The following is a 115343-nucleotide window of genomic DNA, read 5'->3' on the forward strand; positions in this document are numbered from 1 at the left end:
CCGCCTTGCGCATGGTTTCGGCGCCCCGGTTCATGCCGTTGATGGCTTCCATGGAGGTCTGGTTCAGCCGGCCGATATTCTCGCGCAGGCTGTCGGCGGCCCCCTTGCTGCTGTCGATCAGAACCGTCAGCCGTGCGTCTAATGTCTCCAGAAGCTGTTGGCTGCGTTCATCATTGGCACGCTGGCTGTCGGTCAGGCTGCCCAGCGTCGTATCCAAGGCACTCTGGACCTTGGCCAGGGTCGCGGACAGCTCATCGCCATAGCGGTTGGCGGTCTGCTGGCTGGCGCTTCGCACTTCGTCCAGAAGGGACGTCATCGCTTCGCGTAGGCGCTGGGCCTCTTCGTCGCCGCTGGCGGCAAGATGGCGGCGCTGTTCGGCCATATCGGCCATCATCTGGCCTACGGTATCTTTGATCCCGGCGATGGCGTCGCCCAGGCGCTGCTGCATTTCCTCCTGGCCGCCGCTGATCTGGCCCTGCATAGAGGCGACGGCGCGGTCAAGGGCTTCGGCCATGCGGGCTTGTCGGGCCTCTGCCTCGGCCATCATGTTGGCTAACTGGTCGGACATGCTGCGGCTGGCATTGTCTCCGGCCTGCGACAACTCGCTGACCAGGCGGCCAAAGCCGGCCTGCATCTCCCGCATCGACCCGGCGCTTTCCGTCAGCATCGCGGCCAGCCCCTTCATCTGGTCGCCCATCGTGTCTTCCAGCTTTGCCATGAAAGCTGTCATCAGGTTCTCAAGCATGCCATGGACGGCGTCGCCCTGCTTGCCGCTGGCTACCTCTACGACATTGGCGATCTTGTCCAGCGGGGCCTGAAGGCTGCCGGCGATACTGTCGCCAATCTGGTTGGCCATGGCCGCGCTGGCCTGATGCGTGGCCTGTACTTGCCGTTCGGTCAACTCGGTTAGCAGATGCTTCAGGTCTTCGACAAGGCTGTCTTTCAACTGCCGTGAATGGGTGGCCCCTTCCTCCGACGACCGCACCAGTTGCGCCAGATACTCCTCACCGGCACCCGCTTCATGCAGCCCGTCAATGGTCTGGACCAGCTTGTCCAGACGGTTATGGTTCCAGTTGACGAGGGCCTTTTCGATGAAGGTCACCAGCATCGCCGCGATGATGGCAACCGCCGACGCGATGAAGGCTTCCTTGACGCTGTAGATCAGCTTGTCCAGCGCCGCCGTTAGCATCGCCGGGTCGTCCAGCTTCAGGTTGAACTCTTGCAAGCCGGAGATCAGTCCGATGAACGTGCCAATGATCCCGATGCCTGTGAGGATGCCGGGTAGATGGCGGAAGAATTCCGCATGGGTACGCCCGTCAATAACCGCAACGGCGTTGAAATAGACCTCTGCAGGGACCGTCGCCCGGATACGGAGCAGCCGCTTTTCACCATCGACATTGGTGAATTGTTCATGCAGCGTTTCGGCATATTCATTCCAGCGATGGTTGAAATGGCCGAATGGCTGGAAGATATCGGACATCGCGCCCTTAGTCAGCGGGGTCGACGTCGCCTTGGCGGCATTGATTCGCGAAGACAATCTATACAGGTCAACTAGCGACCAAACTGCTGGGATTGCATAGAAGAGAAAGAAAATGAACAACAAAAGCAGAACGGCGATCCATACAAAGCCGAATTGATGGCCTCCAACCGTCACATGGAATGACGCTAACCACGAAAACACGCCGGCCTCCGATCCGATTCTAACCAGATAAAGCTAATCGTGGCATCTTACCCGTTGGTGGTTGAAGTTGGGCAGGGGAAACGTGCAGCATCTGCAATTTTTCAGTGCTGGCTTTGCCTCCTTGCACGTCTGCTGGCAATTGCTGCATCATCCTTATCCAACCAACAGCGTTCGGTTCCTGCTGCCTTGACTGATCCCAGGTCCCCCAATTTCGCCTTTCTAGCTGCGCATTCCGCGCAGCTGGTGCGGTTGGGTGCAGTGGCGGAGCGGAATTTCGTGGAGGATCCTTCCACCACGCTGGTCAAGTTACGACAGTTCGGGGAATTGCTGGCCCAGATACTGGCGGCTCGCGCCCGTATCCTGGGCGCACCCGAAGAACCCCAGGTGGAGCGGCTGCGGCGCTTGGCTGACCGGGGCGTGCTGCCGCGGCAGGTTGCAGACCTGTTTCATCAGTTGCGTCGGGCCGGCAATGCCGCCGTTCACGCCCTGGATGGCGACCATCAGCAGGCGCTGGCCCACCTGAAGATCGCGCATCAACTAGCGGTTTGGTTTCATCGCTCTATCGGCGACCGCGCGTTCCAGCCCGGTCCCTTTGTCCCACCACCCGACCCGCGCGCCGAAACCGCCGCCTTGCAACGGGAACTGGAGCGGCTGCGGGCGGAAGTGGCTGCCAGCCGTAGTACTGCTGAGAAGGCGCAGGCCGAAGCAGACGCCGCCGCACAAGCCCGCTTGAGTGCCGAAGAACGCGCCCAGGCGGCAGAGACTGCGCGTGCGCAACTGGCCGCCCTGGCCGCAGAGGCGGAGGCTGGGCGGCAGGCAGCGTTGGAACAGGCGCAGGCCCTGCAGGCAGCAAGCCCCATCGCCGACACCCCGGCCCTGGCCGAGGCAGCAGAGGCGGCGGCCCGCGAACTGTCCCTGGATGAGTTTGAAACCCGCAAACTGATCGACGCGCAACTGGCCGAGGCGGGGTGGGAGGTGGATACAGCCAGCCTGACCCATGCCGCCGGTGCCCGGCCTGTACGTGGGGCCAACCGCGCCATTGCCGAATGGCCCACGGCGGACGGCCCCGCCGACTATGTGCTGTTCGCGGGCCTGACACCGCTGGCCGTGGTGGAGGCCAAGCGCCGGGCGTCCGATGTGCCCGGTGCCATGTTTCAGGCCGCGCGCTACAGCCTCCATTATCGGGTGCAGGCAGACGAGGTGCCGGTCCCCGGCTGCCCTTGGGACGGGCATCAGATCCCATTCCTGTTCGCCACCAATGGCCGGGCCTTTCTGCCGCAACTGCGCACGGCCAGCGGCATCTGGTTCCGTGACGCACGACGGGCGGACAATGCGGCCCGCCCGTTGGAAGGCTGGTACAGCCCGCAGGGCCTGCTGGACCTGGCGTCCATGGACGTGGCGGCGGCACAGGCGGATCTGGCGCGCCAGAGTTTCACCTATAATTTCGGCCTGCGGGATTATCAGGTGCGGGCCATTCAGGCGGTGGAACGTAACCTAGCGGCGGGGCGGCGCAGCCTGCTGGTCGCCATGGCCACCGGCACGGGCAAGACCAAGACCTGTATTGCCATGCTTTACCGGCTGTTGGCGGCGAACCGCTTCCGCCGCATCCTGTTCCTGGTGGACCGCACGGCCCTGGGCGAACAGGCCGAAGGTGCCTTCCGCGACACCCGCATCGTGCAGATGCAGCCCTTCGCCGATATTTTTGAGGTGAAGGCCATCGGCGACACCGTCCCCGACGCCAGCACCAAGGTGCATATCGCCACAGTGCAGGCCATGGTGAAGCGGATCATGTTCACCCCCGAGGGCAGCAGCCCGCCGCCCGTGGACCAATATGACTGCATCATCGTGGATGAATGCCATCGCGGCTACCTGCTGGACCGGGAGGCGACGGATGAGGAACTTTCGTTCCGTAACGAGAATGATTACCGGTCCAAATACAAGGCGGTGCTGGATCGTTTCGATGCCGTTCGCATCGGCCTGACCGCCACGCCCGCCCTGCACACCACAGAAATCTTTGGTCCCCCTGTCTTCCGCTATGGCCTGCAGGAGGCGGTGATCGACGGTTGGCTGGTGGACCATGCGCCGCCGCAGCAGGTGCTGACCGAGCTGCGCCACAGCGGCATTCAGTGGCAGGCGGGCGAAACGGTCCCGATGTTCGACCGGGTGGCGGGAACCCTGACCGACCATGAACTGCCCGACGATCTGGGTTTTGAGGTGGAGCAGTTCAACCGTCAGGTCATCACCCGCGCCTATAACGCCGCCGTCGCGGAAGGCTTGGCCGAACAGATTGACCCGGCCCTGCCCGGCAAGACCCTGGTCTTTGCCGCCACCGACCAACATGCCGACATCCTGGTCGATGAAATCCGCACTGCCATGCGCGCCCGCTATGGCGTGTTGGAAGAAGCGGCGGTGGAGAAGATCACAGGGTCGGTGGATCGGCCCAGCCAGCGCATCCGGGCCTTCAAGAATGAACGGATGCCCAGCATCGTGGTGACGGTGGACCTGCTGACCACGGGCATCGACGTGCCGGAGATTGTGAACCTTGTCTTCGTGCGCAAGGTATCCAGCCGAATCCTCTATGAACAGATGGTGGGTCGCGCCACGCGCCTGTGTCCGGAGATTGGCAAGACCGCGTTCCGCATCTTTGATGCCGTCGGCATCTATGCCCAGATGCAGGCGGTCAGCGCGGTCAAGCCCGTGGTGGCCAACCCGACCATCCGGTTTGGACAATTGCTGGAGGAATTGACCGAAGCCGTGGGTCTGCCCCCGCCCGCACCGCATGAGACCGGCGGCATGGCGGAAGAGGGGGATGGCTATGATAGCGGCCCCGCCCCCGGTAGCAGTGACGACCCCGACGCCACCCACCGCGCCGAAAAGGCCCGCTATCTGCTGGATCAGATCGTCGCCAAGATGCAGCGCCACCGCCACCGTTATCAGCGCGAGGATGCGCGCGCCGAACGGTTCAGCCATCTGGCCGGCGGCCTGTCGCCCACTGACCTGCTGGACCGTCTGCGCCACGCCACCCCGGTGGAGGCGGCGGGGATGCTGACCAACCTGACCCCGCTGATCGACTGGCTGGACCGGGCGGGGGAGATGGGGCCGGTACGCCTGCCCGTGTCGGACCACGCCGACACCTATCTGGGTATGGCCCAGGGCTATGGCCCCGGCTTCACAAGGCCGGAGGATTACCTGTCGGCGTTTGAGAATTTCCTGAAAACCCAGATCAACGCCATCCCGGCCCTGACCATCATTGCCCAACGCCCGCGCGACCTGACCCGCGCGCAGTTGCGAGAGATACGCTTGCTGCTGGAGGAAAAGGGCTTCAAGGAAGCCGACCTGCGCGCCGCCTTCCGCGACGCCCGCCATGTCGATGTCGCCGCCGGCATCATCGGCTATATCCGTCAGGCCGCCTTGGGCGACCCGCTGATCCCCTATGACACGCGGGTGGACCGGGCGCTGGCGGCGATCCTGGCGGAACGGGCGTGGACACCCGTGCAGCGGCAATGGCTGGAGCGGATTGGCCTTCAAATGAAGCGGGAGATAGTGGTAGATCGGGAGAGCCTGGACACCGGGCAGTTCAGGGCCGCAGGCGGTGGCTTTGAGCGGCTGGATCGGGTGTTTGAGGGGGAGTTGGAGCGCACGATGCAATCAATCACGGACCGTATCTGGACGCAGGCTTCATGACGGTCTTGTCGAACGGCTCTTATCGCACCCTTTTCCTCGTTAAAGGCCTATGGGCCTGGATTACCAAATGAACACGAACGACATCGTCTCCAAACTCTGGAACCTCTGTAATGTCCTGCGCGACGACGGCATCACGTACCACCAGTATGTGACGGAGCTGACCTACCTGCTGTTCCTGAAAATGGCGGAGGAGACGGGGGCGGAGGAAGGCAAACATGCGCCCAACATTCCGCCCGGCCTGCGCTGGGCGGACCTGAAGCGGCAGACGGGGACGGAGCAGCTTAATTTCTACCGGCAGATGCTGATCCGGCTGGGGTCGGAGGGCAGTGAGCGGGTGCAGGAGATTTATGCCAATGCGCAGACCTTCCTGAAACGCCCGACCAACCTGAAAACCCTGGTCGACAGTCTGGATGGACTGGACTGGTATTCCGCCCGCACAGAGGGGCTGGGCGATCTGTACGAAGGGTTGTTGCAGAAGAACGCGGAGGAGAAGAAGTCCGGGGCCGGGCAATATTTCACCCCGCGTTGCCTGATTGACAGCATGGTGGCCCTGATGCGCCCCCAGGCGGGGGAGGTGGTGCAGGACCCCGCCGCCGGCACCGGCGGCTTCCTGATTGCCGCCGACCGGTACATCAAGGGCCAGACGGATGATCTGTTCACCCTGCCCGAATCCATGCAGTATTTTCAGCGGGTGCGCGCCTTTCAGGGGCTGGAACTGGTGCAGGATGCCCAGCGTCTGGGCCTGATGAACCTGATCCTGCATGGGATTGAGGGACCGGTGCATGTGGGCGATGCCCTGTCGCCCGATGGATCGGCGCTGGAACGGGCCGACCTGATCCTGACCAACCCGCCCTTTGGCACCAAGAAGGGCGGGGGCCTGCCCACACGCGACGACCTGACCTTTCCCACCAGCAATAAACAGCTTTGTTTCGTGCAGCATATCTATCGCGGGCTGAAACCCGGCGGGCGCGCCGCCGTGGTGCTGCCCGATAATGTGTTGTTTGAGGATGGGGTGGGCCGCGATGTGCGCCGCGACCTGATGGAAAAATGCGACCTGCATACGATCCTGCGCCTGCCCACCGGCATTTTCTATGCCCAGGGGGTGAAGACCAACGTGCTGTTCTTCACCCGTGGCCGCAGCGACCGGGGCAATACAAAGACCACCTGGATTTATGATATGCGCACGGGTCAGCCGCCCTTTGGCAAGACCCGCCCCCTGACGCGGGAGCATTTCGCCGCATTCGAGGCCGCCTATGGCCCAGATCCGCAGGGCCAGTCGCCGCGCGTGGACCAAGGGGAGGGCGGTCGCTTCCGCCCCTTCACCCGCGACCAGATCGCGGCGCGCGGCGACAATCTGGACATCACCTGGCTGCGCGAGGAAGGCAGCGGCAGCGAAGACCTGCCCCCACCCGAAACCCTGGCCGCCGAGATCATCGACCAGTTGCGCACCGCGCTGGAGGAAATGGAAGAACTGGCCGCCCTGCTGGAACCGGAGAGCGCGGGGGCGGGGGTATGACATCACCAATTCATTGGGCGGTTCAACGCTTAGAAGCGGTCTGTGAATTAATTACTGATGGCACACATCACTCACCACCCAACGGCCCAGATGGTCACTTTAAGTACGTTACTGCCAAAAATATTCGACCATGGGGATTGGATTTAGAAAATATCACATATGTCGATTCGGATATACATGCCGAAATTTATGCACGTTGTCCGGTGAAAATCAATGATGTGCTATATATTAAAGACGGAGTGACCACTGGCCTTGCGGTGATCAATACGGAGGCAGAGCCATTTTCCATGCTTTCTAGTGTGGCGTGTATTCGCCCATCTGTTGGATTGTTAGATTCAAAATTCTTGGTGCATTGGTTGAATAGTCCTTCGACCAAGCAGGCGATGACCGGCAGGATGTCTGGTTCGGCCATTCGGCGTCTTGTGCTGCGTCAGATCAGAGATTCGGAAGTCCCCCTCCCACCGCTGCCCGAACAACATCGGATCGTGGAGCGGATAGAGGCGTTGTTGGCCAAGGGGGCGCGGGCCAAGGCGGCGTTGGACGCCCTGCCCCCCCTGCTCGACCGCTACCGCCAATCCCTCCTCGCCGCCGCCTTCCAGCAGGCGCACGAGGATTGGCCGGAAGTTGTTGTGGCCGATGTCGCGGAGGCCGTTTTTGATGGGCCGTTTGGTTCGAACCTGAAGTCTGCGGATTATTCTGAATCTGGGGTCCGGGTTGTTCGCCTTGAAAATATCGGCCACCTGGAATTCTTTTCAGATAAACGAACCTATATCCCAGAGGAAAAGTACCAAACGCTTGTCCGGCATACGTTGAAACCCCGAGATGTGTTGTTCTCATCCTTTGTTGATGAACAGGTCCGGGTCTGTCTTTTCCCTGACGATGCCTCACCCGCGATCAACAAAGCTGACTGCTTTGTTGTCAGGTGCAATACAGCGAAGTGCCTGCCTGAGTTTTTGGCATACCGTCTTGCGTGTCGGTCCGTGTTTAAGCGTCTGGAAGAAGGCATTCACGGTGCTACGCGCCCCAGAATCAATCTGGGACAATTGAAAGCCATTTCTTTCCAACTGCCCTCGATTTCGCAGCAAGTGAAAATCGTCAGGCAGTTAGATGTCGCCCTGAGCAAAGTTAAATCCCTCAATGAACAAATTGAGGCATTCAAGGTACAACTCGGAACGTTGAATGCCTCCATCCTCGCCAAAGCCTTCCGGGGCGAACTGGTCCCCCAGGACCCTGCGGATGAACCGGCCTCCGTGTTGCTGGACCGTATTCGGGCGGAGCGGGTGCAGAAGCCGAAGCAGGGGCGTATCCGAAGAGGAGGGGTATTATGACAATGTGCCCAGCTTGCGGCTTGGGCTGCGGTAGAATTGAGCGGTCACCGGGCGTTGGGGTCGTTTATCACTGCCAACGCTGCGGCCCATATCGAATGACGGAGATGGCGATAGCTTTTGCGTCCGAAGGTACCACATTCGGGGAATTCGCTTCCGCTGCCAGGGCCTTTGCAATCCGCCAGATGCGGCGACACAACAAACTGCCGACGATCGACGAAGAGATATGGCGCTACACTATACTGCCAGCAACGGTTCCGACGCCATTGGAGCAGATCGATATGCTTGTCGAAATGCTGGGGCATGCAAGGGTCGTGGGGCGATTTGTCGAGCTGAGTTCCAGTGAAACAGCCTTTGAAATTGGTGTAATAGATGCACGGCGGGGGGTCGCATATTTACTTCTGGAAATGGAGAATTCAGGCTTAATTAAAACCAAACACGACAGCAATACGCTACGCGCACAGCTGACCTTGGCTGGCTGGCAGCGTTACGAAGAACTGAAACGTTCTCGCCCAGACAGCCGGACGGCCTTCATGGCGATGCAGTTTGGCGCCCCCAAACTGGATGAACTGGTCAATGGTCACTTCCGCCCTGCGGTTGCCGAAACCGGTTTCACTTTGCGCCGCGTCGATGATGTGCCGCGCGCGGGCCTGATTGACGATCAGTTGCGCGTTGATATCCGCAATGCCCGCTTCCTGATCTGCGACCTCAGCCATGGCAATCGCGGGGCCTATTGGGAGGCTGGCTATGCCGAGGGGTTGGGCAAGCCTGTCATCTATACCTGTGAGAAACAGGCTTTCGGCGCCAAAGACACGTACCCTCATTTCGATACCAACCATCATCTGACAGTGATTTGGTCCGCCGATGATCCGGCGGATGCTGTTCGGCGGTTGAAGGCAACGATCCGCGCCACCATCCTGGACGCCATTCAGGAAGACCCCCATGCCTGACCTGAAACTCTTCCGCCTCTCCCCCACCGGCCCCACGGAACTGACCGCCAGGGCGGCGCAGGTGGAGAAGTCGCTGCAGGTGCTGTTCGAGGCGAACCTGGAAGGCTTGCTGGGCGTGCGGTTCCTGGCGTCGGAATACAGCACGGGCAAGGTGCATGGTGGGCGGATTGATACGCTGGGCCTGGATGAGAATGGCTGCCCGGTCATCATCGAGTATAAGCGGGCGCTGAACGAGAATGTCATCAACCAGGGCCTGTTCTATCTCGACTGGCTGTTGAACCATCGGGGGGATTTTCAGTGGCTGGTGAAGGAGAAACTGGGCGATGATGCGGCCAAGGCAGTGGACTGGTCGGCCCCGCGCCTGCTGTGCATCGCCGGCGACTTCACCCGCTATGACGAACATGCGGTGAAGCAGATCAACCGCAGCATCGAACTGATCCGCTATCGCCATTATGGCGATGATCTGTTGCTGCTGGAACTGGTCAACGCCACCCAGGCCGCGTTACCGCCCCCCGCCACCGCCGCTGGTACCGTCGCCCCCACGCCGACGGAAACGGCACCGGGGGCGGGTGGGGCAGGGGCGGGGGCGGTGAAGGGCATCGCCTATCGCATCGCCAAACTGTCTCCGCCTGCGGCGGATCTGTATGAGGCGGTGCGGACCCATCTGCTGGCCCTGGGTGATGATGTGCAGGTGAAGGAGCTGATGCATTACATCGCCTTCAAACGCCTGCGCAATTTCTGCTGTCTGGAGGCATTCCCCAGCCATGGCAGCATTGTTCTGTACCTGAAACTGAACCCCGACAGTGTGGCGCTGGAACCCGGCTTCACCCGCGATGTGCGCGCCGTCGGCCATTATGGCACCGGCGATGTGGAGGTGATTTTGTCCAGCCTGGATGACCTTCGCAAAGCCGAACCCCTGATTCAGCGCGCCTATGAGGGCGGGTGAGGTCACGTCCCGAACAGGTGATCGGCCAGCAGGCGGTGGATGCTGTCGGCCATGGTCGCGTCCTCCCCCGGCAGGGCCGCGATGGCCGACAGGCCGGGGCCAAAGAAACGGGTGGGACCGGGATAGAGGATGGCGGCATGGCGCACGATGCGGCCGCCATCGGCATGGATGATGGCGTCACGATAGGCGTGCATCTTGTCGATATCGGCCTTCTGCGGCCCGTTGCCATCATCCCGCTTGTATTTCGGATCAAAGATCATCAGGCGGGGCAGGGTCCCGGGGGCGGACAATTCCAGCACCAGATCGGGCCTTTGCGTGAAACTGACGCTCTGCCATAGGCCCCGGTCGGTGAAGGGGCGTTGTTGGGCCAGGTCGATGCGCCGCCCGTCGGCATGGGCCAGGGCCACGGCACTGCCCCCGCCGGGCGACAGCGCCACCAGCAGGCACCCCGGCACAAGGCGGACAATATCCTGTGCCACCACCTGGAACCCCTGTTCCAATGCCGCATCAACCACGGTCTGGACAACGGACAGGCACCCCCACAGCTCGTACAGGGCCGGCACATCCTTCAGCCCCGTATCCAGGACGCTGTCGGCCAGTTGCACCGTCAACCCGTCGGTCAGTTGCCGCCACAGCGACAGGACCTGCGCATAATCGGGGCGGTGGATCATCACGTGGCTGATCTGCGTTGGCGGATGCGCCAACGGCCCCACCCAATCCAGGAACCGGGCCCGACGGCGAGCATCCGCCAGGGTCTGGATCAGGGCCTTACAACGCTCTTCCTCTGGGGGAAGACGTGGCGACAGGCGGACCAGCCGCCGGGCCACCATGTCATGCAGATGGCGAAGCAGCCGGTTCTCCGGCACGTCGCAGGTCGTCTCCACCCGTCGGTCCTGGATGCGCAGGGGAACACCGTCATCGTCAGGCTTGTGGTCGCGATAAAGGGCCTCGCGCAATTGCCGGGGGCCGATGCGCCGCGCCCGTGCCGTGGGCATGTCCCACAGCACTTCTTTCAATTGTTGATGCGGGTTCTGCGCGATCCGGCACAGCAGGCGAGCCAGCCCGCGCTCGCCCTCCACGATGGCGCGAAGCCGCTCCAGCTCCGCCGCCGCGCCCGTCGGGTTTGGCGGCTGGTTGCCGACCAGACCGGCAAGCGCGCCGCCCTGACGCAGGCTGGCCACCAACGCATGGGGCAGCCGCTCATCCAGATCGGTCAGCAGGGTGGAAAGCTGCGCTGTCGACAGTTTGGCGGGCGGAATGAACAGCCGATGCTTCGCCGTGCCCGCGGCCTGACCGGTGATGGTGATCTCATAGGTTCCGGCAGCGCTGGGCGGCCAGTCGCAGACGACACGGGTCAGGCTGCCGAACCGGCGCAGTTGCACGGGCCACGACACCCCGTTCACGGCGACGCCCAGCCCCTCCCATTCCGCCGCACGGCAGGGCAGGTGCAGCAGCAATGCCGTCCATTCCCGCCCGGCGCGTGCCACGCCATCCGGCCCCAGGAATGTCAGCTCAGAAGAAGGAGACGACACCATCGCGCAAACCCTTCCGCATCTGCTCGATCTTCGCGTGGCTCAGGGGGAAGTCGTGCTGGGTCAGGGTTGCCAGCTTCTGCAACAGCTCCGCTAAGGTGGGATCAAAGCCCCGGATGCGGGGCAGCAGCTTTTGCAGCACCGCCTCATCAAACGCCTCCTGCCACGTGGCACCCAGGGCCGTGGCGCGGCGTACATAGGCGGCGATATCATCGGCGGTGCGCAGCGCGAAGGGGGCAACCGGGCCCAGTGCGTCCCACAGGGACAGCAGGATATCGGCATATTCCTGTCCGGCCACATGGGCGGCTAGCATGCCGCGATCCAGCGTCACCTCAATGACCTGGGCACGGTCATAGACCTTGTGGGCGAAGCCGTGGGTCGTCTCGTCCATGTTGACGGTGCCGATGAAGACCAGATTGCCGAACAGGCTCACCTGGGCGTCGCCCAGGCTAAGGGTGGCCTTTCCGTCCCGATTGCGCTGTTCCAGGACCGAGAGGAAATCGGCGAAGTAATGTTCGGCACGGGCTAGGTTCATCTCATCCAGGATCACATGGAAAGGGCGGACAGAATTGTTGTCCGCCGCCTGTTCATGGGCCTTGGCCGCGCGGATTAGGAAACGGCTGAACGCCGTATGCTGATACTCACCACTGGTCGGGCTGACATAACCCAGCAGGTCTTCCCGGCTGGTCCAGTTCGGTGCGACCGGCACCACTAGATACTCCGCTGATACCGCTTGGGCGTAGGCTTCCGCCAGCCAGGTCTTGCCGGTGCCCGACACGCCGGCCAGGATGACAAAGCCTCGCGTCTTCAGCGCCACATGATAGCGGCGCAGCAACCGTTCAGGCAGCTTCAGCTTCTTCGCCGCGACAGCGGCCACCGTGTCGGCGAACGGCGGCTCGATGTAGAAATTGTCAGGAATTTGCGCGTCCTCGACATCAATGTCACTTGGCAGGACAAAGCTGTCAGGTATCGGTCTTTCACCCAAAATGGCGGCATAGAGGGCGCGGTCAACGGGGGATAGCGTACAGTTCATCCAAGTGGCGCGCACGCCGGGTGGCAGCCTGTCCCTCAGATCCCGTCGATACTTATCGTTCCAGCGTACGGCGACCGTGTGCTGATACTCGGTGCGGCCGGGCTCGAAGCTGTATCCCGGCTCCACTACTTCGCCCATGGCCAGGATCTCGCTGGCGCCGCGGGTAGCCAGGACAATGTCGCCCGGTTGCAGGTTGCGGAATTGCCAGATCTCCTTGGCCTTTCGCGTCCCCGTGGCACGCCTGGCCCCGGAACCGGTGTAATCTTCAGGATAGGCCGCCCGCAGGGCCTGTTTCAGTTCCTCCAGGCCATCGGCGGGATATTCGCGCAGGTCACTGACCTTGTCCCAGCCAATACAGATCATCCCCTCCTTCCGGCATTCCGGCCACAACCGAGCTTGCTCACCGGGAGCGATCTTGAAGATGCGCCGTTCGGATTGTGGATCGGTGGCGTCATCAAAGGCATCCAGCGGCGCCTCCGTATAGGCACTGGATGCCGCCACCCAGAGAAAACTCTGAACGTCGATCATGTCCTGCGGTTGCCAACCCCAGTCTTGAAGGCACGTCCGGATACCGGACGCCAAACGCAAGCAAGCTTGATAATCGCCTGCATTCAGATGCTCGTCGCTCAATGGGCGCGGGCATCCCAATTGCCGCGCTACATCGTTGAACAAGGTGGTGCGCACGAAAATCTCATGCGCAGGATCGGCCAGCATCAGCAGCAGGGTCGGCAGGCTGCGGCTGACACCTTGCGTACCGGATGGCATATGGCGGGCCAGGATGGCGACATAGCCGGCGTTGAAACGCTCCACCCGCGTGGGTGTATCACCGGTGCCAGTGAGAAGGTCGCGGAACAGGCATGCGGCCTCCAGAGCCTCGGCCCCACGCAGCCGACCCAAATGCTCCGTTGCGCGCCAGGATAGCAGGTTCTGGACAGCGGGCGGTTCCCCCACCTTGCGCCTGGTCAGCAATTGGTGCAGGGCCTGTATGGTCATCTCTGCCTGGGCGGCCTCTTCCGGCGGAGCCGTCAGCAGCGGCAGCAGGTCGGTCTGGAAGATCGCCGCCAATTGCGTCTTGTAATCTCGTTCCTGCCGCCGATAGGTCCCGCTGCTACCGGTGAAGGTCAGAAAGCCGGTCATGTGCGACAGAAACCGCTGTCGCATCTCCTGCAATGCGCCGGTTTCGAAGCCCAGCACAGGATGCCCCCTGTTCTGATCCGCGACCCATCGTTCGTATCCGACCAGCAATGCGTCCAGCAACCGGTTCAGGGTTGTGTCGTCGGGAAGTGCATCGACGGGAAAGGCGGCCCAAGCAATGGTCCTGGCCACCAGATCGCTGGCGTCATGGCCGTCATCCTGGCCCAAGCTGATGTCCCCATCCAGCTGGAAGCCGACAGATGCCAAGTCACCGATCAGTCTCCGCGCCTGGTTGGCCCGCGACCGCCATGCCGCCCTTGCTTCCTTGCGCCCTCTTTCCGCCAAGTCCCGCGAAGCACCCTGGTTCAAGCTTAGCGTTATGCCCGCCATGTCCTGCCGGAAATGGAGCGCAACCGCCACACCCTGCTGCGGTGTGGTCGTTTCTCTGGGGTCCAGGATGACCAACCAGGGAACCTTTGCCCATCGCCCCACGCCGAAGCCGCCACGGACCAACAAGGCGGGCCTGGACTGCAGGGCCGGCAGTTGTGCGAAGGCCCCTTCCAGCTTGTCGAACCGTTGCCGGAAATCGCCGGGGAAGGGGGTGCTTTGTCGGGCGACGATGTAATCGGCGAGCAGCGCTGCAAGCTGACCTTGGATTTCGAATGACATGCTTGACCCTTGCTCCACTTTGAATGGACAAAGCTACGCGGGATTGCGCCATCGATACAAGATGAGGTGAGGCTGGGACCAAGGTCTGGACGGCGCAGGAATACCGTGGCTTTCCATATCGATACTGGGTGATCGCGAATTCATTGAATCATTGCAGAGATTTCCTGTGCTGGTGGCGAAGTCGATCCGTTTTCAGAAAGGTGATCGGTACGTCTGGTTTGCGCTCCATTGACGTCGTTCACAGGGGTGAAGATGGCGTCCGGAAGCAGACAAAGCAAGACATTGGCTGGTGCGGGTTCCGCGATGGTACTGTAGCTGGGATCAGGTGGTGATTGTCTTCTGCAATTCCTCGTAAGCATTCTATTTTCGGTAGAGCAATTCGTTCTGCTGCAAACAGCAGGTCAACAGTTTGCGATACTCTGATCGACCAGCCCTGCCTTCACTGATCGGGTGGGACCTACCGAAGCGCCCCCCATCACCCCAGCAACCGCCCTTGGCGTAGCAGCAGTTCCATCGCCGTCGCCGGCACTGGCTTGCTGAACAGATAGCCCTGCAGGGCGTCGCATTGATAGGCGCGTAGGTAGATCAGTTCCTCCTGCGTTTCCACCCCTTCTGCCACCACCTGCTTGTGCATCGCATGCGACATGGCGACGATGGCCTGGACAAGGGCCGCATGCTCGGCGGCCTTCGTCATCTGGCTGATGAAGAACCTGTCGACCTTCACCGTGTCGATAGGCAGTTCCGACAGACGGCTGAACACCGAATGTTCCATGCCGAAATCGTCCAGGGCGAAGCTGACACCCAGGCTGGCCAGCTCCGTGATGTTGCGGTGGACCAGGTCATCGTCGCGGATGATGGTGCTTTCCGTCAGCTCCAGTTTCAGCGCCGAAGGCGGCAGGCCTGTCCGTTCCAGCAGGGACCGCACCCGGGCGCTGAAATCGGGACGCATGAGCTGGATGCCCGACACATTGACCGACATCGGGAACTCACACAGGCCAGCGGCCCGCCACAGCGCCGTCTGCTCCAGCGCCTTGCGCAGCACCTCATACCCCAGTTCCACGATCTGGCCGCCCTGTTCGGCTGCGGGGATAAAATCCGCCGGCGGGATCAGACCGCGCCCCTCATGCGGCCAGCGCACCAGCGCCTCGGCCCCGATGATGTGGTGGCGCACGGGATGGACCAGCGGCTGATAGAACAGCGTGATCCCGCCCTTGGTCAGGGCGGCGGCCAGTTCGGTCTGTATCCATTGGCGCTTCACTGCCCGTTCCGTCATCTCCGCAGCGTAATAGCGGAAGGGTGCACGCGATGGCTTCACCTCATGCAGGGCGGTGCTGGCATGTTGCAGCATCTCCGTCGCGTCGCTGGCATCGGCCGGATACAGGCTGATGCCGACATGGGCACGACGGGACATCTGGACGCCATCCACGGTGAAGGGCAGGCCGAAAGCCGTCTGCAACTGCCATAGCCGCTGGTCCAGATCGGCCGGCGCATCAGGTAACAGCAGGCAGAAATAGGCACCCTCGAACCTTGCGAGCACCTCGCCGGGCTCCAGAAGCTGGCGCAGACGGTCCGCCACAGCACGGATGAGCGCATCGGTGGCCGCCAGTCCCCACCCATCCTGGAAATCGGTAAAGGCCTCCAGGCCCAGGCAGAACAAGGCCACACGCTGATCTTTCAGCGGTTTGGCCAGCGTTTCGGTCAGCAGGCTGGTGAAATGCGCGCGGTTGGGTAAATCGGTCACCGGATCAAAATAGGCGAGACGATCGCGCACGGCCTCCGCCGCCTTCAGTTCTGTCACGTCCAGCGCGATGCCATCCCATTGCACCGATCCATCGGACAGCTTTTCCGGCTGCGATTGTGACCGCAGCCAGCGGGTGCCGCCGGAGGCGGTCGAAAGCCGGAATTCGACGATCATAGGTTCCAGCGTTGCCGCCGACTGCGCCATGGCGTCCCGATAGGTCTTGCGATCATCGGGATGAATGGCGCGCAGCAGCGTGGCCCCGGGCGCCGTCACCAGCGGACTGGTGGCCGGATCGCCCAGATCGCCGGTATCGATGAAATCAGCCAGCAGCTCCTTCTGCATGTAGGTATAGGTGATGCTGCCGTCAGCCTGCAGATAACGACGGAAGATGATGCCGGGGATGTTCTTGGCGATGCCACGCAGCACCAGGTCGCTTTGCAGGCGGGCCTGCTCGATCAAACGGCTCTGGCGGCGGGTAGCAGCAGCGGCCAATTCGCGCTCGATGGCGGGGCGAAGGCGGGCGATACGGTCCTTCAGCACAAGATCGGCGGCGCCGGCATGCATCACCGCCACCGCTGATTCCTCTCCAATGGTCCCTGTCACCACGATCAGGGGCAGGTCCGGGTCATGGGCATGGACAAGGAGAGTCACCTCCAGCGGAGACAACGACGGCATGGAATAATCACACAGCACGATGTCAAAGGTCCGCTCGGCCAATGCCGCGACGACGGCGGCGCGATTATCGACATGGTGTGCGTCTATCCGCATGCCCCCCCGTCTAAGGGTTTCCATCAACCATGTGGCATCAAGCTCGCTGTCCTCCACCAACAGGATGCGAACGGGATCAACCCCTCTCATGACCGGTCCTCCGGGAAGGGCTGATTGATCAGCGTCCAATAAAGACCAAGCTGTGCCACCTTGGTGGAGAAGCGGCCGAAATCCACCGGCTTGCGAACATAGGAGTTCACGCCCAGACGGTAGGAGCGGACGATATCCTCCTGCTCATCTGATGATGTGAGGATGACCACGGGAATGTGTCGGCTGCGCGGGTCGCCCTTCAAACGACGCAGCACCTCCAGCCCGTCGATCTTCGGCAGCTTCAAATCCAGCATGATCACCACGGGCGGCGGTGGGATCGGGGCGTCGGGGGCGGCATCGCCGAAGATATAGGCCAGCGCCTCCACCCCGTCATGGGCGATATCGATGGGGTTGGTTACATGTGCCGACTTCAGGGCCCGCAGGATCAGGGCCTCGTCATCCGGATCGTCTTCAACGATCAGCAGCCGTCCGTCAGTCATGCGACCCGTCCCCTCTATTGAGCGTGAAGGACACCACCGTGCCCTTGCCCGGCTCGGACTGGATTTCGATAGTGCCGCCATGCCGGCGGATGATCCGGGCTACCGTTGCCAGACCAATGCCCGTCCCCTCGAACTCATGCGCGGCATGCAGCCGCTGGAACGGAGAGAACAGCTTGTCGGCATAGGCCATATCGAACCCGACGCCATTGTCCGACACTTGGTAAGTCACCTGTCCCCCTTGCCGCGAGCTGCTGAAGCGAATGAGGGGGGCGGCTGTGCGGTTCGTGAATTTCCAGGCATTGCCCAGCAGATTGTCCAGCACCACCCGCATCAGCCGCAGATCGGCCACATCCAGAAGACCGGGTGCGATCACCACTTGGACCTGGCGATGCGGATCATGTTGGCGTAGTTCCTCCACCGCGGCGGCGGCGATGGCGGACAGATCCACGGCGACAGGGGTAATGCCGCTGCGGGTGACGCGCGACAGCTTCAGCAGGTCGTCGATCAATTGCCCCATGCGCACGGCACCCCGACGGACGCGGGCCAGGTAATCCTTTCCCCGGTCATCCAGGATATCGTCGTAATCCTCCAGCAGCGCCTGGCTGAACCCGTCCATGCTGCGCAAAGGCGCCCGCAGATCATGTGAAACAGAATAGGCAAAGGCTTCCAGCTCCTGATTGACCACCTCAAGGTCGTGGGTTCGTGCTTCCAACCGGTCATTCATGCGCTGCAACTGCTGCACCCGATCGGAAATATCGACGATGGCCGACAGGACCATCGGCCCCTCGTCCATGGTGATGGGGTTCAAACCGATTTCGACGGGAAATTCACTGCCATCCTTGCGGCGCGCAAACAGGTCGCGGCCAGCCCCCATGGGGCGCGAGCCATGGACATGACGGAAGAAGCCGCCGCGCAGGACCGGATGGGCAGCGCGATGCCGGTCAGGCACCAGTATCTCCACCGGGCTGCCCAGCAGTTCGGACCGGTCATAGCCGAACAGCCGCTCCACCTGGGCATTGACCATGACAATCCGGCCGTCGCCATTGATCATCACCATGGCGTTGGGTGCGGCTTCCACCACTTGGCGGAACCGCTCCGCCGATTGCCGGCGCAGGGACAGATCAACGATGGCTGACAGGACCATCGGCCCGTCGGGCGTCTGGATGGGGTTCAGGCCGATCTCCACGGGAAACTCCGTCCCGTCGCGGCGCAGGGCATGCAGGTCGCGGCCAACCCCCATGGGGCGGGGGCTCGGATCCCCGGTGAAGGCCGTGCGCAAGGCCGGGTGATGCCCCCGGAACCGCGCCGGTACCAGCATCTCGACGGGTTGGCCCAGCATATCCGCCCGGTCATAGCCGAAAACCCGCTCGGCCTGGCCATTGACCATGACGATGCACCCCTGGCCATTGATCATCACCATGGCGTTGGGCGCAGCCTCCACCACCAAACGGAACGGCTCGTCCGATGGGTTGTCAGTAACGCCAATCTCCGGGTTATCCTGCACCAGCCGGCCTCCACCATCCTGATGGCAACGAACCAACGCTGTCCCTGCTATATTAGCGGATGATCATTTTAGTCGATAAATCGTTCGGATGCCGACATTCCATTGGGTGATATGACGTTCGTAAGAGATTGTGCTTCCTGTGCCACATACGCCTGATGATTGCCTTCGCAAATCCTCGGGGGGAGCACTTCGGCTCTGCGCTACCTAAGGCGAACAGCAGCCATCAATACTGATGCGAAATACCCTTCTGGTGAGGCCCGCTGGTGTGCTTGCGCTCAAGGGGGGCGCGCGCCAGTTGTCGGTTCGGCGCCGGCAGCGCCTGATGCTGCGTAGGGACAATGCATGACCAGTCATCCGCTAAGCCACGTAACGACCAAAAGTTGTGCAATTGTGCCCGACGGGAGCCGTCGGGCGGGAGGCAAATGTCCGAAATCCCAAAGTGAGCGCGAAATCCGGCCCGTCCGCTTCCGGCCTCCTTTGCGCCAACCATAATGGCCGCATAGCGCGCCATTCCGGACGTTCAGGCAAACATATTCTACGACTGAAACCGGACATTTAAGCCACCGCGAAAGAACGATTGCCATGCGGCCCCATCTCGCCCTCGATTCATTCTTTCCTTCGAGCGCGGCGGGTCCAAAGGTGTGGCTGCCCCGCCGATCCGCTGTTCGGCGCGCCCTTGAGATGGCGTATGGAAACAAAGCCACGGGTTGGACTGTTCCCGTAGGGGCTGGGAGATCGTTTCAGCGCCGCATTCCGGTGTACCCGCCGAGCCGATCGACCGGCTGTCGATCACCTGCAAGCGCCGCCTAATGGACCAGAAGAGGAACATCCTTTTGTCGCTTCACCCCGGCCTCTCCTCTCAGACAAGGCAAGCTCTGCGCGATTTCGGTCGCGCGGCGGGTGGGGCGCTGATCTTCGCCCTGCCCATGCTGATGACCATGGAGATGTGGTGGCTTGGCCTTTACATGGACCGGCCACGCCTGCTGCTTCTGTTCGTCACGGCCCTACCGCTGCTGGTTCTGCTGTCGCACCATATCGGCTTCGAGCGGACAACCTGCTGGCGCGACGATATTGTGGACGCGCTGATCGCGCTCGGCGTCGCAGCCATCATCTGCACGGGCCTGCTTGTGCTTTTCGGCACCATCACGCTCGTGACGCCGCCGCACGAGATGGTAGGCAAGGTCACGGTGCAGATGGTCCCTGCTGCAATTGGCGCATTGCTGGCGAAAAGCGAGTTTGGCACGGGCCCCAGGTCGGACGAAGATGACAATCCGGTGGAGAGGAGGAAAGAGACATATGGCGGCGAACTGTTCCTCATGGCGGTCGGTGCCCTGTTTCTGGGCTTTAATCTGGCGCCAACCGACGAAATGCTGCTGATCTCCTACCAGATGTCGGCGGCGCACGCGCTGGCACTGGTCGCCTGTTCACTGGCTCTCATGCATGGCTTCGTGTTTGCGGTGGGGTTCGCCGGCGGTTCGGAAATTGCGGCGGGCGAGCCCTGGTGGAGCAGCTTCGCTCGCTTCACCCTCCCAGGTTATGCCATTGCTCTCGCAATCAGCCTTTACATCCTGTGGGTTTTCGGACGCACCGATGGAATGCACCTGAACAGCATGCTGATGGCCACGGTCGTCCTGGGCTTACCGTCCGCCGTAGGAGCAGCGGCTGCGCGGCTTATCCTTTGAGGTTGGAAATGAAAGAGAAAAACCAAGACAATAGCAGGCCTGCCGTGGAGTGGGGCGTTGCGGCGTTGTCGGGCGCGCTGGTTTTCTTCCTCATCGCATTTCTGGGCCATCAAGCCCTGTTCAACGCCACCCGCGACGCCGACCTGGTCGTATCCATTGACAGGATTGAGCAGTCGGACAGCGGCACCATGGTGATGGTCTTCGTCGCGAACAGGGGTGACAAGGCCGCAGGGGCAGTTACCGTCAACGCATCGCTGGTAGAAGCGACTGCCCCCGACAAGCAGATCCAGCTCGACTATATCGCGGCTCATGCTATCCGACGCGGCGTCTTCCAGTTCTCCCGTCCGGTAGAACCCTCAATGCTCGACATCCAGATCGGCGGCTATACTGAGTTGTAGAAAAATCTTTGCAGAGATGCTCGTTGGATGATGCCCGCGAAGCATTGCTGTAGCTCTTCTCTGTGCAGATAGAAGAGCAGTGCTGCAAGGCACCATAACCGCGCTCCTTTAAACAGCGTGTTGTAGTTCAGGAGTCTCACTCCCAGGTCAAGACAAGGCGGCCATTTGCGGGCACGCGATAGTCGGTGCGGTTACCCTGGACCTGATACGGTGTCAGGAACTTGCCCTCCGCAGTGGCCACCCTCACGTCGGCGGGTTTATTGCCGCCTATGCAGACCACACTCAATCCAGCGATGGACGTCTCGCCGCCATCCAAGGTGATGGTCAGCGCGTGATCCCCCGTTCGCTCCATCGCCCGCAGGAAATGGTCGCAGTAAAGGCGGAAGGGTGCACCTTCGACATTATGGAAGGCGCGGCTGGCGAAGATGAAGGCGGCGCCTGCCCCGTAAATTTCCTGGCCGACTTGGCCGGCCGGCTGTCCGTCCGGATACAGGTCCTCCAACGGGAAGGAGAGCTTCGGATCGATATGACCGTTGGCTTCGCGCTGTTTGGGTGACAGCACCTCCGGCGGCAGCGCGTCGGGATAGTAGTACCAAGCACGATAGAGAGTGTATTTGCAGTATTCCGCGATCAGCAGGCGGGCGGCAGGTTCAAGGTCCGGACCGCTGTCATCCAGATAGCGCTCGAAAGCGGCGAAGCTGTCGAAGCATTCGTAGATCGCCATGTAGGGTGCGTCCTGCAGGCAGGTGACGCCCATGAAGTTCTGATAATGCTCGGCCAGCTCAATGTGGCTTTCCCATATCTCGCAGTTATGGAAGAAGCTGCCGAGGTAGACATAGCTTTGTTCCAGGTAGACCGGCTGGTTGGTGATGCGCCACAGCCGCATGCAGGCCGCCGCCCCCCAGGCTGTCAGGTTCGCCTGATAGTTGATATTAAACCGCAGGCCCATGGCGGCGTCGACGGCGGCACGCGCCTCGTCCAGAAAGCGTTTATCATCGGTCAGCTCGAACGCCTGCAGCATGACCCATGCGTAGATGCCGCCGACATCCGTCTGGCCCCTTCCATCGGCCTCTGCGGTTTCGGTGATGACAGAAAAGTCCCTGACGTCGTACTGGATCGGCCATTTATACTCGAAATGGTGGGCGGCCTTGATCCCGAAATCAATCGACCGCATCAACAGGTCCCGCGCATATCCATCGCCGTCCAGGGCCAGGATCCCGAGATTGAGCATCGGGTGGTAGAGATACCAGCTGTCGACAGCGTCGGCGTTCTTGTCGTCGCCAACGTTGGGGAGGTAGCGGCGCAGAGTCTTCAGCTCGGGATCGTAGAACTTCTCCAGACCGGCTTTGAACTCCTCCTCAAGCGGATGCGGCTCCCCCCGCCACTTCCCCCAGTCGTGAAGTGCCGCGATGATCGACATCTGCACCATGATATCGGGGTATTCCGCAGCGGTGTAGGGATGGATGTAGCGGTGGCCGTAGTGCTCAATCGTCGCCTCCGGCGCCGTGTCCAGGTCACGCGCGGTCCGCTCGGCCCGGTCGACCCAGTCCCGGTAACCGGCGGGCGGAAGGTCCAGCATCTTGTACGCGACGCCCAGCATCTGAAGGAACTGCCGCGCGGACTCACGTTCACCGGCGGGAACGTCGCGGCGGAAAACCAGGATGGCGTCCGATAACGTCACCTCCTGCCCAGCCGGCAGCGGGTTCGGCGAGGGTATGCCATTCTGCGGTTGCGTAGGAAGCAGATGGCCCAGCTCCGGCCATAAGCCGCCGACGGCCTTGTCCGGCGTGGTCTTCGTAGCGCGATAATATTCGCTGAGTGCTGTCAGGTTCTGAAAGTAAAGAACATTGCCGAAATCCGGTTCGTCGATGTGGAAATAGAGAAGGCCGGCATTCAACCCCCTCTGGCTTGCTTCCACACGTCCCGTGGCTGCCAGCGGATCGTCGTCCGCACCCAGTGGATAGAGATCACGCGGCATGAAGGGTATCAGCAGCGGCACAGTTGGTTTGAACCGAACCGTCACACGCAAGTGGTCAAGGGCGAGCCCGCCCGCGCGGAAGATGATCAGATGTTGGCCGATCGCGCTGGCCACGGTCAGCCGGGCAGTCTCACCGGGCGCCGCCTCCGCCATGTCACATGCAAATGTTAACGCCGGGATATAGGCCACACGCAGGGCCAGGCCTCCTTTACCCCGGCGCCGAATGAGCGCCCAAAGGGAGTGCGCCGTGGAGCAGAACTCGACATCCAATTCGCCCAGGGCGATACGGGTGATGGTTTGGCGCTGGCCGCCCCTCCCGGCTTGGCGCAAGGCAAGTAAGTAGGGGCTTGCATTGTGAGATGAGGTTTCCGCAAGGAAATGCGACATGATCGACCTCGGTACATCCCAGGAAGGGTCTTCGTGGAACAGCGGAACCTTGTCGATGTTCCTCCTTTGATTTCTTTCAGCTCCTTATCCAAAGCCGTCCCATCAGGGGGGAAACTGGCCCTGTGGTTGACACTGTCGCGCGCGTCATGCTTCTAATGCGGTACAGGGGCCTTCCGGTAGCCCCGTGAGGCGGCATGCCCAATACCGTTACACCCCGAACCAGGGATGGCTTGGCATGCCCGCGTATACAGAAATCTCCACGTCGCAATTATTACGTCTGATCGGTTTACCAGACTGCCCGGTCCTGATTGATGTCCGCACCGATGCGGATGTCGCGGCGGACCCGCGTATCCTGCCCGCGTCGCGGCACCGACCCCATGATCAAGTGGCCATCTGGGGAAAGAGCCTGGCCGGTCGCAGCGTCATTGTCACCTGCCAGGCGGGCGGCAAGCTCGCCCAGGGTACCGCCGCCTATCTACGCCATCTCGGTGTTCAGGCGGAAAGCCTGGAAGGTGGGTTCGAGGCCTGGCGCGATTCCGGAGGACCATTGGTGCCCTTGGGTTTCATTCCGGGAACGCATTGCCATGAAGGCACCCGCTGGGTGACGCGATCCCGGCCGAAGGTTGACCGTACTGCATGCCCCTGGCTGATTCGGCGTTTCGTCGATCCGGACGCCGTCTTCCTGTTTGTATCCGCTCAGGAAGTCGTCGGCGTCGCCGAGCGGTTCGCCGCCACTCCCTTCGATGTGGAGGGGGTGGAATGGAGCCACCGGGGCGAGCTTTGTACGTTCGATGTGATGGTCGAGCGGTTCGGACTGACCTCACCTGCATTGTCGCGGCTGGCCACCATCATCCGCGGCGCCGATACGGCGCGACTGGACATCGCCCCCCAGGCCGCCGGATTTCTGGCCGTGGCCCTGGGCCTGTCCCGCATATACCGGGACGACATTGCGCAGGTTGAGGCCGCGATGCTGGTCTATGACGCCTTGTACCGCTGGTGCCGCGACGCCGGTGACGAAACCCATTATTGGCCGGGGCCGGGGCCGGGACAGCGGGGGGCGTGATGAGCATGGAAAGTACAATCCGGGCAGGCGACACGTCGGTCCGCGAGCGGCCTGCCTATCCGACATTCGCTGAAGCGACGTGGGCCTGGGTCCGTGTCGCGGCGTTGAGTTTCGGCGGCCCCGCGGGACAGATCGCCGTGATGCATCGCATCCTGGTGGAAGAGAAACGCTGGATCGGCGAGAAGCGGTTCCTGCATGCCCTGAACTACTGCATGCTGCTCCCGGGACCGGAGGCACAGCAACTGGCCGTCTATATCGGCTGGCTTCTGCATCGCACGGCCGGCGGACTGGTGGCCGGCAGCTTGTTCGTGCTGCCCGGTTTCCTCTCCATCCTGGCCTTGAGCCTGTTCTATGCTGCCTACGGCCAGGTCGGTTGGGTCTCCGCCCTGTTCTTCGGATTGAAGGCCGCCGTGCTCGCCATCGTCCTGCAGGCGGTCGTGCGCGTCGGCCGCCGGGCGCTGCGCGGGAATGCTATGGTTGCCATTGCGGCCGCAGCTTTTGTCGCCATCTTCGCGCTCGGTGTCCCTTTTCCGCTGATCATTCTGTCAGCCGCAATCATCGGCTGGGTGGCCGGCCAGTATGGGTTTGCGGGTTTCCAGGGCGGCGGCCACGGCGGCGGCCATGGTCTCGCCGTCGCTGACAAGGACACGGTCCTGGGCGAGGATGTCCCCGACCATGCACGCCCGTCGGCAGCCTGGTCGCTGCGGATGGCCGGCATCTTCCTGGCCCTCTGGCTGATCCCGGTTGCCGCCCTGCTGCTGATCCTTGGTCCTGATCATACATTCAGCCGGATCGCCACCTTCTTCAGCCAGATGGCGGTAGTGACTTTCGGCGGCGCCTATGCCGTTCTCGCGTATGTCGCGCAGCAGGCGGTCGAGACGTTCGGCTGGCTGCGGCCTGGGGAGATGCTGGATGGTCTGGGAATGGCGGAGACGACGCCAGGACCGCTGATCATAGTGGTGGAGTTCGTAGGCTTCATGGGCGCCTTCCGCAACCCCGGCTCCCTCAATCCCTTTGTTGCAGGCACCCTGGCAGCCATCCTCACCACCTGGGTGACCTTCATGCCCTGCTTCCTCTGGATATTCCTGGGGGCGCCTTGGATCGAAGCGCTGCGTGGCAATCGCGCGGTAACCAGCGCCCTGGCAGCCGTGACAGCAGCCGTCGTGGGCGTGATCCTCAACCTAGCGATCTGGTTCGCGCTGCACACCATGTTCCAGGACCTGCGTTCCTTGTCCTTTGGGCCAATTCAACTCGACTGGCCCCAGTGGGAGAGCTTGAATTCAGCGGCATTAGTCCTCTCAGCCGGCGCCATCGTCGCGGTCTTCCGGTTCAAAGTGGGCATGGCCAAGCTTCTCGGGGCTTGTGCCTTGATCGGCATCGCCCTTCACTTTGTCAGCGTCGTCGGATGAAGGGTTTGAAATGCATCAATGTGGGTCACTTGTCGGCCAACTGTCGACCCCGTCTGGGACGTAACTTTTCTCCGGCCCCATCCGACCGGGCCGCGGGGCTAGGCAGCGACACGGCTACCGGGCCCGACGACACGGTTGCGACCATCGGCCTTGGCCTCATACAGCGCCGCGTCCGCACTGCCGAGCAGCGCCAGCACCTGCGTCTCGGTCCCCTCCAGCGGCGTGGGATCAAGCGTGGCGATGCCGAAGCTTGCGGTGACGAAGCCGCTGCCCTCGGGGTTGCCGTCGTGAAAAAGCCCGAGTGCCTCGATGGCTTGGCGGGCGGTCTCGGCGATCCTTGCCGCTCCGGCACCGTCGGTGTCCGGCAGCAGCAATGCCATCTCCTCGCCACCGTAGCGGGCTGCCATATCGCCGGCCCGCCGCGCGGCGTCGCGGACCACCTGACCAATTCGCGAAAGGCACCGGTCGCCCGCGAGGTGCCCATAGCGGTCGTTATAGGCCTTGAAGTTGTCGATATCGATGAGGACCAGTGACACGCACTTTCCAAGCCTTGCAGCGCGCGACACCTCTTGGGAAAGCGAATGGTCCAGGTGGCGACGGTTGGCGAGGCCGGTCAGGGCATCGGTGCTCGCGAGGACCGTCAGCTCACGGTTGGCCGCCTCCAGCCTCTCCTCCAACTGTTTGCGCTCGTCGATGTCGCGGATGTTCACGACGAATTGCGGGACGCCATCCATAGCGTCTGCAAGTGTGAAGCGAGCTTCAACCCAGAAGTAGCGACCGTCCTTGCAGCGGTACCTGTATGTGCAGGACATGCTGCGGTGCCCGGCGGCGAGCTTGCGCTTGATCTCCGATGCAACGTCCAGGTCGTCGGGGTGGATGAGGTCCACGACCGGTTGACCCACGGACTCCTCGGCGCTCCACCCCGTCATGTCGGTGAAGGCCGGGGAGGAGTACCGACGGATACCCTCCAGATCCACGCAGGTGATGGCGTCTCCGGAGTTCTCCGCAAGCAGGCGGTAACGCGTCTCGACCAGGTGCAGCCGCCGCGCCTGACGGAGCAGGCGCCATGCCAATCCCCCGACTAGAAGGGCCATGACCACACTGCCAAAAAGGTGGACTGTCGCGCTTTCGTACCATTCCGCCATCAGTTCAGCCCAAGAGCGGGATACGAGGATGACCAATGGATAGTCTGCCACCCGACGATAGCTGCCTAGCCTGCGGATACCATCCACGGGCGATACGTCGTCGTAGGTACCGGCAGGAGCCTTGGGGAGAAACCGCTTGAACAGCGGCCCTCCCGAAACGTCAAGCCCGATGTTGGCTTCGGAGAAGGGCGACCGGGCCAGCACGAGGCCGTCCATATGGTTCAAGGTGACAACACCCTCGGCACCGACATCGAAGCTGTCGAAGAACTGCTGGAAGAACTCCACGGAGATGGTGGCCAGGACAACACCGGCAAATCGGCCATCGGCATCGTCGATGCGGTAGCTCACGGTGATTATCCAGGTCCCGTCGGAACGGCTGCGTACCGGCGGCCCGACATGCGAGCCGCGATCAGCATGGTCGCGATGGTATCGGAAGTACGAGCGGTCCGCATTGTTCAAGCCGATCGGCGAGCTCGGAAGGGAGTTCGCCAACCAGCCGCCCCCGGCGTCGTAGAGGAACAGGCCGTGGATGGCCGGCACTGTTGCTACGCGCTGCATCATCCAACGATGGAGGTGCTCCAACCGGTCGGACGTGCTGCCACCGGTCTCGATCCGCTCCCGCAGCTCAAGCAGCACGATGTCGGCCTCTTGCAGCACCTCATGGCTATGCTGCGCCAACGAGCGGGCCAAGTTGGCGGTCTCGACCCGGGTGTGCTCAAGCTGCACCCGTCGGGCGCTCCAGATGCGGGATAAGTCAACGCCAACCAGGAGTATGCAGGCGAGGAGGATGAGAGCCGTGGCCTGCGCAAACAATGAAGGGCGAACGAAAAGCCAGGGCAAGTAGGAACGCATCTCCATCCTCCGGCCGATTCCGGGACCCCGCGCGACAGCGCAGCGGTGCCTTGAAGAAATACGCCGTTCAGATGCTATCGACCCGCGTCCATAGGGTTAGGTTGCGTTTGGTTAGGTCGAACTGGCCACGGAACATGCTTGTCGCGGACCAATGGAGACTGACTCCCGCAGTTCGCTGCTTGTCTGGGGCTATTTGCCTGAGATATCGGACGGCGGCACTACGGGCCACGGCGCGCACGCATAGGGCATCGGTCAATTAACAACAGTGAGGTGGCTAGGGTCCAGACTCAATCAGGTCCAGTAGGCCACGATGGTTGCAATTGCGAGGGTGGATAAGAAGTTTCTGGCGAGCTTGTCGTATCGGGTGGCGACGCGTCGGAAGTCCTTGAGGCGGCAGAAGACCGCCTCCACCATCCAGCGGAACTTGTACCGGAGCTTGTCGAAGCGAATGGGCTTCTTGCGTGACTTTCTGCCAGGAATGACCGGCTTTGCGCCCTTCTCCTTGATTTTGGCCCGCAATTTATCACTGTCATATCCCTTGTCGGCCAGGACATAGCGGCAATCATCAACCTCAGCCAGCAGGGTCTCGGCCATGGTGATGTCGGAAACGTTGCCCGCCGTTACATGCAAAGCCACCGGGCGGCCGAGCGTATCCGTCAGGGCGTGGACTTTTGTGGTCTGACCGCCTCTGGAAATGCCAATGGCTTGCGCCTTGGCCCCCCTTTTCCGCCGTGGGCACAGCGATGTGCCTTCACGTAGCTGCCATCCATGGCCACGCTGGTCGTGATCCATTGCCCGGCGGCCAGCGCCTGCAATATCCGGTGCCAGTGTTTGCGCCCAGACCAGCGGTTGAACCGATTGTACACCGTGGTCGGTGGGCCATACTCCGGCGGACAGTCCTTCCAGCGGCAGCCGCTCTTGAGTACATGAATAATCCCGCTGATGACCCGGCGGTCATCAACACGCGGCGCACCAACGGTATGGCGGGGGAGGTGTGGCTCAATCGCTGCCCACGCTTCATCCGAAAGCCAGAAAATCTCCCGCATTCAATCCTCCAACGCGTTAATCACGCCTTGGAATCACATTCAAACAGCAATTTCAATACACTGTTGCGGTTCTGACCTTAGGTTTGAAGTTCAATCCCGATATAGAAATAGTGTCAGTCAATGATGAAATGCCCGGAAGACAAAAATCGCACTTTTTGTCCGCATAAGCTCGCCCCTCAGGCCAAATAGTAGGGTGTTGTGCCACAGGATACATGCTATACCACCGCTATTATGTTGTTAATTTAGAAGATATTTTCCTGTTTTTATTATGTGCAGGCCCATGCACTTAATCGCTCTCTTCAGAAATTCAAATAATCCAAAAAATACACATTAATAATATTAATTTGCGAGCCATCTCTCGTAGCCACAATGTCTTTCACGATGCGTTTCATACCTGTTGTGCTCGCATATTTAGACGCTCCATTTGTGGGATTACCCCATTGGCGTATTCAAGTATTACCTAATTTTCACTGCGCGAAAGAGGGGTCGAAAATAGAGATGCACCAAATATATGTAACCTGTTGATCAAAAACCAAAAATTTGGATAGTCATAAAAATCTCACGAGGAGCAAAAATGGTATGCAACACGCAGAATTGCCTCAATGGTGTTTAATGATAGTGTCAGCGCTCTGCTAAGGGGGACGTGGAGGCGGCGATGTCACGCGATGCCGGGATCGCAAGCTGCTCGAAATTATATGATACGTTCTATGTTGGGAACACTACAGTCTTCTACTGTATGGAAGTATCGGCGTGCATCACTGTTGTTTGGATCGAGATTGGCAATCAGCATCTGGCCCAGCCTTCTATACAGCCACAGGCAACTCTCGAAGAGGTCCGTATTGCCGTCGAGGCGTTTGTGTCGCATCAGTTGGAGCAGTAGCGGCATCGCATCGAGAGATCATCTATAATATTTCTGGGGCGGACAGTTAATCGCTAAGGTACATTTGGAAGATGTTTGAGCGGCTTGAAACGTGGGCGAAATCGATAAGACGGGACATTTATGCCCTGTATTTGGCAGGGCGCGACCAGCGGGTCCCATGGTATGCCAAGGTCCTCGCGCTGATAACGGTGTCTTATGCCCTTAGCCCTATCGACCTCATTCCCGACTTTATCCCGGTCATCGGCTATCTGGATGACCTTGTTATCATACCGGCCGCCATTCTCCTGACAGTACGACTGGTTCCTCCGGCTGTCATGAAGGAGGTTCGCGACGAAGCATCCCAGCGGTTATCTCGAAGGCTCCCGAAAAGCTTGGTTGGTGCCCTAGCCATAGTTGCCATATGGGTGGTGCTGGGCATCGCTCTGGGCAAAACTCTCATGAAACCCCTCTTTCCGGCGTAATCCCCCGGTGTGACCCGCGATTCAGGCGGGTGGTGCGGAAGTCAGCCGTTCCCCTGGGGCCGGATAAGGAGGTGTAGACTGCCTCTTAGTCCCAGCGCCTATGGCGCTGTTTGGAAGCGTTCCAGGCCCAGAGCCTGCATGTAAGAGGTAAACACAGTATCTGTATCATCCCAAACCGGGCGGCCCCTCCACCCTATAAAGCAGACCAAGATACGTCGGTCTCTACCCCAGATACGAGCGCGCTTCGCTATCGTCACAGTCATAGGTGGTGTTGTATTGTTTGGAAACTATAGGAGGTCGATCCATGCTATGTCGAGATTGGTGGCATGCACAACTATTGACGCTTTTTGTCCTTTATGTCCTGATCAACCCCCTCCGCCAGTCGCAGGTGCTCTTGCAGTTTCGGTAGGGTATTGTGGGCATACTGGGCCAGTGCTGGAGTTTGACTATCCTGCAATTGCCGGTGCAACTCGATCATGGAGCGGTGATCCTTGATCTGCTGCTGTATATAGGCTTGGTCGAACTCAGCATCAGCCAAGTTGCCCATCGCGGTGATCTTGGACTGATGCTCCGTACCGATATCGGACGGAACCGCGATATTGGCCTGCGAGGCTGCGGCTGCCAGTTCGGCGTTGCCCTTGGTGTGCTCGGCCACCAAATGGTCAGCGAAACGACGCACGGACGGGAGCCTGGCGCGGCGCTGTGCCAGTTCGCCGGCGGTCACTTCAGCCATCCCGCCTTGCGCGATCAGCGTCACCAGTTTTTTCTGGTCAGCCCGTGCAGGTGCATCTTTCGGGATGGGCTTATCGGAGCCGGGCGGCACCACCTGTGGGGTTGCGTTTGGCATGTTACCAGGGGAGGTCTGTGGGGTCGGTGGTACCTGGGCCATGGCGGACCCAACGCAAAAAAATGCACCGATTACCAGCGCTTGCACCAATTTGCGCATCATATCCTCCATAGGGCTGGTGATCCCGCCACGCTGTAGGACCGGCGGCCCGATACGGGGCCGGGATCATGACCATTCAACGCCGTTGATCCCTTGACGTTCCAAGAGAATAGTGTTTCTCAAAAAGAAACATCCAATAACCCTTATGCCTGAAACCGGAACCATCGCGCGATTACGCCGTTGTTCCCATGGCAATCCGGGAAAATCGATGGCACGGCTTGAACCACAGGCGCAGGTTGGCGAAGAGGAATGTGCTCGGGGCTTGCGGCTTCTCGTCCTGGAGGCTGCCTTTTCCAGCGCTGGTGGCGCCCTGACGACAGGCGTGATCCTAACGGCCTTCGCGCTGCATCTGGGTGCCTCCAACCTGATGATCGGCATCCTGGCCAGCGCTCCCTTCCTGGCGCAACTTCTTCAACTGCCATCGATCCTGCTTGTCGAACGGCTTCGACAGCGCAAGCGTATCGCCGTTCTGTCCAGCATTATCGGTCGCCTGATGCTCGGCGTGATGGCCGCCACCGCCTTTTTCACGGGCACGGTCCCACTGCTGGTCTTCCTGGGCGCCCAGTTCATCCTTTGCGGCCTGGGCGCGGTTGGTTCCTGCGCATGGAATGCCTGGCTGCGTGACTTGGCACCGGAAAAGCGGCTTGGCCAGGTTTTCGCGCGCCGCACGCTGTGGGTCACGGCAATCAACCTTCTGCTGGGGCTGGCCGCTGCCATGGCCTTGGATCTAACTGGCGAAGGATCACTGGCCCGGGACCTGCTGTTCGCCGGCATGTTCGTGGTGGGTTGCGTAACGGGTCTGATCAGTGCCCGTATCGTGGCCGCCATGCCGGAGCCGGCCATGCCGCCGCCTAAGGCAGCGGTGGGCCTCATCACCCTGGTGGCTGAGCCCTTCTGTGACGGCAACTTCCGCCAATTGCTGGTCTTCATCGCCAGTTGGCAGTTCGCGGTAAACCTCGCGACGCCGTTCTTCACTGTTTTCATTGTGAGACAACTCGAGTTCGACATCAGTTTTGTGATGGTGCTGAACGTGTTGAGCCAGCTATCCAACATCCTGGCCCTGCGTTACTGGGGACGGCTGAGCGACCGCTTCTCCAACAAATCTGTTCTGGCGGTCTGTGCGCCCACTTACATCCTGTCGATCGTGGCGATGATCGGTGCATCCCAGATGACCGATTCCGATACTGTTAAAATATGGCTGGTGGTGCTGCACTTGCTCATGGGGGCGGCGGTGGCGGGCGTCACCCTTCCTGCCACCAACATCGCCCTGAAGCTGTCACCACGCGGCAGCGCCACCGCCTATATCGCGGCCAGTGCCATCGTCACGGCGCTTGCGGCTGGCCTAGCCCCCATCCTCGGTGGTCTGCTGGCCGACTATTTTACCGAACGCCGACTGGGCCTACTGCTGAGCTGGACCAACCCGCGTGGCGTGCACGAACTGCCGCTGGTGATGACAAGTTGGGATTTCTATTTCCTGATCGCCGGTATCATCGGCTTCTACGCCATCCATCGTCTGACTCTGGTGACCGAGCAGGGCTCCGTGGACCCGAGGGAATTGATGACGGAGATGTTCAATGAAACCATGCGCAGTATCCGCAACATTTCCAGCGTCGCAGGTCTTCGCGGAGCCGTGACCGTTCCGCCCTCCATCACGCGCGACGCCCAAGTGCGCCAACGCCTGCACCGGGCCCAGGCACACCGGGATGGGGCCTCCGCCTGAGAGGTTGACACCATGCCCAAAGCCAGAACCAGACAATGCGCCGCCCTGCCGGTCAGCTTCGTGGGGTCCGTACCGCGTGTGCTGCTGGTCACCTCACGGCAGACGCGGCGCTGGATCATTCCGAAGGGCTGGCTGAAGAAGAAGCACTCTTCCAGCGCCATGGCTGCACAAGAGGCGTTTGAGGAAGCTGGCGTAATGGGCGTCGTGACCCAGCCTCCTATCGGCACCTACCACTATCTGAAGCTGCTTGACGACGGCAGCGCTGTCCGGTGTCGCGTCGCCGTTTTCCTGCTACGAGTGACAGAGGTCCTGTCGCATTGGCCGGAGATGGATCAACGGACCCGGTGCTGGCTGACACCCGAGGCGGCAGCGGAGCTAATCAGCGATGTCGAGTTGGCCCCAATGATTCTCGGCTTGAAGAATCGGACATTCATTTAGTCTGAAAAACCCAGCAGTACCTGCCAACTGTTTCCAGCAAGCTGGTCACGGTCTGGTTTGATGGCGGCATCCTGTCCTTTGACCTGGGGGCCTAGGCGCTGCGCCAGGTGGAGGGTCGAACGCCGATCAATCGCCTGGTCCTGACGCCTGACGATATTGACCTTATGCTTTCCATATCCTTGAGATGATCACCAGAAGCCGGATCGCCGGAACAAAGGCGCGTTGGACCGCGTTGAAGAGTGCGAGCCCTGCTCTCCCGCCTAAGATTCTTTTGCGGGACTGTGCCGGGTGAACCCAGCGTAACGGCAGAAGGGGTGCGTCCCATGTCTAATCAGCCAAAAGATCTGGTTCAACTGTTCCATGAGACGTTGAAAGATATCTATTTCGCCGAGAAGCAGATACTCCGAGCGTTGCCGAGGCTGGCCCGCAAAGCCAGTTCCCCACAACTCTCCGAAGCCTTCGAGCAGCACCGCCTTGAAACCGAGGGGCAGATCGAACGGCTGGAGAAGGTGTTCGAGATCATGGGGAAGGCACCACGCGGCAAGACATGTGACGCCATTATCGGCATCATCGACGAAGGCAAGCAAATCATGGAGGATTTCGCCGACAGCAACGCGCTGGATGCTGGCCTCCTGGCGTCAGCCCAAGCCGTTGAACACTACGAGATCAGCCGCTACGGCACGCTGATCGCGTGGGCCGAGCAGTTGGGCATGGCAGAGGCCGTGCCACTGCTGGAGGAGACGTTGGCCGAGGAGAAGCGTACCGACCTGCTGCTGTCCAAACTGGCAGGTGTCGCCGTCAACGCCAAGGCTGCCTGAGGCTGTGCACATTGCCCGACCGTGCCGACGATGGATCGGCACGGCCCGCGCAATATTGAAGCGGACGGGGCCTTCAGCGCTGCGGACCTCCTGTCGTTCGGCCCACTGCCCCACCGCAGGGTGCTGCTATACATAGACGTGCAGCGCCTCCTCGCTGACGAGACGCAATAGCGCAACCTGGGGGTCGGCAGAGTCCCTTCGTAACTCGAGGAACTGGCCTCGGGCCGCGCACGGCAGACCGCACTCCCTCATTTCGCTTGGGCCCTTAGTCGAACGGACGCTCATGGGGCGTAGCGGCGCGACGAAGAATACAGGGACGATATCACGACACCGCGGCTTGACACGGATCTTCGGGAGCTGCTGCTCCTTGCGGCTTTGGTGCCCCCGGCACGTGTGTTGGACAAGTGTACATACGCCCCGTTGGCCTGCGGCGTGCTGGCAGCCAAGTTCAACGGTGAGGGGATGGGGGCGCTCGTGATCTCCGGCACGCATACAGATATGCCTGCTCACCAATAGCGGACTCAGTTTTTTCACCCCTAACCAACTGGAGGCCCCGATGCCAACGGACAAGGACCGGCCGAACGCCGCGCGAAGTGCCGATGCCGCTCGTGGAGCAGGCCCTCTCGACAAGGACTCCCGCTACGGTTTTGACCATGCTCCTTCGGACCCCACGGGAACCTCGGCTTCCCACCCGGGCAAGCCGGACCCTATCTCCGCCCCGGACATGGGCAGGTTTGAGAATCCCTCGGATGAGACGGTCAAGGAAGCGGTACAACATTCTGCGGCCGGTGACACAGGTTCCCTTTCACCTGTCCCGGCCACCTTCGCGCATCTCTCTGAAGAGACCATTCAGAATTCCGCCGTGGCGGAGGACCCGCAGCAGGGAGGCGGCCAGCGGGAGCCAGCGCACGGCATTGGGCCACAAGGTGATCGGCGCCAGTCGGATCAAGGCGCGAACACAATTTACGACCGAAGCCAAAGGCCTGCGGCGGCAGGCGATGAGCCAGCGTCCGGCCATGCGACCGATCACACTCCTGTGCAACGAACCAAAGGCCATCCGCGCGTCTGGCTTGCCGCTGCGGCCCTTTTCATTGGATGGGGAGTGCTACTCGCAACCCGTCGGCGGTGACCTGCAACATGAGGGTAACGCGGACCGGCTGTGCTAAGCGGCCTCCATCCCTACCACCGTACCAACGGTCCAGGGCCAAACTCGAACGCGTAACTGCCATCCAAAGCCCGTGTATCAATCGGCGTGGCAATGGTCGACGGCAACGGGTTGCGACCGAAAAGCAAGCAACCAGCAGGCCGCCTGACGCTTGCAAACCCAGGTGGCGGTGGTTCAGCCTGCCTCGCCGCGATTGGCTCCCTCCCAATCGCAAGCAGCATCCAGGGCGGCCAGACCGATCTGGCTAATCCGCATAACCGGGTAAGCGACGATGCTGGCAAGCGGCACAAAAGCAGCTGCGCGGTTGTTATCCCTGCGTCCACCCACATGTCCATGCATGCAGGAGCTTCCCATGACGACACCACGCGAGCACTTGATCGACTGGCTTCGCGACGCCTACGCCATGGAGGTGCAGGCGGAAAAGATGCTGTCCAACACCGCCGACCGGTTGGAGGACTATCCCGTACTGAAGGCGCGCCTGCAGCAGCACGTGGTCGAAACCAGGAACCAGGCCGAGCAGGTTGAACAGTGCCTGCACCAACTGGGTGCCGACACCTCCATGCTGAAGACCGGGGTGGGCGCCATCACCGGCATCGCGCAGGCCATATCGGGTATCTTCGCTTCCGACGAGGTCGTGAAGGGGGCCGTATTCGGGGCTGCCTTCGAGTATTTTGAGATCATCAACTACAAAGCCCTTATCACCACAGCCGAGGCGGCGGGTGAGACAGGCATTGCCGCCGTCCTTGAACGGATATTGGAAGAGGAACTGGCCATGGCGGAATGGATGGAGGACAAGCTTCCCACGGTGCTGCGCCAGTATCTGGCAACCGGTGAGAAGCGCTGATCAGCGCCGGGTATCATCCCGGCGCGCCCGCATTCCCCGCCGCAGTTCCTCAAGGTAGGGAAGGAGTTCGACCAGGAAAGCCGCCGCCAGGACCGTGACGAGGTAGGCGGTGGGAAGCGGGCGGTCCTTCCAGGACAGGGTGAAATCCGGTTGGGCCGCTCCGAACCCGAACAGGGCGAGGAACTGATCCCAGTGGCTGGCCAGGATCAGCAGAATGGCCATCAGCGGCACCATCTCCAGGAAGCTGTGGACATGCTGCTCCAGCGGCGTGACGATGCGGCGGCGGACGGCGTAGCTGACATCCCACAGCGCCGTCGCCTCATGCAGCAGGAACGCCGCCATCATCGTGAGTATCACCAGCGCGTTGATGTCCAAGAACAGGCAGGCCAGCAGCGGCACCGCCACCTCAGCGTACATCAGCAGGTGAAGCAGGCTCTCCTTGGGCCCAGCCGTATGCTCGATGTCGCTGGCGCGATGGCAGAGCCAGTCGGCGAAACCGGCGAGGAACCAGATCGGCACGACGAAATAGAGCAGCAGCAAGGTTGTGGGTTCCATGGACGGTCTCCGTCATCAGCCACGGGCCAAGACCCCCATGGCAAGCAACTTACAATCCGACAACGTAGCGGGCTCGTGCATGTTTCCAGGCCCTTTTGCGCGCCGCGGCCCGACCAATCCCATCCGGAGGCGAAATCCATGAAGGCTCTGTGCTGGCACGGCAAAGGTGACGTGCGTTACGACACCGTCCCCGAGCCCTGCATCGAATTTCCCACCGATGTCATCTTGAGGGTGACGAACTGCGCCGTCTGCGGCTCCGATCTGCATCTGTCGGGTACATGCCAGAGATGGAGAGCGGTGACATCCTGGGCCATGAGACGATGGGTGAGGTGGTGGATGTCGGCTCATCCGTCACCAGCCTCAAGGTCGGTGACCGCGTGGTTATCCCCTTCAACATCTCCTGCGGCGATTGCTTCTTCTTCCGCAAGGCGAGTTTCTCGCTTTGCGACCGTTCCAATCCGGATGCGGAGAAGGCGGCCAAGGCCATGGGTCACGCACCTGCCGGCCTGTTCGGCTATTCCCACCTGACGGGCGGCGATGCCGGCGGGCAGGCTGAATACATCCGCGTGCCTTTTGCCGCGGTCGGGGCCCTGAAGATCCCCAACGGGCTGACGGACGAACAGGTGCTGATCCTGTCCGACATCTTCCCCACCGGCTATATGGCGGCGGAGAATGCAGAGATCGAGCCGGGCGATACGGTGGCCGTCTGGGGCTGCGGCCCCGTCGGGCAGTTCGCCAGCCAATGCGCCTTGATGCTGGGTGCCGACCGCGTGTTCACCATCGCCCCCGCCTTTGTCATCACCCACCGTGTGCCGCTGGAACAGGGGTCGGAGATGTACTGCACATTTCGGGACAAGGAGGATGGCTGCATCAAGGTAGTAATGAGGCCTTGACGGCCTTTTCAGTTATCGAATTGTATGTTTGAACTTAGAATTTCCAAATTTCAATGCATGATATTGTGAAAATAAAGATAATATAAAAACACTCTTCGTTTAAAATATAACTTCGTTTAAAATATAACTTATCGTATCTGGCTGACATTTAGGCCGATGATGGCATTCTTCCGGGAACATTGTTGGCTATTTTGCGTTCATTCCATGTGGCTGTCAGACAGGAGATGTCGCGTCATGGACTCAAAGAAACCCGCCAAAGGCGCCGCCGCCGCGCCGTCCGACAATGCCGGTCCCAAGGATGTGGGTGTATCCAAGGAGGAAACGCCGCCTGCCGATCCCCTTGAGCAACTGCGCAACGACCAGCAGGTATTGATTGTCGCGCTTGAGGATGAAGCCGGCGCGTCGAAGGCCTTCGACAAATGCCTGCACCTTCTCGACACGATTGATCGCCATGTCGTCCCCGCCTTGGAGAAGGCTGGTGTGGCGGAAGCGGAGATGCGGCGAACGCTCGTCTGGCACGATCTGGCCAGGCTTCTGCTGGCGGATTTGCGCGCCGGCTATCAGGACGCAGGCGAACGCCAAGCCATACTGGGGGTCCTGAGCCAGTTGATAACATCGCTCGACAGACCGGAGGCGGCTGTCGGCAGCGGAATCTTCGCCCTGGCCGCCACCGCGAAGGTGGATATCGCCAAGGTCGCATCGGAAATGGAGACGCGCCTGGCCGCGTCCCAGGAAAAGGCGGAGACGCAGCAACCCCTAACGCCGGAACTGAACATTCTCCGCCTCGATATGTTCGGCCGGCACCACGAAATCCCTACGGAGGATTTTCCCATGGCACGAAACCAGAATGACCGCCCCCGCGACGATGATGGCCGTTTCAGCAGCAGCTCGTCCGGCGGTCGACGCGACCGCGATGATGATCGCAGCTCCGGCAGTGGCTGGCACGGTGATCCCCGTGGCCATGCCGAGGCAGCCCGCCTGGGTTGGGAACACCGGGATGACCGGTCGCGTGGCGGTAGCCGAGACGATGATGACGACCGCCGCTATGGTCGCGGCAACGGTGGTAGCAACCGGTCCCGTGACGACCAGGGCCGCTTCGCATCTGACGATGACAGCGGCCGCGGCTCCCGCAGCAGCCGTTACGAGGACGATGACGACCGCCGTTACGGCGGTCACGGTCGGGATGACGACGACCGTGGGCGTGGCTGGTACGGCGACCCGCGCGGTCATGCCGAAGCGTCCCGCCTCGGCTGGGAGCATCGCCGCGACAGTGACGATGATGATCGCGGTTACAGCAGCCGTGGCCGGTCATCGGGCAGCAACCGCTCCCGCGACGACCATGGGCGCTTCAGGTCCGACGATGATGACCGGGGCTACAGCAGCCGTGGCCGGTCGTCGGGTAGCGACCGCTCCCGCGACGACCAGGGGCGCTTCATGTCCGACGATGACGACCGCGGCTACGGCAGCCGTGGCCGGTCATCGGGCAACGACCGCCCTCGTGATGACCAGGGGCGCTTCATGTCTGACGATGATGACCGGGGTGGTTCTCGTGGCGGCCGGGGGCACGACGATGGTGATCGCGGCCATGGCGGCTGGTTTGGAGACTCGCGCGGCCACTCTGAGGCGTCCCGCCGCGGGTGGGAGAACCGCCGCTGAGTGAGCGGATCGGTTCGAGTGAGAGGAGAGCCGCCATTACCATTGGCGGCTCTCCTCCCTTTCGACGCCCCCAGTCCTTCATTCCCGCCAGGGAGCGCGTAATGACAAACTTGGACGATGCCCACACCGACCAGCCCGACCTCACCGGCCGACGTGCCGTTGTCACAGGCGGCACCACAGGCATCGGACGCGCCGTTGCCGTGCTGCTGGCCAGCTATGGCGTAAAGGTCTTCATCTGCGGCCGGACACCGGAACATCTGGATGACGCGCTGGCACGCATTAGCGACGTCGGCCAAGGCGACGGCATTGCGCTGGACTTGGCTGAGAAGGGCAAGGTTGATGAATTCTTCGCGGCGGCCGACAGTTACCTGGGCGGCCTCGACATCGCCATCGTGAATGCCGCCGTTGCCGCGTCCGGCTTGGCCGAAATGTCGAAAGGCGAGCTCGACTATGCCATCGCTACCGACTTCACGGCATACCTGACCAGTTGCCGTGCCGCCCTCAATGCCATGGGGGAAAAGGGGCACCTCGTGCTGATCGGATCCACCAGCGCCCATTCACTCTCCCCCGGGTCCACGGTCTATGCTGGTATCAAGGCTGACATCGCTGGCTTCGCGGAAGCGCTGAAGAAGGAACTGGGTGGCAAGGGCATCAAGGTCTCGCTCGTGGAGCCGGGCTTTACCGGCGCTGACCTCCATTATCCCGACCTGCCGGCGGAAAAGCAGCGGGACCTGATCGTCGAGGAGAAGATGCTGCGGGCGGAGGATGTCGCCGTCGGCGTGCATTACCTGCTCACCCAGCCCGACCGGGTCGTCGTCCAGCAACTGACCATCGTTCCACGGAAGGAGCAGTGAAGACCTGTTCGACGTACGCGACGTCCGCTTCATCTTCACGAGGGATTTTGGCCCCGCCGCCATGCCAGCAATTTCTCTACGTCGCAGACACGTCCGAACCACCCGATGCCTAGGACGCCGAGGAGGCTGCAATGACCGCTCGTGACCAGACCGGAGCGAGGATGTCCCGCCCGCCGAACGACAGCCTTGACCCTAGGGACAGCTCCACAGCCACCCCGTATGAACCGACCGTCACCATCGACAGGCACCGTATCGACATCGACCGCGGCCTCGCGAGCGACAAGGTTTCTTCCCCGACCCCGCTGCCGCTCCGTTGGGCACAGATGAGGAGGCGGGAGGCAATTCCGCCTCTGTCGCCCCGTCCGTCCTGACATTGTCCGATCCGGTACCGGGTGATGCGGACGCCAAAACCATATCGGGCGAACCTCGCGATCGTTCCTATCTGGGTTGGATGCCCTTCGGGCTGCTGCTGCTAGGCCTTGGGGCCTTGGCGATTGCAGTCATCGACTGACAGCCGAGTTGAACCGTGCGCTGGAGCCAGCTTGAGAACAGTTGCGACTGCCTTTGTCGACGGGTCGGTACTGGCCAGGCCAGCGACCGTCCCTCTGAAGCCAAGCGGCCGAAGTAGCTTAGGCCTACGTTATCACCCTGAAAGAGTTCCAAGTCCTTTCCGCTGCCGTCTTGGCCTATGTTTTTGCATCCATGCCCACCGAGTTCGAGCCCTCCGGATTGAGGCCTAGTCGGAAGGCGAAAGCCCCGTCGCGCAGAACACGCGGCGGGGCTTTTGGCCATTTGCCATCAGGACAAAGGTGCTTTCCCCACGTCCCCCTCGGTGCCGCTGCCCAATTCCGCACCGGTCAACGGATCGGTTTCGGGCCGGGAAGCGGTGCGACGGATCATCTTGTTGAGTACGCGGCTATCCGCTGCGGCCAGCCTCACCGTCGCGCTTCCATCGCCGCCATCGACAGCGGCCATCTCTCCAGGTTCATATACGAACTCCCACTGCTCCCCCTGGTTCCAGGGCCCGCGAGTGTCGTTTTCCCCCTGGCTGGAATTGAAGTACTTATCAGTGAACATCGGGTTTCCGGGCAATTTGCCTGGCGGGAAGTGGCCCTCAATGGCATAGAGCGCCTTCTCGAAGGACTTCTGGTGCGCGATTTCTCGCGTCATCAGGAAGGTCAGCGCATCCTTCACGCCGGTATCGTCGGTCACGTTGATCAGGCGTTCATAGATGATCTTGGCCCGGCTTTCGGCGGCGATGTTAGAGCGCAGATCGCACGTAGGTTCACCGCGACTGTCGACATAGGCAGCGGTCCACGGTACCCCTGCGGAATTCACCAGCGCTGGACCGGCTCCGTAGAGGAGCGAGAGCGTGTGGCTCTCGCCGCCTGTGGTCAGGCTGGTCAACAAACCGGAACCAGCATCCACACCTTCGGCGAGCCGGCCGCGCGCACCCTTGCCCAGCATGGCGATAACCGACCCTATTACCTCCAGATGGCTCAGTTCCTCCGTGGCGATGTCGATCAGCATATCCTTGCGTCCGGGATCCTCGTCCGCCAACCCCTGCGTGAAGTAGCGCATGGCCGCCGCCAGTTCACCGTCCGGTCCGCCGAACTGTTCCAGCATTAGACTGGCCAGCACGGGGTCCGGGGCATCGACGCGCACCGTGTACATCAGCCGTTTGTTGTGCATGAACATGGGCCTGTCCTTCATGGAGGAGACGCCGACCAGGAAATGCCGGCATATCACCCCAACAGCAGCCAGGGCAGATCGTTCCAGTGAAATGGGCACCTCAACTGGGACAATCTCGCCATGGCACGCCATAGGTCGGCGTAAATCTCTGTCAGGCCAAATTCGGCCATGATGGAGGATGTCATGGGACGTTCAGCGTTTGATCCTGGCGCGAAAGGAAACAAGCCTTGGAATGCTGGTCGGCGGATCGGTGCCAAGCGCGCCCTGAAACCACAGCAGGTCTGGGCCATCCGTTTCTGGTTGGACCACCAGCCGCGGGTGCGTGATCGCGCCCTGTTTGATCTGGCCATAGACAGCAAGCTACGCGGCTGTGACCTTGTCCGGATGAAGATCGGCGACATCGTCCGTGGTGGAGAAATCCGGTCACGTGCCCTGGTTGTTCAGAAGAAGACAGGCCGGCCGGTTCAGTTCGAATTGATGGAGACGGCGCGCAAGAGCCTCCAGGCTTGGCTGGAACGGCGTGGCGGGTCGCTGACTGACTATATCTTTCCCAGTCGGGTCGATCATGCAAAACCCATCAGCACCCGCCAGTATGCGCGCCTCGTCGAGGAATGGGTGATCGGGGTCGGCCTGCGCCGGGAGGATTATGGAACCCACTCCCTTCGGCGAACCAAGGCCGCACTCATCTACAAACAGACCGGCAACCTGCGGGCTGTGCAGATCCTGCTGGGCCACACCAAGATCGAGACGACAGTGCGCTATCTGGGCGTCGATGTCGAAGACGCGCTGCATCTGGCGGAAACGACGGAGATATAGAAAGTGATGGCGGCGGAGCGGATGGGAATGTCCGGAATCCAAATTCGAACGCGAAAATCGGCCTTTCCCCTTCCGGCCCCACCTCGGCCGTAGGGTGGGCAGAGGGGTCCGTTGCGACGGTGAGTTACGATGCTAGATATTCACGGATAAATTGTCATACCATCGGTTGAGGCGAGCCCCCGCATCCAATTAAGCCCAGCAATCCGAAAGGGTTGCTGGGCTTTGTGCTTTAGGTCGCTACGCTACTTTTGGGGAACCATAACAAAATCAAAAGCTTAATTTTGCAGGTTTAAATCGGGGATTCTGGAACCCGCATCCAGCATGCCCAGATCATAGCGGGAGTGAGCGCCCTCATGGCCCTGTTAGGGGAGAGGATGCTGGCGTGGAAATAGAAGATCAGTTGGCTTGGCAGGTAGCGGCTACCCGACGAAACTTGGCGCCATGGGCGGCCAGGAAGGCCATGGCATCGTCGGCGGACTGAGCAAAGCCAGCATTGGTTCCCTGGCTGACGGCCACATTGATGAAGCTGTTGACTCCCACGACATTCCCGCAGCTGTCGACCAGCGGGCCGCCGCTGTTCCCGCCGGATATCGCAGCGCTGTGTGCCAAGGTAACGACGCCTTGTCCTGCGTTCTGGCGGGCCATGATCTGTCCCTTGGTGAAGGCGAGCTCCGGCATGGCGGTCAAATCGCCTGCAGCCAGCGCCTTGAACGCGCCGTCATTGGCCAACAGAAGACCGGGGAATCCTGCCGCAACGACATTGTCCAGTGCTGTGGCGTTGCTGGCGAAGGCCAGCGTGGCAGCGCCGGTACCGCCCTGGACTTCCAGCAGGGCGAAGTCGCGCTGATTGGCACGGCCACTCCGGGTCATTGCGGTGATGCGTGCCATGCGCGGCCGGTCCAGACCACGCCCGACGACAACGACTTCCCCCTTGGTAGCCTTGGCCACGACATGCTGGTTGGTCAGGATGAGGTTCGGGGTAATGAAGAAGCCGGAACCGCTGTCATTTCCGGCAATGATCAGCACCACGGCTTGCCGTAATTTATCTACAAGGGCGGCATTCTGCATGGGCTTGGTGGAGGGTTCGGAGGAAGCAGGTGAGCCGGCGGGCGGTGGAGGCGGAGGGGTAGCAGCGGCCATGTCGAGGCCGCTGCTACCGCTGGCCCCGGCGCCGCCGACACCTGCCGCCATTGCCGTCCCTCCCGCTGCCAGCAGCGCTTCCGCCCCTTCCCGCCGGGCACAGGGATTGCCGTTCAGCATTTCGCGCAGGGCGTTGATCCTGGCCCGTTTGGCAGCGTCATCCATTACCGGGGAGGACTGCGCCCAGGCTGTGGTAACCGGACCGGAAACCAGGATCAGCAGCAGCGACAGGGTGCCGCCGACAAGCCGCAGCAGCCTGGAAGGACAACCATCCGTACGGCGAAACGGTTCCATTCTACCTGCCCGCACCTTTCTTCCCGCACCAATCAACGCGTGACGGCCTGTTCGACTTCGATCTCCAGCTTTTCCTTTTCCTGGCGCAGAGCTTCCAACTGGCGGGCCTTTTCCACGTCGGGGATATAGGGGTTCTGCTGGGCGAGCGTTATCCGCTTCTGGAGGGAGGCGATCTGACCCTTCAGCTTGCTGTTATCCTTGCGTGCCGTGGCAAGCTTGGCTTGCAATCCATCCAACTGGGCACCGAGGGCGACAAGCTTCTTTTCCGCCTCCGTGCGCTGATGTGCGACGGCGGCCTGCTGGCTGGCCAGCCGCTCCGCTTCCCGTTGGCGCTGGACATTCTGGTCTTGTGCGTTTTCGAACTGCGTCTGCTTCTGTTCAAGCCGCTGATCATAGGTGCCCGAAGCCACCCCCTGCAGGCCGGAAAGGAAGCCACCTTTGGACGGGTCTGACGTGGTCTGGCAGGCGGTCAGCACAAGGCTGACCGCAAGCCATACGCCGTGGCGTATCGGTGATCGCATTCTGTTCACCCCCTTAGCCGACACGGGAAACCTTGCGGCGTTCGACCAGGGTATCGACCTCCGTCTGCAGTGACGCGATCTGGCCGCGCAGCTTGGTGATCTCTCCATCCATCTTCTTCTGCTGGTCGTCGTTACCGCCCAGATTGGCCGCTTCCTTCTGGATGTCTTCCAGTTCCTTCTGCTTCTTGCGCAGACCGTCCAGGGTTCCGGCCAGGACCTGACGGTTGGAATCGACGGCGGCGATGTCCTTCTTGGCCTGGTCCATGGTCAGGCTGCCATCGGCGATCTGCTTGTCGATACGGTCGATTTCCTGTTTGTCGTTGGCGATGACCTGGCGGGCATTGTCCGACAGGGAGGCCAGCTTCATATTCTCGTTCTCGACATCGGTGATGATCGCGTTGTACTGCGCCTCCGCGGTCGCGTACTGCTTCTTCTTTTCGGCGATATAGCTACCGGCCAGACCACCGGCGGCAGCGCCCAGTGCGGCCCCGGCCGCGATATCCTTGCTCTTGCCGCCCGCAGCAGCCATCAGCACCGCGCCCAGAATGGCACCCATCGCGGCCCCTTCCACGACGGTCTGGGTGTAGTTCTTCGACTGTTCGCGCAGCGCGATTTCCTGCGGCGTCAGCGGCCGATTGGGCTTGGTTGTCGCGCAGGCGGACAGAAGGAACCCGGCCGTGACGCAAGTAGCGATTGTACGGAAACCGAAAGATCTAGTCATCCAAACTGCTCCCCCTTGATTGACGTCAATTCCCCATCTTCGACCAATCATCCAGCCATTGAGTCCGGGTGATCTTCCCGTCCTTTTGAAAGCGGGTGATATGATCTACATGTTTTTGAAGGTACGGCACAAGCATGGACACACCCAAAGAGCTTAACTCCACGGACAATATGTCCCTCTGATGGGTAATGGTACCGATGCTGTAATTTCCAGAAGTGCCCAGGATCGTGTCGGCATAATATTTCAGGTTGTCTGACAGCGCAGCTTCATCCGCCTGGAGCTGCTGGCGCAGCTTTTTCGTGCGTTCCTCGTCAGGGGCGGAGGCTTCCCGGCCTTTGACGATACCCCGCAGGGCTTCGACGGCCCGGGCATCATCGCGCAGCTTCTGTCCCAGGAAGGCCCCCAGGCGCAGGGTGGACCTGGCGGTGCGGTCGCGCTGCTCGTCGCGCTCGGCAATGTTCTGGCGCAATGCCAGCCTCAGTTTCTCCAGCCGCTGGCGCATCGCGGGGCTTTCAGCCGCCTGGCCGATGATGGCCAGTTCTTCGATCGGATCGTCGGATGCCTTGCCACCGGCCAGGGCGTCGGGTTTGGCTGCTGCCGGCTTCTCTGCCTGGGACTGGCTGCCTAAGGCCGACCAGGCTGTTTTGATCTCCTGCAAGCGCGCGTTGGAAGTGATGACGGGGCCGGTGATGACAGGCCGGAATCCAGTGGTCTTGGCCCGTCGCGTCGCGTCGCCCTGGTAGAGGGGCACTTCCTGCCGATAGGCGGACCGGATGTCGGCCTCGGCCGTCAGGAAATTGCCTCCCCGCACGACATAGCCGCCGGCTTGACCATGCAGCCGTCCCAGCTTGGCGGCCCGGAACGGTTCCAGCACGAGCTCATCCATATTGCCCAGCATGTCGTGCAGGCCCAGGGGATTGGGCTTCAGCAGGCCGGTCAATTGCGGCTTGCCGGCCGCCGACTGGCTGCTGGCGAACCAGACATGGGCGGCCAGTCCTTGGGGCATGGGATAGGTGCGCTCCTGGAAATCCGACGGTGATACCGCACCACCGCCGCGGGCCGCAAATTCCCATTCGGCTTCCGTGGGCAGGCGGGCATAGCCCATTTCATCCCCGTCGCGCGGCAGCTTATCCTTGGCGTTGAGGCGCAGCCACAGGCTGTACCTGTCGGCGAAGTTCGTCGCGTCCAGCCAGGTCACCGATCCCTGAGCCATGCGTCCGGGCAGCTTGGGCGATGGGCATTTGTCTGGCCCCGCGGCATTGACTGCCTCATATTGCAGCTGGCTGACCTCGTATTTCGCGATCAGGAAATAGCGCTTGGCCTTGCCGTCGGGGAAGCTGCCGGCGATCTGCGTGATGCGGGAGGCTTCGGCGAAGCCCTGGGCGGCGTCGCTGGAGCCCAGGGTGATCTGGTAATCCTCCAATGGCCCGCCGGCCGGCACCGTGACCTTGCGGAACACCATGGCACCGTCGCAGGGCAGGGGTAGGACGACATCGTCGGTCGCCGGCGCGGGGTTGAAGAATTTCTCCTCCCACCGGGCCGCAGATGCCGATTGTGCGTCCCCCAGCAGGGCTAGGCCCAGCAGCGCCAGCGGCAGGGACCGTACCCGGTCAAAGGTCGCGCAGGCTGTCCGCGGGATCGATCTGGATCGCACGGTATCCTCCAATGATTGAGGCGGAAAGGGCCAGACACAGCGTGCCTGCATAGGCGAGGGCGGCGTGAGCGGGCATGAGGCGGCAGACCAGCATGTCCGCAGGCAAGCCGTCGGCGAAGACGCGGTTCAGCAGTGCCGCGACGGCCAGGAAGAACAGCAGCGCGATGCTGGTGCCCAGCGTGGCAACCAGTGCGGCCTGCGTGGCGGGGAACAGGAATATGGCGCCGCGCGGGAAGCCGATCAGCCGCATCAGGGCGAGGTCGCGGCGCTTGCGTTCCACATTGGCCCAGAGACTGGCGGCGAGGGAAACAAGGAATCCGGCCACGGCGATGGCGGCCAGAACCCCGAACAGCACGGTCAGCGACCGGTCTATGGCCCGTACCAGTTCGATCTGGGCCATTTCCGTTTGCACCTCCAGCCCTTGCGCGCGCAGCCAGACGGCCAGCGGAGCGACGCCATCCAGATCACGGGCGAAAATCCGGGCGCTGGCGAAGGGCGGCAATTCCCCGTCCGGCGTGCCATCCTCCACCCCGAGCATGGGAACGCGGAACCCGCTGCGATAGCGCTCTGCTGCGATCAGCAGGTCCATGCCGACGAAGACGGCATTCTGTCCGGCCAGCGCCTCCGGCACCACGCCGACGACGCGCAGGGTCAGCCATTTGGCTTCCTGGCGTCCATCCAACCGGCGGGAAAGCAGGGCACGAAACTCTCCACCCGCCGACAGCCGCAATTGTTCAGCGACAGGTTGCCCGATTAGCACTTCCATCGCGTCCGAAGGCTGCGCCAGACCTTTCAGCAGGGGATCGCCCGCCTGGGTCGGGTGCATGGCCAATGGTGTGGGCAAGGCCCGTCCACTGCCATCCATCGCATCCAGCGTGGCCGCCAGCGACCGGGTGCGGGGCAGGACGAAAGCCACTTCCGGCCGCTGGCGCATCTGATCGAACCATTCCGGTTTCAAGGCATAGCTACCGACCAGCCGCACTTCCAGCGTCAGTGGGTTGGCCAGCAGCCTCTCCGTCATTGCGCTGACGATGCCGAATTTCAGCCCGAACAGGACCAGCAGCGGTGACAGCACGGCCATCAGCCCGGCGACCAGACAGAGCGACAGCCGCCATTCATGGCTGGCATCTGCCAATGCCAGCCGCATGGATTGCCGCAGGGCGGTACCCATTCTCATGCAGCCTCCCGCATGAAACGGGTGGTGGGCACGGGCGCGCCCGGTACCGTTTGGGCCCGTATCCGGCCGATGGGCAAGCGATCCAGCATGTCCCAGTCGTGCGATACGAGCAGTAGCGTGGCGCCCATGGTCTGCACCATCTCCAGCAGCAGGGCGATGATGCGCCCGGCATTGTCGGGATCGACGGACGCCGTAGGCTCGTCCGCCAGTACCAGCGCCGGTCGATGGGCCAGGGCGCGGGCGATCGCCACCCGCTGGCGCTCACCCATTGACAGGGCGGCGGGGCGCTTGTCCAACAGCCCGGTCAGGCCCAGCCGGTCCACCAGCCGGGGCAGGTGCGGTGCCTCCATGTCGAGCAGGTGCAGCGAGAGGGCGATATTGTCCCGCACCGACAGGAAGGGCAGCAGGCCGCCAGTCTGCAGGATGTAGCCGATATTCCGGCCGCGCAGCGTGGCCAGCGGTTCGCTGCCCGCCTTCCAAAATGCGCCGATATCCACAGCCCCTTCTCTCCCTCCCATGTGGAACCTGTCCGCATAGTCGGGGCGCAGCACCAGCCCCAGCATGTCGAGAAGGGTGCTTTTCCCGCAGCCGCTGGGTCCGGTGATGGCCAGGGCCTCACCGGCCGCAACCTGCAGCCTCGGCACCTCCAGCCGAAAGCCGGAGGCACCTTTGCCCCTTTGACAATACAGGCCTTCGATCTCAAGCATGTCGGCGTCCGTTCAGGGCATCATGTCCAGCGGGACGGGATAGACGCCCTCACCCGGATCAGCGCCCGTATCCAGGGCCACCCAGCGGTCGACATCGTCATGCATGACCTGATAGAGCCGCAGCTTGCGGTTCAGATCGTCGATGAAAGCCTGCTGCTGCCCGATGCTCCAGGCGGTCCAGGTATCCTGGTCCAGTTGCAGTGCCTTGCTCTGGTAAGGCAGATCCTCCAGATACTCTCCCATCAGTCCCAGATCGGCCAGACGCGTGGCTTTCGGATTGTTGATCAGGTTGGGGTCGCGGCCCAGTGCGGCGGCAGCGGAGCGCATCTTGTTGAAGAAGTCAGCCGGTTCGAACCGGGCAGCCTCCGCTGTGCGTGCGATGCTTTGCAGGACGGTGCGCATGTCGCTCAACTGATTGCGGGTCAGCAGCACACGCACTTCTGTCGTCGCGATCTCCGGGCGGGTCAGATCGCGGTCGGTGATCCAGGCGTTGAATAGGGGCGGGGCCGTGCTGCCCGTCGCCCGACCCAGATAGGCCAGTTGCATGGCATGGCCCAGCAAGGCCGCCTCGCGTCGCATACGCTGGGCGGGGTCTTCCTTGTCCTTCTTCTCGCTGGTATAGGCGGCAACGGCTGTCTGGGCGCTGCCGGCTACCTTCTGGCCGCTGGCCGCAGCCTTCACATTCTGCACCAGGGCATCGGCAAGCGTGTCGACCAGTCGGCCGAACTGCCCGACATCCCCGGCATCGACGGGGTAGTAGAGCGGCTTTTCGACAAGTTCATGTTTGGAAAGCGTGCTGTACTGCCGCTCGGCATCGGCATGGTTGTCCTTGCCCTTGGGCGTCTTCAGGTGCAGCGAATAGACCGCGACGCCGCGATAGGCGGCCTCTGCACGTATATGGTCTGCGTCCAGGCCCGTGCTGGACAGTTCGTCCTTGCCCTGCAAGGCGCCCGCATCGGTGATAAGGACGATGTAGCGGCCTCCGAACTCGACCCAGGGGACGTCACGCAGGGCCGTCATCACCCCACCATAGGCATCTTCGCTGAAGCGGGCGGAGGACACGCCCGCTTCCTTGACCGCGGCGGCGGCGGCCATGAACTGGGCCCCGTTCTTGATCTCGGCCGGGTTCGCGAACATCTTGGTGGTATATTCCAGTTCCGGCGTGCCCTTCAGGCTGGACCGGAACCCCACCAATCCGAAACGGACCTGATCGCCAAGGCCGGCCTTGCCGATCTTGTCGTAAATCGCATTCACCGCCTGGCGCGTGCGGTCGATATAGGGACCCATCGAAATGGTCGTATCGATGACGAACACCACCGAGGCGGTGAAGTTGCGCATGATGCTGGCTTGCGGTTGCGCCGCGACGGCTGCCGGGACACCTTTGCCGTCATCCTTCGATACTGAGGCGATTTCCAGCATGCGGACCCGGTGACCGGCGCCGGAGAAGGTTTCCTCCACATTCAGGATGGGCAGGAGATAGAACTTGTCCTTCAGGTCGACATAGTTCTCCGGCTCGATGGAAACGACACGCGGATCGCTGCCGCCGGACAGTACCTTTGCCCGCAGCGGTCCCACTTCCTTGCCGGGATTGTCCTTCTCCAGCAAGGCCGACAGGTCGTCGCGCTTGGCGAACAGCAGTGACCGGTCGCGGTTGGCGGAATTGGTGAAGGCCAGGGCCAATTGCTGTTTCCAGGGCAGCGTCATATCGGCGCGCACCCAGCCGTCGGTACGGCCCTTTGCCGTCAATCCCACTTCCAGCCATTCATGCCCGGCGAATGTCCGCCGCTCATAGACGTAGAAGCGCGTCAGTGCCGGCTGGATGGCACCGGGACCTTCCCCCGGTTCCCGCTTCAGCATCAGTCCGGGCCGGGCCAGGACGCGCTGGAACAACGTCTGCTTGCCCGGCATCAGCAGCGGTTCGCGGGCCAGCACCGGTGCCGGCGTCATTGCCAGGAAGGACAGGGTCGCCAGGGCGGCAATGGTCAGGTTACGCCAGCCACGCCCGCTCATTTCACGGTCTCCAGGATGCTGCCGGCCTCGGTGTCGCCGGCCTCCTTCGCTTTTTTCAGCCACTCGATGCCGTGTTCGCGCTGCGTCGGGCTGAGATTGAGTTCCACCAGCAGCTTGCCCAGCCGGCGCTGGGCGAAGGCATCGCCAGCCTTGGCCGCGGGCTCGTACCAGTAGGCCGCCGTTTCCGCGTCGGCGGCGGGCAGGGGACTGGTCTGGGACGACCAGCTTTCCGGGTCGTACATGCGGGCCAGCGACAGCAGCGCATCCTTCTGCCCGCCCCGTGCCGCGCTCTGGAACAAAAGCATGGCCAGGTCCGGCTTGCCCTTTTCCAGCAGGCCCTTGCCCATCCGGTAGGTATCGTCCGGTGGTGGATTCTCCGACAGGAACTTGTTGATATCGGCAAGGCTTTCCAGCGCTCCGGCCGCCGGAGGGGTGGCGGCAGCCGGCGGCGGTGCCACTGGCGCTGCCGTCACGGGCTCGGGGGCTGGCGCTTCGGGCGTGCGGGTGAAGTACCAGACCGCGGCCGCGATCATCGCCAACACCGCTACAGCGCCCCCGATCAGCAACGGCAGACGGATGCCACCCGGTGCGGGTGGCATCGGCGTCGGCGGGGGGACGGTGCGATCGGCTCCGGTTCCAGCGCAGGCATGGGCTGAGGAGGCGGTTCCACTACCGGTGCGGTGGCCGGTGGCGGCGGGGTGACAGGCAGTGGATCGGGCCGGCGACCAGAGCCCGCGGCACCGCTGGTCCGCACATCGGCGGCGCGTTTCACATGTGCCGGCTCGGCGATACCATCCAGCCGCAGCATGTGCTGGAAGCGGATATGGGGTGGGGCGCCGACAATGCTGTCAACGATATGGGGGCCGAAGCGCATGGACAGGGTCGTCCCCTCCATCGCCGCCTCCGGCAGGGGCAGCCAGCTTTCGCTGGATGACCAGCTTCCGTCGCTGCGCAGATAGAACTGGTCGGAATTCCGAAGGACGCTCATTTCGATCCGTCCAGGCAGGGCCTGTCGGTCGGCAATACGGGCAATAGCGTGGCCGGGACCGCGTTCAGCGTCATACACAAGATCGATGCGCAACGGCATGGCTCAGTCTCCCGCTTGGGTCGTGTCCGTCCCGGCGATACGGCGCAGGATAGCGCCGATCCGTTCATTCTGTTCGGGCGTGAATTCGCTGCCGACCAGATGGCCGGCATTGTTGATGGCGGTTTCCGTGAAGGCTTCCAGCCAGGACCGGATATAGCGCTCGCTGAAAACGGCGGTCTCCTGATTCAGGACCGGCAGTCCCGTAACGGGAGGCGGGGGGGCAAAATGATCCCTGGCACCAGCCTTGCGTTCCAACCAGTCGACATATTCGTTGATCACCGCACAGGCCGTGCGCACCTGCCGGTCGGCAAGCCGGTTGCGGGTACCGCCCGCCTGCCGTTCCGCCTCGTCCAGGACACGGGTCAAGGTTTCCTCCAGCCGGATGCGCACGGCGCTGGTCACCAGTTCCTCGGTCAGCTTGTGCATGATGTCCGCCGACAGGCCGGCATAGGTCAGAACCCCTTCACTGTCGGGCAGGCCGCGCAGTTGCTTGATCCAGGCGGTCATGGCGGCCTTGGCGAAGCGCGAGGCGCGGTTGGCCACCGGGGCCGCACCGGTCCGGGGGGCCATGCTGATCAGGCCGCGGCGGGGGGTGGTGGGGTCGACGTCGTCCTCCGCCCGGATATAGATGGTCCGCAGATGGTCGGGATTGGGCTGCAGGTAATGCAGCAGCTCTCCGAAATAGGATGCCTGGTCGGCCAGTGAACCGGTGATCTGTTCGGCGATCAGGCGCTTGGCGACCACGGCGTCGGCACCATCGGCGCGGTAGTAGCGGCCCAGCCTGGTTTCCACCAGATCGTGACGAATCTGCTCCACCTGTTCGGCGATGCGATCAAGCTTGATCTCCAGCCGCGCCACCTGACGCAGATAGTCGGCCAGCCAGGTCATGCCGCCATCATTGTCGCGCAGCATGGCATCCCAGATGGTGCCGGCATCCCGGACATGGCGGATTGTGCGATCACTGGCCAGCAAGGTCTGCCGCAGATTGGCCAATGCCTGCTGACGGGCCGGCAGGATGCCCGTCTCCCGCCGTCTGGCATCGGTATTGATGAAGGCACCGGCCATACCGGGACGGCGAACCATAAACAGGTTGTCGAAGGGCCGGTCGGCGGCCCAGTCATTCACCCATCCCTCGCCTTCGAACCGTTCCAGCAGGACCTGGACGATCAGGTTGTCCCAACCGATGCGCAGCATGTCGATGGGCTTGTCCAACTCGCCGGCGATGCGCTTGTCGAACTTGGTGACGGCCCAGATCAGACCCGGCTGGCGGTGGCTGCGCAGCTCCGGTGTCTCGCCCTGGGTCAGCCGGATCCAGCTGGACAGGGCATCCGCCACCTCCGTGACGTTGATCTGCTCGTCGCTGGGGGTGCAGAAGATCAGGACGTTCATCTCCTGATCGCTGGTGTAGCGCTCGAACAGGTAGGCAACCTTGCCGCGCAGCAGCAATTCACCCAACGGATCGCGGCTTTGCAGCTTGTTGCGCGCGTCCTCCAGGCTTTCCACCTTCAACCGCGCGCGATAGCCGGGGAAGTCCAGCAGGTCGACGCTTTCCAGCTCCTGCTGCCGGGGCGGATCGGCCAGTTCGAAATACATTTCCGCCGACAGGGCCGCCAACATCGAACGCGGCAGGTCGGACGGTGCGCCATAGGTGCCGTCGGTGCCGCCGGGCAGGACCGTCAGCCGGTCATGATCGTCCTGGCCGATGCGGAACATGATGTCGACATTAACGATATTGTTGGCCTGCGTCAGCGTACCGTCCTTTTCCTGGACGATGGCCGACAGTGGCGCGAACACGCGTTCGGTATGGCCGACCCGTTCCAGCCCGGCCCGCAGCTTCACATAGATATCGACCAGATCGGGGATGCGCCCGAACAGGGGCGCGAACAGCTGACCCCGGTCCCGGGCCGACAGATAGGGGGCGAGCGTGATGGCCGTGGGCCAGAAATCACCTTGCAAAGGCTCCATCCGCACCGGGAAGCGCTTCACGAAATAATCCATGACGTCCAGGATGTCGTCTTCCGTCAGGCCCGGCACGGGCGTCGGCTGGCGGCGGGCCTGCAGGGTCTTCAATTCGGCATGGATAGTGGTCGGATCGGTATCCAGTTTCACCTTCTTCTCGTCGAAATCGCAGAAGAAGCTGTTGCCCAGGATCTTGATCAGGTCGGCTTCGGACAGCAGCTTCAGTTCGACCGGGTATCCGGTGGGTACGGTACGCGCGCGGCGGGAGAAGCGGGTGACTAGGCCCGTCGCTTCCTTGCCGCCGCCCGGCGGATTGACATGGTCGATGAAGTTCAGCCGGCGGCCTTCCATGCGGGTCTCAAGCTCGCCATTGTCGCCGCTGGCCAGCGCGGAGATCAGATAGGATTTGCCGGCCTGGGACAGGCCGAAGAAGCCTACCGACATGGGCCGCCGGGCAGCGGCACCCAGGCGACGCAACAGGTTGCGGTGGCGGCGCAATTGCTCCACCAGCCCGTCGGCGTCACGGTCCAGCCGCTCGACCCCGGGGCGGACATCGGTGATCCAGCCGATGGCGTGGCCAATGCCATCGCTGATCGCATCGGCGCGCTGGGCCAGGTATTCAGATGAAACGGTCACGGTTTCGCTTCCTTTCTCAGCGCACGATGCTGCCGGTGTCCAGCCAGTAGCTGTTCTCTTCCAGGCCGACGGCGTTCAGTGTCATCAACCGCACGCGCAGTGCGCCGATCGACAAAGCGCCGCCGTTGGAATTCTCGACCTGGGCCACCTGCAGGCTCTCGATGGGTTTGGTCACGCGCTTCAGCCGCACGCGCAGGACGGTACCGGTCAGGGAACCGCGGTCCAGCTCCTGTCGGGCCCGGTTGCGCCCCTCGCTGTCATCGGGGCTGAACTCCACGCGGTAAAGCGGGCTGGCACCCCAGCGCGGACTGCCCAGCTGGCGGAAGCCCAGCGTGATGGGGCCGCGCATCTCGAACCAGGCGTCCTCGTCCAGCGTGTAGGTTTCGTCGTCCAGATCGACGTCGCGGTAATAGACGTCCTCGTCCTTGATCGTCATGTTGCGATCCACCATGCCGATATGGCGGACCGTTGAGGTAATCTTCAGGTTCTGGGCCTGGAAATAGAAGTTCGGCAGACGCCGCTCCCGGCACAGCAGGCACAAGGTGGCCCCCACCACGGCGGTGGTCTTGGGGTCGGTGATGCGATGCTGGCTGCTGAACGGATACCAGTCGCCCGTGCGATAATCGTGCAGCGGCAGGATGCGGTCCGGTGGCAGGGGCAGCAGGGTCCGGAACACGGACTTGATCCCGGGCAGGCGGCTGGGCCGTCCGCTCAACAGCAGCCAGTCGCAATCATACAGGCTCGCGACCTCGCACAGGGCCCGGATGGTCTTGCAGATCTCCATGTCGTCCTGCATGAACAATTCATGCAGCTGGCGCAGCTTGAAAGGGATGCGCACGGACAGCAGGTCGAAATCGGCCACCCGCGACACCAGCCGCACGCCGCGCCGCACGTGGTCGCGCACCGCCTTGAACGGTTCCTCGTCCGTGATCAGCAGCAAGTCGCGGATGCTGTGGGTCTCGTCCCTCGCCGGTTCGCGCGTATTGAAGTTCTCATAGGCCTTCAGCATCAGCAGGGCCAAAGGATAGAGGATCTGCAAGGTCAGCTGCTGGCGCAGCACCTTCTCCTGCACATCCGCCGCCTCCGCGCCCATCAGGCGCGAGATCACGGGGCCGGGATCGGCCACCGATGCCTCCGACAGGGCGGTCTCGAAGGCGGGGATGATGAAGCGGTTGATCACCTCCAGGACGATGTCGTCGCCTGCCACCTTGAACCCGTCGCGGAATACCTGACGCGGCTCGATGAAGACATTGGCGCCGCGCCCCTGGTCCAGCGCAAAGTCCGTGATGACCAGATCGGTGGTGCCGCCGCCGATATCGATGGAGGCGACACGCAGGCTGCGGGCGGGACCGCTGTCGCCGGGCCGCGTCTTGCGGGCCACCTGGAAGAAATCCTCCGGCCGACCGCCGAAATGGTTGATGATCTCGCTATAGAGCCAGACCACCTGGGCACAGGTAGCCTCGTCCCACTGAATGAGGATCTTCGGCAGGGCCGGATAGGCTTCGGGATCGGGTTCGCCGAAGCGCGGTTCGGCATCCAGGGGATGCCAGCCCATGGACTTCCAGACCAGGGCGATGGCCTGACGTACGCATTCCTCGAAAATCTGCCGTTCCGGCTTGGGCATGGACGGCGGGACCGACAGGATGACCGAGTTCAGGTGGCGCGGCGAATGCGACTGGCGCTGCTTCATGCGCTGGCCGGGGCTGTTCATCTGGATCAGCGCCTGGGTCAGCACCTCGGCCAGCATGAAGGTCATCAGCGACGATCTGGTGTAGCTGGGCTGGAAGACGGGCAGGTCGTCCGGGTTCTGGTAAAGGGCGGCACCCAGGTCGTTGATCAGGTCGGAAAACGGGGCGGCGGTCGCCAGCGGCTCGGCTTCCGATTTGTTGAAGGCCTCGTTGAAGCGCCAGCCCTGGCCATAGCGCTCCTTGTCCCACAGATAGCGCTTGGGGCTGGACAGGCCGGTCGACCCTTCCGTGCCCCGGCGCCGTGCGGCCAGTCGTGCGGCTTCCGGCCCAACGCGGGCGATGGTCGGCCACAGGAAGCTGTTGCGCCCGCTCTGGCAGGAATAATCCACCTTGCCGAAGACGGCCTGTGCGAATTCCAGCCGGCTCTCGAACGGTTCGTCATAGGTCAGGTGGGGCTGGGACAGGTCGCGCAATTGTAGGACATAGCGGTCGCGTAGGCCGTCCTGCTCCATCGGGTGGTTTTCCACCATGATGCCGACGGTGCGGCTGTTGCCGATATCCAGCGCCAGATCGACCAGTATCGGCTTGCCCAACTGGTCCAGCCCGTTGGACAGCAGGTCGAAGACCGGGACCTGACGGTCATGCGCGCGGTCGGCTCCACGCAGGCTGTTGCCAAGCACCCACAGCCAGTTCAGGTAATGCTGCTGATGCTTGCGTTCCTTGTCGCGTTCATCGGTGATGGATTCCATATCCAGGCGCAGGCGGGCCTGGGCCAGTTCGGTGAAGATGTCGGCCAGCCAACCTTCGACCCAGGGCAGCTCGATGAAGGGAACGGGATCATATCCACGCCAAGCCAGCGCGTACTTGGCCCCGCCCTGGCGGACCTCGTCCATGGTGGGGGTGAGATAGGCGGCGCCGGGCTGGAGATATTCATCGGCGCTGGTATCGAAGGCGATGACCAGACGGTGCGTATGGTTCTCCTCGTCCTCGCCTGGCTTCAGGGGGACCAGACGGCCGCGCGCCCAGTTTGTGGGGCCGGCATCGAAACGCCGGCTGCCATGCAGCCGCAGGATCGGTAGCGGCAGCCAGATATCGGCCAGCAGGTCCAGCGAGGTTCGCACGTCCTGCTCATATTCGGCACGGGTCTTGCGCTTGGTCTCCGGGTCCAGATAGTCCCCCTCCCGCTCGTCCAGCCGGACGAGGGAAGCCTGGCTCAGCGTTCGGGCGAAGCCGCCGGGCGTCATGGCCTTGACGTTCAGCGTCAGCCCAAAATCCACGAACTGGATGCCGCTGCGCGCGATCAGGGAAATTTCTTCGTCAAATCCGATCAGGCGGGGAAGGGTCATGTCGCTGCCTCGAACAATATGTTTGGTCCGTTCATTTCACTACGTCGACCTGGAAGCGGGCGCCGGAACCGTGCAGGCCCTGGCACTCGGCCTTGCCGCCCGCACCCGGCACGCATTCGACGGTGGAAGGGTCGAAGCTTTGCCCGTCGGGGCAGGTGGCGGGGCTCGTCTGGTCCAGGATCAGCTTGCCCCCCGCCATGCGGGCCGCCATGGGGCCGGTGCAGGTGCTGCCGTCGCTGCGTTTGACGGTGACGGTGCCCTTGCCGTTCTGGAAATCGTAGGTCACGTCCAGGGGGCGCCCGGTGCGGCTGTCCATCAGGCTGGTCCGCGACTGCCACCGGCCGTTCAGGAAGTCCACCGACCCTTCCTCCTTGGCCGCCTCCGGTATCAGCAGCGGCTGCTCCCGGGCATCGACAGTGGGCGGAATCGTCGGGGGTGCGGTCTCCTGCGGTGGCTCAACCACGGCCACGTCCGGCGGGGGTGTCAGCAACGCTTCCGTTGGCGGCGTTACCGGAACCGCTTCCACGACCGCGGGACCACCGTCCGCGACCCGGGCGGGAAGAGCCATCCCGGTTTCGGGAACCATATGCCTGTCCGCCGGGATGCTGGTGTCGGTGATACCGCCACCAGCATTTCCCCCTCCGATAGGCAGAGTGGGCAGGGAACAGCCACGCAGCAGAGCGGCCAGCAGCAGAAGGGCCAGCAGGAACGCCAGGAACCACAACACCCAGTACCACCAGGGCCGGGTTGATCCCGCGACAATCACCGGTGCAACCGATATCGTGGTGACGGCCGGGCCGGCCGTTACCCCCGGGCCTGTCATGGTTGCGGGTGGAAAGCCTGCCGTCTGGGGCACCGCACCCTGCGGTGGCGATGTGCTGGCGAATGCGGGAGGCACATTGCCGGCGGCCGACGGTGCCTGTTGCATGCCGTCCGCCGGCAAGTCCACCGTTACGTCCAGGTTCACGCTGCTTGTCGCCGAACCGTCGGCCGATTGGAAACCCCAGAAGGTCAGGACGGGCTGGCCATCGACGAGAAACAGGCAGTCGGGGTTCGGCACCTGCGGGATCAGCGGCAGCATGTCCGCGAAAACCTTGGCGTCGCCCTGCACATTCTGTGTGCGCAGGCTGTCGGCATGGGTGGCGATGCGCTGTTCGGCTTCCACCAGTGCCTCGCGTACCCGGGTGCGCTCCTGCTCCAGCATGGCGCTCCAGGGAACAACCGTGCCCTGGACCGGGGAGTACCACCCGACCTGCGTTCCCGTCTCATTCACCTGCGGGACGGCCAGCATGTTGGCGATATCGGGTAGCTGCCTTTTCATGGTGCCACGAATCTGCCCGGCCACCGACATGACCGTACGACCATGGGTACCCAATGGCCGGTAGCGGGTCAGGTCGTCCCGGGTAAGCAGCGGCCCATTTGCCGAACCGGAGGTGGGCGTCATCATTTCGGTACCTGTTCCTCGTTGGCGCAGATGGCTGCCTTGTTCACCGAAACCTGCAAGTCATTGAGCGTGGCTGGCGTGAAGACCTTGCCGCCGGTTGCCTCTGCAATGCAGTTGCCCGTCACGGGCAGACCGGAAACATCGATCACATTGATGACAAGGTCGGGGTTCTCCGCCTTGATCCGTTGGGCTTCCCTGCAGGGATCGCCCCCGCAGCTCTCCCCACCGTCGGAAATCAAGGCGATTACGGCGGGGCCAGATCCCGCCAGTCTGGCGGCCGCGGTCAGGGCGGTCGCAAGGGGGGTGCCCTGCTGATGATTGATTTCCCGGACGTACCGGAGCAGGCGGCGGCGATTTTCCCCCGGTGCGATTTCCTGTGTCTGTGGGCTGGGGCATTGGCCGAATGTGACCAGGCCGACGGGCGCACTCTCAGGCAATTGTTCCACAAGTGCCGTGACCGCCTGTTTGGCTGCGGTCATCCGCGCATTCTCCGGTCGGGTCGCGTTGGCCATCGCTTCCAGTCGTTCCATGGCGCCTGGCTGATTCTGTTGCACCGCCATCAGCAGGTCGCCGGCCTCTGGCCCCATGGGCAGCGCCATGCTGCCCGAGCTGTCCAGTGCGATCACCACCTTGGGAGGAGCCGGGGTATCGGGGGCGCACGCGACCGTGGAGGCAGGCCGCTGCTGGCACCATCCCAGCAACGCGATCAGCGCCAGCAAGGCCAGAAGAGCCAGCCACCACCAGGAAGGCAGACGCGACACCAGCCCGTCACCGGCTGGGAACGGTGTCGTCTGCACCGCGACGGGGGCAGTAGCGGGGGGCGCCAGACCCTGGGCTGCTTTCGCAGGCAGCGCCGTGAAACCCCAGAAGCTGATGACGGGCCGTCCATCGACGAGGAAGACATGCTCATCGCTGGGGAAGGTGAGCGCCAATGGCAGCAGCTTTGCAAACCCGCCACCATTGCCTTCGTGGGCCAGATCGGCGGCCAGAGCGGCAAACCGGTTACGGGCTTCCTCCACGGTTGTCCGGGCGGCGGCGGCCTGCTCGGGCGGCGCATCGATCAGGCGCAGGATGCCGCCCGGCAGTGGCGTGTGCCAGTCGATACGGTCGCCATTCTCTGAGATCTGCGGCGTGGCGAGAATGCGCGTCGCATCGGCACCCAGCCGACGGTCCAGGATGCCGAGCAGCCGGTCGGCCACGGCATGTATCTGCACGCCCCCGGCACCAAGGGGGGTGAAATCGGTCCGCTGTCCGGAAGCTAGGAGGCGCAGGCGCATGGGCACCTCATGGCTTCACGCACTGGGGCGGTGGATCGGGTTGCTCATAGGCCGTCCTCAGCAGGTCCTCCAGGCCCATGCCATCCTTGAGCGTCAGGACGCGGCCACCGGTTTCCCTGGCGGTGCAACGGGCGATGGTTTCGCCGCCGACATCGATGTAGTTGATCTTCAATTGCGGCTTCTGCGCTTTCAATTCCCTTGCGACCGCGCAAGGATCGCCGCCGCAACTGTCCATGCCGTCGGAAATCAGGACGATGATGCCGGGCACGTCGCGGCCGTTGATCATGGTGCCGGCACGTTCCAGCGCACGGGTCAGTGGGGTGCCTGCCTTAGGGCGTGCGGCACGGAGTGCCTGGATCAGCTGCGGGCGCTCACTGCCTGAATAGAAACGCAGATTCTGAACGGCACCACAGTCGCCAAACATGACCAGTCCCGTCGATATGTCCTTGGGCAGCTGCGGAATAGTGCCGGCGATGGCCGTCTGTGCCTGCGCCAGACGGCTGTTTGCGTGCGGGGCCAGCAGCCATTTCTCCAGCTGCATCAGGGCCTGGACATCCCCCTGTTCGGCAGCCCGGAGAAGCCGAACCGTTTCGGTCGGAGAAACATCGGTCGGAAGAGCCATGCTGTTGGATGTATCCATCACAATGACCAGTTCCGGTGCTTCCCATGATTGCCGTTCCGGTGGGCAGGCCGGTGGCGGGTCAGCCTTGGCAGTTTCTGCCCTCGGCATGGGGGCCGGAGGTTTCTCGACCGGCCGTTTCACTTCCGGCGGCGGTTCTGCGGCGGGCGGGGCCTCAATCTCCAGTGCGGTGGTCTTAGGAGCCGGCGGCAGGCTTTGCACCGGCGGTGGAGCCGGCAAAAGGCTGGGAACCGGGGCCTTGCAGGCGTGCAGACGCTCCCGGAGCTGTGTTTCCAGGCGTTGGATTTCCGCGTCCAGATTCTCCGGAGGGGCCGGTGCCGGTTGTGGCGCGATGGGATCGGCACCCGGCGTCGGGGACGGTGCGTGCGGGGTGTTTTGCTTGTACCCCGAAAAGCTGCATTGTTGCATCAGCAGGGCGATCAACAACAGCAGCAGTAAAAGGGTGGCACCGACGGCAACCGGCTTCCACCAAGGGCGGGCTGACATCGATGGTTGGATCGTTGCGGCGGGTTGTGCCGGTGCCACCCCGATGTTGCCGATGGTGGCCAGCGGTGGCAGGGCGGGGGTGGCCTTGAGCATCCGGGGACGCTGCGCCGTCAGGGATATCAGCTGCCGATGCCAGTTGACCCGGACAGGCAACCCGCCGACGGCATAGAGATCTGTCAGGTCGGGCGCGGTGGCGATCTGCCTCAGCTGCGCGGCGATCTGCGTCTTTCCCTGTTCCTCCAGTCTGGCTGCAAGATCGTTGAATGCATGCATCCGCTCATTGAGCAGGCTGGTGAAACGTCCGCGTTCCCTTTCCGGCAGCTGGTCGGCGGCCGTCGCAAGCGTCGCCAGTTCGGAATGCCATTGCAGGTAGCCGGCATCGATGACGGGAATTGCAAGATAACCTGCGACCAAGGGGGGGAGATGGGCTGTCAAGCTGGCCGACAGGGCGTCGTACACCGCCATCAGTGACTGACCGGTCGCCGTGGCCGCTTCATCTGCGCTGAGCGGTTGTGCGCAAAGCCGCACCCTAAATCGCATCGTCTCAGCCCATGGAGTTACCGCTTTTGTCCCTTCGCCACTGATATATTGTTGTCATGCGTGATGTCCATTGATTAATACGTGAAAGGTATGGCTTTTGAATTCTTTTGTATGTTTTCTGTTGTGTAATTTATTTATTGATCAATATTCTTGTCATGCTCAGTATTTTCTGAAATTATATCAAATAATACTTATAACAGAAAATAATATAGATTCATTTTCGGCATATGCCTTTGGGGTAAAAATTATATTATAATATATTCTCAGATGAGCATGGAAAGGTTGTCATACCATCGGCCAAGCCGAGCCCCCGCATCCAATTAAGCCGCTGATTCTAAACAAGAATCAGCGGCTTTTGTCGTTTCTGGGCCAACCTACCACAGACCCCGCAGGTAACATATAGGTAACGGAAGAAAGCGAATTTGGGCGTAGGTGCTCCGGCTGCGCCCTATGGGGACCTCTAGGCCCTGTTGACAAAGCCCTTTCCAAACGTTCTGTGACGTGATTCAACGCTGACCTTTACGGAGGTCGGTTAATGCGTGGTGAAGTAACGGACGCGGAGTGGAAGGTCATCGGTGGGTTGTTGCCGTCGGAGCGCGGTCGGGGCTGCCGTCCCGCCCATGACAATCGTCGTTTCCTGAACGGGATGCTTTACGTTTTACGGGTTGGTTGCCCGTGGCGCGACATGCACGAGCGATACGGCAAATGGAACTCGGTCTATGTGCGGTTGACGCTGGTTGATCTGGGTCTGACCGATGACTGGCAGCATATGATCGACAGCACCGCCATCCGGGGCCACAGTCAGGCCGCCGGCGCAAAAGGGGGACTCATAATGAAGGCTTTGGTCGAAGCCGCGGCGGCTTTACGAGCAAAATCCACGCCCGTGCAGACGGTCAGGGACGCCCTCTCGGCTTTGTCCTGACCGGGGGTCAGGTGTCTGACTATGAGGCTGTCCCGGACCTGTTCGACCTGGATGTTCCCAGGCCCAGACTGATGCTGGCGGACAAAGGATATGACGGTGACGAGGTCAGGCAGAACCTATTGATCCACGGCATCCTGCCCGTCATCCCATCCAGGGCAAACCGGCGCGAGCCGATCCCCCATGACGCAGAAAGCTACAAAGACCGAAATCTTGTCGAGCGCATGTTTAATCGCCTGAAGCAGTTCCGACGCATCGCCACAAGGTACGACAAGACCGCGATGTCCTTTATCGCTTTCCTCAACATTGCCGCCGCTAAACTTTGGTTACCAACCTTTGTCAACAGGACCTAATGATGGCCGCCTCATTTTGGAAAGATGCCGACGACTTCGGTGCGACGTTTGATCTCGCCGTTGAGTCGTTTGAACCGCTCCGAGTTTGCCGGAGGCTTGAATTTAATAGTTATGCGGCCATGGCTTTAGTTTCCAGCGCTGCGTAGAAGTTGGCTTCGGCTTCCGCAGGCGGGATGTTTCCGATTGGCTCGAGCAGGCGTCGGTTGTTGAACCAGTCGACCCATTCCAGGGTGGCATATTCCACGGCCTCGACGCCACGCCAGGGACCGCGACGGTGGATGACCTCTGCCTTGAACAGCCCGTTGATCGTCTCCGCCAGTGCATTGTCGTAACTGTCTCCGACGCTGCCGACCGAAGGCTCGATACCGGCTTCCGCCAGCCGCTCGGTGTAGCGGATGGACAGATATTGAGACCCGCGGTCGCTATGGTGAACCAGGCCCATGGCCTTGGCGGGGCGGCGGTCATGGACGGCCTGTTCCAAAGCGTCGAGCACGAACCCTGCCTGCGCAGAGGTGCTGACGCGCCAGCCCACGATCTTGCGGGCATAGGCGTCGATGACGAAAGCCACATAGACGAACCCTTTCCAAGTGGCGACATAAGTGAAATCCGACACCCACAGCCTGTTCGGCGCAGGTGCCCGGAACTGCCGGTTCACCTTGTCCAGCGGGCACGGTGCTTTCTTGTCGGGTATCGTCGTCCTGTGCGGCTTGCCACGGATGATGCCCTGGATACCCATGCCCTTCATCAGCCGGGCGACCGTGCAGCGGGCCACATCGAACCCCTCGCGCCCCAGTTGCCGCCAGATCTTCCGCACGCCATAGACCCGCCAGTTCTCCTCGAACACGCGGCGGATCTCCGGTCGCAACGCCGCATCCCGGCGCGCCCGGTCCGACAGCCGTTCCGGATCGGACCGCCCGGCCAGATGATTGTAGTATGTAGATGGGGCGATCGGCAGAACCCTGCAGATCGGCTCGACCCCGTGCGCATCGCGATGCGCATCGATGAACGACACCATCATTTCGACCGGCGGTCGAGCTCCGCCATCGCAAAATACGCCGACGCCTTGCGCAGGATTTCGTTCGCCTGGCGCAACTCACGGTTCTCCCGCTCAAGCGCCTTCATCCGCTCGGCCATCTCCGTCGGGATGCCGGCACGCCGGCCGCTGTCCACCTCGGCCTTCTTGACCCAATCGTTCAGGGTGGGGGCTGAACAGCCGATCTTGGCCGCAATCGACAGGATGGCCTGCCAACGTGAGCCATGCTGGCCCTCATTGTCCAGAACCAGCCGCACCGCGCGTTCGCGCACCTCAGGGGAAAACTTGTTCGTCGTCTTGCTCATGATGGCTCCATCCTACTCAAGAGTTGGAGCCTCCGGCAAACCCGGAGCGGTTCAGGGGTTTGTGCTGTGGATATTGGCCCTGTGTTCGCGGGGAAAGGTCATGTAGGCCAGCACGTCATCAGAGCTGGTAACAGTTTTGACCTTAAAATCTTCTCGCAGGCAGCGAGGTCGTCGTTTGTATCGACCTCACCCCATATCCCAGAGTATTTAAGAGCGGTAATGGGAATTCGGCCTCTGGTGATCATCGCCTGCAAGGTGCCTGTGCAGTGCATACGATCACGTTGTACTGGGGTTAAGGTTTCCCGAAGGTCGTATATCTCCTGCCAAGCCTTAGGCGTGAATTTCAGCAGTCCCATATATTGGCCCTCGATTTCCTTAACCGATTGCGGTTTGCCGCCGATTTCCAATAGAGTTCCGCCCGTATTCATCCGGAATGTTTCGGCGTCCAACAGAGGGTCGCCAAAGCGGCTTTGCCACAATGTCAGCCAGTTGGGGTCGTAGGTGATCGCCATCCCGGCTTGGCTCTCCATCAGCAATCTCACTGCGGATGGATCATAGAAAATGTCGGAATAGCTGACGATACAGTCGGCTGCCTTGAGCCATTCGTCCGCATACTCAAGAGAGGAGACCATGTTCGTCTCCGCCCAGCGGGGATTATGGAACTCTTGCAAGCCATATCCGGCGAGAAGTTCGCGGCGGTATCCCGTGACGATCCCGATCTCTTCCACGCCGGCGGCACGCAGGGCTGAGAGCTGCCATTCCAGCAGCGGACGGCCCTGAAGAGGCACCAGACATTTGGGTTTTTCGTCCGTCATGCCTCGCATGCGGCTGCCGCGACCGGCTGCCAGAATAAGCGCTTTCACCAAGTCCTCCGTCCAATCCCCAAAAATGAATCCCCGGTACAGGGCTCAGGCGCTGAACAACTTTCTCGCCCGCTCCAAATCCGTGTCGGCGAACGGGGTCTCGCGCTCCGGATGCCACATCCATCCTTCGAACGGCAGGTCTTCATGGCGTATCGCCTCAATCGACCCATCCTCGCTGACGGCCAATACCCTATATGATGCGGGGCAACCATCCAGTGCATGATCATGAAAGCTGTTTACCGTCCCGACTAGTCTGCCATCGAGGACATGCCGGGTCCGCACGTGGCCGGTGACACGCTTCAGCCGCCCGCCAGCCACGGTGGCCATCATCTGCATCCCACGACAGATACCCAGCACCGGCAGCCGCCGTTCCGCAGACCAGTTCAGTAACATGCGCTCGACGCTGTCCCGGTCCGGTTGAGCACCGACATCATTACCGCCGGAGAGAAGAATGCCATCGGGGGAGAGAACGTCCAGCCATTCCCGAAGCCACCCCTGTTCATGCAAACCGTTGGGTACGGGAAAGGCTAATGCGCCAATCGCGGTTACAAAGGCGGACAGACGTTGGTCCAGGGCGTCGCGCCGCTCATCGCGGTCGGCATGAATATCCACCCGCTGACTGATGGCGATGCGCTTCATCCCACAATTTCCACGCGGCGGCCCGAGCAATCAAGATGCAGGCGCTGTGCCCCCGACCACCGTCGAAAGAGTATCTCGCCCGCGCCAATGACGGCGGGCAGCCCCAGTTCCCCGGCGCGGATCGCCATGTGGGAGTTGGCACCACCCCAGGCCGTGACAAGCCCGGCGATCGAGTGAGAGAACAGCCAATCAAACCCGGGGTCGGCGTTCGGAATACAGACGATGGCACCCGCCAGCGCGTCTTTATCTTCGCACATGACGACTCGTGCCGTCACCTGCTTCTGCGTGATATAGTTGGGGATCGTTGCCGGCCACTCAAATCCCCAAACATTGTCAGCTGTCGCAATCAAGGGCGGCATCGAAAGAAGTTCGGTGTCCCGATGGCGTTTCTTGCCCTGCTCAATGCTGGCCGCCAGTATCTCGCCGGCATCGACCGCTGCGACATGCATCTCCCGGAAGACTGAGACATCACTGTAGGCAAGGTCATCCGGCGTGAAACCGTAGCGTCCCCCGACCTCCGTCATCAGGGCCAGCGCGTCCGACAGGTTGCGGGTGAAGTGGAACTTGGCCAGTTCGCGCAGTTCAATGCCGGCCTGCATGAAATCCATCAGCCCCACGGCATCGGGCTCCAGCCCATGCGAGGCCAGCAAACTTGCCATCTCGCGCATCTGCGGCAATGTCAGTGAGAAGGGCTTCGTGGCGTGGGAAGCCGACGGCCTTTGCTGCCAGTCGAAATAGAGGTCGGGTGTCTCATCATACCGGGGGGACAAGAGATCATAGGTACCAGGCCGGAGATGACCGTACCGGGAAAGAAAAGTCGTCTTGTCCAATAGTGCCCTGTCGCGGGCCAATTGGCCGCTGACCGTGGAAACCGATGCGATAAAGGCGTCATAGTCAGCTTCGCTGAAGACCCCTACGGCCACCAGCGACCTCAACATCTGCACGGCGATGAAGCCCGCGCGGGCCAGTCCCGCAAAGGGCAGGGTGCCATACCGTTTTCCATCCTCCAGCAGCCAGTAAATCCGCTCCAGTGGATCTCCGGCAGCGGCCAGTAGAGATTCGCGGCGTTCCAGAAGGGTGTCCAGCTTGGCGGCGTCTGTGCGCCACAAGCCGTTCCGGTTGTTGATGATGCGATTGGTCAGGGTGCGCAGGCTGTTCGCGATCTGCTGCTGTTCGGCTCTGCTGAACCCGACCTCTGTCAGCTTGTTAAGACGCTTGGGCAGGTCGAGCGTGTAGCAGGAAAACACGATCTCAAACTCCACCTTGTCGTGGAGTGTCGGTTCCGCCAGCAGCCGATCAATATAATGATCCACCAGACGACCCGCAATTCCCTCGTCCAGGTCGGCCGGAATAAAGGAATTGAAGGACAGCCTGACATCAATATAGGGCAACCCGAAGAAATGAGGCATCAGCGGGAAGCTGCGCAGATTTCGGTACCCGTAATTATGCCGCTGATATGCCCAGATCGAATCCGTTACCAGTTCACGGTAAAGAGACAATGCCAGCGGCTTTGGCCTTACGCCGATGATCTCCGCCGGATTCCAATCCGGCATGACGCCATAGACCGTGCGGCGTCCCATCAAAAATGGGTGTGGTTGTGTACCGCGCTCAATCTTCGCTTCGATCTGCTGTAACCGTAACGCCTGCGCTTGGGCGGATTGCGGTGCCTGATGGAGAATCAGTGGCCGGGCCTGGAGAAGCCAGAGTGTTTCATCATCCGGCCCGGTACCCGTCACGGCGAATTCGCAATCAATGGGCTGTCCGCCAAACTGGTGTAGAAGCTCCTCAAGCAAGGACAGGATCGGTGCCATAGAGTATGGCGGTGCCGTTGGTGCCAGGGCTGCCCGCTGATAAACACGCCCACCGGTCCCGCCTGTAACGGCCGCCGTATCGCCGCCCTCGGTCCAGTTGATGACGCGGTAGGGGGCGGCGGTATTCGGATCATGCGTGAATGCCACACCGGAGCGCAGCACGGAATCCAGCATGGGTTGGATCAGGACCTCATCATCGTCCTGTGCTACGCCATAGGAGGCGATGACCCTCTCGATCGCATCGCCGAGCCCGGGGGATGTAACATCCAGCAAGGTCAGGAAGGCACCGGCGTTAGACGCCTTCTTCCCATCCTCCCTGCCGCAGCTGGATCGGACAATGCCAGACCGTGACGCCAGAATATCGTCTGCGCCACGCAGACAGGCATCCCGGTCCTCCCGCCATTCACGGACCGTGAAGTGAAACAGCGGTAATACCTGCGCGCTTTCCAGGGCTCCGCGCAGGGTGGCCAATGTACGGGCCTTGGTTGAGAACTCGATGGGCATGGTGGTTTTGGCTATTCTAGAGAAGCTGGGCCATCCAGATATTCGTGGTGTAGGGAATCCGGATCGTCGCTGTGTTCAGCCCTCCCAGATAGCTTTCAATAGCATCGATCACCGCCCCGAAGGCGCTGCCAGCCTGTCGTTGCAGCGTCGCGTGTGAGCGCCAAGCCTCCGCGCAATCAGCGACCGACTGCATATGGATGACTCGGGAGCTCAATTGCGTGACGGGGCCGAACAGACCGCTGGCATCAATGACGGACGTCTGATCCTCGCGGCGGGTGCCGTAATTGTAGCCGTCAACGTGGGTCTTGATGATGCCCTCAATGCGTGATTGAACCGGATCGTTCAGGTATCGATGGTTCCACATACAGGCGAACCATCCCCCGGGCTTCAGGATCCTGGCCGTTTCCTTCAGAGCGGCGGGGCGATCACAAACATTGAAGGAACTGCCGAACGTGACCATCGCGAAGGCCTGATTGGCCTGACCGGTGGCTTCGCCGGTTCCTTCATGCCAGCGCACATTCCCAAACGAGGCCGTGCGCTTGATACCATTTGCACGCATCGCATCGTTGGGCTCAACGGCGGTGACGCTAAAGTTGCGGGCAGCCAGCATCAAGGTCAGATGTGCAACACCTGCGCCGACGTCGCACACCGCTTCGTCCCCTCGCATGCCGGCGATCTTCAGCATCGAATCAATCGCGGCGTCCGCGTAGTCGGGGCGCTGCAGATAAGCGTCGGCAAGCGTGGTGTAATCCCATTCCGTCTTCATTCAGATCTCTTGCATCAAGTGCTTGAAAACATGCTCAGCCACGTCCTCAGGGGCACGGCCTTGAACGAACTCAATGAGGATGTCGGGCTTTTGCGGTTCGTCAATGGCAAAATCCAGCCCTGCCACGTTATGGACCTCGCCAGCAGCATGGCGTCGATAGATGCCCTTCGGGTCCCGCCGGCGTAGCTCCTCCATTGGAACTTTCAAATATATCTCGACGTAACCCGGCAGATTCTCTCTGTTCCATCCCTGTACTTCCTGGAACAGTGATATCGTGGCGATTACCACGGTGAATTGTTGTGAGGTCAATAATCGGCACAGGCGCGAATATCGCATAGCGAGTTCGACCCGCTGGCTTCTGCTGTGGTCACTGCCATTATGCGATGATGCCGCCAAAACCTCACGGAGTTCGTCGCCATCCAGAAGAATCGTGCGCGGCTCAACCTTCCGCAGCTGCTGTACCAGCGTATGGGCAAGAGTCGATTTGCCGGCACCTGAAAGGCCGGTGATCCAGATGGTCCGACCAAAGCTCACGTCATGGCCTCCATTAGCGTGCTGTCCATGGCACCAAACGGGTCGACGTGAACAGCATTCTTTACATTCGTGTCGCCATTTACAATATCAGTGAAATATCTGCTTTGATCCTTCTCAAGAAACAACTCAAAGTCACAATAATTTGAATAATAACTAAAAAGATCATCCGGAGAGGAGTTCGTGATGCGACGAATGGCTTCCTCAAGGCTAGCCAAGTCATGTGTGACGGGGGCCCGCTCGCACATGTTCTGCACAAACCAACGGGTGACGTCATTCTCCAATGCGGCATTCGGGACAAAATAAATCGGCGGTACAGTCTTGCGTAGCATGAACGATATACCGCCTGTAGAACCGTCGGTAATAATCAGATCGCATTTTCGGTAAAAGTCGGCAGAAGATCCGTTTGACATGTCAACTTGAATTCGACCGGTATTGAGCAATGATTCACAATATTGGCGGATAGGAAGTGAGAGGAGATCTAAAGGGTAAGGCCTAAATACAATTTGGCTTTGTGTGAATTTTTGCGCCAACATTACAATAATATCTGATATATTATTGTACATTGAAACTCCGCTTTGAATTGCTGCGGCTTGGGTGGGCAGTAGGCCGATTGTGAAATTGGTCGACGGTACGGCAGATTGCGGCGTCTTATGCCGGTTTTCTTGTTTGATAGGTCGTATAGGCATGAAACTGGTGCGCCGAAGGTCGGAGCGGATGGCCGGGCCATTTACTGCGATTTCGCCCCGACGACGGCATGCGCGGTAAGACGATGTGCCGCTGGCTAACATCTGCATTGTGGCGCGAGAGGCAGCGGTGACTATATCGAAATAGGACAAGATATCCCCATACATGAATCTGCCCGCGGCAGGCATAGCGGCAGATCCATGGCTTATGAAAGTGGAGATGATAGAAGAATCGATATATTGTCCGACTGAAGATTCGTTTGATATTATAATATCGAAGTCATTTTTTTTAAGATGCGGGATATCACCTATATTTATGTTGGTCACATTGATATTTAATAATTTGGCAACCGCTTCTGCCTCCATCATAGTTCGTTCGCGGATATTGTAGACAGTTATATGAGCCGTAGGTGGCAAGGAAATTAAAGCCTGCTTCAAATATTCTGCATAAGTATCTCCGCCATTAAAAACTCCATTCAGGAGTAAAATCTTCTGACTGATCATAGTTCACCAATATTGTTAGAGAAAGTGAACAGATTTTGTATGCAAAACTTAATTGATAGCAAATGGGAAATTGCGTCAATCATATATCAATGTGCTGATGTAGGCGGGTGTCATCCATCGAATGGAGATTCGAGTGGCCCTGCGCCTATGAGGGCTACGATACGGAACCATCAAGGCTTTTATTCCTTTGGATGACTGCACGACAGCGGAAGCCCCCTCTCCGATATCCACGCGCTGCGGACACTTTCTTCCTCACAAGTTTAACGATGCCGTATCGGAAGCGCGAGCAAAAACGGCGACATCCCATACTCCGTTATCATCGGTGATTTGTATCAGTGTTGGCGCTCAGGTGGGAATCAGTTTTGCGTGGTGTCTCTAGTCGAAGAAGATTCGGGAAATAGTTGCGAATAAAATAATATGCATCAATTTATATACACCTAATAATAAATGTAATGTATATGTGTTCTGACTTTTGCTCTATCTGGGAGAAGTATGTTGAGCCTGCTTGTGACGCCCGAGGTTCGGGTCAACAGCTTTACGACGGGCAATCAAGCCAAGCCGTCGATCGCGGTTCTGGCCGATGGCGGGCATGTGGTTGTTTGGCAATCCGACGGACAGGACGGGTCTGCCCTTGGTGTTTACGGGCAACGTTATGATGCAGCGGGCGTCAAGGTCGGGGGAGAGTTCCTGATCAACACCCTGACCAGTGGTTATCAGTATGAGCCGTCGATCACGGCGATGGTTGATGGCGGTTTCGTTGTTGCCTGGCAGGACAATGTCAAGGACGGGTCACCAGGACATGGTATCGTCTTGCAGCGTTATGATGCGGCCGGCGTCAAGGTTGGGGCGGAGACGCTGGTTAATCAGGTGGCCAGTGGTGAACAGTGGAACGCGGCGGTCACGGGCCTGAGCAATGGCGGCTATGTCGTTGTGTTCGAGAATTATACGGCTGGCGAAATCTCCCTGCGCCTGTTTGGGGCGGATGGTGTGCCGCGCGGTGGTGATTACAATTGGGTGAATGTCGATACGGCGGGTGCGCAATCGATACCGCAGGTATCTGCGCTGCCGGGCGGCGGCTATGTCGTGGTCTGGTTCAGCCCTGCGAATATTGTCGCGCGCATATTTGATGCCAATGGCGCGGCGGTGACCGGGGATATTGGGGTCGCTGTTTCTACGCCCCACCGATATGTGCCGTCGGTGACGACCCTGGCGGATGGCAGCTTTGTGGTTGCCTAGTATGGGACTGACATTTATCAGAGCCAGGGCGTGATTGTCCGCCATTTCAGTGCGACCGGCACGGCGCTGACGGCTGAGATTGCTGTCAACACCTATACGGCGGGCAACCAGTTTGACCCCGCCATCAGCGCCCTTGCCGACGGCGGCTACATTGTGACCTGGACCTCCAATGGTCAGGATGGCAATGGCGATGGTGTGTATGGTCAGCGGTTCACGGCGGCTGGCGTCAAGGTCGGGACCGAGTTCCGGGTTGCGGAAACGGCGGCCCTTAACCAGGGCCGTTCAGTGGTCGCCGACCGCACTGATGGCGGCTTTGTGGTGGCCTGGGACAGCGACGGCCAGGATGGCAGCGGCACGGGTGTTTACAGCCGGGTCTACACACCCAACATGCTGCCGGGTGCCGTCAACGACATTCTGGGGACGGAGGGTTCGGATACGATCAATGCGGGGATTGGTCCGGCCAAAGTCCAGGGCCTTGGAGGGAATGACAGCATTGTCGGGACGGCGTACAGCGATACGCTGATCGGGGGGTCTGGCAATGACACGCTGGACGGGCTGGGTGCGATCGATAGTCTGGTCGGCGGTACGGGGAACGATGTCTTCCGGGTCGATGATGTCGGCGATGTGGTGGCTGAGGCGGCCGGCGAGGGCACGGACCGGATCGAGACCAGCCTCAACAGCTACACACTGACCGCTGCCAATGTGGAGGAACTGAGCTTCACCGGCACCGGAGCCTTCACGGGTACGGGCAATGCGCTGGCCAATTCCATCACGGGTGGTTCTGGCAATGACACGCTGACGGGCGGGGCTGGCAGCGATACGCTGGTGGGTCTGGCCGGCGACGACACCTACATCGTCGACGATGCGGGCGATGTGGTGACGGAGGCGGCGGGCGGCGGCACCGACACGGTGCGAACGGCGCTGGCCAGCCTGACCCTGGTGGCCAATGTCGAGAACCTGACCTATACGGGCACCGGTGCTTTCGCGGGTACGGGCAATAGCGGCGATAATCTGCTGACGGGCGGGATCGGCAATGACACGCTGTCCGGCGGCGCCGGCAATGACACGCTGACGGGTGGGGCCGGCAATGACAGCCTGTCGGGCGGCCTTGGCGACGATCTCTACCTTGTCACCGATGCCGGTGATGTGGTGGTGGAGGCGGCAGGCGAGGGCACTGACCGGGTGGAGGCGGCACTGTCAGCCTATACGCTGACCGCCAATGTCGAGAACTTGACCTATACCGGCACCGGTGACTTTACGGGTACGGGCAGCAGCAGCGACAATTCCATCACGGGCGGTGCCGGCAACGATACGCTGTCCGGTGCCGCCGGCAACGACACGCTGGAGGGCGGGGCGGGTGCCGACAGCCTTTCCGGCGGTGGCGGCAACGACCTTTACCGTATTGATGACGCGGGCGATATCACCATCGAGGTGGCGGGCGAGGGGACCGACCGGGTGGAGACCACCCTGGCCGCCTATACCCTGTCGGCGGAGGTGGAGCACCTGACCTATACCGGAACCGGTGACTTCGCGGGTACGGGCAGCAACGTGGCCAATTCCATCACGGGCGGGGCCGGCAATGACACCTTGTCGGGCGGCAGTGCCGGGGCCGATACGCTGGTCGGTGGCCTGGGCGATGATCTGTATCTGATAGATCATGCCGGCATGACCATCACCGAGGCGGCGGATGGCGGGCTCGACGCCGTCCGCACCAACCTGTCCAGCTTGGTGCTGGCGGCCGAGGTCGAGATCCTGGAATATACCGGCACCGGCAATTTCGCGGGTACCGGTAATGCCTTGGCAAACAGTCTGACTGGCGGAGCCGGCAACGACACGCTGTCCGGTGGCGATGGCACCGATTATCTGACGGGTGGAGCCGGGGCCGACAGTCTGATCGGCGGTGCCGGCAGCGATACTGCGGATTATTCGGGATCCACCGCCGGCGTGACGATTGATTTGGCGATCGGTGCGGCCAGCGGCGGCGACGCCCAGGGTGATGCACTGAGCGGCGTGGAGAATATCGACGGGTCGGATGAGGCCGACACGCTATATGGCGACGCCAACAATAACCAGCTGTCTGGCGGCGATGGCGATGACAGCCTGCGCGGCGGCGACGGGGCCGATACGCTGGAGGGTGGCAGTGGCGATGATTTGGTCATCTTCCGTGGCAACTTCTCCGAATATATGATCGAGCGTATCGGTACAGGCAGTTACCGCGTCAGCCACAGCAATCCGGTCGGCGTCATCAATGACGGCATTGATCTGCTGGCAGATGTTGAGGTCCTGCGCTTCGCGGATCAGGACATCATTTTGGGGGCTACCAATGTCGCCCCTGTTGCCCGCGCTGACACAGCCCTCAGCATCGCGGGCACGCCCACCCTCATCGAGATCGCCAGTCTGCTGGCCAATGACTTCGATCTGGACGGCGACGAGGTCACCATCACCACCGTCCAGAACGCCGTCAATGGCACGGTCAGCCTTTCTGGCGGGTTTGTAACCTTCACTCCCGACGATGGCTTCACAGGCACCGGCGCGTTCGACTATGTCATCGATGATGGTCGCGGCGGCACGGCAACGGCTACCGTTACCGTCACGACGGCCCCGATTGATCCCAACCTCTTGCCAATCGACAGCAATAGTGCCGCAGACAGTGTGACAGAGGGGGCCGCAAGCGGCAGCCCGGTCGGCATCACCGCAACGGCGACGCCGGGCAACGGACTGCCCGTCACCTATCTGTTGCTGTCCAATGCCGGTGGACGTTTCACCATAGATCCGGTCACAGGCGTTGTCAGTGTGGCGGATGGCGCGCGCTTCAACCCGATCATTAGTCCGACCCACCAGATTACAGTGGCGGCCAAAGACAATACCGGGCATGTGGCCTATCAGGACTTTGAGATCGCTGTCGCCAACAGCCCGCCCACCGCGCCCTTCGATGCCAGCATTGCTCCCAACATCGTGGCCGACTATTGGCCGGAGGGCACGCGGACAGGTGTGATCGCAGCCAGCAGTGATACCAGTGGCAACCCTGTTACCTATCTGTTGACCGATGATGCCGGGGGCCGGTTCGAGATCGACCCGGTGACCGGCGAGGTGATGATCGGTAACGCCACCATCCTTGAGGCCGGTGGAACCGGCGTCTTTACCATCAAGGTTGTGGCCAACGATGGGCTGGATAACAGTCCCGAGCAGAACTTCTCCATCACGGTGGCCCATGATGGTCTGCCGCCATTGCCGGGGCAGAGCGCCAATCTGGCCGCTGGCGACGTGGCCGTGGTCAATACCTACACGAAAGGTAATCAGACGGCACCCTCCGTCGCGGTCCTGAATGACAGCTCGCACGTGGTTGCCTGGACCTCGGCCGGTCAGGATGGCAGCGATACCGGCGTCTATGCCCAGCGCTTTTTTATGAACGGCGTCCACTATGGATCAGAGTTCCTGGTTCCGACCACGACAAAGGGAAGCCAGACCGGTGCTTCGGTCGTGGCTCTGCCGGATGGCGGATATGTCATTTACTGGGCCGACAAGGGCATCAAGGGCCAGCGCTATAACGGACTTGACGAGAAGGTCGGCGGTCAGTTTGCGGTCAGCGCCACGGGCGGACGCGATCCGGTGGCGACCCTGCTGGACAATGGCCAGATCGCCGTCGCGTGGAGGGGACCGCACGCCTATAATGGCGACACCGATGTTTATGTGCAGCGCCTGAATGTCAATGGCGGGCGCGTCGGCGGTACGGTCTCGGTCGGGTATCCTGTGCTTGGCAACGGGGGCGAGCATACGCAGGTTGCAATCACTGAACTGGTGGGAGGTGGTTTCGTTGTCACTTGGCGGGAATTGATGGAGGGCTTCCAGATGGCCTGGGAGGTCCGCGGCCAGGTGTTCACTGCCAGCGGGGCAAAATCCGGCGGTATCTTCCTTGCGAACACGACTCGCTATGGCGATCAGGGGCAACCTTCCGTCATGGCCATGGATGACGGAGGCTTCCTGTTGGCTTGGGATGCCCAGCAAAGCGGCAGCGACAGTACCGACATTTATTTCCAGCGCTATGCGCACAATGGCGCACGCATTGGCGGTGAGACAAAGGCCAACAGCCTGACAACCGGTTACCAAGGACAGCCCAAGGCGGTTCTGCTTGCTGATGGCGGCTTCTTGATTGCTTGGGAATCAACGTACAAGGAGAACACAGCCAACGGTATCGTTGCACAGCGCTTCACGGCCAGCGGTGCCAGGGTGGGCACAGAATTCCACCTGGATACCGGGGGTGCCAGTATTCTGTCGAATGTCGATCTGGCCGCCCGGCCTGACGGCGGTTTCGTCGCCACCTGGGTGTCCAATAACGCTGATGGAAGCGGCTCCGGCATCGTCACCCGCACCTTTTACGCCACCAATAACGGACCGGTTATCGAGGGGGTGGATGAAGTGGCGGGGGCTGACCGGTTCATACCCGCCTCCTCCCTGGTTCGTGCTGTCCATGTGCAGGGTGACGCCTATATCGGCGGTAATCTGCAGGTCATCAAACAGTATCAGTTCATCGACACCAGCGCCGATCCCTCCAGCGGCCATTTCGAACTGAACGGCGTCGCGCTACCCGCTGGCGAAGTGGTCACAGTTACGGCCGCCCATTTGAATAAGCTGCGCTTCATCGGCGGCGGACAGGCAGGCGTGGATACTGTTCAGGTACGTGCGTCCGATGGGGTGGTTTGGGGCGACTGGGTGACATCTAACGTGACGACGTTGGAACGATCAGCCCTGCTGGTTGCGGGAGGGCTTGATACTGTCCTGAACACGACGACGGGAGGTGACCAGCGTTACCAGTCTGTTGCGACACTGAAAGATGGTGGTCATGTTGTCACCTGGATATCCGGCAATGTGGATGGCAGCGGCACAGGCGTCGTGGCACAACGCTTTGATATGCTCGGCAACAAGGTGGGTAGTGAATTCCTGGTGCCGACGTTGGTCAATGACGATCAGGTTTATACCGACACGGTGGCATTGAACGATGGTGGGTATGCCATCTTCTGGTCAGCGGGCCCGGGCCTCCAGGGTCAGCGTTTTGATGCCAGCGGTGTGCAGATTGGTCAGCAGTTCATGGTCAACCGCGCTGGAGGCCAGCAACCCCAGGCAACGGTGCTGACGGATGGCACCATGGCGGTGGCCTGGGTTCAATCTGCTGGTAACTACTACGGATTCGACATTACCTCGGTCTTTGTACAGCGTGTGGCCGTCGATGGGACTTTCTTCGGGGGCCCCGTCAATGTCGGCCAGCCCCTATTGAAGCCGCGCGACCGAGTGGTGGAACCAGCGATTGCCAGTCTCAGCAACGGTGGCTTTGTCGTCAGTTGGACCAACCAGGAGATCCAGGCCGGGGCGGTGGGACCGGACGTCCGGGCGCAGGTGTTAAATGCGTCTGGTCAGAAGGTCGGTGGGATCATTGAAGTACAAACCAACCGTTTTAGCACTCAATCGGAAAGTTCCGTCGCCGGTCTTTCGAACGGCGACTTTGTCATCGCTTGGAGTAGCGCGCATACGGCAGGCTACAATATTTACATGCAGCGCTTCAATGCCTCCGGCGGCAAGATCGGAGGGGAAACGCGGGTCAACAGCACCCTGACCAACACTCAATCCAAGCCGGAGGTCGTTGCCCTTTCCGATGGTGGCTATCTGGTGGCCTGGACGTCACAGAGTCAGGATGGCGACGGCGATGGGATTTATGCGCAGCGCTATACCGCCACCGGGACCAAGGTGGGCACGGAATTCCGCCTGAACACCCACACGACAGGTCACCAGAACAATATCCATCTGGCCGAGCGGCCAGATTGAGGTTTCGTGGCAGTATGGATCTCCACCAATATGGATGGCAGTGGCACGGCCATTGTCGGGAATGTGTTCGGGACGCCCAATACTCTGCCCGATGGCTATGTGCTGAAGCTCGGCACAGACGGCAATGACACGCTGGTCGGCACGGACTTCCGTGACCGTATGTCGGGTGAGGCAGGCAATGACAGCCTGTCGGGCGGATTGGGCAACGACCTTCTAGAAGGCGGTGACGGCAATGACACGCTGGATGGCGGCGACGGGGCCGATCTCCTGAATGGCGGTGCCGGCAACGATACTTATGTGGTCGACGATGCCGGCGATACCATTCAGGACAGCAGCGGCACCGACACGATCCGCACCACGCTGAACAGCTTCAATCTCTATGGCACGGGGGCCGAGAATCTGGTCTTCATCGGCACCGGTGATTTCACCGGTATCGGCGACGGGGCCAATAACGCCATTACGGGCGGCACCGGGTCCGACACACTGATCGGTAATGACGGTTCCGACACGCTGGATGGCGGTGCCGGGGCCGACAGCATGGCCGGTGGTGCCGGTGACGACACCTATATCGTCGACGATGCCGGCGATATCGTGTTCGAGGCTGCCAGCAATGAAGGCATCGACACGGTTCGGACAAGCCTCGACGCCTACACACTGACCGCCGGGGTGGATAATCTCGTCTATACGAGCACGGGCTGGATAACGGCCACGGGCAACGCGCTGGACAATTCCATCACGGGCGGTGCCGGCAGCGATACGCTGGATGGCGGTGCCGGGCGGGATACGCTGACCGGTGGTGCCGGCGACGACACCTATTTCACCGACCGCAGCGATGATGTGGTGGTGGAGGCGGCCAATGCTGGCAATGACCGGGTCCGCACGACGGCGGCCAGCTACACCCTGTCCGCCAATATCGAGGATATGGTTTTCATCGGCACCGGCGGCTTTGTCGGCACCGGCAACGGCCTGGCAAACGTCATCACCGGCGGCGACGGCGATGACAGCCTGTCGGGTGCCGGCGGGGCCGACACGCTGATCGGCGGCATCGGCAACGATACGCTGGATGGCGGGACGGGCAATGATGTGCTGTATGGCGGTCTGGGCGATGACACCTATGTCATCGACAATGCCGCCGACACCATCGGGGAGGCGGATGGCCAGGGCACGGATACGGTCCGCACCACCCTGTCCACCTACAGCCTCGCGGGTTCCCTGGAGAACCTGACCTATGCCGGCACCGGCAATTTCAAGGGCACGGGCCACGCCGGCGACAACATCATCACCGGCGGCATCGGCAATGACACGCTTGACGGCAATATGGGTGCCGACACGCTGATCGGCGGCGGCGGCAACGACATCTATGTGGTCGACAATACCGGTGATGTCGTGATCGAACAGGCCGGCGGCGGCAATGACATGGTCCAGTCCTATGCCGACATCTACACGATCACGGGCGAGATCGAGAATGTCGTCTATCTCGGCAATGGAAACTTTGCCGGCACCGGCAACGCCCTTGCCAATTACATCAAGGGTCGCGACGGTTATGACACGCTGGATGGCGGGGCCGGCGTCGATACGCTGGAGGGCGGCTGGAGCGACGATACCTATATCGTCGATAACAGCAATGACGTGGTTATCGAGGCTGCGGGCAGCGGTACCGACACCGTAAGGTCCAGTGCCGATGCCTATACGCTGTCGGCCCATGTCGAACGGCTGGTCTATATCGGTACCGGCGGCTTCGCGGGCACTGGCAACGCGCTGGACAACACCATCACGGGCGGCGACGGTGCCGATACGCTGGATGGCGGTACCGGCAATGACACGCTGGAGGGGGGGCTGGGCGATGACACCTATGTCATCGACAGCCTGTCTGATGTGATGGTCGATACGGGCGGCACCGACACGGTCCGCACCGGTCTCGCTGCCTATACGCTGACGTCCGATCTTGAAAACCTGACCTTTATCGGTGGTGGCAGCTTTGTCGGTACCGGCAATGCCGTGGCCAACGTCATCACCGGCGGTAACTGGGGCGATACGCTGACGGGCCTGGGTGGCGTCGATACGCTGGTGGGTGCCGGCGGCGATGATCTCTATGACGTGGAGGAGACGGGCGATCAGGTGGTGGAACTGGCGGGTGGCGGCAATGACCATGTCCGCTCCACCGCCAATGTCTACACGCTGTCGGCGGAGATCGAGACCCTGACCTTCACCGGCAGCGGCACCTTCACCGGCACCGGTAATGCGTCGGCGAACTCCATCAAGGGTGGAGCGGGTGACGATACGCTGGACGGTGCCGCAGGGGCCGACACGCTGGATGGCGGTGATGGCAATGACACCTACGCCATTGACGATGCGGGCGATACCATCATCGACAGCGCCGGCACCGATACGGTCCGCAGCAGCCTTGCCGCCTACACATTGGCAGCGGGACTGGAGCATCTGGTCTTTATCGGCACCGGCGCCTTCGCGGGCACGGGCAATGCCGCCGGCAATTCCATCACGGGCGGGGCGGGTAATGACACGCTGGATGGCGGTGCCGGGGCCGACACGCTGATGGGCGGTGCCGGTAACGACACCTACATCATCGACGATGCCGGGGATGTGGTGACGGATACGGGCGGCACCGATACGGTCCGCACGGCGCTGGCCAGCCATGCCCTGGCCGCCAATATCGAGAACCTTGTCTATACGGGCGCGGGTGATTTCGCGGGCACCGGCAATGGTGTTGCCAACAGCATCGCCGGTGGCACCGGCAATGATACGCTGGACGGTCAGGGTGGCAACGATACGCTGGATGGCGGCATCGGGGCTGACAGCATGCTGGGCGGCCTGGGCAATGATACCTTCATCGTCGATGATGCCGGCGACGTGGTGGTGGAGGCGGCGGGCGGCGGCACCGATACGGTCCGCACTAGCCTTGCCGCCTATACGCTGGGTGCTGATGTCGAACATCTGGTCTTTACCGGCACCGGCGATTTCAGCGGTACCGGCAACGGGGCCAACAACTCCATCACGGGTGGCAGTGGCAATGACACGCTGGACGGTCTGGACGGCGACGACACGCTGTCGGGCGGCACCGGCAATGACAGCCTGACCGGCGGCACCGGCAATGACAGCCTGAACGGCAGCGCGGGTGCCGACACGATGGTGGGCGGGGCCGGCAACGACACCTACATTGTCGATAATATCGGCGATGTCGTGGTCGAGCAGGCGGGCGAAGGCACCGACAGCGTGCAATCCTCCATCAGCTTCACCCTGGCCAGCGTGCTAGAGAACCTCACCCTGACGGGCGGTGCCGCCATCAACGGCGTGGGCAATGATGGCGATAATCTGCTGACCGGCAATGGTGCCGCCAACAGTCTGGAGGGTGGCCTTGGCAATGACAGCCTGAATGGCGGCGGCGGTGCCGATACGCTGGTGGGTGGGGCCGGTGACGATCTCTACATGATCGACAATGCCGGCGACATCATCACCGAACTGGCGGGCGAAGGCACCGACAGCGTCCAATCCTCCGTCACTTACACCCTGTCGGCCCATGTGGAGAACCTGACCCTGACGGGTGGTGGGGCCATCAACGCCACTGGCAATGACCTTGCCAACAGCCTGACCGGCAACAGCGGTGCCAACCGCCTGGATGGCGGGACAGGGGCCGACACCATGGCCGGCGGGGCTGGCGACGACATCTATGTCGTGGACGATGCCGGCGACATTGTCACCGAGGCGGCGGGCCAGGGTACCGACCGGGTAGAGACGGCCCTGGCCGCCTATGCCCTCGGGGCCAACCTGGAAAACCTGACCTACACCGGAAGCGGTGATTTCACCGGCAACGCCGACGCCAACGCCATCACCGGCGGTTCTGGCAATGACACGCTGGATGGCGGCACGGGAGCCGACACTCTGACCGGTGGGGCTGGTGATGACACCTACATCATCGACAATAGCGGCGATGTCATCACCGAAGGGTCCGGCAACGGCACCGAAATCGCCCAGGTCTCCGCCGCCAGCTACACCCTGTCCGCCAATATCGAGAACTTGACCTACACGGGCGGCGGTGACTTTACCGGCACCGGCAATGCCGACGCCAACTCCATCACCGGCGGCGCCGGCAATGACACGCTGAACGGTGGGGCCGGGGCCGACACCCTGGTCGGCGGGGCTGGCAATGACACCTACATCATCGACAATGCCGGTGACGTGATCAGCGACAGCAGCGGCACCGACAATGTCCAGACGAGCCTGTCCAGCTACACGCTGGCCAGCGGCCTGGAGAACCTGACCTACACGGGCAGCGGTGATTTCACCGGTACCGGCAACACCGACGCCAACAGCATCACTGGCGGTGCCGGCAATGACACGCTGGACGGCGGCACGGGGGCCGATACCCTGACCGGTGGGGCGGGAGTTGACCGCTTCGTTGTCGATGATGGTGACACCATCACCGACTTCCTGGCCGGTGATGGCGACAAGCTTGATCTCTCGGGTCTGGATGCAGACAGCGGCACTGCCGGCAGCCAGGCCTTCACCTGGATCGACAATGGTGCCTTCACCAACCTGGCCGGCGAACTGCGGTGGGAAGTGACGGGGTCAACCGTGAAGTTGCTGGCGGATCGCGATGGTGACGGTAATGCCGATCTGGAAATCACCCTGGCCGGCATCACCAGCATCTCAAACGCCGAACTGGTGCTCTGACCGCCAACCGCGAGGGTGGGACACCATGCCCACCCTCACAAATCCACATATCGCGTCCACTACACCAGAACCGCACAGCAGCACAAAGAACACGTCGGAACGTGAAGTTTTGTACAGTTTTCACGAACATTGACATCAAATTAACACGGATAAATTGTCATGCCATCGGTTGAGGCGCGCCCCCGCATCCAACATGACAAAGCAAAAGCCCCGTAACCTCAATAGGTTATGGGGCTTTTGTTTTTGGACCCGGCTCCTGGCTATCGCCAGATATTTATCAAAATCAACAACTTAGCTACGCAGGGTCAAATCGAGGGTGCATAAACCCGCATCCAACCTACTGAAGCACTGTCGTCACGGCCTTGAGCCATCGCTAAACCTCGATCGATTCACGATGCTGCCCAACGGGCGATGCAAGGGCGAACTTGCCTTGCCGATTGTCCGGCCATGCGCCATTGATCACAGAAACAGGAAGTCGTCGGTCCCCCAGTTTGCCATTGCGGTCAACCCCGCATCGCCGGACAGACTGGTGAAGTTGGCCAGGATTGTGATCTCGCCGCCATTTGCCAGATCGGCGGAATGCACCAGGCGATTGAACCCCAGGGTGCTGTTGAAATAGATAAAGAAGCCGGCACCGCTGGTGATATTGGCATTCGCCGCGATCGCCGCCGCCGCCGCGCCAGCATTGGCGAAGGGCGAGGTCGCAACGATGAAGTTGCCGTTGGTGGTGAGATCCGCGGCGGACCCGGACACCATGGTGATGGGCGCATTAACGCCAAATCCTGACAGATGCAGCATCACCTTGTCGTCCCCGAAAGTGAAATCGGTGACGGCGTCAGCCAGATTGCGTCCGCGGATGCCGGAAGTACCAATGGCGCCAACAGTCACGGACGTGTCGGTAAGACTGTCGCCGAAGAAGGCGAAAACATCCTTGCCGGCCCCGCCGGTCATGCTGTCACCCAGGCTTGGGCCCGCATTGGCACCACCTTGAAGGAAATCGTCACCCGCCCCCCCGGACATCGTGTCGGCACCGGGGGCGCCCACTAGGTAATCCACTCCATTACCACCGACAAGAACGTCATTTCCAAGATCGGCCAGCATGATGTCGATGCCATCGCCACCAAACAGCACGTCGTCGCCGGCTCCGCTGGAGATAAAGTCGTCCCCGGTATCGCCCATGATCTGATCTGCCGTCGTGCCGCCGCTGATGGTATCGCTGGCGGTGGTGCCTTCAAAAATTGCCACGTTTCTCTCCTTGTATTATGGCCTGCATCTCTGCCGATTGGCGGAGCGGCTCGTCATGGAGACGAAGACGTTGGGAGGATTATTCCGTCACCACGGTGATTTCAGGGGGCGACCGTTACTTTGGCCCGCATTTTCGGATGAATGCGGCACTGCACGATGAATTCGCCCGGTGTCGAAAAGGCAACGGGCGTCTCGGTTCCCGGCTCCTGCAGGCCAATGTCAAAAACACCGCCCATGCTGGGCGAAAAGACATTGTGTCCGAACGGATCCTCGTTACGGAACAGGATCTGTTGCCCGACCTTGATGGTGACGGTTCTGGGTGCAAAGGCAATGTCCTGCTGCAGAATGACGGTCAGTCCGTCGGCACTGCTGGCGCTGGGCATGCTGAGCAGTCCCATCAGAGGTATGAGCATCCGCAAGCGATGAATATGGCAGCGTGTCACAGGTTTGCACTCCCGTGGGATCATCGGCTCCATCAGTCTGGAGGCCTCATCCCAAGACGGATCGGGCGCGCCCTTATTCCGCTGGGGCGACAATTTGGAAAATTTCTCGACGCCGCGGGAGTAAATGCATCTCCGTTTCCGTCTTCATGGTGGAAACAATGTATGGGACATCAACATGGCGAGCCGCGTCATTGCCCTTCTGGCACGCAGTCTGACACTGGCTTTCATCGGGTTGGGCTTATTTGTAGCCCCCGTGCAGGCACTGAAGATCAATGGGCAGGCATTGATTGATGCCCGCCTGGTCAGCGGAGGTAGTGAGAGGGGGTGGCTTGATGGCGGGTTAGGGAAGGGCCGGTATGGCGAGGGCGATGCGGCTTTTCGCGTGGGCGAGGCGCACCTGCTGGGCGACATCTCGCTGCTGGATGGGCTTTTGCTGCGTGGTCATGTCCGGGCGGAGATTGAACAGAAAACGGTCGCCGACGTGATCGAGGCCTATGTCCGCTGGCAGCCTTCTTTTGAGGGACGGTCCCGACCGCTGACCGTGAAACTGGGCGCGTTCTTTCCTCCGATCAGCCTGGAAAATGACGGTGTCGCGTGGAGCGCGCTCTATACGATTTCCCCATCGGCGATCAACAGCTGGGTCGGCGAGGAGTTGCGGACCATTGGTGCGGAAGCGACGTATGTCTGGCAGCCTGGGCGGTTCCGTGTTGATGTGACTGGTGCCATTTTCGGCTGGAATGACCCGGCCGGGACTTTGTTAGCGGATCGGGGTTGGGCCCTGCATGACCGCTGGGCTGGTTTGATTGAGAGTACCCGTCTGCCTGACAATTTCGGGCCGGGTGGGAGGGGGCCGGCGCGGCTGAAGCTGTTCAGGGAAATTGATGACAGGCCCGGCTACTATGCCGGGGTCACGCTGCGCCACCGTGGTTGGCCACGCCTCTCGGTGGTCTGGTACGATAACAATGCTGATTCAACGGCGTTGCGGGTTACCCGCGCCTGGGACACCCGCTTCTGGAATATTGGTCTGGATATGCGGTTGACCGCAAATATGCAGTTGCTGACGCAGACCATGGTGGGGCGCACAATTGTGACGCCGAATGCCGTCAACCGCCGTGATACGGACTTCTACGCCTCCTATCTGCTGCTGGGCTACACCGATGGCGATTGGACCTATGGTGGTCGCATCGATCTGTTCGGCAGTGACGAGAATACGCGAGCGGCGCGGGCAGTGCGGTTCGGCGAGCATGGTAAAGCGTTTACGGCATCCGCGAGCCGACGGCTTGGCGATCATCTCAACATCGCCGGTGAAGTGCTGCATACCGACAGCTACCGCGCGCATCGCCGCCTGTTTGGTGATAGCCCTGACCATGCCGATACCAGGGCGCAGTTGATGTTGCGCGTGAGTTATTGATCTTAACGAAATGCCCTGAGGAGCCTTGACCATGATCCGCCACCAATCCGTCCTCATCGTGCTGCTAGGTGCAATTGTCGCCGTAGGGGGCAGCAGCGTGGGCGCACAGTCGCCCGCTTCGACAACTCATGTCATCGGTCAACGTGGCAGCCAGTTCAATCCTCCAGCACTCACCGTTCGCAAGGGTGATGTATTGGTTTTCGTGAATGATGATAACAAACCTCATCATATTGTCAGCCACACCCCGCTCCAGACATTTGATCTGGACCTGCTTCAGCCCGGTTCTGAGGTGCGGCAGGTCATGGATCGGGTCGGTGAAATTGTAATCGGCTGCGATGTCCATCCCAGGATGGAGACCGTCGTGACGGTTGTAGAGTAACGACGCTGCTTGTGATGGCAGGGCATTCCGCGTCAAAGTATTTAATGTCATGATGCCGAAAGGGACATCCGGGATGTTTCCCATACTTGAAACCGGTCGGCGGCACTGGCGCAAAGCGAGTCTGTTGGCGCTGTTGACATCCATAGTCGGTACTGTGGCGGCCACAGGCATGGACGCCACCTGGTACTGGGTGGGTGATGTTCGCGCAGTTCCCGTCAAACGGGACCGTGGCTGGATGGATGGTGGGTTGGGCAAGACCCGCTATGGAAAGGGAGATGCCGGCATCCGGCTGGCGGAATCGCACCTTGTCGGCTACCTGACGATTGCCGACGAAGTGGAGATTTATGGCCATGTGCGGGCGGAGGCAGAACAGAAAACTGTCGCCGATGTGATCGAGGCTTTCGTGCGTTGGCAACCGGAGATCGATGGCGACGTCCCGCTGACATTCAAAGCTGGGGCCTTTTTCCCTCCCATCAGCCTGGAGAATGAGGCGCTGGCTTGGGCTGGGCTTTATTCTATTACGCCGTCCGCCATTAACAGCTGGGTCGGGGAGGAATTGCGGACCATCGGTCTCGAAGCCTCCTACGTTTGGACATTTGATGCTGTCGAAATTGGCTTTACAGGCGCGGTTTTTGGCTGGAACGACCCTGCCGGGACGTTGCTGGCAGACCGGGGATGGGCCTTCCACGACCGTTGGACGGGGTTGATTGAGGATGTGCGTCTGCCCGACAATTTCGGGCCGGGCGGGCGCGGCCCGGTTCGACTGCCCTTGTTTCGCGAAATCGATGATCGTGCTGGTTGGTACGCCGGGATTAGTCTGCGTAAACCCGGTACAGGGGGGCTGTCCGCCCTTTATTACGACAATAATGCCGACCCGACCGCCATCGATCTTGTACGGGCGTGGCGGACGCGCTTCTGGAGCGCCGGACTTGATCTCAAACTGGCACCGGGGTTGCAGCTGCTGGCACAGGCCATGATTGGCAAAACGCTTGTTGACCCTAATCCCCAGAACCGTCGGGATACGGATTTCCATGCCGCGTACATGATGCTTGGTTATACGCAGGGCGACTGGACATTTGGGGTCCGTGCTGATCTTTTTGGTAGCAAGGAAGAAACGCGAGCGGCCCGGCCTATCCGGTTCGGCGAACATGGCCATGCGGTAACCGGGGCCGTAACCCGTCGCCTTGACGACCATACCAGTATGACGCTGGAGGTTTTGCATAGCGACAGTCACCGCGCGCAACGGCGCCTGTTTGGCGACAAGGTTGATCAAGCAAGCACCCAGGTGCAGACAGCGCTACGCATTCGTTTCTAAGCCTAACCGGTATAAAAAATGAGCTGGCACAGATGCCAGCCCATGGGGCCGGATTCGCCGCGATTCCCGGCATGCTGATAGGACGGGGCAAGAGGTGACGATATTCCAGAATGGAAAAATAATTACAAAATATTAAGATTATTACAATTCATTTTCAATGCGCTAATATATGTTTGGATTCAATTTTATATTTAATTGATTCTTTGGTATCTATGGCTTCCGCAAACATTCATTTCCACTTGTCATCTTTATTGGCCTATCGTTGACCAGTCGCCACACAGGACTGTGGTAACCGGAAGGTGAAGGCCATGCATAGGCTTGTGACGGTCAGGGCGCTGATACGCCGCCTATCAAGTTTCGGCGATTGGTCGATCGCGGCCAAACTTGCCGCGGCCCCAATGATTGCATTGCTGGCTTTGGTATTGCAGTGGTGGCAAGCGGATACAACTATTCGTTGGCTGTCCGTCGGCACCATCCCGGAGCTTGTCTCTGGTGTGGAAGAGGCCACGCAGCTTTCGACCATGGTCGCGGACCTCCGCGCCGTCAATGCGGCGCTTTATACGGTATTGACGACGCGGGCGGCGGCCAGTGAGGGCGGCGGCTCCCCCGACCTGAACGCGGTTCAGGCGATGTTGGATAAGTTGATCGCCGATGTTGCCTCTTTTCGCGCTAACGTCGCCTCGCCGGAAGCGCAATCCCGCCTCGACCGGATCGCAGAACAGTTGAACAGCTTCAAGGGGGCGGTCGTTTGGGTGTCCACGATGTTGGATGTGGATTTCCAGAGTGCCGTCTCTTTTCTACAGCCTTTCCAAGCCACCTATGAAGAGACAGCCCGTGAGCTGAACAGTCTGATGGTGGAAGAAGTCGCAAAGGCCCGCGCTGAGGCGCAGCGTGCCGATAATGAAGCTGCGGGCAAACGTCGTTCGTTCCTTGTCGCCGCTTTACTTACAGGCCTAGCAGTAATCGGCCTTTCCATCTTGATCGCCTTGCGGGTTCGGGGGGCGATCCTGTCTATCGCCGATGCGACTTTGCGGCTTGCGCGATCAGAACTGGACATACCCCTGCGTGATTTAGCCCGAGGGGATGAGTTGGGTACAATAGTCGATAGCCTGCACGTTTTCCGGGACAACGCCATCCGCGTCAGGCAGCTGAACGATCAGCAGGCGCAGGAACGCCAGCGGGCCGAGGCAGAACGTCATGCACTTCTGTCCAGTCTGGCGGATGATTTTGAAAAGCAAGTTATGGGCAGTCTCCGCGCGGTTACGGTTGCCGTGGACGGCATGCGGCACGAAGGTCGCCAGATGGCGGAACTGACCCGGCATGCGCAGGCGCGATCAACCGAGGTCAAGGATGCCGCCAGTGATACTGCCGGTAATGTTCAAGCTGTGTCTGCGGCGGCGGAGGAAATGTCGGCCTGCATCGGTGAAATCGGACAGCAGGCCGAGCGGTCCGCGACGATGGTCAATCATGTCGCCGCCGATGCTACGCGCGCCAATGCGGATATCGAAGCGCTGGAGCAGGCTGCCACAAGGATTGGTGAGATTGTCGGCCTTATCGCCAGCGTTGCACAGCGAACGAACCTCCTGGCATTGAACGCAACCATCGAAGCGGCGCGGGCTGGCGATGCCGGTCGTGGCTTTGCCGTAGTTGCCAGCGAGGTCAAGACGTTGGCAATCCAAACCACCCAGGCCACCGAGGATGTGGCTAATCAGGTCAGCGGCATCCGACGGGCCGTGGGTGAGGCCGTTCGCGGCCTCAAGTCGATCACCGAGCAGATCAACACAGTCTCCGCATCGGTCGCCGGCATTGCCAGTGCGATTGAACAGCAGAACATCGTCACCCGTGACATCTCCCACAATATGTTACGCGCATCGCAGGGCACCCAGGCCATGAGTAGCGGCCTGCATGAAGTTGGTGGCGCCATGTCCCGCACCAACATCGGGGTTGGTCGTGTGGCGGGTGCCACCGATACGGTTGCCAGCAATACCGGCTTACTGACCCGCCATGTTGAAGGGTTTCTGAGCCGCATACGTCACGATGGCGCCGCTGCATAAACGAAAACTTTGAGATTTTGTAAAGAATCTCACAAAAGCTGGAATAATTGTCGATGAACTTCGTCTTCACTCCACGACCAGTCTGGTCAGTATCATCGATAAGGGGAGTGAGCATGCAACAGCCGAGCATAATGTTAGTGGAAGACGATCCGACGACTTCGGACGTTTTGTCAGTCTACCTGACCTCGGCTGGGTACGCGGTGCGTACCGCAGACAGCGTGAAGTCCGCGCGTGAATGCTTGGCGATGGGCCACCACGATGTTGTTCTTCTTGATGTGCAGCTCCCTGATGGCAGCGGCCTCAGTCTCGTGCCGGAAATGGTCAATCGCGGCAATCGCGGGATCATCATTCTGTCCCGTCGATCCGAAGCCGTGGACAGGGTGATTGGGTTGGAAGTCGGTGCCGATGACTATGTCACCAAACCATACGATCCGCGTGAGCTGCTGGCCCGTATTGCGGCGGTGCGTCGCCGTTTGTCCAGCGAGGAGGTCATCGATATCAACCCCACCCGCTTTGACGGCTGGAGCCTGTCTGATGCCCGCCGGTGTATTTGTCTGGACACCGGTGAGGAGCGGGCACTGACACGCCTGGAGCACTATGTGCTGGGTGTCTTCGTGCGTAATCCCCGCAAGGTGCTGCGCCGTGAGGCCATCATGGAGGCAGTCAACCGCCACTGGGGACCGACAGATCGCACCGTCGATGTCGTCATTGGTCGTATCCGCCGCAAGATCGTGGGGGATGGCTCCATCCGCGATCCGTTCGTCACTGTCTATGGCGAGGGGTATCTTTTTGATCCCCAGCCAGTTCGCCGGCATTGAACCACACCAAGGTTCGTTTAAACGCGATTGGGGGGATCATGTCCAACTCCGCTCTAGGCCAACTGATGCGTCCGCAGTTCCTGGTCCTTCTGGTCTTGGCCGCTTTGCTGGCCATCCAGGGGCGGACAGACATGTATAGTCGCGCTGACCGGCTGGAGGCGGCTGTTGGCAGGGTCATCGGTGTGGAAAATCTGGGTGCTGACCTTCAGCAGGTCCATGCCCAGATGTACCGCGCCCTCTCCCTGCGCGCTGACGCGGGTGCCGGTGATGCTTATCGCCGTGAGGTCGAGCAAGCGCGTCAGAGGCTGCATGCCCTTGCATTGTCCGTGGGACATCTGCGCCAGCAGGCGGCCAGTGCGGGGCAACCTGCATGGCGATCCGGTGATCTGACTCTGGATGAATATGAGGGAGCGCTGCGGTGGCTCACCGCCATGATGGAGGTTGATTTCGGTGCGGCTGCATCGTTCGTACAGCCCTTTGACGGTGCATTTATTGATCTGACAAAGCGGATTGAGCGTTTGGAGGACGAGGTCCGTCTGGCACATCTCCGGCAGATCGACAATGAAGCCCGCGAGGCGACAACAAGACTCTGGGCGATGATCGTCGCGCTCTGCGTTGTCAGCCTGACCCTGTTGATCAACCGCAACGTCGGTGGCACCCGACGGCTTGGTCTGGAGTTGGCTGCGCTGAGAGAACTCAACGCAGCCAAAACCATGTTTCTGGCTCAGCTGGGGCATGAGCTGCGTAATCCGCTTGATGCAATCATCGCCGGGTTGCGGCACCTGCGTGCTTTGCCCATGGGAGAAGAAGATAGGCGCCATCTGCGGGGAGCTCAGGCAATGGCTGAATGTTTCACGACACTTTTGGACAGCCTGCAGGATGTGGCCGCCATTGAGGCGGGTAAGATCAATTTAGCCTCCGTGCCATTCGATCCGGTCCGGCTTTGTGCAGAGGTTCTGGATTTGCACAGGCCGTTGGTGATGGGGCGTTCTGTGAAGCTGGATATGATCATTGATCCATCTCTTCCTGTCCGCTTGTCCGGTGATCCCGACAGGGTTCGCCAACTCTTGTTCAACATTGTTGGCAATGCCGTGAAGCACACCACCGAGGGCAGCGTCACCGTCACCTTGTCCCACATGGCTGACGGCATTGAAATCGAAGTGGTAGATACCGGCCCTGGTGTGGCGGCCGACGTTTGCGACCGCATGTTTGAACCCTTCAATCGACCGCTTGGTTCAGAACTGCCCGGCCGAGGCCTCGGTCTGCATATCTGCCGGCAGCTTGTAGATGCGATGCACGGGCAAATTGCTCTGCGAAACGGTGGTACGGGGACCGGCACTATTGTGCGGGTATGTCTGCCGCTGCCGGACGGGGGGCCGATCCGGTCACCTGATATTACGCTTGACGCATCGCAATCTGGTGGTCGCGCCCTGAATATTCTGGTTGTCGACGACGTGGATCTTTCTGCGGACATGTTGGCCGCTTATCTGCGCTTGCAAGGGCACCAGAGTCGTGCGGTCTACACGCTTTCTGCGGCTTTGGCCGCTGTCGTGGAGACGCCGCCAGACATTGCGCTGGTCGATCTCCACCTGCCTGATGGTGAAGGGCAGTCGCTGGTCATGGCGTTGCGGGCTTTGTCCGCTGACATGGAGATATGGATCGTGTCCGGTGCGGTGAGCGCAGAGGTCCTGTCGGCATTGGCCGCTGGCGCTGATCGCTTCTTCCCCAAACCTTTGAACGAGGAATGGTTGGCGCGCAATCTGCGGGAATGGCATGGCGGTCAATCAGTGTCTTCGGGCGGATCATCCATCCTTGACGCCGACCGGTTGATCGCGTGGTGCAACGGCGTTGGGGCATCTCGGTTACGTGACGGCATCGTGCGCCTTCGTGGTAATGCGCAGAATGACCTGGACGGCATGGACCGGTTGTTGGTGGCGGGTGATCGCCTCGGTTTGGCCCGCGCTGCTCATCGGCTTGCCAGTGCTATGGATACGTTCGGCTGCGTGCGAGCTTCCGAACAGCTACGCCGACTGGAACATCTCGCGCTGTCCGGTGACGGTCGTGGTTTGACAGGACCGGTCACTCAGGCCCGCATGACGGTCCTCGCCGCGTTGGATGTGTTGTGGGATTGGGCACTACGACAGAAGTATCTAGAAGATTTGAGGGGAAATATCAAGGATATTAAAAGTAATAACCAAAGAAAACAAGCATCATAAGGAATAAATATACAAATACATTACAATTATAACAGCTTTTTGACAGCTTGTCTTTGAGTATAAAGCTAGAATTATACTGATATAATCTCACGGTATCGCCGTGAGATGTGGGTGCGGTGCATCTCCGATGAGGGGTAAGGGGTGACGATGGCAATCGTAAATTTCCTGAAATCCATGGCTGCCGTAGCGGTTATTGCTGCTGCCTCGGCCGCGCCGACCGCTGCGGCGGTGACGCCGAAGGATATGCAGATCATAGGGCGCATGTTGGGCTTCTTCGATCCGCCTTTTTCTGGACAGCTCCAGGTGGGGATCGTCCACGGCCCCGCCACGAAGGCTGCGGCGGAGGCGCTGGCGCAGCAGATGGGGGCAGGGCTGGTCACGGGTGGCATCACCCTGGTGCCAAAGCTGATTGCTGACGTGGATGTCGCAGCGGCAGGTGTTTCAGTGTTGCTGCTGACCGATGTCGCCAGTCAGGGTGAGGCCGCCGTGAAGGCTGCCACTGGCAAGCGGGTGGTGGTCGTGGCGACGGAACCCGGCTGCGCCGATACCGGGCGCTGCATCGTCAGCCTGCAAAGCGATCCCAAGGTTGAAATCACGATGAACAAGGCGGCCGCAGATATGGCGGGTGTCAAGGTCGGTGCGGCCTTCCGCATGATGATCAAGGAGCGGTAACCCATGCTCACCCCCATCAATTCCGCGATATTCACAACCCGGAAAGCCGGGACTGCTCCTGCGGTCGGGAAGGCGCTGCTGCAGATGCTGTTGGCCGGGGCGGCAGTGGCGCTGCTTTCCCCTGCCGCCCTGGGCCAGGGCATGGACTATGACAGTCTTCAGCAGCTGTTCGGCGAACCCGTAACAACCAGCGCCACCGGCAAGCCGCAGCGCGTTTCCGAAACCGCCGTTGCCATGGTAATCATCACGCAAGAGGAAATCCGGCGCAGCGGTGTGGATAACCTAGCCGATCTGCTGCGGCGCGTACTGGGCGCCGATTTTCAGCGCTGGGGTACTCAATCGACCGATATAGGGGTTCGGGGCTTTATGCAGGCGGCCAATCCGCGTTTGTTGACCCTGGTCAACGGGCGGGAGGTGTATCTGCAAAGCTACGGGCGTACCCTATGGGAGGGTATACCCGTCCAACTGTCGGAGATCCGGCAGATTGAGATTGTGAAGGGTCCTAATACTGCCCTTTTTGGTTTCAATGCCGCCTCCGGCGTTGTCAATATCGTCACCAATAATCCACTGTACGATCAGGTTAGCAATGTAACGGCTCGGGTCGGCACACAAAAACAGCGGGAGGCGAATGTTACGGCGACAGCGTCTCTGGGGGAGGCCGGCGGTATCCGCATTTCCGCCGGCTGGGCTCGGATGAACGAGTTCGACACACCGCGTCTGCCGGTGCAGGACTTTGCCAGTGTCGACCCGGAACGCAAATCTGCCGCCATCGACGCCCGTTTCCGTCTCGGAGCGGATACGGTTTTGGTCGCGGAAGCGACAACCAGCAATCTGCTGCACAGCCTAGGCAATCCACTCACCAACGAAAGCTTTGACGTCGAAAGGATGAAGGTCAGGTCCTTCAAACTAGCCGTTACAAGCGATACTGATTTCGGAACGATCGAGGCCACAGGATACCGTAACATCGAAACCTGGGACATCAGCCTGGGTAACGCCGTACCCATTGGCGCGCCAAAGAACGTCACCGACGTGTTCAAGCTGCAGGACCTGTTTAAAATTGGCACGGAGCACACCATTCGGTTGGCTGGTGAATATAGGGTCTCGAAGCAGGATTTGAATTTCGATCAGCCAGGTCATGGCAAGTTCACAACCAGCTCGGTGTCTGCCATGTGGGATTGGGCACTGGCTCCGGCTTGGACGCTGGTCACGGCGGGTCGTGTGGACATGGCGGATCGCAAGCGAAACAGCCCCGACTTGCCACCGGTCTATCCATTCCGCGTGTCACAGTATGATGTCAGCGCGACTGAATATACCTTCAACGCTGGTCTGGTTTATGCCGCCTCGTCCCTGGACAGCTGGCGGCTGTCGGTTGCGCGTGGGTTAAAGTCACCATCGCTTGCTCAATACACGTTTGATCTGTTTCCGCCCGGCCTTGTTGGTCTGACCAGTCCCAATCCGGCCTCCGAGGTACAACAGAGTGTTGAACTGGGCTACAGCCGTAAGCTGGAGGCCATTGATGGGACGTTCCTGGCCAACCTGTATTACCTGGATGTGGCCAATGTCGCGGCTAATTCCATCCGCCCTCTTTCCCCGACCGGGCCGATGTTCCTGGTCCAGAACAAGCTGGGCGATGCTACTGCGGTTGGCCTGGAACTTGGCCTCAAGGGGCGGACGGGGGCTGGGCTGCACTGGGGTATCGACTACGCCTTCCACAAGACAAAGGATGATTACTTCACCACTGAAGTGACGGGCTTCACCACGGTCCTGGGCTCGGGCACCCCGCGCCATAAGATCAACGCTAACCTGGGCTACACGATCGGCGCTTGGGAGTTTGATGGCTATTTACAATACCGATCTGGGGTCAAGTTGGCCTTTGACCCCAGCGTCAGTGGACGGACAGGCGTAGGGAAGGTTGATCCGTATCTGATGCTGGATGGCCGGGTCGCGTACAGGATGACCGACACCATTACCGTCGCCCTTTCAGGTATCGGGTTGGATGGTTCCAGCTACCAGACCGGGCTCCTGCCGCCTGCTGAACGGCGGGTATTGCTGACTTTGTCCGCGGATTTTTGACCTATGGGCCACCGGCGCACATCCCCGTGCCGGTGGTCGCATTTGCGTGGTTGGCGTTGGGAATAACCCGGTGTGTCCGTCCGTCTATGCAGTGCGGATCAGTCAGGGGAGCGGATGGTGGCGTGTGTCATGGATCAAGACTTGGTGACATGCCCGCCTTGTCTGGCGGGAGTCTGATCGATGACGGATTCCAACCGCCCTGGTGTCATCCTGTTTAACCCGTGGGCAACTAGCCGTCCGCGGGTTCCCAACAGCATTCTGCATCTAGCGGCAGCACTCGGCGACGCATTCCATGTTGAGCTGGTGGATGGCAATCGGGAGACCGATCCCTGGAAGGTGATCCGGTCTCTGTTGGTCAGCGGCCGGTTTCGTTATTTTGCGTGTACAGTGATGCCGGGACCGCAATTGCAGCAGGCGGTCCCAGTTACTCAACAGGTTCGCAAAAAATTTCCTGATGTCGTCACTATCTGGGGTGGCTATTTCCCATCCAATCAGCCGGAAGCGGTTTTACGCTCGCCGTGGGTGGATTACGTCATTGACGGGCCTGCGGATACGAGTTTTCCGCAGTTGCTGGCGACGCTGGAGGTTAATGGGCCTGTCGATCAGGTGCCAGGTTTGATCCTGTTGCGCGATGATACAGTGGTTAGGGTGCCGCGCGGTCCTATTCCCGACCCGGATGATGTGGCCGCCCTGCCATATGCATTATTGTCAAAGCGTTATTCGATGGATGGCTATCTGCCGCGAACGTTTCTGGGGCGGCGAACCCATGCCATGCATACAAGCTTCGGCTGCCCGTTTACCTGCTCCTTTTGCGCGGTCGTCCCCATCTATCAGGGTAGGTGGAAGGCGCGATCGGCGGCGCTGGTGGCTGACGATGTCCTGCGGGTGCGGGATCGGTATGGCGTTGATGCCATTGAATTCACAGACAATAATTTTTTCGTTTCGGAGAAACGGGTGTTGGCCTTCGCGCAGCGCCTGTTGGGACAGAATGTGTCCTGGTGGGGCGAGGGGCGAATTGACACAATCGACCGCTACTCCGACGCCACGTTGGCCCTGATGCGCGAAGCCGGATGCCGGATGATTTTCTTCGGCGCGGAGAGCGGCGACGATTCCATTCTCGCGCAGATCGACAAGGGCGGTAAGCAATCAGGCGAGCAGATACTGCGCTTTGCACATCGTCTGCTGTCCTTTGGCATTATTCCAGAATACTCGTTCGTTCTGGGCTTTCCAAAGCCGACCGAGGCGGAAGTTTGGGGCCAGATCCGTCGCGATATCGCGTTCATCCGCGATCTGAAGCGTCAGGCACCGGGCACCGAGATCATCCTGTATATCTACAGCCCGGTGCCTACCGAAGGCAGTGCGCTGCATGAACAGATATCACGGGCAGGATTTGCGTTCCCCCGCACGCTGGAGGAATGGCTTTCTCCGGCGTGGGAAGCGTTTGACCTGCATCGCAACCCGCTGACCCCCTGGCTGACGCCGGCCATGGTCCGGCATATCCATGATTTCGAAACGGTCCTCAACGCACGCTTTCCGACCGGTACGGATTTCACGGTCGGGCCGTTGGCCCGCCGGTTGATGCCGACAATAGCCGCTCTGCGGTATCGGCTGCAGCTTTATAGGCGGCCTGTCGAACTGAAGGCCTTCCAGAAACTTCTTCGCTACACCCGACCCGAGATCGAGGGCTTCCGGGCTGAGGGAACATCGACGCCATGAATAACAGCTTGACCGACGTTGCGCCATCTAGTGCGAGGCCGGCAACCCTTGCCACCATCTTGGGCACGGTTGAGGCGGCTATCCTGCGGGTGCTGGCCTATCATGACCTGTTCCGTCATCCCATGACTTCAGATGAGATACATCGGGTCATCGACCTGCCAAATGTGAGTAAAGCTCGATTAGGTGCATGTTTACGGCACCTGACCGCCCTGGGTTTCATCCAACGACAGCAACTGGATGCCGGAGAACATTCGGTATTGCCGTCTGGTCCCTTTTACGGGCTTTCGGACGTCGCAGCCCGCGTATCGATGCGAGCGGAGGGTGCGGCGCGGGCGGCGGCGGCCATGCCTTCCGCGATGGATATAGGCCGCCGCGTAATGCGATTGCCATTCGTGGAGGCGGTCGCCATTTCAGGGTCACTGTCAAAGGGCGTTCTCGCCCCTGATGGCGACTATGATTACTTTGTCATCACTCGACCTGGTCGCCTATGGATCGCGAAGGCCTTTATCCAGATTCTGGTCCGTCTGTTGCCGCGACGCGACCTGTTATGCGCGAACTACATTATCGACAGCGATACAATGCATCTGCCGTTGACTGACCCATTCACGGCTGTCGAGTTGACCAGCATGATCCCCGTTGACGGGGAAACCGTCATTCGGGAGATGCATCGCCGCAATGGCTGGGCCAAGATGGTGCTACCGCATGCACGGGGGGCATCCGCAGTATCAAGGGTTAGTCGGCGGCCGATCTGGTCGCGGCTGGTTGAACTGGTACTGTCCGGTCCGCAGGGAGACCTGCTGGACCGCCTGTTGCTGTCCTGGACACGCAATCTGGTTCGCCGCAAGGTGCCGGCCTTTGAGCGGTTGCAGGCCTGTGGTGCCTTGATCATGTCGCGGCGCGTCGCCAAGCTGCATACGGCGGACTGGCGTAACCGTATCCTGAGCAAATATCATGAAACCCTTGACCGGCTTGAAGTAGATCGCCGTATCGCGATATCGCGAGGAACGGACGAGGCGCGAGTGCTGGTCGCGTCAGCCTTCTTTTATCGGTTCGATGAAAAACAATGGCGGGCTGCGCAGCCCTATCCGCCGCTGGCGACGCTCTATGCTGCGGCGGTGGCCCGTGCAGAGGGATTCCAGGTCTCGCTGTTTGATGCGGGCCTTGCTGAAAGCGAGCGCGGCTTCTTGGATCAGCTCGATACGGATCGTCCTGGCATCGTTGTCCTCTATGAGGATGGCTTCAATTACCTGACCAAGATGTGCCTGACCCGTATGCGCGAGGTGGCCTTGTGCATGGTTGGGCTTGCGCGGGCGCGGGGGGCGAAGGTGGTCGTCTGCAGTTCCGACGCCAGCGATCATGCCTCCCTTTACCTTGGGGCCGGAGCCCACGCGGTTATAAAAGGGGAAGGAGAGGCGACGCTGCGCGAGCTATTGGGCGCATGGCGGGAGCGTCGGCCGTTGACTGGGATTGCCGGCGTGATCCTGCCATCGGCTGCTTCCGACGGTGCACCGGTCCAGACCATGGTCAGACCGATGCTGCGGAACCTGGATGAATTGCCGCAGCCAGCTTGGGATCTTGTTGATATGGACGCCTATCGCCGGATATGGCGGCAGGCCCATGGGCGTTTTTCACTCAACATCTCCACAACTCGTGGCTGCCCGTTCAGCTGCAACTGGTGCGCGAAGCCGCTTTATGGCAACCGTTACAGCGGCCGGTCACCAGAGAGCGTGGTCGAAGAGATCGCCCAACTTCTGGCTTTGTACAAGCCGGATCATTTCTGGATCACAGATGATATTTTCGGGCTGAAGCAGGGCTGGATTCAACGATTCGCGGAACTGGTGCAGGCACGCGGACTTCGTTTTTCTTACACGATCCAATCGCGCGCCGATCTTTTGTTGAAGGGAGATACGCTGACAGCCCTAGCGGCATCGGGTCTTGAAACCGTATGGATCGGCGCTGAAAGCGGATCGCAGACTATTCTGGATGCGATGGACAAGGGGATCACCCGCGACCAGATCGACCGGCTGGTACCCCGTATTCGCGCGTTGGGCATGCGATCCGCCTTCTTCTTGCAGTTCGGCTATCCGGGTGAGGGCTGGGCCGATATTGAACGGACCATCGACATGGTCACCGGCCTGCTGCCGGATCAGATCGGTATCTCTGTCTCCTATCCACTGCCGGGCACCTTGTTCCATGATCGGGTTCGGGCAGCATTGGGGGAGAAGACCAACTGGACCGACAGTGATGATCTGGATTTGATGTTTCCCGGTGCCTATCGTCCGGCCTTCTACCGGCAATTGCACCGTCACGTGCATCGTCGCTTCACGGCAGCCAAGGCGCTGGCGGTGCTTCGGGGACAGCCGGCACCGGTTGGGCAAGGCCGGATAGGTGCCGCTGTGACGTTGCTGCGCCAATCCCTGCCATTGCTGGTCGGTGCCATACGGTTACGTCTGGTACGCCCGCGTGCCGATGCGCCGGTTATAAATCCGGTGCCTGTTGAGGTGCGGACGTGATTCCCAGTGCCTTCGACGCCGCCGCGGCCACGTATGATCAGGAATTCACGGACAGCAGTGTCGGGCGGGCGCAACGCCGGCTCGTCTGGTTCCATCTTGCCCGCGTGCTTTCCCAGCTGCCGGCACCGGCGGAGGTACTGGAAGTTAATTGCGGTACGGGTGAGGATGCGCTTTGGCTTGCCAAACAGGGGCATAGGGTGTTGGCGACCGACATATCCGCCAGCATGCTTGTGGTGGCCGCTCAGAAAGCGGCCCAGGGCGGTTATCGGCATGCTGTCACCTGTGCCCGCTTGGCCGCGCAAGAGATTGAGCCGGATACGCTTGGGCGGCGGTTCGATCTGGTTCTGTCGAATTTTGGTGGTTTGAACTGCCTTTCCCCGACGGATATGCGGACCTTGGCCCGGCGCTTGCCAGAGATGGTTAGCCCTGGTGGAAGGGTCCTGATAGTGATCATGCCCCCTTTCTGCCTTTGGGAAACATTCTGGTCACTGATAACCCTACGCCCCGGTCTTGCGATGCGTCGATGGCGCAAAGGACCGGTGATGACGCAGGTTCACGGCACGTCGTTCCCGATCTGGTATTACAGATTGGGTTGGCTGCGCCGATTGTTCAGTGACAGCTTCGATTGTGTCAGGGTGCGGCCTGTGGGGTTCACCGTGCCCCCCAGCGCCTTGGAAGGCCGGCTGCATAAATATCCACGACTTCTCTCAGCAATGGAACGGATCGACCGTGCCCTTGGCAGGTCCAGCCTGCTGGCCGCCATGTCGGATCACGCGCTCTTGGAGTTCAGGAGGCGGTGATGCAACTGACGCTATCTCACGGCTATTTCCTGGCCGACGATCCAGCCGAACAGGCGATAATGCGACCCTATCCGCCGCTGGGCCTTCTCTCCATTTCCGCGTGGCTGGAGCAACAGGGGATAGAGCATGAGGTGATCGACAGTACCTTTATGACTGAGATTGCCTGTCAGGCCCGCCTGGACCAGTTGCGCCCCCGCATTGCCGCCTTTTATGTGACCTTGATGACGCGGCGGACGGTCCTGCGTCTTGTGCGCCATCTCCGGACGTCACCGTTGCATGAAGATGTGACCATCGTCTTGGGGGGGCCTGACGGACGTTACAACGCCGCCGACTATCTTGCACATGGCGTTGATATCCTGGTGGTCGGGGAGGGGGAGGAGACGCTGGCAGCCCTGGCCACCCTGCGACCGGATCGACTGCGCGACCCTGCGGCTTTGGCAGAGATACCAGGGCTTGCCCATCGTGACGCGACAGGGGGCGTGAATTTTACGCCGGCGCGGGCGCACCTGCCGCGACTTGACGACCTGCCCAGCCCAGCCCGACATCGTATTGACTTAACGCCTTACTTTAATGCTTGGCGCGGGGCCCACGGCCAGACCTCCTTGAATGTCAGTACGCAGCGCGGTTGCCCCTATAGCTGCGCCTGGTGCAGTCGTGCGGTCTATGGCAAGAGTTACCGCCGCCGGTCGCCGATGCTGGTTGTGCAGGAACTGGCGGCCCTGAGCCGCGACTATCAGCCGGATCAGTTCTGGTTTGTTGACGATGTCTTCACTGTGAACCATCGTTGGCTGGCGGACTTTGCGGATGCGCTGGAAGCCGCTGGACTTCGTATCCGGTATGAATGCATCACGCGGGCCGACCGCATGAACGACCAGGTCGTGGCGTTGTTGGCCCGCACAGGCTGCATCCGGGTCTGGATCGGTGCCGAGAGTGGGTCGCAGCGTATCCTGGACAGCATGAACCGGCAGGTGACGGTTGAGGCTGCGACCCAGATGATCCGTGCAGCCAGTGCCGTCGGGATCGAGACGGGCACCTTCCTGATGCTGGGTTATCCGGGGGAGGATGAAAGCGATATCCTGAACACGGTTGCCTATCTGAAAGCGGCCCGTCCTGATCGTTTCACGGTGACGTTGGCCTATCCGATCAAGGGAACCGAGCTGCATGCGGAACTCGGTCCCCACGTGACGGCGCCTGAATTCGAAACGGGCAGCGACCGGGAAAACCGGTTTCCCCGCACTTACTCGGATACCTATTACCGGCACGCGCTGGCCTATCTGACACATGAGGTGGCGCTCCACCGCGCGCCGCAGAAATGGCGTCCCAGCGCACTGCGACAGGCATTTCTGGCCGGCCGGGCGCGTCTTGGTATGTGGATTGAGCGACAGCGGCAACCGGCCCGCCCCGATATCCGCCTGCTGCCACAGACGGTGTCGGATGGATAACGCACGGGAAATGCATATTGCGCTGCTGACGCCCGGCTTTCCCGCCGATGAGCAGGATAGCGGCTGCATTCCCGCACTGCAGGACTATGTGCGCGCCTTGGCGGCGCGCCGCCCCGAATGGCGTATCCATGTGTTGGCGCAGCATTATCCGTTCACGCGCCGCCACTATGACTGGCACGGTGTTCGGGTTATCCCAATCGGCGGCAGTAACCGACGCTGGCCCGTCAGTCTGATGGATCGGATGCGCATGATCTCGGCTCTGCGCCACTTGGGCCGGATTGACCTGATCCATGCCTTCTGGCTGGGCGATACCGCAGCAGCAGCGGCGGGATATGCGCGCAGAGCCGGCATTCCACTGGTGGTGACGTTGATGGGGCAAGAGGTGCGGCGTCATAGTCGGTGGCATCGTTTGATTACCCAGCCTGGCGTTGTCACGGTGGCGGTCAGTGACTACCAGCGGCAGATCATGACTCAGTCTGGTGGACCGCCAGTCGGATGCGTCATCCCTTGGGGGGTGGACGCCATGGAAATCCAGGAAGGCAACCGGGATATCGACGTACTGGGGGTCGGTAACCTGATTTCGGTTAAGGACCCTTTCGGATTTATCCGGGTCATCGCGCAGGTGGTGACGAAAATCCCCAATCTACGGGCCAAATGGCTGGGTGGCGGGCCTTTGCTGGAACCGGCACGGGCCCTGACGAAGGCGATAGGGATCGAACGCAATCTTGACTTTACGGGAGCCATTGCCCGGCCTGACGTGCTGTCTACCATGGCGCGCAGTCGTGTGCTTCTGCACACCGCTGAATTTGAAAGTTTTGCCATGGTAATGGCTGAGGCCCGTGTGCATGGCGCCACCGTGGTCAGTCGTCCTGTTGGCATCGCGGCTTCCAGTGCCGGTCCTGGCTTTCATCTTGCCTGGACAGAGGCGGGATTGGCCAATGGGGTCCTGTCGGCCCTGACCATGGCACCGGTACCGGGGACCCGGCCCTGGCCACTGGAGGCGTCAGTGAATGCCTACCTCCGGCTTTATAGGGACCTTTGCTCGTGACGGCAGACATCCGCCAAACGGCGCCCTGGATTGGCCTCGTCCGCCGCGTTTCGCGGCGATTGGTCTCCCCGCTCCTGCAGCTTTGGTTTCATCTACATTACTCCCAGGAGAGGGGGTGGCGTCGCCACGGGATTGATATCCGCGTCGCCCCCGGCGTGTTTCCCCCGGACCCACGGTCAGCACCACGGTTTTGCTGGACTATCTGGTCCAGCGTTTTGCAGCAGGGCAGGCGCGGGGGCTGAATGTTCTCGATATGGGGTGCGGCACCGGCCTTGTGGGGCTTTCACTGGCCCGCGTGGGTGCCAGGGTGGTCGCCACGGACATTAATCCGGTCGCAATTCGGAATGCTCAACTGAATGCCGCGCGCAATGGCCTGGATTTGACGCTTGTTCGCATGGATCAGTCGACTGGCTTCCGGGCGGATGCCTTCGATCTGGTCATCATCACACCGCCCTATTACCCCCGCGATGCCACCAACATGGCGGAGAAGGCGTGGTATTGCGGGCAGGATTTCCGCTACTTCGCAGTTCTGACGCCGCAACTGTCGGCCATGCTCCAAACGGGTACAGAAGTGCTGATGGTTCTATCGGAGGATTGCGATCTTCAGGCGATTGCGACCATTCTGGCGAGGCAAGGGCTGTGCTTAAAAGTGGCTCATGCGCGTCGACGCTTTCTGGAGCTAACCTTGATTCTTCGAGTTGTCTTGTTGGGTGAAGATCAGAAATTCTCATAGTCGGCGAAACAGACGCAGAGGCCGCCTGTCGGCATCTCAAGGCCAGGTCGGGTTACTGCCGTCAGGTACCATCCGGTCGGTGGCGCCCCCAGTAGGCGTGTCAATTGCCCATGCAGTCTATCACGCCGGTCCACCATGAACCGGATAGACGAGGCACCCAGGGTTGCCCCCAAGCGACCGAGGTGCCCAACCAGGGCCGGCATCTCCGCATCGTCAAACGGCTCCATCCCCCCGACCTTCATGATCGTACCGGGGGTTACCATGAGCCGCCGACCGAAAAGATGGATGGTGCGCGCGCCCATGGCGTGGCGGCTTGCCAGATAATCGGCATCATGAGCAATCAGCCAACAGTCAGGGGCGTCGGCGGTCAACGTCACCATCCTGTCCGGCATGCCATCCCGCAATGTGGCGAGGTACAATGGTGCCAACAAACGCCGACGCCAGCGACCCGACCATCCCGTTTCATGAACGCCAACCGGCACCTGGATATCAAACGGGTCCATCCGACCGATCTCGCGGTGACCCAGACGGCGTTTCAGTAGCGCGGCACTCATCGGGTTGCAGAAGCCGAAGGTCACGTCACCGCCCTCGCGCCATATCTCCTCCAGCAGACCTTCATAGAGCATCGGGCTGGCCCGCCCGTCACGCAGCGACCGGTCAATAAAAATGTCGCAAAGCTGCCAACCTTTTAGCACCTCTCCAGCCGCGATCCGGAAGGGGATGGCACCCATACAGCCGACCGGGCGACCGTTCTGGTAAAGGACACGGCCCTTGCCCAAGCCAGCCGGGCCGCCACTGACGTACTTGCGGTGCCAACGGCGGGTGGAAACGGGCTGGCCAGTGACCCGGCTGATGATGGACACCATGTCTGGGATGCGATCAGGGTTTAGGTTCGCAACAGTCAGGGTCATGTGCCATATACCTCATGCCCATAGCCCCCGTGGGCAATGATGCCCCGCTGCGCCCGGACACTAATATAGGGATTGACGCCAAGCCGGCTGATCAGTCGTGGATCGGTCGCTTCTGAAGCGCTTTGGTAGTCGGTCAAACCCTGTCGCCGATACCCCACAGAATGGGCGAGTTCGACAAGGCTCGGCGTGTGATCGCCATCCGGCCACGCGAAATCATGCACGGGCAGGCCAGTAACGCGCTCCAGCCATTGTTTGCCGACCAACAATTCACCATGGCTTTCAAGCGTCGACAGGGTTGAAAGGTTGCAATGGCTGACGCCATGGGCACCGATAGTCACCAGCCCATGACCGGCCAACTTGCGCAGGTCCGTCTCGTCCAGCAGACGCCAATAATCGTCCAAGTCAGGCAACAGGTCAGGTTCCATGGATCGCCGCCGCCAGCGCAGCGCCAACTGTTCCAAGACGGAGGTCAGGAACGGCGGTCGCCGCTGTTTACAAAGTTGCTTCAGTGCCGTGCCATCGGTGATCCTGCGCCATTGCCGTTTTCGGTCCTGGACAAACCGCTCAGTGCCAATCTGCAGAGGCCCCGGATATTGCCAGGCGGTGATGTCAAGCCTGTCCGCCCATAGACAGGGTTCATCGGCGCAGGGCAGTCGGAACGGCGCTGTGTGCGGCAGCAATGCTGCCGCTCGTAGGGCCGTGACATACAGGGTCGCTGGCACTTTGGCCTGTTCCAGAACGGGCAATGCATGGATAAGGAAGTTGCGATAGCCATCGTCGAATGTCACCGCCACCTTGGGCGCTGGATCGTCGGGTTCCTGGTATAGATCCGCCAGCGGAACGAAACGGAGCCCCGGCGTAGCCGTTAACGCCCGCAAGTCGGCGGCCAGCCGTTTTGCTGAGACAAAGCGGCTGTTGAACCGGCGATCACCTGTCGTCGTGACACCATGATAGATCAGCACCCGGCGCGCGGCGGGAGGGAAGCGCGCCGGGTGCAGCCCGCGAAGCTCAAACCGGAGGTTCGCGAGACGGTTGCTCAGGCGCATGATGCACCTGCGATCCAATCGTTTAATACGGACCGGTCAGAACGCATATTGGACCAGCAGCCCGACCGTATGGGCGGTGAAGTTCTCTGGCAGCATACCGAGATAGGTGTTGTCGCCCACAGCGCCCGCCGTCAGGCCGGTATAGTGGAAATCAACAACCCGCTCTCGGGCGAAGCGGTGGAACAGGCGATAGGAGATGGTTTCCGTCAGTTGATGCCGCAACTCGGTGCGCAGGATGTGGCTGTCATAGGTAATGGCTGGAAAGCCGCTTCCCGCTTGCGCCGCCGAGATGACGTTAAAGAATGCGTCGGTGCCCGCGAATGTATAGTTCATGGCGGTACGGGCATGCGCATAGGCATAATCCCCGCTCAGCATGAAATTGCCCCAGCTGTGCTGTGCGTTCAGGCCAACGGTATAGATGTTCGACCCCACCGTTTCCGTCCAGCCATGGGACAACGGATAGGCTGCGCCGCCAGCCCTGCCATCAACACCTGTACCAGAGGCGTTGATATTGGCGATGTCACGGTCCTGGGTCTGCACCGTCAGAAAGCCTGAAAACCGCGTAGCGGCCGAAGCCTGATAGCCATACGAGATCGTACCATCTGCGGCCTTGGTGGAACGCAGGCCATAATCGGCGTCATAGTCGTTCAGCTTCAGACTGCCCGTGACCTGCAGGTCGCTGCGTGGGGTCACGATATAGTTGGCCTGCCAGCGCAGGGCGTGCTGTGTGCGGTCGGCAATATCAAACTTGCGCAGATCCGACAGAGCAAAGGCCGGATCGCCTGCCGTGCTTGCCGGGATGTAGCCCGGCAGGGACGAACTATAATAGGGGCCGTAGGGATTGGACATGTAGTCGCTGCCCTTACGGCGTGCGGCCTCGTAGCTAAGGCGTACCGTGCCCCATTCGAAACCAGTGCTGGACAATTGCAGCCGACCAATATGGTCGCGGCTATCCTTCACCTCGCGTACCGAATGATCGACATTGTCCTGGGTATAGGAGAGGTCGAGCTTCCAACGGTTGTCCAGCCGATAATCCGCCTTGGCCTTTATGGTTACGCGGTCATTGGCAAACGGCATGTTACGGATCTGGACGCGGCTGCCGGGCTGGTTCGGTCGGTATATCCCACTCAACGGCGGAATGAAGGGGCCAAGGCCGCCATCAAGCGCTACATAACCATAAAGACCATTCAACGGGTTGAGCGCAACATAGTTGGTCTTGTTCTCCTCACCCCGTATCCGTGCCTCCAGTGACAAGCCCAGCTTGGGGGAGGCGGTGTAATGGTATTGGACCAAGCCGTTCAGGATATTGATAGCGGCGTTCGCGCTGGTCCGGCTGAGGGCAGCTGTACTGTTCCACCGGTCCAGATTGATGGTGTCTCCGCCGGCAACGATAATGCCAGTGCCAACCGTCGGTGCGATCAGCGCATCGTCCTGCCGTTGCATGCTGTAGGACAGGCTGGCGGTCAGCCGCGAGGTGGTGGACAGCTGAAGCGCCATGTCTGCTTTGATATTGTGAGCGCTATTGTCCGGCGGCAGGCTGAGTTGGCCTTCCTTCGGAACATACATGCCTGGCGCGTTGATCGAATTCAGACCTGGGTTCTGCCAAGTGAGGGACCGGTATTCATTGCGGAAGAATGATCCGGTATAGGCAAGATTGGCGTTGAAACGATCTTTCCGGTAACGCAGACCCGCCGTAGCGTCGAACGTCTGATAATCTATAGGTTGGATGATCTGCGTGGCACCGTTCTGGAACGGGTAGCCGAACGTGGCGCTGAATGGCTGTGTGCCATTGCGCAGTTCGACCGATGTTCTGGCATAGAGCTCCGTATGTTCATCGACCGTGAAGGTCAGGGCATTACCGGCTTTTTCCCGCACAATACGCAGGCTTTCCGGTGCCACCATACCGGCTACGGCGTTGACCTGCGCTACCGTCGAATTCCCGGGCGTAAGGCCGGCCCGTAACGTCAGACGGTCGCTGCCGGAACCGTTCCAGAGCGACCGTGCCCGGGTTGTATAGGTGTGAGGGATGCTATCGAAATACCAAAGCGTATCGAACACGCCATACCGGCCGACGCGTAGCTGATAATACTGATCGTCCCGCCCGGCATTCTGGCCCAAAGCAGAGACGTACAGCGCCGTTTTACGGTTTTCTGCCACGAAGCCGATATTGGAAAGGACGGGGCCGCTGTTCCAGGCTCCATACTCCTTCAGTGCGGCCGACCCGTCCCCCTTGCCGAAGGTGCCGATCACCCCACCCTCGGCCCAGCGCAACAGTAGCCAGTCGGCGTCAGCCTCGCTCTGCCGCATTTCCGGTGTCAGATAGGGAACCGGGTAAAGCAGCCCGGTGGGCGTGCGCGTGATGTCGTCCAGGACCGAGAGCCCTGCCGGATCGCGAGCACGATCCATCACCTGCCCATGTGGGTTCATCACATTGCCGGGACCGCCATAGCCGGTGGCTGCGCTATCGGCCCAGGCCGCCGGGGTCATGATCTCTACTACGGCCACCGTCGTCAGCAGCCAACCGGTAAGGTGCTTGTGATCCATTCTCATCGTTCGAACCGTCCGCCGGAGGGGGAGTTCGAGCCATGCACATTGACATGGCAGGTCGAACAGCTGGTGGCAATCAGCCTCGGATCGGGCATGGCGCCCTGCGCCATGTTGCCGACCGTCAGCAAAGCGCCAGGGTGACTTGCTTGGGAATGGCACTGCTGACACAAGACCGGGCGGGGGGCTGTCAGCAGGCTTTCAAAGTTAGAGCCATGCGGCGAGTGGCAGTTGAGGCAGCTGTCCCTGACCGGGGCATGCTCAAACAGGAAAGGTCCACGCTTCTCGGCATGACAGGTAAGGCAGATCTCGTTGACGCTGTCGGCCTTCAACAAGGGTGCTGTGCTTGACCCATGAGGATTATGGCAGTCCGTGCAGCTAAGCTTGCCCTCCAGCAGCGGCATGTGCGACCGGCGTTGGAATTCTGCATGCTGGGCCTTGTGGCACTGGAAGCAGGTCTCATTGATGCTTTCCCGTGCCGTCAACCCGCGCGAACCGTAGTTCGTCATCGGGTTATGACAGTCGGCGCAACCAACCTGGTTGCTATCATGGATACTGGAATGCCAGAAGATGCGCTGACCGCCCTGATGGCAGGTCAGACATTGACCGTTCTGCTGGGCCAGCGGCGTCTTGCTCTTCTTGGAGAAGGCAATGATTTTGGTCAGATCGGAAGGGTCTTCGACATGGGCGGAACCGGGGCCATGGCAGGCTTCGCAGTTCTGGGCCTGCTGATCATTGCGAGGATTCTGGCCGAACACTTTCGCGTGGACTGTGTGGGCCCAGTTCACTGCCTCCTGCTGGTGGCAGGTGGTGCAGGTTTCTTGTCCGACGAAGCTTCGGTCGTTGGGTTGCGGCGGAATGGCAGCAACCTGAGAGGTATCCGCGGCCTTGGCCTCGACCTTGGAAAGCCAGTTCCAGGTCTCCGTTGCGTGACGCGCGGGCGGCGGTACCGGGGGCTGTTCGGTCAGTCCTGTCACATCTGGGTGTGTAGCGTGCAGGGCAGCGATATCTGCGTCGATACGCAGCATGGACGCCTCGTCGACCTTACCCGCGTGGACCCGCGCCATTTCGGCACGGAGGGCCGCCGGATCAGGTGACATGGCGGGGCTTTGAGCCATAGCTCCACCCGCCAACGCCATCATCAGTGACAGGAGGAACAGCCGTGACCAAGTCATGGGGTCACCAGGGATTTCAGGTAGGCGGCAACGTCGGCCCGTTGCTGCATATCCGCCAGGGCAAATGGCATCTTGTTCGACAGGGAGGCGTCTCCCGACTTCTCCGACAGATACTTTCGGGGATTTTCCAGGTAGGCGGTCAGTGTCTCCTCAGTCCAGACCAGCCCCTTAGCGGCCGCAGCCTTTACTGCTGGGGAATAGGCATATCCAGCGACGCCGCCGGCGGCCCGTCCAATCACGCCAGCTAGGCTGGGGCCAACCTTGTTGACGCCCGCATCCGTGGAATGGCAGGCCGCGCACTTCTTGAAGACCTGGGCGCCGTTGGTGGCGTCGCCTGCGGCCATTGCCATTTGGGCCGGTAGCAGGCTTCCGATCAAAGCGGCAATGATCGTCAAAGACTTGGAACGACGGGACATGAAGGGCTCCACCTGATGATGTCACGTCATTTGACGGAGGCAGGGGTGGTGTTATTCCATGCTGCGTGAACTTTATTTTCCGCGTTATTCGTTTATCCGCGGAATATCGAAGCCCCCTACCTCGTCTTAGGGATCGAAGGCAAACACGGGGCATGGCCCTGTAAAGCGGGCGAAGGTGGATGTATGCTGACTGTGCGGGACGGCGTCGGGAACGGGGCTTGGCGTGCCCGTTCGTGGCGGGGGAATTTGGCGCCGTGACACGTCCACAGCAGTTTGTGAATGCGCTTGTCACGCACCTGCCGGCGTTGCGCCGCTATGCCGTTGGGTTGGCGGGAAACTTTACGCTGGCCGACGATCTGGTTCAGGACTGTATTGAGCGCGCGTTGAGGCAATCAGCGCAATTGCGCGATCAGCATAGCCTGTCAGCTTGGCTCCGCCGTATTTTGCGCAATCTCTACCTGGATGAGATCAGAAAGGGTCGAACACGGGGGACCGAGCAGGACATCACGGCGCTGGTTGATAGTGTGGAGTTGAGCGCCGACCCGGTGGACACAGATGCGGCGCGGGATTTCGCGGTCGCCCTGTCGCAACTGGCCCCGGAGCATCGCGAGATTCTGCTGCTGGTCAGCGTGGAAGAGTTGAGTTACCGCGAGATTGCGGAAGAATTGAAGATACCCATGGGCACCGTCATGTCGCGACTGGCGCGGGCCCGCGAGCGATTGCGTACAGTGATGCAAGAACGGGACAGGGTGGTAACGCCTTTCCCCAGCGGATCGAAAGACAGCAAGTGAGCAAGCATCCCCACATTGATCAGACGGTGACGGAGGAGGAAGTGCACGCCTTCATTGACGGCGAGCTTACCGCCGACCGCGCCCACGTGGTGGAGACAGCGATCAAGGCCGATCCTGCATTGGCTGACATTGTCGCTGCTTATCAGGCAGATAAGATTTTTATGAAACGCCTGTATGGTCCCTTGGTCAACCGACCGGTGCCACAGCACCTTGTCGAACTGGCACTCGGGCACGGCGCATCAGATGGTGCGGTCGTGCGTCCGGTTGGGCGCTGGCGGATCTATGGTGCCGTCGCGGCCATGCTGGCGCTGCTGGTGACAGGGGTGGGTCTGGTTACCCGGATGCCGGGCAATGACGTTGTCAGTGAAGCGTTGGATGCACGGTCCCGGACCCTGGCGTTGGCTGAGGATATGGGGCGTTACAATGACGCTCTGAGCCGCATTGTGGATGCCAAGGTCAAGGTGCCTGACCTGTCGCGTGCCGGCTACCAGTTGGCAGGTGTCGGCATTGAGGACGATGCCGCCACCATCGCCTATCGCGACAGCCGAGGTGGCTTGTTCACCATCTATCTGCGCAGTTCCGATGGCACCGTTCGCTTCGATCAGTTCAAGCAGGCTGATCTACGGATATGCATCTGGCAGGACGACCGGCTGAGCATGGTGATGGCGGGAGAAATGTCGGCGGCCGTCATGCAGAAACTGGCCAGCATGGCCTATGTGGGTCTAACGGCCTGATGGTCCGCCTACACACCAAGGATTGCGATATCAGCGCCCGACCTGGGCAGGCAGGGCGTTAGGGCTGAACAGGGATGCTGGATGCGGGGCGGTCAGCTTGTAATGGATGGGCTCATCATTGAAGGCAAATGTGAAAGCATAGCCGCCCAGTTCGAAATCATGCACGAACTGGCTGCCGATTACGACGGCAGGCACATCTGGCATCAGATACATCGTGGCATGTCCAAACTTCCACAGCTTGCCATTCTCATCCCAGCTGTCCGCGTAGACCGCCATCCAGGTGTCTTCGTCCAGATACAGCATGCGCCGCGAAACCACATCGTGCGCGCCCGGCGCGATCGTACCCTCTACAACCCAGACGCGATGCAGCTCATACCTAAGGGCGTCGGGGGAGGGGTGGGTCTTGCCGAGTACCTTTGCCACCGGCATCTGGTACAATCGGTTATTGTTGTATGGGACGTACATCTCCTTCTTACCCAACAGTCTGAAACTGTAATGGTCCATGCCGCCGAAGAACATGTAATATTCGTTCTGGTTCATGTACCCGGCGGCATTCGGATCGGGGACGTCGTAGGAAATTGGCGGGGCCTTGCGAACACGCTGTTCGCCGGGCAGCAGCCGCCATGCGGTAAGGTCGTGGCGTTTGATATTCAACGACTGCCAGTAGAGATAGCCTTCACCCAGACGATTGGCCGGTGCAGTGGCGATGCGAATGGTTTTGAAGTAATAGCCGCCCAGCTTTTCCGGCGTCATGGACTGATCGTAATAGGGGAAATCGGCAATCTCCCGATAAGCGCCGGTCAGTTCCGGTGCGCCGTCCGCTGGAACGACGTAGGTGCCAACCGTAAGTTCGCGTGCCGCTCCCCAGAAAGCCAGAAGATGATTCCATACGGCCTGATATCCATCCTTCGGAATGGGGAAGGGGATGCCGCCAACAGCGCCCTCGACCCCATAACGAATTCCCTCGACGGCTGGCCGGGCGCGCGTGGCGTTGCGGAAGATGTTTTCGTACACCCATCCCGGGGCCGCTGCGGTGCGATGCGTGGGATAGATGTCCATTCTGTAGTCAGGTCGCGTTTGGAACAGCTGCTTGGCCCCCTCGGGCAAGCGGTCCGCATGCGCGCTCCAGTTCTCTGCGGTGATGGCAAACAGGGGCTTTTCCCCGGCAAACCGGTCAGGCCGAGGGCCTTGCAACGGCGCGGACGTCGGATCGACCAAACCTCCTGTCCATGCGGGGATACTGCCATCGATATTTCCCGCGCGCTCAGCGCCCATTGGCGTCAGACGGCCAGTCAGTTGCGCGGCCTCCTGTTCCGACACCTGTGCGATGGCGGGCTGGCGCGACAGAATGGCAATCATAACAATGAAGGGAGTAAGGATCTGGCGCTTCATTCCGGGCGTAGAGGTTGCGGCCCTGCGGCCGGCATGGGGATGATGTCAGGGAGTGACAAAGATAGGGTCAGTCCCGATCCGACAGTGCCCACTTTTGGGCGGAGCAGCGGGTACAAAGATCATTACCCACAGCGCATGGCGATACAAGGGATAAATGCGCGCCGTCAATACGCGGTATTTTCGGCCTTATCGATTATAATCTTCATGCTGTCCGTTTCATATGACGACAAGGCTCATGCCACTGAAATACAAATCGACGGTGGTCCGTCACTTCGACTGAACAACACGGTCCGTTACACGGCGGCTGGGCGGGTGGTGGACCGTGATCCCGCATTAACGGCGCCACTTAACTGGGGTGACGGGGACCGCAACTTCGCTCCCGGAATGGTGTCAAACCGGCTGGATCTGATGACCGGTCTGGATATTGATCTTCATGAATGGGGGGCCCGCGTCAGTGTCGCCGGTTGGTACGATGCCGTCTATCGACGTAAAACGGATGCCGGATCTGGCGCGAACGGTAATAGTAGTTCGACTGCACCAGGGCAGTTCCCCGCCGCGACCCGCCGTCGGCACGGACGCGACCTCGAATTGCGAGACGCGTTTTTACGAGGTGGGTTCAATCTGGGGGAAATGCCGATCACGCTGCGTATGGGTCGACAGACGTTGGCCTGGGGTGAAGCACTGTTTCATGACCCGCAGTCCATCGCGTCCGCACAGGCACCTGTTGATTACACAAGGGCGATCACCGCGCCTGGAACCTATCGAAATGATCTTTATCGACCCGTTGCGCAAGCGGTGGCGACGATCCAACCCAGCGCTGACCTGGCGATATCTGCCTACCAGCAGTTCGAATGGCGACCAACTGTGCTTCCCGCCAGCGGCAGCTATTTCAGCTACCTTGATCATCTGGGCAGTGGGGGCGATCGTTTCTTGCTGACGCCTGATCGATACCTGGCCCGTCGTTCTGATCTGGGTCATTCAGCGCGCGGGCAATTCGGCTTGGCGATGCATGTAAATAATGGCGATATTGATTATGGGCTTTATGCCCTGCGGTTCAATTCAATGGAGCCGCATTATCTTATGCGGTTGGAAAGCCCTGCTTTAACGGGGGGCGTGGGCTATTACCGGGCGATCTATCCTGGCGGAGCGCGACTTTACGGTGCAAGCATCAGTACTGTGGTCGCGGAGGCTACGCTTGCGGGGGAGGTGTCCCTTCGGCGCAACATGCCGCTTATGCTGCCGCCGATCAACCTTCGTCTCGACGCTGCGGCACCTTATAACGGGTTTGTCCGGGGCAGCGTCGCCCATGGCCAGATGTCCATCAGCGGCGCGGTTGGGCGTACTGCTTTGTGGGACAGCGCGGACATCAGCGCCGAGGCTGCCTTCGATCATGTGGTTGATAATGATCCAGTCGATACCGACCGACCGTGGCGCCATGTGGCATCGCGTATCCGCCTGTTGGTCGAGCCGCGTTACTTCCGGGTTCTGCCGAATGTCGACATCACGCTGCCCGTGGGCATCGGCTATAATCTGTCCGGCCGCAGCCTGAGTTATCGGGTGCAGAATGCCGGCGGTGGCGACATGCAGATCGGTGTCGCGGCAACCTACGATTCAACCTGGAAGGCCAGCCTTACGCTGACCCGCTATATCGGCTCCCCGCGGGAGCAGTGGCTGACAGACCGCGACCACCTGTCATTCAGCCTGGAACGGACCTTCTGATATGGCTGAGCGTTCGGCCTTGCGGCTATGGTGGCGTATTCTGGTAGATATGGTTCGGGACTCTCGGCTGAGGATGCTGTCTTGGGTCATCGGAACAGCTCTGGTCTCGGTCGGGACCATGGCGCAGGCTGAGTTGCTACGACGTGTCGTTGATAGCGCTTTTTCGCCACAGCACTCCCTTTCTGCGCTGACATTTTCGGGATGTGCCCTTGCCTTCGCTGCCATAAGAGGGATAGGCGGTTACTGGCAGTTATCTTCACTGGCGATCTGTGGCACCCGCGTAGTGTTGAGATTGCAGAAGCAAGTTATTGCCCGGCTCATCGAGGCTGATATCGCCTTTCTTCGCACCCGCGTCACAACCGGCCTCGTCACGCAGGTGCAGCGTGATACTTTGCTGGTCCAGAACATGATCGGACCTGGTTTGGGGGCCATGGCCCGTGACGGTGTAACAATTCTGGCATTGGCCGGCTGGATGATGTGGGTTGATTGGCGTTTGGGCCTGCTAACCCTGGGAGGGCTTGGGGTTGGGGCGATTCCTGTCCGGCTGTTGGCGCGGCGGGCTGCCCGGCACTCACGCGATTTGAACACAGAAATTGTGCGCCAGTCAGAACGGCTGGGACAGTTGCTGCAAGGGATCCGGCAGGTAAAGACCTATCGGATGGAGGCGCGTGAAATGGCAAACGCCAGCACCTCAATGGATCGCATGACGGCCAGCTATGCCGCCGAGATACAGGTCCACGCGATGGCGACGCCGGTGATGGAAATTACAGCCGGTGTTGGCCTTGCAGCCCTCATCCTTGCTGGCGGCGTGGGTCCGACGGTCGGTCCGGGCGAGGCTGGCACGCTCCTCACCTTCGCTGGCAGCTTCGTTGCCATCAGCATGGTCATGCGCAGGTTAGCGTCGGGCATCGTTGCCCGCCGTAATGCCGACATGGCCCTGATCAGGCTTCAAGAACTTTTGGAGCAGTCGACCGCAATTCGGGATAAATCCAGTGCGCTGACATTGCCGGACCAGGGCGGGGCAATTCGTTTCGATAATGTCA

General features: G+C 60.9%; 82 protein-coding genes, 2 pseudogenes and 1 other annotated feature (2 of these 85 only partly in view). Of the genes and pseudogenes, 41 read left to right on the forward strand and 43 right to left on the reverse strand.

Going from position 1 to position 115343, the window contains the following annotated elements; all coding sequences use genetic code 11:
- Window positions 1–1681: the 5' portion of an anti-phage ZorAB system protein ZorA gene (gene zorA, locus ABC729_RS17395; RefSeq protein WP_495608871.1), read on the reverse strand. Its footprint begins 479 nt before the window's first position; only the first 1681 of its 2160 coding nucleotides appear in the window; its start codon is at window positions 1679–1681; its stop codon lies beyond the left edge, outside the window.
- Window positions 1682–1867: 186 nt separating this feature from the next.
- Here zorA and hsdR point away from each other — a divergent pair, with 186 nt between their 5' ends.
- The 5 genes from hsdR (at window position 1868) to ABC729_RS17420 (ending at window position 10102) form a co-directional block, all read left to right on the forward strand.
- Window positions 1868–5365: a type I restriction-modification system endonuclease gene (gene hsdR, locus ABC729_RS17400; RefSeq protein WP_495608872.1), complete on the forward strand. Its 3498-nt coding sequence runs from the start codon at window positions 1868–1870 to the stop codon at window positions 5363–5365.
- 67 nt (window positions 5366–5432) lie between these two features.
- Window positions 5433–6881 (forward strand): class I SAM-dependent DNA methyltransferase, encoded by a 1449-nt coding sequence (locus ABC729_RS17405; RefSeq protein WP_495608873.1) that lies wholly within the window; start codon window positions 5433–5435, stop codon window positions 6879–6881.
- Window positions 6878–8209, forward strand: a complete 1332-nt coding sequence (locus tag ABC729_RS17410; protein WP_495608874.1) for a restriction endonuclease subunit S — start codon at window positions 6878–6880, stop codon at window positions 8207–8209. Before ABC729_RS17405 ends, ABC729_RS17410 begins: the two co-directional genes overlap by 4 nt.
- A 95-nt stretch (window positions 8210–8304) precedes the next feature.
- Complete coding sequence (locus ABC729_RS17415; RefSeq protein WP_495608875.1) at window positions 8305–9156, forward strand: hypothetical protein; 852 nt, start codon at window positions 8305–8307, stop codon at window positions 9154–9156.
- Window positions 9149–10102, forward strand: a complete 954-nt coding sequence (locus ABC729_RS17420) for a DUF5655 domain-containing protein (protein WP_495608876.1) — start codon at window positions 9149–9151, stop codon at window positions 10100–10102. The genes ABC729_RS17415 and ABC729_RS17420 overlap by 8 nt, the downstream gene beginning before the upstream one ends.
- A 2-nt stretch (window positions 10103–10104) precedes the next feature.
- Here ABC729_RS17420 and ABC729_RS17425 read toward each other — a convergent pair whose 3' ends face one another.
- The 5 genes from ABC729_RS17425 to ABC729_RS17445 form a co-directional block, all read right to left on the reverse strand.
- Window positions 10105–11637, reverse strand: a complete 1533-nt coding sequence (locus tag ABC729_RS17425) for a DUF2357 domain-containing protein (protein ID WP_495608877.1) — start codon at window positions 11635–11637, stop codon at window positions 10105–10107.
- The gene (locus ABC729_RS17430; protein WP_495608878.1) at window positions 11615–14470 is read right to left on the reverse strand and encodes an MrcB family domain-containing protein; all 2856 of its coding nucleotides are present in this window, start codon (window positions 14468–14470) and stop codon (window positions 11615–11617) included. Before ABC729_RS17430 ends, ABC729_RS17425 begins: the two co-directional genes overlap by 23 nt.
- 475 nt (window positions 14471–14945) lie before the next feature.
- Window positions 14946–17069 (reverse strand): putative bifunctional diguanylate cyclase/phosphodiesterase, encoded by a 2124-nt coding sequence (locus ABC729_RS17435; protein ID WP_495608879.1) that lies wholly within the window; start codon window positions 17067–17069, stop codon window positions 14946–14948.
- Entirely contained in the window at window positions 17066–17509 is a 444-nt protein-coding gene (locus tag ABC729_RS17440) for a response regulator (protein ID WP_495608880.1), read from the reverse strand. Before ABC729_RS17440 ends, ABC729_RS17435 begins: the two co-directional genes overlap by 4 nt.
- Window positions 17502–19013 (reverse strand): PAS domain S-box protein, encoded by a 1512-nt coding sequence (locus ABC729_RS17445; RefSeq protein ID WP_495608881.1) that lies wholly within the window; start codon window positions 19011–19013, stop codon window positions 17502–17504. Before ABC729_RS17445 ends, ABC729_RS17440 begins: the two co-directional genes overlap by 8 nt.
- Before the next feature lie 809 nt (window positions 19014–19822).
- On the opposite strand from ABC729_RS17445, the gene ABC729_RS17450 reads away from it, so the two are divergent.
- The gene (locus tag ABC729_RS17450; RefSeq protein WP_495608882.1) at window positions 19823–20695 is read left to right on the forward strand and encodes a TIGR02587 family membrane protein; all 873 of its coding nucleotides are present in this window, start codon (window positions 19823–19825) and stop codon (window positions 20693–20695) included.
- Window positions 20696–20703: 8 nt separating this feature from the next.
- Complete coding sequence (locus ABC729_RS17455) at window positions 20704–21093, forward strand: hypothetical protein (protein ID WP_495608883.1); 390 nt, start codon at window positions 20704–20706, stop codon at window positions 21091–21093.
- 136 nt (window positions 21094–21229) lie between these two features.
- Here the strand turns inward: ABC729_RS17455 and ABC729_RS17460 are convergent, their stop codons facing one another.
- Complete coding sequence (locus ABC729_RS17460) at window positions 21230–23458, reverse strand: hypothetical protein (protein ID WP_495608884.1); 2229 nt, start codon at window positions 23456–23458, stop codon at window positions 21230–21232.
- Between the two features lie 235 nt (window positions 23459–23693).
- On the opposite strand from ABC729_RS17460, the gene ABC729_RS17465 reads away from it, so the two are divergent.
- Window positions 23694–24521 (forward strand): chromate resistance protein ChrB domain-containing protein, encoded by an 828-nt coding sequence (locus tag ABC729_RS17465; RefSeq protein WP_495608885.1) that lies wholly within the window; start codon window positions 23694–23696, stop codon window positions 24519–24521.
- On the forward strand, window positions 24521–25930 hold the full coding sequence (gene chrA / locus ABC729_RS17470; protein WP_495608886.1) for a chromate efflux transporter: 1410 nt from the start codon (window positions 24521–24523) through the stop codon (window positions 25928–25930). The genes ABC729_RS17465 and chrA overlap by 1 nt, the downstream gene beginning before the upstream one ends.
- A 98-nt stretch (window positions 25931–26028) precedes the next feature.
- Here chrA and ABC729_RS17475 read toward each other — a convergent pair whose 3' ends face one another.
- Together ABC729_RS17475 and ABC729_RS17480 are read right to left on the reverse strand one after the other, a co-directional pair.
- Window positions 26029–27927, reverse strand: coding sequence for a diguanylate cyclase domain-containing protein (locus ABC729_RS17475; RefSeq protein WP_495608887.1), 1899 nt, complete (start codon window positions 27925–27927; stop codon window positions 26029–26031).
- Between the two features lie 291 nt (window positions 27928–28218).
- A protein-coding gene (locus ABC729_RS17480) for an IS5 family transposase (protein ID WP_495608863.1) occupies window positions 28219–28973 on the reverse strand; the annotation gives its coding sequence in 2 pieces (ribosomal slippage) (window positions 28219–28643 and window positions 28643–28973; 756 coding nt in all).
- 951 nt (window positions 28974–29924) lie between these two features.
- Here ABC729_RS17480 and ABC729_RS17485 point away from each other — a divergent pair.
- Window positions 29925–30314, forward strand: a complete 390-nt coding sequence (locus ABC729_RS17485; protein WP_495608888.1) for a YkvA family protein — start codon at window positions 29925–29927, stop codon at window positions 30312–30314.
- Between the two features lie 334 nt (window positions 30315–30648).
- On the opposite strand, the gene ABC729_RS17490 is transcribed toward ABC729_RS17485, so the two are convergent.
- A complete protein-coding gene (locus ABC729_RS17490; protein ID WP_495608889.1) occupies window positions 30649–31263 on the reverse strand; it encodes a DUF4142 domain-containing protein in 615 nt (204 codons plus the stop codon).
- Between the two features lie 205 nt (window positions 31264–31468).
- Between ABC729_RS17490 and ABC729_RS17495 the strand changes: the two genes are divergently transcribed.
- The 4 genes from ABC729_RS17495 to ABC729_RS17510 all read left to right on the forward strand — a co-directional run bounded on the left by ABC729_RS17495 (window position 31469) and on the right by ABC729_RS17510 (window position 36245).
- The gene (locus ABC729_RS17495; protein WP_495608890.1) at window positions 31469–32980 is read left to right on the forward strand and encodes an MFS transporter; all 1512 of its coding nucleotides are present in this window, start codon (window positions 31469–31471) and stop codon (window positions 32978–32980) included.
- 12 nt (window positions 32981–32992) lie between these two features.
- Window positions 32993–33418 carry an NUDIX hydrolase gene (locus tag ABC729_RS17500; protein ID WP_495608891.1) on the forward strand — a complete coding sequence of 142 codons (426 nt, stop codon included), beginning with the start codon at window positions 32993–32995 and terminating at the stop codon, window positions 33416–33418.
- Window positions 33419–33741: 323 nt separating this feature from the next.
- On the forward strand, window positions 33742–34236 hold the full coding sequence (locus tag ABC729_RS17505; protein ID WP_495608892.1) for a YciE/YciF ferroxidase family protein: 495 nt from the start codon (window positions 33742–33744) through the stop codon (window positions 34234–34236).
- Between the two features lie 1517 nt (window positions 34237–35753).
- The gene (locus tag ABC729_RS17510; RefSeq protein WP_495608893.1) at window positions 35754–36245 is read left to right on the forward strand and encodes a ferritin-like domain-containing protein; all 492 of its coding nucleotides are present in this window, start codon (window positions 35754–35756) and stop codon (window positions 36243–36245) included.
- Here the strand turns inward: ABC729_RS17510 and ABC729_RS17515 are convergent, their stop codons facing one another.
- Window positions 36246–36800, reverse strand: coding sequence for a hypothetical protein (locus ABC729_RS17515; protein WP_495608894.1), 555 nt, complete (start codon window positions 36798–36800; stop codon window positions 36246–36248).
- Between the two features lie 287 nt (window positions 36801–37087).
- Here ABC729_RS17515 and ABC729_RS17520 point away from each other — a divergent pair, with 287 nt between their 5' ends.
- The 3 genes from ABC729_RS17520 (at window position 37088) to ABC729_RS17530 (ending at window position 40203) form a co-directional block, all read left to right on the forward strand.
- Complete coding sequence (locus tag ABC729_RS17520) at window positions 37088–37693, forward strand: alcohol dehydrogenase catalytic domain-containing protein (RefSeq protein WP_495608895.1); 606 nt, start codon at window positions 37088–37090, stop codon at window positions 37691–37693.
- A 234-nt stretch (window positions 37694–37927) separates the two neighbouring features.
- Window positions 37928–39349, forward strand: a complete 1422-nt coding sequence (locus ABC729_RS17525; protein ID WP_495608896.1) for a hypothetical protein — start codon at window positions 37928–37930, stop codon at window positions 39347–39349.
- A gap of 101 nt (window positions 39350–39450) precedes the next feature.
- On the forward strand, window positions 39451–40203 hold the full coding sequence (locus ABC729_RS17530; RefSeq protein ID WP_495608897.1) for an SDR family oxidoreductase: 753 nt from the start codon (window positions 39451–39453) through the stop codon (window positions 40201–40203).
- Window positions 40204–41001: 798 nt separating this feature from the next.
- Here ABC729_RS17530 and ABC729_RS17535 read toward each other — a convergent pair.
- Both ABC729_RS17535 and ABC729_RS17540 read right to left on the reverse strand, forming a co-directional pair.
- A complete protein-coding gene (locus tag ABC729_RS17535; protein ID WP_495608898.1) occupies window positions 41002–41901 on the reverse strand; it encodes a manganese catalase family protein in 900 nt (299 codons plus the stop codon).
- A gap of 47 nt (window positions 41902–41948) precedes the next feature.
- Window positions 41949–42080, reverse strand: coding sequence for a hypothetical protein (locus ABC729_RS17540; RefSeq protein ID WP_495608899.1), 132 nt, complete (start codon window positions 42078–42080; stop codon window positions 41949–41951).
- Here ABC729_RS17540 and ABC729_RS17545 point away from each other — a divergent pair.
- Window positions 42079–42711, forward strand: a complete 633-nt coding sequence (locus ABC729_RS17545; protein WP_495608900.1) for a tyrosine-type recombinase/integrase — start codon at window positions 42079–42081, stop codon at window positions 42709–42711. The two genes, ABC729_RS17540 and ABC729_RS17545, sit on opposite strands and share 2 nt — an antisense overlap.
- A 396-nt stretch (window positions 42712–43107) precedes the next feature.
- Here ABC729_RS17545 and ABC729_RS17550 read toward each other — a convergent pair whose 3' ends face one another.
- Genes ABC729_RS17550 through ABC729_RS17615 form a run of 14 tightly spaced genes read right to left on the reverse strand, consistent with a single transcriptional unit; the run spans window position 43108 to window position 61963 of the window.
- A complete protein-coding gene (locus ABC729_RS17550; protein ID WP_495608901.1) occupies window positions 43108–44145 on the reverse strand; it encodes a S1 family peptidase in 1038 nt (345 codons plus the stop codon).
- A gap of 32 nt (window positions 44146–44177) precedes the next feature.
- Entirely contained in the window at window positions 44178–44666 is a 489-nt protein-coding gene (locus tag ABC729_RS17555; RefSeq protein ID WP_495608902.1) for a hypothetical protein, read from the reverse strand.
- A 13-nt stretch (window positions 44667–44679) separates the two neighbouring features.
- On the reverse strand, window positions 44680–45387 hold the full coding sequence (locus ABC729_RS17560; RefSeq protein ID WP_495608903.1) for a YMGG-like glycine zipper-containing protein: 708 nt from the start codon (window positions 45385–45387) through the stop codon (window positions 44680–44682).
- 25 nt (window positions 45388–45412) lie between these two features.
- Window positions 45413–47041: a formylglycine-generating enzyme family protein gene (locus tag ABC729_RS17565; RefSeq protein WP_495608904.1), complete on the reverse strand. Its 1629-nt coding sequence runs from the start codon at window positions 47039–47041 to the stop codon at window positions 45413–45415.
- The gene (locus ABC729_RS17570) at window positions 46998–48218 is read right to left on the reverse strand and encodes an ABC transporter permease (RefSeq protein ID WP_495608905.1); all 1221 of its coding nucleotides are present in this window, start codon (window positions 48216–48218) and stop codon (window positions 46998–47000) included. Before ABC729_RS17570 ends, ABC729_RS17565 begins: the two co-directional genes overlap by 44 nt.
- Window positions 48215–48925 carry an ABC transporter ATP-binding protein gene (locus ABC729_RS17575; protein WP_495608906.1) on the reverse strand — a complete coding sequence of 237 codons (711 nt, stop codon included), beginning with the start codon at window positions 48923–48925 and terminating at the stop codon, window positions 48215–48217. The genes ABC729_RS17570 and ABC729_RS17575 overlap by 4 nt, the downstream gene beginning before the upstream one ends.
- Before the next feature lie 12 nt (window positions 48926–48937).
- Window positions 48938–50935, reverse strand: coding sequence for a vWA domain-containing protein (locus ABC729_RS17580; RefSeq protein WP_495608907.1), 1998 nt, complete (start codon window positions 50933–50935; stop codon window positions 48938–48940).
- The gene (locus ABC729_RS17585; protein ID WP_495608908.1) at window positions 50932–51468 is read right to left on the reverse strand and encodes a tetratricopeptide repeat protein; all 537 of its coding nucleotides are present in this window, start codon (window positions 51466–51468) and stop codon (window positions 50932–50934) included. Before ABC729_RS17585 ends, ABC729_RS17580 begins: the two co-directional genes overlap by 4 nt.
- A 26-nt stretch (window positions 51469–51494) precedes the next feature.
- A complete protein-coding gene (locus tag ABC729_RS17590) occupies window positions 51495–52022 on the reverse strand; it encodes a hypothetical protein (protein ID WP_495608909.1) in 528 nt (175 codons plus the stop codon).
- A 3-nt stretch (window positions 52023–52025) separates the two neighbouring features.
- Window positions 52026–54617 carry a virulence factor SrfC family protein gene (locus ABC729_RS17595; protein WP_495608910.1) on the reverse strand — a complete coding sequence of 864 codons (2592 nt, stop codon included), beginning with the start codon at window positions 54615–54617 and terminating at the stop codon, window positions 52026–52028.
- A gap of 16 nt (window positions 54618–54633) precedes the next feature.
- Complete coding sequence (locus ABC729_RS17600) at window positions 54634–57651, reverse strand: virulence factor SrfB (RefSeq protein ID WP_495608911.1); 3018 nt, start codon at window positions 57649–57651, stop codon at window positions 54634–54636.
- Between the two features lie 31 nt (window positions 57652–57682).
- Window positions 57683–59098 (reverse strand): SrfA family protein, encoded by a 1416-nt coding sequence (locus tag ABC729_RS17605; protein ID WP_495608912.1) that lies wholly within the window; start codon window positions 59096–59098, stop codon window positions 57683–57685.
- On the reverse strand, window positions 59095–60372 hold the full coding sequence (locus ABC729_RS17610) for a VWA domain-containing protein (protein WP_495608913.1): 1278 nt from the start codon (window positions 60370–60372) through the stop codon (window positions 59095–59097). The genes ABC729_RS17605 and ABC729_RS17610 overlap by 4 nt, the downstream gene beginning before the upstream one ends.
- Before the next feature lie 7 nt (window positions 60373–60379).
- A complete protein-coding gene (locus ABC729_RS17615) occupies window positions 60380–61963 on the reverse strand; it encodes a vWA domain-containing protein (protein ID WP_495608914.1) in 1584 nt (527 codons plus the stop codon).
- 610 nt (window positions 61964–62573) lie between these two features.
- Between ABC729_RS17615 and ABC729_RS17620 the strand changes: the two are divergent.
- A pseudogene (locus ABC729_RS17620) lies at window positions 62574–62756 on the forward strand (transposase); the annotation flags it as partial.
- 41 nt (window positions 62757–62797) lie between these two features.
- On the forward strand, window positions 62798–63310 hold the full coding sequence (locus tag ABC729_RS17625) for an IS5 family transposase (protein ID WP_495609520.1): 513 nt from the start codon (window positions 62798–62800) through the stop codon (window positions 63308–63310).
- On the opposite strand, the pseudogene ABC729_RS17630 reads toward ABC729_RS17625, so the two are convergent.
- The 8 genes and pseudogenes from ABC729_RS17630 to ABC729_RS17665 form a co-directional block, all read right to left on the reverse strand.
- Window positions 63306–63381, reverse strand: a pseudogene (locus ABC729_RS17630) (transposase); the annotation flags it as partial. The gene ABC729_RS17625 and the pseudogene ABC729_RS17630 sit on opposite strands and share 5 nt — an antisense overlap.
- A 38-nt stretch (window positions 63382–63419) precedes the next feature.
- A protein-coding gene (locus ABC729_RS17635) for an IS3 family transposase (protein ID WP_495606774.1) occupies window positions 63420–64648 on the reverse strand; the annotation gives its coding sequence in 2 pieces (ribosomal slippage) (window positions 63420–64360 and window positions 64360–64648; 1230 coding nt in all).
- Window positions 64251–64367 (reverse strand) — a sequence feature (AL1L pseudoknot). Its footprint overlaps the gene before it by 117 nt.
- 98 nt (window positions 64649–64746) lie before the next feature.
- The gene (locus ABC729_RS17640) at window positions 64747–65511 is read right to left on the reverse strand and encodes a phosphocholine cytidylyltransferase family protein (RefSeq protein WP_495608915.1); all 765 of its coding nucleotides are present in this window, start codon (window positions 65509–65511) and stop codon (window positions 64747–64749) included.
- Window positions 65512–65556: 45 nt separating this feature from the next.
- The gene (locus ABC729_RS17645) at window positions 65557–66150 is read right to left on the reverse strand and encodes a gamma-glutamyl-gamma-aminobutyrate hydrolase family protein (protein WP_495608916.1); all 594 of its coding nucleotides are present in this window, start codon (window positions 66148–66150) and stop codon (window positions 65557–65559) included.
- The gene (locus ABC729_RS17650; RefSeq protein WP_495608917.1) at window positions 66147–68465 is read right to left on the reverse strand and encodes a PEP-utilizing enzyme; all 2319 of its coding nucleotides are present in this window, start codon (window positions 68463–68465) and stop codon (window positions 66147–66149) included. The genes ABC729_RS17645 and ABC729_RS17650 overlap by 4 nt, the downstream gene beginning before the upstream one ends.
- A 16-nt stretch (window positions 68466–68481) precedes the next feature.
- Window positions 68482–69231, reverse strand: a complete 750-nt coding sequence (locus tag ABC729_RS17655; RefSeq protein ID WP_495608918.1) for a class I SAM-dependent methyltransferase — start codon at window positions 69229–69231, stop codon at window positions 68482–68484.
- Window positions 69232–69765, reverse strand: coding sequence for an adenylyl-sulfate kinase (locus ABC729_RS17660; RefSeq protein WP_495608919.1), 534 nt, complete (start codon window positions 69763–69765; stop codon window positions 69232–69234).
- On the reverse strand, window positions 69762–70952 hold the full coding sequence (locus tag ABC729_RS17665) for a Rossmann-fold NAD(P)-binding domain-containing protein (RefSeq protein WP_495608920.1): 1191 nt from the start codon (window positions 70950–70952) through the stop codon (window positions 69762–69764). Before ABC729_RS17665 ends, ABC729_RS17660 begins: the two co-directional genes overlap by 4 nt.
- Window positions 70953–71444: 492 nt before the next feature.
- Here ABC729_RS17665 and ABC729_RS17670 point away from each other — a divergent pair, with 492 nt between their 5' ends.
- The 3 genes from ABC729_RS17670 (at window position 71445) to ABC729_RS17680 (ending at window position 82694) form a co-directional block, all read left to right on the forward strand.
- The gene (locus ABC729_RS17670) at window positions 71445–72188 is read left to right on the forward strand and encodes a hypothetical protein (protein WP_495608921.1); all 744 of its coding nucleotides are present in this window, start codon (window positions 71445–71447) and stop codon (window positions 72186–72188) included.
- 387 nt (window positions 72189–72575) lie between these two features.
- Window positions 72576–78005 carry a beta strand repeat-containing protein gene (locus tag ABC729_RS17675; RefSeq protein ID WP_495608922.1) on the forward strand — a complete coding sequence of 1810 codons (5430 nt, stop codon included), beginning with the start codon at window positions 72576–72578 and terminating at the stop codon, window positions 78003–78005.
- A 6-nt stretch (window positions 78006–78011) separates the two neighbouring features.
- Window positions 78012–82694: a beta strand repeat-containing protein gene (locus tag ABC729_RS17680; RefSeq protein WP_495608923.1), complete on the forward strand. Its 4683-nt coding sequence runs from the start codon at window positions 78012–78014 to the stop codon at window positions 82692–82694.
- 459 nt (window positions 82695–83153) lie between these two features.
- Here the strand turns inward: ABC729_RS17680 and ABC729_RS17685 are convergent, their stop codons facing one another.
- Both ABC729_RS17685 and ABC729_RS17690 read right to left on the reverse strand, forming a co-directional pair.
- Window positions 83154–83939, reverse strand: a complete 786-nt coding sequence (locus ABC729_RS17685) for a calcium-binding protein (protein WP_495608924.1) — start codon at window positions 83937–83939, stop codon at window positions 83154–83156.
- A gap of 101 nt (window positions 83940–84040) precedes the next feature.
- Window positions 84041–84415 (reverse strand): cupredoxin domain-containing protein, encoded by a 375-nt coding sequence (locus ABC729_RS17690; protein ID WP_495608925.1) that lies wholly within the window; start codon window positions 84413–84415, stop codon window positions 84041–84043.
- Between the two features lie 91 nt (window positions 84416–84506).
- On the opposite strand from ABC729_RS17690, the gene ABC729_RS17695 reads away from it, so the two are divergent.
- From ABC729_RS17695 to ABC729_RS17760, 14 genes are all read left to right on the forward strand, one after another.
- Entirely contained in the window at window positions 84507–85793 is a 1287-nt protein-coding gene (locus ABC729_RS17695; RefSeq protein WP_495608926.1) for a hypothetical protein, read from the forward strand.
- 31 nt (window positions 85794–85824) lie between these two features.
- A complete protein-coding gene (locus ABC729_RS17700) occupies window positions 85825–86172 on the forward strand; it encodes a cupredoxin domain-containing protein (RefSeq protein WP_495608927.1) in 348 nt (115 codons plus the stop codon).
- A 73-nt stretch (window positions 86173–86245) separates the two neighbouring features.
- Window positions 86246–87487, forward strand: a complete 1242-nt coding sequence (locus tag ABC729_RS17705; RefSeq protein WP_495608928.1) for a hypothetical protein — start codon at window positions 86246–86248, stop codon at window positions 87485–87487.
- Between the two features lie 308 nt (window positions 87488–87795).
- Window positions 87796–89541, forward strand: coding sequence for a methyl-accepting chemotaxis protein (locus ABC729_RS17710; RefSeq protein WP_495608929.1), 1746 nt, complete (start codon window positions 87796–87798; stop codon window positions 89539–89541).
- 113 nt (window positions 89542–89654) lie between these two features.
- Entirely contained in the window at window positions 89655–90359 is a 705-nt protein-coding gene (locus ABC729_RS17715) for a response regulator transcription factor (RefSeq protein WP_495608930.1), read from the forward strand.
- Window positions 90360–90397: 38 nt separating this feature from the next.
- Entirely contained in the window at window positions 90398–92575 is a 2178-nt protein-coding gene (locus tag ABC729_RS17720; RefSeq protein ID WP_495608931.1) for an ATP-binding protein, read from the forward strand.
- Window positions 92576–92722: 147 nt separating this feature from the next.
- Window positions 92723–93247, forward strand: coding sequence for a YfiR/HmsC family protein (locus ABC729_RS17725; protein WP_495608932.1), 525 nt, complete (start codon window positions 92723–92725; stop codon window positions 93245–93247).
- Window positions 93248–93250: 3 nt separating this feature from the next.
- A complete protein-coding gene (locus ABC729_RS17730; protein ID WP_495608933.1) occupies window positions 93251–95320 on the forward strand; it encodes a TonB-dependent receptor plug domain-containing protein in 2070 nt (689 codons plus the stop codon).
- A gap of 180 nt (window positions 95321–95500) precedes the next feature.
- Window positions 95501–97036: a B12-binding domain-containing radical SAM protein gene (locus tag ABC729_RS17735; protein WP_495608934.1), complete on the forward strand. Its 1536-nt coding sequence runs from the start codon at window positions 95501–95503 to the stop codon at window positions 97034–97036.
- A 377-nt stretch (window positions 97037–97413) separates the two neighbouring features.
- Window positions 97414–99549: a radical SAM protein gene (locus ABC729_RS17740; protein WP_495608935.1), complete on the forward strand. Its 2136-nt coding sequence runs from the start codon at window positions 97414–97416 to the stop codon at window positions 99547–99549.
- A complete protein-coding gene (locus tag ABC729_RS17745) occupies window positions 99546–100349 on the forward strand; it encodes a class I SAM-dependent methyltransferase (RefSeq protein WP_495608936.1) in 804 nt (267 codons plus the stop codon). Before ABC729_RS17740 ends, ABC729_RS17745 begins: the two co-directional genes overlap by 4 nt.
- On the forward strand, window positions 100349–101791 hold the full coding sequence (locus tag ABC729_RS17750; protein WP_495608937.1) for a B12-binding domain-containing radical SAM protein: 1443 nt from the start codon (window positions 100349–100351) through the stop codon (window positions 101789–101791). The genes ABC729_RS17745 and ABC729_RS17750 overlap by 1 nt, the downstream gene beginning before the upstream one ends.
- Window positions 101792–101801: 10 nt before the next feature.
- Window positions 101802–102839: a glycosyltransferase family 4 protein gene (locus ABC729_RS17755; RefSeq protein ID WP_495608938.1), complete on the forward strand. Its 1038-nt coding sequence runs from the start codon at window positions 101802–101804 to the stop codon at window positions 102837–102839.
- 190 nt (window positions 102840–103029) lie between these two features.
- Entirely contained in the window at window positions 103030–103572 is a 543-nt protein-coding gene (locus tag ABC729_RS17760) for a methyltransferase (protein WP_495608939.1), read from the forward strand.
- On the opposite strand, the gene ABC729_RS17765 is transcribed toward ABC729_RS17760, so the two are convergent.
- From ABC729_RS17765 to ABC729_RS17785, 5 genes are all read right to left on the reverse strand, one after another.
- Entirely contained in the window at window positions 103557–104483 is a 927-nt protein-coding gene (locus ABC729_RS17765; RefSeq protein WP_495608940.1) for a hypothetical protein, read from the reverse strand. The genes ABC729_RS17760 and ABC729_RS17765 overlap by 16 nt on opposite strands.
- Window positions 104480–105529: a polysaccharide deacetylase family protein gene (locus ABC729_RS17770; RefSeq protein WP_495608941.1), complete on the reverse strand. Its 1050-nt coding sequence runs from the start codon at window positions 105527–105529 to the stop codon at window positions 104480–104482. Before ABC729_RS17770 ends, ABC729_RS17765 begins: the two co-directional genes overlap by 4 nt.
- A gap of 36 nt (window positions 105530–105565) precedes the next feature.
- The gene (locus tag ABC729_RS17775; protein WP_495608942.1) at window positions 105566–108079 is read right to left on the reverse strand and encodes an MtrB/PioB family decaheme-associated outer membrane protein; all 2514 of its coding nucleotides are present in this window, start codon (window positions 108077–108079) and stop codon (window positions 105566–105568) included.
- The gene (locus ABC729_RS17780; RefSeq protein WP_495608943.1) at window positions 108076–109101 is read right to left on the reverse strand and encodes a DmsE family decaheme c-type cytochrome; all 1026 of its coding nucleotides are present in this window, start codon (window positions 109099–109101) and stop codon (window positions 108076–108078) included. Before ABC729_RS17780 ends, ABC729_RS17775 begins: the two co-directional genes overlap by 4 nt.
- Window positions 109102–109244: 143 nt before the next feature.
- Window positions 109245–109664, reverse strand: a complete 420-nt coding sequence (locus ABC729_RS17785; RefSeq protein WP_495608944.1) for a c-type cytochrome — start codon at window positions 109662–109664, stop codon at window positions 109245–109247.
- 254 nt (window positions 109665–109918) lie between these two features.
- Between ABC729_RS17785 and ABC729_RS17790 the strand changes: the two genes are divergently transcribed.
- Window positions 109919–110455 carry an RNA polymerase sigma factor gene (locus tag ABC729_RS17790; RefSeq protein ID WP_495608945.1) on the forward strand — a complete coding sequence of 179 codons (537 nt, stop codon included), beginning with the start codon at window positions 109919–109921 and terminating at the stop codon, window positions 110453–110455.
- Entirely contained in the window at window positions 110452–111189 is a 738-nt protein-coding gene (locus tag ABC729_RS17795; protein WP_495608946.1) for an anti-sigma factor family protein, read from the forward strand. Before ABC729_RS17790 ends, ABC729_RS17795 begins: the two co-directional genes overlap by 4 nt.
- Window positions 111190–111219: 30 nt before the next feature.
- Here the strand turns inward: ABC729_RS17795 and ABC729_RS17800 are convergent, their stop codons facing one another.
- On the reverse strand, window positions 111220–112581 hold the full coding sequence (locus ABC729_RS17800) for a DUF1329 domain-containing protein (protein WP_495608947.1): 1362 nt from the start codon (window positions 112579–112581) through the stop codon (window positions 111220–111222).
- Window positions 112582–112785: 204 nt separating this feature from the next.
- Between ABC729_RS17800 and ABC729_RS17805 the strand changes: the two genes are divergently transcribed.
- Window positions 112786–114300 carry a DUF1302 domain-containing protein gene (locus tag ABC729_RS17805; RefSeq protein WP_495608948.1) on the forward strand — a complete coding sequence of 505 codons (1515 nt, stop codon included), beginning with the start codon at window positions 112786–112788 and terminating at the stop codon, window positions 114298–114300.
- 1 nt (window position 114301) lies between these two features.
- Window positions 114302–115343 carry the 5' portion of an ABC transporter ATP-binding protein gene (locus ABC729_RS17810; RefSeq protein WP_495608949.1) on the forward strand. Its footprint extends 632 nt past the window's final position, so only the first 1042 of its 1674 coding nucleotides appear in the window; it begins with the start codon at window positions 114302–114304; the stop codon falls past the right edge of the window.

The sequence above is a fragment of the Niveispirillum sp. CC-CTL257 genome, assembly GCF_059489915.1.

Coding starts and splice junctions, on each gene's coding strand:
- ABC729_RS17410 (WP_495608874.1), top strand. CDS start 6,878: ATGACATCACCAATTCATTGGGCGGTTCAACGCTTAGAAGCGGTCTGT.
- ABC729_RS17415 (WP_495608875.1), top strand. CDS start 8,305: ATGACGGAGATGGCGATAGCTTTTGCGTCCGAAGGTACCACATTCGGG.
- ABC729_RS17580 (WP_495608907.1), bottom strand. CDS start 50,935: ATGAGCGGGCGTGGCTGGCGTAACCTGACCATTGCCGCCCTGGCGACC.
- ABC729_RS17435 (WP_495608879.1), bottom strand. CDS start 17,069: ATGAGAGGGGTTGATCCCGTTCGCATCCTGTTGGTGGAGGACAGCGAG.
- ABC729_RS17600 (WP_495608911.1), bottom strand. CDS start 57,651: ATGACCCTTCCCCGCCTGATCGGATTTGACGAAGAAATTTCCCTGATC.
- ABC729_RS17650 (WP_495608917.1), bottom strand. CDS start 68,465: ATGCCCATCGAGTTCTCAACCAAGGCCCGTACATTGGCCACCCTGCGC.
- ABC729_RS17505 (WP_495608892.1), top strand. CDS start 33,742: ATGTCTAATCAGCCAAAAGATCTGGTTCAACTGTTCCATGAGACGTTG.
- ABC729_RS17530 (WP_495608897.1), top strand. CDS start 39,451: ATGACAAACTTGGACGATGCCCACACCGACCAGCCCGACCTCACCGGC.
- ABC729_RS17455 (WP_495608883.1), top strand. CDS start 20,704: ATGAAAGAGAAAAACCAAGACAATAGCAGGCCTGCCGTGGAGTGGGGC.
- ABC729_RS17515 (WP_495608894.1), bottom strand. CDS start 36,800: ATGGAACCCACAACCTTGCTGCTGCTCTATTTCGTCGTGCCGATCTGG.
- ABC729_RS17800 (WP_495608947.1), bottom strand. CDS start 112,581: ATGAAGCGCCAGATCCTTACTCCCTTCATTGTTATGATTGCCATTCTG.
- ABC729_RS17750 (WP_495608937.1), top strand. CDS start 100,349: ATGCAACTGACGCTATCTCACGGCTATTTCCTGGCCGACGATCCAGCC.
- ABC729_RS17520 (WP_495608895.1), top strand. CDS start 37,088: ATGGAGAGCGGTGACATCCTGGGCCATGAGACGATGGGTGAGGTGGTG.
- ABC729_RS17665 (WP_495608920.1), bottom strand. CDS start 70,952: ATGATCAGTCAGAAGATTTTACTCCTGAATGGAGTTTTTAATGGCGGA.
- ABC729_RS17675 (WP_495608922.1), top strand. CDS start 72,576: ATGCTGCCGGGTGCCGTCAACGACATTCTGGGGACGGAGGGTTCGGAT.
- ABC729_RS17700 (WP_495608927.1), top strand. CDS start 85,825: ATGATCCGCCACCAATCCGTCCTCATCGTGCTGCTAGGTGCAATTGTC.
- ABC729_RS17450 (WP_495608882.1), top strand. CDS start 19,823: ATGGACCAGAAGAGGAACATCCTTTTGTCGCTTCACCCCGGCCTCTCC.
- ABC729_RS17485 (WP_495608888.1), top strand. CDS start 29,925: ATGTTTGAGCGGCTTGAAACGTGGGCGAAATCGATAAGACGGGACATT.
- ABC729_RS17775 (WP_495608942.1), bottom strand. CDS start 108,079: ATGAGAATGGATCACAAGCACCTTACCGGTTGGCTGCTGACGACGGTG.
- ABC729_RS17605 (WP_495608912.1), bottom strand. CDS start 59,098: ATGATGACGCCCACCTCCGGTTCGGCAAATGGGCCGCTGCTTACCCGG.
- ABC729_RS17540 (WP_495608899.1), bottom strand. CDS start 42,080: ATGACATCCTCCATCATGGCCGAATTTGGCCTGACAGAGATTTACGCC.
- ABC729_RS17780 (WP_495608943.1), bottom strand. CDS start 109,101: ATGCTGCGTATCGACGCAGATATCGCTGCCCTGCACGCTACACACCCA.
- ABC729_RS17560 (WP_495608903.1), bottom strand. CDS start 45,387: ATGACTAGATCTTTCGGTTTCCGTACAATCGCTACTTGCGTCACGGCC.
- ABC729_RS17555 (WP_495608902.1), bottom strand. CDS start 44,666: ATGCGATCACCGATACGCCACGGCGTATGGCTTGCGGTCAGCCTTGTG.
- ABC729_RS17495 (WP_495608890.1), top strand. CDS start 31,469: ATGGCACGGCTTGAACCACAGGCGCAGGTTGGCGAAGAGGAATGTGCT.
- ABC729_RS17695 (WP_495608926.1), top strand. CDS start 84,507: ATGCATCTCCGTTTCCGTCTTCATGGTGGAAACAATGTATGGGACATC.
- ABC729_RS17405 (WP_495608873.1), top strand. CDS start 5,433: ATGAACACGAACGACATCGTCTCCAAACTCTGGAACCTCTGTAATGTC.
- ABC729_RS17475 (WP_495608887.1), bottom strand. CDS start 27,927: ATGCGTTCCTACTTGCCCTGGCTTTTCGTTCGCCCTTCATTGTTTGCG.
- ABC729_RS17670 (WP_495608921.1), top strand. CDS start 71,445: ATGTTGAGCCTGCTTGTGACGCCCGAGGTTCGGGTCAACAGCTTTACG.
- ABC729_RS17460 (WP_495608884.1), bottom strand. CDS start 23,458: ATGTCGCATTTCCTTGCGGAAACCTCATCTCACAATGCAAGCCCCTAC.
- ABC729_RS17590 (WP_495608909.1), bottom strand. CDS start 52,022: ATGCCGTTGCGCATCGATCTTGTGTATGACGCTGAACGCGGTCCCGGC.
- ABC729_RS17715 (WP_495608930.1), top strand. CDS start 89,655: ATGCAACAGCCGAGCATAATGTTAGTGGAAGACGATCCGACGACTTCG.
- ABC729_RS17735 (WP_495608934.1), top strand. CDS start 95,501: ATGACGGATTCCAACCGCCCTGGTGTCATCCTGTTTAACCCGTGGGCA.
- ABC729_RS17710 (WP_495608929.1), top strand. CDS start 87,796: ATGCATAGGCTTGTGACGGTCAGGGCGCTGATACGCCGCCTATCAAGT.
- ABC729_RS17740 (WP_495608935.1), top strand. CDS start 97,414: ATGCGATTGCCATTCGTGGAGGCGGTCGCCATTTCAGGGTCACTGTCA.
- ABC729_RS17645 (WP_495608916.1), bottom strand. CDS start 66,150: ATGAAGCGCATCGCCATCAGTCAGCGGGTGGATATTCATGCCGACCGC.
- ABC729_RS17770 (WP_495608941.1), bottom strand. CDS start 105,529: ATGCGCCTGAGCAACCGTCTCGCGAACCTCCGGTTTGAGCTTCGCGGG.
- ABC729_RS17730 (WP_495608933.1), top strand. CDS start 93,251: ATGCTCACCCCCATCAATTCCGCGATATTCACAACCCGGAAAGCCGGG.
- ABC729_RS17535 (WP_495608898.1), bottom strand. CDS start 41,901: ATGTTCATGCACAACAAACGGCTGATGTACACGGTGCGCGTCGATGCC.
- ABC729_RS17490 (WP_495608889.1), bottom strand. CDS start 31,263: ATGATGCGCAAATTGGTGCAAGCGCTGGTAATCGGTGCATTTTTTTGC.
- ABC729_RS17550 (WP_495608901.1), bottom strand. CDS start 44,145: ATGGAACCGTTTCGCCGTACGGATGGTTGTCCTTCCAGGCTGCTGCGG.
- ABC729_RS17725 (WP_495608932.1), top strand. CDS start 92,723: ATGGCAATCGTAAATTTCCTGAAATCCATGGCTGCCGTAGCGGTTATT.
- ABC729_RS17465 (WP_495608885.1), top strand. CDS start 23,694: ATGCCCGCGTATACAGAAATCTCCACGTCGCAATTATTACGTCTGATC.
- ABC729_RS17425 (WP_495608877.1), bottom strand. CDS start 11,637: ATGGTGTCGTCTCCTTCTTCTGAGCTGACATTCCTGGGGCCGGATGGC.
- ABC729_RS17575 (WP_495608906.1), bottom strand. CDS start 48,925: ATGCTTGAGATCGAAGGCCTGTATTGTCAAAGGGGCAAAGGTGCCTCC.
- ABC729_RS17500 (WP_495608891.1), top strand. CDS start 32,993: ATGCCCAAAGCCAGAACCAGACAATGCGCCGCCCTGCCGGTCAGCTTC.
- ABC729_RS17705 (WP_495608928.1), top strand. CDS start 86,246: ATGTTTCCCATACTTGAAACCGGTCGGCGGCACTGGCGCAAAGCGAGT.
- ABC729_RS17570 (WP_495608905.1), bottom strand. CDS start 48,218: ATGAGAATGGGTACCGCCCTGCGGCAATCCATGCGGCTGGCATTGGCA.
- ABC729_RS17720 (WP_495608931.1), top strand. CDS start 90,398: ATGTCCAACTCCGCTCTAGGCCAACTGATGCGTCCGCAGTTCCTGGTC.
- ABC729_RS17805 (WP_495608948.1), top strand. CDS start 112,786: ATGCTGTCCGTTTCATATGACGACAAGGCTCATGCCACTGAAATACAA.
- ABC729_RS17525 (WP_495608896.1), top strand. CDS start 37,928: ATGGACTCAAAGAAACCCGCCAAAGGCGCCGCCGCCGCGCCGTCCGAC.
- ABC729_RS17690 (WP_495608925.1), bottom strand. CDS start 84,415: ATGGAGCCGATGATCCCACGGGAGTGCAAACCTGTGACACGCTGCCAT.
- ABC729_RS17510 (WP_495608893.1), top strand. CDS start 35,754: ATGACGACACCACGCGAGCACTTGATCGACTGGCTTCGCGACGCCTAC.
- ABC729_RS17765 (WP_495608940.1), bottom strand. CDS start 104,483: ATGACCCTGACTGTTGCGAACCTAAACCCTGATCGCATCCCAGACATG.
- ABC729_RS17755 (WP_495608938.1), top strand. CDS start 101,802: ATGCATATTGCGCTGCTGACGCCCGGCTTTCCCGCCGATGAGCAGGAT.
- ABC729_RS17585 (WP_495608908.1), bottom strand. CDS start 51,468: ATGATCGCGGCCGCGGTCTGGTACTTCACCCGCACGCCCGAAGCGCCA.
- ABC729_RS17440 (WP_495608880.1), bottom strand. CDS start 17,509: ATGACTGACGGACGGCTGCTGATCGTTGAAGACGATCCGGATGACGAG.
- ABC729_RS17655 (WP_495608918.1), bottom strand. CDS start 69,231: ATGAAGACGGAATGGGATTACACCACGCTTGCCGACGCTTATCTGCAG.
- ABC729_RS17615 (WP_495608914.1), bottom strand. CDS start 61,963: ATGGCGGTGTACGACGCCCTGTCGGCCAGCTTGACAGCCCATCTCCCC.
- ABC729_RS17430 (WP_495608878.1), bottom strand. CDS start 14,470: ATGTCATTCGAAATCCAAGGTCAGCTTGCAGCGCTGCTCGCCGATTAC.
- ABC729_RS17785 (WP_495608944.1), bottom strand. CDS start 109,664: ATGTCCCGTCGTTCCAAGTCTTTGACGATCATTGCCGCTTTGATCGGA.
- chrA (WP_495608886.1), top strand. CDS start 24,521: ATGAGCATGGAAAGTACAATCCGGGCAGGCGACACGTCGGTCCGCGAG.
- ABC729_RS17420 (WP_495608876.1), top strand. CDS start 9,149: ATGCCTGACCTGAAACTCTTCCGCCTCTCCCCCACCGGCCCCACGGAA.
- ABC729_RS17545 (WP_495608900.1), top strand. CDS start 42,079: ATGGGACGTTCAGCGTTTGATCCTGGCGCGAAAGGAAACAAGCCTTGG.
- ABC729_RS17610 (WP_495608913.1), bottom strand. CDS start 60,372: ATGCGCCTGCGCCTCCTAGCTTCCGGACAGCGGACCGATTTCACCCCC.